At 42.8% G+C, this 115,343-nt stretch carries 99 protein-coding genes, 1 tRNA gene and 2 pseudogenes (1 of these 102 only partly in view); 56 read left to right on the forward strand and 46 right to left on the reverse strand.

The features are described from left to right. From QS795_RS01060 to QS795_RS01115, 12 genes are all read right to left on the reverse strand, one after another. On the reverse strand, window positions 1–585 hold the 5' portion of the coding sequence (locus tag QS795_RS01060) for a fimbrial biogenesis chaperone (RefSeq protein WP_154638588.1). 87 nt of this gene lie to the left of the window's left edge; only the first 585 of its 672 coding nucleotides appear in the window; the start codon lies at window positions 583–585; its stop codon lies beyond the left edge, outside the window. A gap of 70 nt (window positions 586–655) precedes the next feature. Further along, the gene (locus QS795_RS01065; protein WP_154638589.1) at window positions 656–1,186 is read right to left on the reverse strand and encodes a fimbrial protein; all 531 of its coding nucleotides are present in this window, start codon (window positions 1,184–1,186) and stop codon (window positions 656–658) included. A 470-nt stretch (window positions 1,187–1,656) separates the two neighbouring features. Continuing rightward, the gene (locus QS795_RS01070; protein WP_286271665.1) at window positions 1,657–1,920 is read right to left on the reverse strand and encodes a helix-turn-helix domain-containing protein; all 264 of its coding nucleotides are present in this window, start codon (window positions 1,918–1,920) and stop codon (window positions 1,657–1,659) included. Window positions 1,921–1,943: 23 nt separating this feature from the next. Beyond that, complete coding sequence (locus QS795_RS01075) at window positions 1,944–2,453, reverse strand: fimbrial protein (protein ID WP_286271667.1); 510 nt, start codon at window positions 2,451–2,453, stop codon at window positions 1,944–1,946. 9 nt (window positions 2,454–2,462) lie between these two features. Beyond that, on the reverse strand, window positions 2,463–3,440 hold the full coding sequence (locus QS795_RS01080; RefSeq protein ID WP_418055362.1) for a fimbrial protein: 978 nt from the start codon (window positions 3,438–3,440) through the stop codon (window positions 2,463–2,465). 9 nt (window positions 3,441–3,449) lie between these two features. Beyond that, window positions 3,450–5,972, reverse strand: a complete 2,523-nt coding sequence (locus QS795_RS01085) for a fimbria/pilus outer membrane usher protein (protein WP_418055363.1) — start codon at window positions 5,970–5,972, stop codon at window positions 3,450–3,452. Between the two features lie 23 nt (window positions 5,973–5,995). After that, window positions 5,996–6,664, reverse strand: a complete 669-nt coding sequence (locus tag QS795_RS01090; RefSeq protein ID WP_286271669.1) for a fimbrial biogenesis chaperone — start codon at window positions 6,662–6,664, stop codon at window positions 5,996–5,998. 55 nt (window positions 6,665–6,719) lie between these two features. Further along, window positions 6,720–7,226 carry a fimbrial protein gene (locus QS795_RS01095; RefSeq protein WP_470386675.1) on the reverse strand — a complete coding sequence of 169 codons (507 nt, stop codon included), beginning with the start codon at window positions 7,224–7,226 and terminating at the stop codon, window positions 6,720–6,722. Between the two features lie 288 nt (window positions 7,227–7,514). After that, entirely contained in the window at window positions 7,515–8,963 is a 1,449-nt protein-coding gene (gene glnG / locus QS795_RS01100) for a nitrogen regulation protein NR(I) (protein WP_286271673.1), read from the reverse strand. A gap of 9 nt (window positions 8,964–8,972) precedes the next feature. Continuing rightward, on the reverse strand, window positions 8,973–10,022 hold the full coding sequence (glnL, locus tag QS795_RS01105) for a nitrogen regulation protein NR(II) (RefSeq protein ID WP_286271674.1): 1,050 nt from the start codon (window positions 10,020–10,022) through the stop codon (window positions 8,973–8,975). A gap of 164 nt (window positions 10,023–10,186) precedes the next feature. Further along, window positions 10,187–11,596 (reverse strand): glutamate--ammonia ligase, encoded by a 1,410-nt coding sequence (glnA, locus tag QS795_RS01110; protein WP_154638593.1) that lies wholly within the window; start codon window positions 11,594–11,596, stop codon window positions 10,187–10,189. 347 nt (window positions 11,597–11,943) lie between these two features. Then, window positions 11,944–12,747: a PadR family transcriptional regulator gene (locus tag QS795_RS01115; protein WP_286271677.1), complete on the reverse strand. Its 804-nt coding sequence runs from the start codon at window positions 12,745–12,747 to the stop codon at window positions 11,944–11,946. Window positions 12,748–13,172: 425 nt separating this feature from the next. Between QS795_RS01115 and typA the strand changes: the two genes are divergently transcribed. The 4 genes from typA (at window position 13,173) to fabY (ending at window position 17,304) form a co-directional block, all read left to right on the forward strand. Continuing rightward, on the forward strand, window positions 13,173–14,996 hold the full coding sequence (gene typA, locus QS795_RS01120; protein WP_154638594.1) for a ribosome-dependent GTPase TypA: 1,824 nt from the start codon (window positions 13,173–13,175) through the stop codon (window positions 14,994–14,996). 250 nt (window positions 14,997–15,246) lie between these two features. Further along, on the forward strand, window positions 15,247–15,861 hold the full coding sequence (gene yihX, locus QS795_RS01125) for a glucose-1-phosphatase (RefSeq protein WP_036948558.1): 615 nt from the start codon (window positions 15,247–15,249) through the stop codon (window positions 15,859–15,861). A gap of 55 nt (window positions 15,862–15,916) precedes the next feature. Next, the gene (dtd, locus tag QS795_RS01130; protein ID WP_154602280.1) at window positions 15,917–16,354 is read left to right on the forward strand and encodes a D-aminoacyl-tRNA deacylase; all 438 of its coding nucleotides are present in this window, start codon (window positions 15,917–15,919) and stop codon (window positions 16,352–16,354) included. 26 nt (window positions 16,355–16,380) lie between these two features. Next, window positions 16,381–17,304 carry a fatty acid biosynthesis protein FabY gene (gene fabY, locus QS795_RS01135; protein WP_154602281.1) on the forward strand — a complete coding sequence of 308 codons (924 nt, stop codon included), beginning with the start codon at window positions 16,381–16,383 and terminating at the stop codon, window positions 17,302–17,304. 96 nt (window positions 17,305–17,400) lie between these two features. On the opposite strand, the gene QS795_RS01140 is transcribed toward fabY, so the two are convergent. Further along, window positions 17,401–19,194, reverse strand: coding sequence for an AsmA family protein (locus tag QS795_RS01140; protein WP_286271685.1), 1,794 nt, complete (start codon window positions 19,192–19,194; stop codon window positions 17,401–17,403). Between the two features lie 125 nt (window positions 19,195–19,319). After that, window positions 19,320–20,708: a uracil-xanthine permease family protein gene (locus QS795_RS01145; RefSeq protein ID WP_181477866.1), complete on the reverse strand. Its 1,389-nt coding sequence runs from the start codon at window positions 20,706–20,708 to the stop codon at window positions 19,320–19,322. A 235-nt stretch (window positions 20,709–20,943) separates the two neighbouring features. Here QS795_RS01145 and gltS point away from each other — a divergent pair, with 235 nt between their 5' ends. Beyond that, window positions 20,944–22,158, forward strand: coding sequence for a sodium/glutamate symporter (gene gltS / locus QS795_RS01150; RefSeq protein ID WP_036948572.1), 1,215 nt, complete (start codon window positions 20,944–20,946; stop codon window positions 22,156–22,158). Window positions 22,159–22,275: 117 nt separating this feature from the next. On the opposite strand, the gene recG is transcribed toward gltS, so the two are convergent. The 5 genes from recG to gmk are packed head-to-tail and all read right to left on the reverse strand — an operon-like array spanning window position 22,276 to window position 28,215. Beyond that, entirely contained in the window at window positions 22,276–24,357 is a 2,082-nt protein-coding gene (recG, locus tag QS795_RS01155; RefSeq protein ID WP_286271687.1) for an ATP-dependent DNA helicase RecG, read from the reverse strand. A 9-nt stretch (window positions 24,358–24,366) separates the two neighbouring features. Further along, window positions 24,367–25,080: a tRNA (guanosine(18)-2'-O)-methyltransferase TrmH gene (trmH, locus tag QS795_RS01160; protein ID WP_154638596.1), complete on the reverse strand. Its 714-nt coding sequence runs from the start codon at window positions 25,078–25,080 to the stop codon at window positions 24,367–24,369. 30 nt (window positions 25,081–25,110) lie between these two features. After that, window positions 25,111–27,240, reverse strand: coding sequence for a bifunctional GTP diphosphokinase/guanosine-3',5'-bis pyrophosphate 3'-pyrophosphohydrolase (spoT, locus tag QS795_RS01165; RefSeq protein ID WP_181477868.1), 2,130 nt, complete (start codon window positions 27,238–27,240; stop codon window positions 25,111–25,113). A gap of 19 nt (window positions 27,241–27,259) precedes the next feature. After that, window positions 27,260–27,535, reverse strand: a complete 276-nt coding sequence (gene rpoZ / locus QS795_RS01170; RefSeq protein WP_006659598.1) for a DNA-directed RNA polymerase subunit omega — start codon at window positions 27,533–27,535, stop codon at window positions 27,260–27,262. Between the two features lie 56 nt (window positions 27,536–27,591). Continuing rightward, window positions 27,592–28,215: a guanylate kinase gene (gene gmk, locus QS795_RS01175; RefSeq protein WP_036948585.1), complete on the reverse strand. Its 624-nt coding sequence runs from the start codon at window positions 28,213–28,215 to the stop codon at window positions 27,592–27,594. A 310-nt stretch (window positions 28,216–28,525) separates the two neighbouring features. Here gmk and ligB point away from each other — a divergent pair, with 310 nt between their 5' ends. Beyond that, the gene (gene ligB / locus QS795_RS01180; protein WP_286271692.1) at window positions 28,526–30,256 is read left to right on the forward strand and encodes an NAD-dependent DNA ligase LigB; all 1,731 of its coding nucleotides are present in this window, start codon (window positions 28,526–28,528) and stop codon (window positions 30,254–30,256) included. Between the two features lie 27 nt (window positions 30,257–30,283). Here ligB and QS795_RS01185 read toward each other — a convergent pair whose 3' ends face one another. Then, window positions 30,284–30,898: a trimeric intracellular cation channel family protein gene (locus QS795_RS01185; RefSeq protein WP_036948588.1), complete on the reverse strand. Its 615-nt coding sequence runs from the start codon at window positions 30,896–30,898 to the stop codon at window positions 30,284–30,286. 123 nt (window positions 30,899–31,021) lie between these two features. Between QS795_RS01185 and QS795_RS01190 the strand changes: the two genes are divergently transcribed. Beyond that, window positions 31,022–32,350 (forward strand): YidR family protein, encoded by a 1,329-nt coding sequence (locus tag QS795_RS01190; RefSeq protein ID WP_286271695.1) that lies wholly within the window; start codon window positions 31,022–31,024, stop codon window positions 32,348–32,350. A 288-nt stretch (window positions 32,351–32,638) separates the two neighbouring features. Here the strand turns inward: QS795_RS01190 and QS795_RS01195 are convergent, their stop codons facing one another. Next, window positions 32,639–32,929: a YceK/YidQ family lipoprotein gene (locus tag QS795_RS01195; protein WP_318626747.1), complete on the reverse strand. Its 291-nt coding sequence runs from the start codon at window positions 32,927–32,929 to the stop codon at window positions 32,639–32,641. A gap of 408 nt (window positions 32,930–33,337) precedes the next feature. Here QS795_RS01195 and QS795_RS01200 point away from each other — a divergent pair, with 408 nt between their 5' ends. Continuing rightward, window positions 33,338–34,996: a putative transporter gene (locus QS795_RS01200; RefSeq protein WP_318626748.1), complete on the forward strand. Its 1,659-nt coding sequence runs from the start codon at window positions 33,338–33,340 to the stop codon at window positions 34,994–34,996. 219 nt (window positions 34,997–35,215) lie between these two features. On the opposite strand, the gene QS795_RS01205 is transcribed toward QS795_RS01200, so the two are convergent. Then, the gene (locus QS795_RS01205; protein ID WP_318626749.1) at window positions 35,216–36,472 is read right to left on the reverse strand and encodes a valine--pyruvate transaminase; all 1,257 of its coding nucleotides are present in this window, start codon (window positions 36,470–36,472) and stop codon (window positions 35,216–35,218) included. 205 nt (window positions 36,473–36,677) lie between these two features. Next, the gene (locus QS795_RS01210; protein ID WP_286271699.1) at window positions 36,678–37,241 is read right to left on the reverse strand and encodes a DNA-3-methyladenine glycosylase I; all 564 of its coding nucleotides are present in this window, start codon (window positions 37,239–37,241) and stop codon (window positions 36,678–36,680) included. A gap of 199 nt (window positions 37,242–37,440) precedes the next feature. On the opposite strand from QS795_RS01210, the gene glyQ reads away from it, so the two are divergent. The 10 genes from glyQ to QS795_RS01260 all read left to right on the forward strand — a co-directional run bounded on the left by glyQ (window position 37,441) and on the right by QS795_RS01260 (window position 49,942). Further along, on the forward strand, window positions 37,441–38,349 hold the full coding sequence (glyQ, locus tag QS795_RS01215) for a glycine--tRNA ligase subunit alpha (RefSeq protein ID WP_006659589.1): 909 nt from the start codon (window positions 37,441–37,443) through the stop codon (window positions 38,347–38,349). A gap of 9 nt (window positions 38,350–38,358) precedes the next feature. Next, complete coding sequence (glyS, locus tag QS795_RS01220) at window positions 38,359–40,428, forward strand: glycine--tRNA ligase subunit beta (RefSeq protein WP_154602293.1); 2,070 nt, start codon at window positions 38,359–38,361, stop codon at window positions 40,426–40,428. Window positions 40,429–40,659: 231 nt separating this feature from the next. Beyond that, a tRNA-Pro gene (locus tag QS795_RS01225) sits at window positions 40,660–40,736 on the forward strand. A 704-nt stretch (window positions 40,737–41,440) separates the two neighbouring features. After that, window positions 41,441–43,051, forward strand: coding sequence for a dipeptide ABC transporter periplasmic-binding protein DppA (gene dppA, locus QS795_RS01230; RefSeq protein WP_154602294.1), 1,611 nt, complete (start codon window positions 41,441–41,443; stop codon window positions 43,049–43,051). Window positions 43,052–43,227: 176 nt separating this feature from the next. After that, the gene (dppB, locus tag QS795_RS01235; protein ID WP_036948611.1) at window positions 43,228–44,247 is read left to right on the forward strand and encodes a dipeptide ABC transporter permease DppB; all 1,020 of its coding nucleotides are present in this window, start codon (window positions 43,228–43,230) and stop codon (window positions 44,245–44,247) included. An 11-nt stretch (window positions 44,248–44,258) separates the two neighbouring features. Next, entirely contained in the window at window positions 44,259–45,161 is a 903-nt protein-coding gene (gene dppC, locus QS795_RS01240) for a dipeptide ABC transporter permease DppC (RefSeq protein ID WP_036948615.1), read from the forward strand. Between the two features lie 12 nt (window positions 45,162–45,173). Next, complete coding sequence (gene dppD / locus QS795_RS01245) at window positions 45,174–46,154, forward strand: dipeptide ABC transporter ATP-binding protein (protein WP_036948618.1); 981 nt, start codon at window positions 45,174–45,176, stop codon at window positions 46,152–46,154. Continuing rightward, complete coding sequence (gene dppF, locus QS795_RS01250) at window positions 46,151–47,161, forward strand: dipeptide ABC transporter ATP-binding subunit DppF (RefSeq protein WP_154602296.1); 1,011 nt, start codon at window positions 46,151–46,153, stop codon at window positions 47,159–47,161. Before dppD ends, dppF begins: the two co-directional genes overlap by 4 nt. 195 nt (window positions 47,162–47,356) lie before the next feature. Next, window positions 47,357–48,055: a HAMP domain-containing protein gene (locus QS795_RS01255; protein ID WP_286271703.1), complete on the forward strand. Its 699-nt coding sequence runs from the start codon at window positions 47,357–47,359 to the stop codon at window positions 48,053–48,055. Between the two features lie 354 nt (window positions 48,056–48,409). Then, the gene (locus tag QS795_RS01260; RefSeq protein ID WP_154602298.1) at window positions 48,410–49,942 is read left to right on the forward strand and encodes a M16 family metallopeptidase; all 1,533 of its coding nucleotides are present in this window, start codon (window positions 48,410–48,412) and stop codon (window positions 49,940–49,942) included. 61 nt (window positions 49,943–50,003) lie between these two features. Here the strand turns inward: QS795_RS01260 and QS795_RS01265 are convergent, their stop codons facing one another. Continuing rightward, window positions 50,004–50,996 carry a serine hydrolase domain-containing protein gene (locus tag QS795_RS01265; RefSeq protein ID WP_286271705.1) on the reverse strand — a complete coding sequence of 331 codons (993 nt, stop codon included), beginning with the start codon at window positions 50,994–50,996 and terminating at the stop codon, window positions 50,004–50,006. Window positions 50,997–51,240: 244 nt separating this feature from the next. On the opposite strand from QS795_RS01265, the gene QS795_RS01270 reads away from it, so the two are divergent. After that, window positions 51,241–52,299 (forward strand): NAD(P)H-dependent flavin oxidoreductase, encoded by a 1,059-nt coding sequence (locus tag QS795_RS01270; protein ID WP_286271707.1) that lies wholly within the window; start codon window positions 51,241–51,243, stop codon window positions 52,297–52,299. A gap of 62 nt (window positions 52,300–52,361) precedes the next feature. On the opposite strand, the gene yhjD is transcribed toward QS795_RS01270, so the two are convergent. Both yhjD and QS795_RS01280 read right to left on the reverse strand, forming a co-directional pair. Beyond that, entirely contained in the window at window positions 52,362–53,354 is a 993-nt protein-coding gene (yhjD, locus tag QS795_RS01275; protein ID WP_286271708.1) for an inner membrane protein YhjD, read from the reverse strand. 175 nt (window positions 53,355–53,529) lie between these two features. Beyond that, on the reverse strand, window positions 53,530–53,931 hold the full coding sequence (locus QS795_RS01280; protein ID WP_154626480.1) for a DUF1090 domain-containing protein: 402 nt from the start codon (window positions 53,929–53,931) through the stop codon (window positions 53,530–53,532). 229 nt (window positions 53,932–54,160) lie between these two features. Between QS795_RS01280 and QS795_RS01285 the strand changes: the two genes are divergently transcribed. After that, a complete protein-coding gene (locus tag QS795_RS01285) occupies window positions 54,161–55,003 on the forward strand; it encodes a 23S rRNA (adenine(2030)-N(6))-methyltransferase RlmJ (RefSeq protein WP_154602303.1) in 843 nt (280 codons plus the stop codon). Window positions 55,004–55,135: 132 nt separating this feature from the next. After that, a complete protein-coding gene (gene gorA, locus QS795_RS01290; RefSeq protein ID WP_108478741.1) occupies window positions 55,136–56,488 on the forward strand; it encodes a glutathione-disulfide reductase in 1,353 nt (450 codons plus the stop codon). 685 nt (window positions 56,489–57,173) lie between these two features. On the opposite strand, the gene QS795_RS01295 is transcribed toward gorA, so the two are convergent. The 4 genes and pseudogenes from QS795_RS01295 to QS795_RS17480 form a co-directional block, all read right to left on the reverse strand. Further along, on the reverse strand, window positions 57,174–57,737 hold the full coding sequence (locus QS795_RS01295; protein WP_286271710.1) for a hypothetical protein: 564 nt from the start codon (window positions 57,735–57,737) through the stop codon (window positions 57,174–57,176). Window positions 57,738–58,237: 500 nt separating this feature from the next. Continuing rightward, a complete protein-coding gene (locus QS795_RS01300; protein WP_286271711.1) occupies window positions 58,238–58,450 on the reverse strand; it encodes a hypothetical protein in 213 nt (70 codons plus the stop codon). A gap of 676 nt (window positions 58,451–59,126) precedes the next feature. Next, window positions 59,127–59,276: pseudogene (locus QS795_RS01305) on the reverse strand (IS3 family transposase); the annotation flags it as partial. Window positions 59,277–59,290: 14 nt separating this feature from the next. Next, a pseudogene (locus tag QS795_RS17480) lies at window positions 59,291–59,797 on the reverse strand (helix-turn-helix transcriptional regulator); the annotation flags it as partial. Window positions 59,798–60,217: 420 nt separating this feature from the next. Between QS795_RS17480 and QS795_RS01315 the strand changes: the two are divergent. After that, window positions 60,218–60,361 (forward strand): AAA family ATPase, encoded by a 144-nt coding sequence (locus QS795_RS01315; protein WP_318626751.1) that lies wholly within the window; start codon window positions 60,218–60,220, stop codon window positions 60,359–60,361. 9 nt (window positions 60,362–60,370) lie between these two features. Here the strand turns inward: QS795_RS01315 and QS795_RS01320 are convergent, their stop codons facing one another. Next, a complete protein-coding gene (locus QS795_RS01320; protein WP_001339197.1) occupies window positions 60,371–61,579 on the reverse strand; it encodes an IS4-like element ISVsa5 family transposase in 1,209 nt (402 codons plus the stop codon). Window positions 61,580–61,651: 72 nt separating this feature from the next. On the opposite strand from QS795_RS01320, the gene QS795_RS01325 reads away from it, so the two are divergent. Then, complete coding sequence (locus QS795_RS01325; RefSeq protein ID WP_318626752.1) at window positions 61,652–63,154, forward strand: AAA family ATPase; 1,503 nt, start codon at window positions 61,652–61,654, stop codon at window positions 63,152–63,154. 79 nt (window positions 63,155–63,233) lie between these two features. On the opposite strand, the gene mobB is transcribed toward QS795_RS01325, so the two are convergent. Together mobB and mobA are read right to left on the reverse strand one after the other, a co-directional pair. Further along, complete coding sequence (gene mobB / locus QS795_RS01330) at window positions 63,234–63,752, reverse strand: molybdopterin-guanine dinucleotide biosynthesis protein MobB (protein WP_286272707.1); 519 nt, start codon at window positions 63,750–63,752, stop codon at window positions 63,234–63,236. Next, entirely contained in the window at window positions 63,749–64,342 is a 594-nt protein-coding gene (mobA, locus tag QS795_RS01335; RefSeq protein ID WP_154626502.1) for a molybdenum cofactor guanylyltransferase MobA, read from the reverse strand. The genes mobB and mobA overlap by 4 nt, the downstream gene beginning before the upstream one ends. Window positions 64,343–64,556: 214 nt before the next feature. Between mobA and QS795_RS01340 the strand changes: the two genes are divergently transcribed. The 5 genes from QS795_RS01340 to spfP all read left to right on the forward strand — a co-directional run bounded on the left by QS795_RS01340 (window position 64,557) and on the right by spfP (window position 70,224). Beyond that, entirely contained in the window at window positions 64,557–64,826 is a 270-nt protein-coding gene (locus QS795_RS01340) for a YihD family protein (protein ID WP_006659561.1), read from the forward strand. Next, entirely contained in the window at window positions 64,827–65,828 is a 1,002-nt protein-coding gene (locus tag QS795_RS01345; RefSeq protein WP_418055364.1) for a serine/threonine protein kinase, read from the forward strand. It begins immediately after the preceding gene. 33 nt (window positions 65,829–65,861) lie between these two features. Then, on the forward strand, window positions 65,862–66,485 hold the full coding sequence (dsbA, locus tag QS795_RS01350) for a thiol:disulfide interchange protein DsbA (protein WP_036948659.1): 624 nt from the start codon (window positions 65,862–65,864) through the stop codon (window positions 66,483–66,485). Window positions 66,486–66,814: 329 nt separating this feature from the next. After that, window positions 66,815–69,619 (forward strand): DNA polymerase I, encoded by a 2,805-nt coding sequence (gene polA / locus QS795_RS01355; protein ID WP_286272704.1) that lies wholly within the window; start codon window positions 66,815–66,817, stop codon window positions 69,617–69,619. Between the two features lie 557 nt (window positions 69,620–70,176). Further along, window positions 70,177–70,224: a small protein SpfP gene (spfP, locus tag QS795_RS17515; RefSeq protein WP_438361642.1), complete on the forward strand. Its 48-nt coding sequence runs from the start codon at window positions 70,177–70,179 to the stop codon at window positions 70,222–70,224. Between the two features lie 113 nt (window positions 70,225–70,337). Here spfP and yihA read toward each other — a convergent pair whose 3' ends face one another. Then, window positions 70,338–70,958, reverse strand: coding sequence for a ribosome biogenesis GTP-binding protein YihA/YsxC (yihA, locus tag QS795_RS01360; RefSeq protein WP_132496945.1), 621 nt, complete (start codon window positions 70,956–70,958; stop codon window positions 70,338–70,340). A gap of 267 nt (window positions 70,959–71,225) precedes the next feature. Here yihA and ppiA point away from each other — a divergent pair, with 267 nt between their 5' ends. From ppiA to QS795_RS01375, 3 genes are all read left to right on the forward strand, one after another. Continuing rightward, on the forward strand, window positions 71,226–71,798 hold the full coding sequence (ppiA, locus tag QS795_RS01365; RefSeq protein ID WP_108478750.1) for a peptidylprolyl isomerase A: 573 nt from the start codon (window positions 71,226–71,228) through the stop codon (window positions 71,796–71,798). A gap of 447 nt (window positions 71,799–72,245) precedes the next feature. Further along, complete coding sequence (locus QS795_RS01370) at window positions 72,246–72,821, forward strand: aminodeoxychorismate synthase component II (RefSeq protein WP_154602318.1); 576 nt, start codon at window positions 72,246–72,248, stop codon at window positions 72,819–72,821. A gap of 131 nt (window positions 72,822–72,952) precedes the next feature. After that, a complete protein-coding gene (locus QS795_RS01375) occupies window positions 72,953–74,167 on the forward strand; it encodes an aspartate aminotransferase family protein (protein WP_286272702.1) in 1,215 nt (404 codons plus the stop codon). Between the two features lie 60 nt (window positions 74,168–74,227). Here QS795_RS01375 and QS795_RS01380 read toward each other — a convergent pair whose 3' ends face one another. Then, window positions 74,228–75,775, reverse strand: coding sequence for a hypothetical protein (locus QS795_RS01380; RefSeq protein WP_286272700.1), 1,548 nt, complete (start codon window positions 75,773–75,775; stop codon window positions 74,228–74,230). 211 nt (window positions 75,776–75,986) lie between these two features. Beyond that, window positions 75,987–76,619, reverse strand: coding sequence for a cAMP-activated global transcriptional regulator CRP (gene crp, locus QS795_RS01385; RefSeq protein ID WP_006813718.1), 633 nt, complete (start codon window positions 76,617–76,619; stop codon window positions 75,987–75,989). Window positions 76,620–76,942: 323 nt separating this feature from the next. Here crp and QS795_RS01390 point away from each other — a divergent pair, with 323 nt between their 5' ends. Further along, entirely contained in the window at window positions 76,943–77,347 is a 405-nt protein-coding gene (locus tag QS795_RS01390) for an OsmC family protein (RefSeq protein WP_154602321.1), read from the forward strand. A 79-nt stretch (window positions 77,348–77,426) separates the two neighbouring features. On the opposite strand, the gene QS795_RS01395 is transcribed toward QS795_RS01390, so the two are convergent. The 3 genes from QS795_RS01395 to QS795_RS01405 are packed head-to-tail and all read right to left on the reverse strand — an operon-like array spanning window position 77,427 to window position 79,540. Beyond that, window positions 77,427–78,293: a phosphoribulokinase gene (locus tag QS795_RS01395; RefSeq protein WP_154626512.1), complete on the reverse strand. Its 867-nt coding sequence runs from the start codon at window positions 78,291–78,293 to the stop codon at window positions 77,427–77,429. A 48-nt stretch (window positions 78,294–78,341) separates the two neighbouring features. Then, window positions 78,342–78,560 carry a YheU family protein gene (locus QS795_RS01400; protein ID WP_108478754.1) on the reverse strand — a complete coding sequence of 73 codons (219 nt, stop codon included), beginning with the start codon at window positions 78,558–78,560 and terminating at the stop codon, window positions 78,342–78,344. Beyond that, window positions 78,557–79,540 (reverse strand): hydrolase, encoded by a 984-nt coding sequence (locus QS795_RS01405; protein WP_318626754.1) that lies wholly within the window; start codon window positions 79,538–79,540, stop codon window positions 78,557–78,559. Before QS795_RS01405 ends, QS795_RS01400 begins: the two co-directional genes overlap by 4 nt. A 113-nt stretch (window positions 79,541–79,653) precedes the next feature. Between QS795_RS01405 and QS795_RS01410 the strand changes: the two genes are divergently transcribed. Then, window positions 79,654–80,259, forward strand: coding sequence for a LysE family translocator (locus QS795_RS01410; protein WP_318626755.1), 606 nt, complete (start codon window positions 79,654–79,656; stop codon window positions 80,257–80,259). 62 nt (window positions 80,260–80,321) lie between these two features. Here QS795_RS01410 and murP read toward each other — a convergent pair whose 3' ends face one another. Further along, on the reverse strand, window positions 80,322–81,791 hold the full coding sequence (gene murP / locus QS795_RS01415; protein WP_286272696.1) for a PTS N-acetylmuramic acid transporter subunit IIBC: 1,470 nt from the start codon (window positions 81,789–81,791) through the stop codon (window positions 80,322–80,324). A 27-nt stretch (window positions 81,792–81,818) separates the two neighbouring features. Continuing rightward, window positions 81,819–82,730: an N-acetylmuramic acid 6-phosphate etherase gene (murQ, locus tag QS795_RS01420; protein ID WP_286272694.1), complete on the reverse strand. Its 912-nt coding sequence runs from the start codon at window positions 82,728–82,730 to the stop codon at window positions 81,819–81,821. Between the two features lie 251 nt (window positions 82,731–82,981). Between murQ and QS795_RS01425 the strand changes: the two genes are divergently transcribed. Both QS795_RS01425 and adiA read left to right on the forward strand, forming a co-directional pair. Beyond that, entirely contained in the window at window positions 82,982–83,842 is an 861-nt protein-coding gene (locus tag QS795_RS01425; RefSeq protein ID WP_286272692.1) for a MurR/RpiR family transcriptional regulator, read from the forward strand. Window positions 83,843–83,938: 96 nt separating this feature from the next. Next, window positions 83,939–86,206 carry an arginine decarboxylase gene (adiA, locus tag QS795_RS01430; protein WP_318626758.1) on the forward strand — a complete coding sequence of 756 codons (2,268 nt, stop codon included), beginning with the start codon at window positions 83,939–83,941 and terminating at the stop codon, window positions 86,204–86,206. A 145-nt stretch (window positions 86,207–86,351) separates the two neighbouring features. Here the strand turns inward: adiA and QS795_RS01435 are convergent, their stop codons facing one another. The 3 genes from QS795_RS01435 to QS795_RS01445 all read right to left on the reverse strand — a co-directional run bounded on the left by QS795_RS01435 (window position 86,352) and on the right by QS795_RS01445 (window position 90,633). Further along, entirely contained in the window at window positions 86,352–87,071 is a 720-nt protein-coding gene (locus tag QS795_RS01435) for an Lnb N-terminal periplasmic domain-containing protein (protein ID WP_286272688.1), read from the reverse strand. Between the two features lie 7 nt (window positions 87,072–87,078). Continuing rightward, the gene (locus tag QS795_RS01440) at window positions 87,079–88,281 is read right to left on the reverse strand and encodes a peptidase (protein WP_286272686.1); all 1,203 of its coding nucleotides are present in this window, start codon (window positions 88,279–88,281) and stop codon (window positions 87,079–87,081) included. 417 nt (window positions 88,282–88,698) lie between these two features. Further along, the gene (locus QS795_RS01445) at window positions 88,699–90,633 is read right to left on the reverse strand and encodes an ABC transporter ATP-binding protein (RefSeq protein WP_286272683.1); all 1,935 of its coding nucleotides are present in this window, start codon (window positions 90,631–90,633) and stop codon (window positions 88,699–88,701) included. Window positions 90,634–90,784: 151 nt separating this feature from the next. Here QS795_RS01445 and kefG point away from each other — a divergent pair, with 151 nt between their 5' ends. The 4 genes from kefG to slyD all read left to right on the forward strand — a co-directional run bounded on the left by kefG (window position 90,785) and on the right by slyD (window position 94,051). Beyond that, entirely contained in the window at window positions 90,785–91,345 is a 561-nt protein-coding gene (gene kefG, locus QS795_RS01450; protein WP_318626761.1) for a glutathione-regulated potassium-efflux system ancillary protein KefG, read from the forward strand. Next, entirely contained in the window at window positions 91,338–93,146 is a 1,809-nt protein-coding gene (gene kefB / locus QS795_RS01455) for a glutathione-regulated potassium-efflux system protein KefB (protein WP_181477890.1), read from the forward strand. The genes kefG and kefB overlap by 8 nt, the downstream gene beginning before the upstream one ends. Before the next feature lie 9 nt (window positions 93,147–93,155). After that, a complete protein-coding gene (locus QS795_RS01460; RefSeq protein WP_036948717.1) occupies window positions 93,156–93,359 on the forward strand; it encodes a YheV family putative zinc ribbon protein in 204 nt (67 codons plus the stop codon). An 86-nt stretch (window positions 93,360–93,445) separates the two neighbouring features. After that, the gene (gene slyD, locus QS795_RS01465) at window positions 93,446–94,051 is read left to right on the forward strand and encodes a peptidylprolyl isomerase (RefSeq protein ID WP_286272677.1); all 606 of its coding nucleotides are present in this window, start codon (window positions 93,446–93,448) and stop codon (window positions 94,049–94,051) included. 61 nt (window positions 94,052–94,112) lie between these two features. On the opposite strand, the gene QS795_RS01470 is transcribed toward slyD, so the two are convergent. After that, window positions 94,113–94,334 (reverse strand): SlyX family protein, encoded by a 222-nt coding sequence (locus tag QS795_RS01470; RefSeq protein ID WP_036948724.1) that lies wholly within the window; start codon window positions 94,332–94,334, stop codon window positions 94,113–94,115. Between the two features lie 234 nt (window positions 94,335–94,568). On the opposite strand from QS795_RS01470, the gene fkpA reads away from it, so the two are divergent. The 17 genes from fkpA (at window position 94,569) to rpoC (ending at window position 114,700) form a co-directional block, all read left to right on the forward strand. Further along, window positions 94,569–95,312 (forward strand): FKBP-type peptidyl-prolyl cis-trans isomerase, encoded by a 744-nt coding sequence (fkpA, locus tag QS795_RS01475; protein WP_154602336.1) that lies wholly within the window; start codon window positions 94,569–94,571, stop codon window positions 95,310–95,312. Window positions 95,313–95,651: 339 nt separating this feature from the next. Continuing rightward, a complete protein-coding gene (locus QS795_RS01480) occupies window positions 95,652–96,356 on the forward strand; it encodes a helix-turn-helix transcriptional regulator (RefSeq protein WP_036948726.1) in 705 nt (234 codons plus the stop codon). Next, window positions 96,353–96,757 (forward strand): sulfurtransferase complex subunit TusD, encoded by a 405-nt coding sequence (gene tusD / locus QS795_RS01485; RefSeq protein ID WP_286272674.1) that lies wholly within the window; start codon window positions 96,353–96,355, stop codon window positions 96,755–96,757. Before QS795_RS01480 ends, tusD begins: the two co-directional genes overlap by 4 nt. Window positions 96,758–96,867: 110 nt before the next feature. After that, window positions 96,868–97,197, forward strand: a complete 330-nt coding sequence (gene tusC, locus QS795_RS01490; protein ID WP_154602349.1) for a sulfurtransferase complex subunit TusC — start codon at window positions 96,868–96,870, stop codon at window positions 97,195–97,197. A gap of 58 nt (window positions 97,198–97,255) precedes the next feature. After that, entirely contained in the window at window positions 97,256–97,543 is a 288-nt protein-coding gene (gene tusB / locus QS795_RS01495; RefSeq protein ID WP_154602338.1) for a sulfurtransferase complex subunit TusB, read from the forward strand. A 136-nt stretch (window positions 97,544–97,679) separates the two neighbouring features. After that, on the forward strand, window positions 97,680–98,054 hold the full coding sequence (gene rpsL, locus QS795_RS01500) for a 30S ribosomal protein S12 (RefSeq protein ID WP_004265905.1): 375 nt from the start codon (window positions 97,680–97,682) through the stop codon (window positions 98,052–98,054). Between the two features lie 98 nt (window positions 98,055–98,152). Continuing rightward, window positions 98,153–98,623 (forward strand): 30S ribosomal protein S7, encoded by a 471-nt coding sequence (gene rpsG, locus QS795_RS01505; RefSeq protein WP_006813694.1) that lies wholly within the window; start codon window positions 98,153–98,155, stop codon window positions 98,621–98,623. 86 nt (window positions 98,624–98,709) lie between these two features. Further along, on the forward strand, window positions 98,710–100,836 hold the full coding sequence (gene fusA, locus QS795_RS01510; protein WP_154602339.1) for an elongation factor G: 2,127 nt from the start codon (window positions 98,710–98,712) through the stop codon (window positions 100,834–100,836). A 78-nt stretch (window positions 100,837–100,914) separates the two neighbouring features. Next, window positions 100,915–102,099 (forward strand): elongation factor Tu, encoded by a 1,185-nt coding sequence (gene tuf, locus QS795_RS01515; RefSeq protein WP_096759607.1) that lies wholly within the window; start codon window positions 100,915–100,917, stop codon window positions 102,097–102,099. Between the two features lie 388 nt (window positions 102,100–102,487). Beyond that, window positions 102,488–102,874: a preprotein translocase subunit SecE gene (gene secE, locus QS795_RS01520; protein WP_286272746.1), complete on the forward strand. Its 387-nt coding sequence runs from the start codon at window positions 102,488–102,490 to the stop codon at window positions 102,872–102,874. Further along, a complete protein-coding gene (gene nusG / locus QS795_RS01525; protein ID WP_006657043.1) occupies window positions 102,875–103,420 on the forward strand; it encodes a transcription termination/antitermination protein NusG in 546 nt (181 codons plus the stop codon). 167 nt (window positions 103,421–103,587) lie between these two features. Continuing rightward, window positions 103,588–104,016 carry a 50S ribosomal protein L11 gene (rplK, locus tag QS795_RS01530; RefSeq protein ID WP_006657044.1) on the forward strand — a complete coding sequence of 143 codons (429 nt, stop codon included), beginning with the start codon at window positions 103,588–103,590 and terminating at the stop codon, window positions 104,014–104,016. A 4-nt stretch (window positions 104,017–104,020) separates the two neighbouring features. Continuing rightward, window positions 104,021–104,722 (forward strand): 50S ribosomal protein L1, encoded by a 702-nt coding sequence (gene rplA / locus QS795_RS01535; RefSeq protein ID WP_132497207.1) that lies wholly within the window; start codon window positions 104,021–104,023, stop codon window positions 104,720–104,722. A gap of 335 nt (window positions 104,723–105,057) precedes the next feature. Next, window positions 105,058–105,555: a 50S ribosomal protein L10 gene (rplJ, locus tag QS795_RS01540; RefSeq protein WP_006657046.1), complete on the forward strand. Its 498-nt coding sequence runs from the start codon at window positions 105,058–105,060 to the stop codon at window positions 105,553–105,555. A 60-nt stretch (window positions 105,556–105,615) separates the two neighbouring features. Next, a complete protein-coding gene (rplL, locus tag QS795_RS01545; protein WP_006657047.1) occupies window positions 105,616–105,981 on the forward strand; it encodes a 50S ribosomal protein L7/L12 in 366 nt (121 codons plus the stop codon). A gap of 357 nt (window positions 105,982–106,338) precedes the next feature. Continuing rightward, window positions 106,339–110,367: a DNA-directed RNA polymerase subunit beta gene (gene rpoB / locus QS795_RS01550; protein ID WP_036953635.1), complete on the forward strand. Its 4,029-nt coding sequence runs from the start codon at window positions 106,339–106,341 to the stop codon at window positions 110,365–110,367. 109 nt (window positions 110,368–110,476) lie between these two features. Continuing rightward, window positions 110,477–114,700, forward strand: a complete 4,224-nt coding sequence (gene rpoC / locus QS795_RS01555) for a DNA-directed RNA polymerase subunit beta' (protein ID WP_181477894.1) — start codon at window positions 110,477–110,479, stop codon at window positions 114,698–114,700. 74 nt (window positions 114,701–114,774) lie between these two features. On the opposite strand, the gene QS795_RS01560 is transcribed toward rpoC, so the two are convergent. Continuing rightward, the gene (locus QS795_RS01560) at window positions 114,775–115,284 is read right to left on the reverse strand and encodes a pyridoxamine 5'-phosphate oxidase family protein (RefSeq protein ID WP_286272752.1); all 510 of its coding nucleotides are present in this window, start codon (window positions 115,282–115,284) and stop codon (window positions 114,775–114,777) included. Window positions 115,285–115,343 lie beyond the last annotated feature (59 nt).

Raw genomic sequence — 115,343 nt, forward strand, 5'->3', positions numbered from 1 at the left:
AATATTGAAGCTTTTTTCTGAAAACGGAGCGACATACGAAATATTTTCTGCGCTCTTCCCATTAAATTTAATACTCTGGAAGTTCATATAATAAGGTGTTGGGTTATTAACAGTAATGACTTTACTATTTTTCGACCACTTAAGTTTCTTTTGCTCTTCATTAAAATCGATATTCGTTAATGAGTCAGGGCGATAAATTAATTTCATCTGAGTTTTGAATGCGATCTTTAGTGAGTTTTCTGATTTCTTCTCTGTTGCAGGAATTGTTTTTACATTTAACCAGAATAAAGATTCTCTATCTTTTGGTAGAGAGTCTTGGGTTAGAAATATCCGTAAAGCATTTGTCTTTTCTTGATTTAAACGAAAAAGTGGTGGCGTAATGGTAAAGTCCGTTTGCTTACCTTCATTGGCATTTTCAATCCATGATTGAATTAAATAAGGTATTTTATCTGGGTTTTCTACACTAATACTCACGTCTTTCTTCCCTTCAGGATAAATGACGCGGGTACCACCAATAATAACACCGGCATTGGCTGTACTAATAAATGTGAAAAAAAAGATAAAAATAGTAATTATTGATTTCATATAGCCACCACTGAGTTATAGCAAAAAATAAATCACTAAGGCTTATATCCCTATAAACCTTAAATTGAAATTAGTTATAATTAATTGTGAATGTTGCCGTTGAGTTTGCTAAACCTGCACTGACAGCATCAGACATCGCAATATAACGCGCGGTAAAATCTAAATTATTTACAACCGTTTCTTTCAGGGCATATTCACTGGATGCTGTATATAAAGGTACGGTGATCCCTTTAACGTCTTGGATCTGAATACCAACATCTTTAGCAATTCCAGATGTTCCCGCATTGGTTAACTGCAGAACGCTGTTATCACCTTCATAAGAAACGCCATCAAATTTTACCGTTGCAGTGGTCACTGCTGCAGGGCAATTTTCTAATTGAATGGAAAACTTAGTGGCAGCAGCAGTACTACCAGTACCTGCCAATGTTGCTTTAGAGACTTTACCTAAGTTTACTTGAATAGCATCAGAACCGGATGCTAATTGACATGCGTTATCGGTAATTTCGCCTGTGAAATTAATATCACCATCTTTGGCAAAGCCATTAGCAGAAATTAATAAAGTTCCTGTTGCAATTAACGATGCAATAATCTGTTTTTTCATTTTAACTCTCCGAACTGAGTTCGATATAAAATATAATTTCGTGAATGTTTTTCGCTTGTGAATTAAAGCTTAAGTATTTTGTGTTTGTTTTTAGAAATAAACAAGTTTGTGTTTTTTTAGATTTTAAATTTCATCTTTGTTTACGATTATTTATTTCTGTTTTAAATTCACTATAGGGGTGAGGTTTCTATTCTTATTAATTTGAAAAATTGAAATATTAACAATTTCAATTTTAATGTGAATTGAAAATAAAGATTAAATGTCAGGATTTATTTTAGAGTGTGAGATTGTGCAAAAACACGCGTTATGGGTTGGAGTGGTAAAATTTTATCGTAAATGTAAAATATTGATGGCAGGTTTTGACGTAAAACAATGTTCTTATTTATACATTGGTTTGCTTTCTATGTAACTAAATTATCCTATTTCAATCATGAAATAAGATTAGTCTCTTTGCGTATATCTTATAGTGACTATTTTTTATTAAGGTAATGCAAAATAAATTTTTTCTCCGCTTCACTAAATATAAAAAAGCTTAACAAACTAATCTCAAAATAATCGGCGTATTGTTTTAGTTTATCGACGGGAATGCGATCTTTTCCTTTTTCATATTTCAATTGTTGAAATTCGCAAATACCAATCTCATCAGCTAATTCTTTTAATGATAAATGATGATGTTCGCGAATCAGTTTTATTTTATGTCCAATAATTTCGGATATTGTATGATTTTCATGCATAAATAAATCTCTGTGGTTTGTCATTAGTTATAAGTCATAACAAATTCGACATGACTGCGAAAAGTTCCCGCTGTCATGGTGTTACTCAAGCTTGTGACTCGTGCAGAAAACGGAATTTCAGCTTGGTGAGTTTGTAAATTAATTGGTGTTACAATTTGAGTGCCATTTTTTACTCGCCCTTGATGAGCACCAGTGACTAAGTCTAAGGCTACGTTAGTGGCTGAGCCGCTATTGTGGAAATACTCTGGATTTGTCGAATCAGGTGTCCCTACTAGAGTAATGATGGACTCTCGTGTATTGATAGGGCAATTTTTTAAATTAATACTGAAATTCACCCATGGAGCGCGTTGATTGTTACGAATATTAGCGATGTTGGTGGTCTTGAGGTCAATGACATAATCTTTTTGCTCAATTTGGCAAGGTGCTGTTTTAATATTCCCATTAAAAATCAAGTTGATATTGTCATCAGAATAGGCATGAAAGCAGCCTAATGACATACTGAATAACAGTAAATTGAACATGCTTGATTTCATATTTAAGCCCTATTCATAACGAATATTAACAACTGCATTTGAGTTTGCGGTACCTGCAACGACAGGTGTGGCTGTTTTTATATACCGCGCTTTCCAGTTAAAAATGTAATCTCCCGCAGGAACATTATCCTGTAGGTTATTTTTCGTATTTAATTTGATGGGATTATTGTTTCTATCGAGCAACTGGATGGCAATACCACTCGCTTGGTCACTCCCCGCAAGTTTTAGTTTTCCTGTTTGTGTGTCTTCATAGCCTGCACTACTGGTGATCGTGGCTTTTATATTGGCGCCCGCTTTGCAACTTAAGGTAATAGGGATATTGACTGAGGTACTCGTATCGCCGATGTTTTGAAATTGGGAGTCATACCAATTTCCCATATCAATAATATAAGTTGGGTTTTTTAATGAGCAGCTAACTGTATTGATGGTAATGGCATTATTGGGAATATTGAGCGTAGTTAAATACCAAGTCGATTTCACTGGTTTAGTGTTGGTTTGGAATAACTGCGCCGTTCGCCCTGGCGTTAATGTCCCTGGTTGGGTAACTCGACCCGTTTTGCGGATAATGATACGCCAGTTGGTTTCTGTGATATTCCAGTTAGGTATACTTCTTCCAGGAACATAAGAGTTAAACCAAAGGGTTGATCCAGTTCGTATGGAAACACTGATACCTGGAATATTTGTTGGTGCAATAAAATTAGCATCGGGAACCCAGCCATTAATAAATCTTCCATGTAAGTCAGTGACACCACAATCTCGGCCATTGGGTGAGTTAGTATCCAGAGCTCCCGTTCCATAAGGAATGACGATAGTTTCCAAATCCCGCGTCGTTGTATCATCATAAGGAATGTTATAAACACGAGATGGCATATTAAACATTAAATTCATAAAGTTTGGATTTTGAATACAGGCAGCTTTAACCGGTGTGGAATATAGAAAAAAACTCCCCAGTACCAATATTATTTTTAATAAGTAGTTATTTATCATATTCACCTCTTACTGGCACTGCGCCGTTGTTTTATAAAGCCCTTGATAATTCTTTTTCCCAGCTAAGTTGTATTTAACATGGCATAAAGGTTGGTTATTAAATTGAATATCAAATTCTCCCTGCTCACTGAGTCCAGAGAGATAAACTTTTCCTTTATCATCGACGATGCTATCTACTAGGTTATTGCCAGAAAATACAGCTTGAGCGCCAAAAGGAACGGGCTGACCATCCGCCATTGTTAGCGTTATAAAGGCTCGATAACCTAGATTGGCTTTGAAACTGGCTTGAACTAAAGCGCCTCGGCTTGGGATAACTGTGCGGCTAGTAAGGTCAATTTCTGTGTTGTCAGGTAGCTCTGCGACATCGATGCTAAGGGTGTTTTTTCGATATGGAGACACATAAGGCACGATGGCATAGCCTTGTGGGTTAGTTGTGACGCCGGCATTGTTTAAAATGGAAATGTTAGGGGTATTAGGGATATCAATAATTGCAGCGGTTTCACCTAATTGTTGACCTAGTATGAGCCCTTGTGAGTGGGCCACGATACTACCGTTTGCGCCGTAATAGAGGTTGTAATCCTCTTTACTGTAGCTACTTCCTCCTGTTACTGAGCCTAATTGCCCTTTATACGTAGCGTTAACATTTCCAGAATTGTGATGGCCGTTATCATTGATATTCTGCTGTATGCTCCAATTTAAGCGGTTATTTAATTGTGATGCGGAAAGGCCAACATTACTGGAGTTAGTGCTCTGATTATTGCTGGTTGTGTTGAGGTTGATATAGGCAGTGCTATCGAAAAAATTGAAAGGGATGCTAATGGATAGTGAGAATAGATGGTTAGCGTTACCATTTGAATTGGTATTTATTGATGAAAAAGAGTAGCTATCTTTGTCGTAAGTATAGTTTGCACTGTAATTAATGGCATTCCAGCTATTGTTGTAGCTAAGATTCGATGACTGGGTTTTCCGTTGGCTATTCCAGTAATCTTCATTAATGTAATTCACCGAAAGTGCTCCGTAAGGATCGCCTAGGTTTTGACTCAGTGTTATTTCAGCTCGATGACGGCGTCGCTCAATTTGTGGAATATAGGTATTTTTATCGCGATAATCATTCAACGTTTCCGATAAGCTATAGTAGCCGTCTGTCGAATAACGATAGCCCGCCAGTGCAATATTTGTCCCTATGTGATTCAGGTTTTTATTATAACGAAAACGGTATGACTGGCCTTGATGGCTCGAATTGTCACTCAGAGTGGCATTTGCATAGGTAACATCTACTGAAATAGCGCCAATATCACCTAAGTTTTTACCTATCCCAAATGATTGGGCATTGTAGTTGTCACTGTATTGGAAGCCACCATAAGCGGTAACACCATGAGGAAGGCCATAAATCAGGGACAGCTGTGTAAAGTCTGTATTCTCAATATGGGTATCATAAGAACGATATTGACCGCCAGTGATACTATAAAATAGATAGCCCTCTCGCTGTAAAATAGGTAATGCAGCAAAGGGAACGATCTGATGTTGTTCTCTACCATCGGATTCTTTAATGGTGATATAGAGATCCCCACTGCTACCTGTTGGATAAAGGTCATTAATTTCAAAAGCACCAGCAGCGACCTCGGTTTGGTAGATAACATAACCATTTTGACGGATGGTAACTTGTGCATTACTACGAGCAATTCCTCTAACGGTAGGTGCGTAGCCTCGTAAGCTTTCCGGGTACATATCATCATCTGTCGTTAACTGAATGCCACGAAATGGAACAGTATCAAAAACCATCGCAGGGGAGACGCCATCCCCCAATATCAGTTGGCTTTTGATACTGTTGATATTGCGTGATGCGTAGGTGTAGACGGTATCCCATTGATTGGCATTGTTACCACTATTGGACCACGTAGAATAATTACGTAGTCGCCAAGCTCCCCAATTGATTCCTGGCCGTAAATTGGCGTAATTTGCCTCTGTATTACCTTGATGCTTTCTGCTGTAATTTTTTGAACCGCTATAGCTATAGTTGAGGAACATCGCATTAATGCCATTATCAATGTTGGCGAGATTGACTGATCCCCGAGGTATTTTTTCCATCGCAATTTGTGGAATACTTAGGTATAGACGTTGGGTTCTGAAGTTGAAATCACTTTTTGCATCAGGGATTGCGGTTATTTGAATGCAAGTGTTCGACTCCTGTTGTAATGCAGGAAATAGTTTGGTGCGAATTCCAAAGCTATTTAAATTTTTAATAGAGAAACAAGGCGTAAGATTACCTTGAGTATCTTTTTTGAAGATGATTTTTTGGGCAGTGACCAAATCATTATTGAGATAAATATAAACAAAATAGTCCCCCTCTAATTGCTGATTATTATCAAATTTAGAGAGATCAATTTTATTCTTATTTGGTCCTTCGAGGAAATCAGGTTCGAAATATGAATCATCATCATGAGGCTCGATGTTCTCTTTATTAAATTTATCTTCAGCATATGAAAAAGACATACTGCATAGATATAGCAGTATTAATATGTGTATTTTCATTAGCAATTTCTTCATTGTAGTATTTATATTTTTTTATCGAAGGTCTTGGTTGTTGCACCAAAATCATTGATGAGTTCCCATTTAATAGTGCCATGTTTTGATGAGCTTTCTGTATTAAATTCAACAGTCGAAAATGGAGCGATATAAGAAACATTCTTTAATGCTTTTTCATTAAAAGATATTCGCTGGAAGTTAATATAATAAGGCGTTGGATTTTTTACTATAATCTTATTTCCCGATTTTGACCAAATTATTTTTTTCTGCTCTTTATTAAAATCAACGTTCTTTAAAGAGATTGGTCTATAAATGAGTTTCATTTGTGTTCTAAAAGCAATCTGAAGTGAGTTTTCTTGAAATTTAACGGAGGGAATGTTTTTAATATTTAACCAAAAAAGAGATTCGCGATTATTTGGTAGGACATCTTCTGTTAAGAATATGCGTAAAGTGTTAGTGCTTTCTCGAGGTAATTTAAATAAAGGAGGAGTAACCGAAAAAATGGATTGTGGCTCACCGTTTTCATCATCAATCCAAGATTGAATCAAGTAGGCAATTTCATCAGGGTTTTCAATATCAATGCTCGAGTCTTTGCCCCCCTCATTGTAGATGACTCTTGTTCCACCAACAATTACACCAGAATAGGCATTGGTGATGAGTATAAAAAACAATATAAAAAAAACGGAAAAAGTTCTCATAGGGTCACCACTGACGTTATTACTTCAGTATGTTTACATGTATGTAAGTCTAGCCTTAGTTATAGCTGATTAAGAATGTCGCTGAGGCATTGGCTGGGCCGACGGTCACGGGTATAGCTTTAGCTACATAATTAGCTGTGAAATCTAGGTTATTTTCAACAGTCGGTAGAAGAGGGTATTCATTAGATGGCGATAATAATGTTACTGTTGCATTTTTATTATCAGTTAATTGTACGCCAACACCTGTTGCCGCATTAGATGCGGTCTTTAATGCAATAACCGTATTATCACCAGAGAATGGTGTGGCATCGAAAGAAACTGTTGCACTACTAATAGACACTGGGCAATTAACTAATACAATAGTAAATTTTACAGGAATAGACTTGCTTCCCACATTAGGTAAGTTTGCTTTGGGTATTCTTCCCAATTGAACTTGAATGTTTTTTGATTCAGTCTTTACTTCGCAAGCCTGATCAATTATTTCACCAATAAATTCTATAGTTCCATCAGCAGAATAAGATGAAGATATTGGGAGAAAGGATATACAGGCAACCAGTGCCATGAATATTTTATTTGTCATATTTGAATCCTCTAAAAATAATATGGTAATTAAATTGAATGCTGCTTGTATTAATTTTAGAAGAGTTTTAATAATTTACTGCTATTTTTGTTTTATTTTACTTTAATTGATTTGACGTATTTTAAATATAAACAATTGAGCGTGGTTTCTAAAATTAACAATGGGTTTTTTAGACTATCAAATAAATATGAATTATTATTTATAGGTAGAAAAATATTCGATTCTGATTATTGGAATATCAGCATTCAAAGTAGGAATAGCCCATAAGGGCTACTCTTCAATACCTAGTTCTTTTAATTTTCGTGTTAGGGTATTTCGTCCCCAGCCTAATAAACGAGCCGCTTCTTGTTTATGTCCGTGGGTGTATTTGAGAGCGCAATTGAGCATCGTTTTTTCTAATAACGGCATGGCATCATTAAATAAGTCTTGCTTGCCTTCGCTTAAGGCGGACTCAGTCCATTTTTCTAATAGATCAAACCAAGTAAGGTTAGGATCTTGAGGGGAGATAGAGGATGACGCGGGATCTTTCGCTGACTTGTTGGATTCTTGCTTAGTAAACAGATCGCTCGGTAAATCTTGCGGAAGTACCTCTTGGCTAGCAGCCATTACGGTTAGCCAACGGCAGACGTTCTCCAATTGGCGCACATTCCCCGACCAAGAATAGCGTTGAAGAATTTTAATGCTGTCAGGGTGCAGAGCCTTGCTCTCTACCCCTAACTCTTTGGCAGTATTTTGCAAAAAGTAATGAGCGAGGCGCGGAATATCTTCAACGCGCTCACGTAATGGCGGAAGTTGCACGCGGATAACATTCAGTCGATGGAATAAGTCTTCGCGGAATAACCCTTCTTCCACGCGTTTTTCTAAATTTTGGTGCGTTGCGGCGATAATCCGCACATCGACCTTAACAGGGGTATAGCCACCAATTCGGTAAAATTGCCCTTCAGCCAGTACTCGCAATAAGCGCGTTTGCACATCCAGCGGCATATCACCGATTTCATCGAGGAATAGAGAACCTCGATTGGCTTGTTCAAAACGTCCTTGGCGAACTTGGGATGCGCCTGTAAAAGCCCCTTTTTCATGCCCAAAGAGTTCGGATTCAATTAAATCTTTTGGAATAGCCGCCATATTTAAGGCGATAAAAGGTTCGTTGGCGCGTGGGCTGTGTTGATGCAAAGCGTGGGCTACCAGCTCTTTACCCGTTCCAGATTCCCCGTTGATAAGTACACTAATTGAGGAGCGGGAAAGACGCCCAATGATCCGATACACCTCCTGCATGGCAGGGGCTTCGCCGATCATGGTAGATGAAATTACGGGAGCTTGCGGTTTGTCGCTTACTGCGCTGTTTTGTTCTCGACTATGGTTTAACGCGCGTTCCACCAAGGCGACGGTTTCATCAATATCAAAGGGCTTAGGGAGATAGTCAAAAGCGCCAGATTGATAAGCGTTAACGGCGGCATCTAAATCGGAATGCGCGGTCATGATGATAATCGGCAGTAATGGATGTGACTGTTTTAACTGGCTGAGTAAGGCAAGTCCGTCCATGCCCGGCATGCGAATATCGGAGAGTAGTACGTCAGGGACGTCATTGTTGAGGGCGGTAAGCACCGCATCGGCGCTGTCAAAACAGGTGCAATTAAGTTCGGCACTGTTGAGTGCGCGCTCCAGTACCCAGCGAATTGAACTGTCGTCATCAACAACCCAGATTTTTCCCTTCTGCATGGCTATCTCCTATTTTTTGATGGGTAGATAAATAGAAAACTCGGTGTGACCCGGCCAACTGGTAAACTCAATTTTCCCCGCATGTTGATCCACTAAGCTGCGTGCAATAGATAAGCCTAAGCCGGTGCCATCAGGGCGACCACTAACCATCGGGTAAAATAGCGTATCTTGGATAGCAAGTGGAATACCGGGGCCGTTATCTTCAATATCAATCCGTGCAGCCAGCCTATAGCGCTCCCCTTGCAGCATCACTTGAAATGCAGTACGAGTACGTAAAGTGATGGTGCCACCCGTATCGCCAAGAGCTTGCAAGGCATTACGCGTGATGTTGAGCAGCACTTGCTCCACTTGGTCTGGATAATATTCAAGGTCGGGGAGGCTTGGATCGTAATCACGAACCAGCGTGACATTGTCCGGTTTTTCTAACCCGACTAAGCGCATCACATTTTCCACACTATGATGGATACTTTGCTCGGTTTTTGGTCCCGGATATTGAGGGCCTAGTAGCCTATCGACTAAGGCACGTAGGCGGTCGGCTTGCTCAATAATCACTTGGGTATATTCATTTAGCTGCGGGTCGGGCAGCGCCTTAGACAATAATTGCGCCGCGCCACGTAATCCCCCTAATGGGTTTTTGATTTCATGAGCAAGTCCACGGATCAATTCACGGGCAGCAAGCTGCTGGGCATTTTGCGCTAACTCTTGGCTAAGGCGTCGCTGGCTATCCAATTGGGACAGCTCGACAAGAATAAATTGGTCAGATAGGGGCTGAGCACTCAAAGACATCATGTGAGAGTGGTTATTAAGCACCAGTGTCACTTCGTTTTCGGTAAAACTGTGACCGGTTTTGAGGCTATTAAGCATCTGCTCATCATTTAATGAACAATAGTTGAATAGTAACGGGAGCGGGGTGCCATAGAGCTTACGGGGGCTTTGTGCCAAAATTTGTAAGGCAGCATGGTTGGCATAATGGATAATTAAATTGTAATTCAGCACTAATACGCTGTTAATTAAGGAATCGAGGAGATGTTCGGGGACAGGTAAATGCTCGGCTTTCATGTAATATTGCTCCTGCACTATTTTGGTGCATTATACGTTATTTACTGATTAACCGATACGTCGAAGCCAATATTTGCTGTTTATCACTCGGTGCAGAGAAAAGGCCCCATCCAAAGATGGGGCAAGTGCTTCACGGCAACAAAGACTATCAGTGGAACGGCGTGTTACGCACTGTAGTACATTTCAAATTCGAGTGGGTGTGGTGCCATACGAACGCGTTGGATATCGGCACGCAGTAATTCGATGTAAGCGTCGATAGCGTCGTCAGTAAATACACCACCACGAGTTAAGAACTCACGGTTTTTATCCAGTTCAGCCAGAGCTTCTTCTAAAGAGTTCGCAACAGTTGGGATCTCTTTTGCTTCTTCTGGCGGTAAGTCGTACAGGTTTTTGTCCATTGCATCGCCTGGGTGGATCTTGTTGATGATGCCATCAAGACCCGCCATTAACTGAGCAGCAAACGCTAAGTATGGGTTAGCTGCTGGGTCTGGGAAGCGAACTTCGATACGACGTGCTTTAGTGCTTGCAACCACTGGGATACGGATAGAGGCAGAGCGGTTACGTGCAGAGTAAGCCAGCATTACTGGTGCTTCAAAACCTGGGACTAAACGCTTGTAGGAGTTAGTCGTTGGGTTAGTGAATGCGTTCAGTGCGCGAGCGTGTTTGATGATACCGCCGATGTAGTACAGCGCCATCTCAGATAACCCGCCGTATTTGTCGCCTGCAAACAGGTTCACGCCACCTTTAGATAAAGACATGTGGCAGTGCATACCGGAACCGTTATCACCAACTAATGGTTTTGGCATAAAGGTTGCGGTCTTGCCGTATGCGTGTGCAACGTTATGGACAACGTATTTGTAAATTTGTGTCTCATCCGCCTTTTTGGTCATGGTGTTAAAGCGAGTTGCGATTTCGTTTTGGCCTGCAGTTGCCACTTCATGGTGGTGAGCTTCAACCACTAAGCCCATCTCTTCCATTGTGGTACACATAGCTGAACGTAAATCTTGTGATGAGTCTACTGGTGGTACTGGGAAGTAACCGCCTTTTACAGCTGGACGGTGACCTTTGTTACCGCCTTCGTATTTAGTGCCAGTGTTCCATGCGGCTTCGATATCATCGATGTGATAGTAGCTGCTGTGCATGCTGTTGCCGAAGCGGATGTCATCGAACACGAAAAATTCTGGTTCAGGCCCAAATAACACCATATCCGCAATGCCGCTAGAGCGCAGGAAATCTTCAGCGCGTTTAGAGATAGAGCGAGGGTCGCGATCGTAACCTTGCATAGTGCCCGGTTCTAAAATGTCGCAACGAATGATTAAGGTATTATCGGCGTAGAATGGGTCTAACATTGCGGTAGATGCATCTGGCATCAATACCATGTCAGACTCGTTGATGCCTTTCCAGCCACCGATGGATGAGCCATCAAACATTTGACCTTCTTCAAAGAAGTCTTCGTCAACTTGATGAGCAGGGATAGTGATGTGTTGCTCTTTACCTTTAGTATCAGTAAAACGCAGATCAATAAATCTTACATTGTGCTCTTCGATTAACGATAAAACATGTTTAGCGGACATTCTCGGCTCTCCTGGTCGGGTCTAATCAACTTACGCAGCAATTAAGGTGTGCATAAGTTGGTTTATCTGGCTTCGCAAGATTAATGATTATTTCATTAATCTTATTGCAAGCTCTCTAGGGTTATATAAGCGAAAAGCGTGCCAACTTTTAAAATCATCGTAAATGGGGATGATGACAAGAAGATGGCAAGGATTAGGCTAAAAAATAGTCTATCACTGCGCTGTATTGGTGCAAGGAAAAGATTTATTGCACCAACATGGTGCGACAAATGGAGGGCGGAAACAAAAACGGCGTAGTGCTATTGATTGGCACCACACCGTGAGTATTTTTAGAGATATAAAAAGGTTTATTCGTCATTACTGTCAGTTAATAACGCATTCACCTCTTCAATCTGTTTGACGGCATCATTGATGATCGCCGCAATTTGATGAGTTTGTTCTTCATTTAATTGCTTGAGCACCATTTTATGGCGGAGCAAGGCTTTAAAACGGCTCACTGCCATCTCGATATCTTCCGATAAGTTGCTGCCTTGCTGTAGCTCACGGGCTTTCGCTAATTTACGGCTGATAACGGCTTCAGTTTCTTTATTCTGCGCGAGGTGTTCAGTTCCTTCAGGAGTAATAGAGAAACTTTTGCGGTTACGCTCGACAATGTTCGATTCCAAAAAGCCTTGTTCTTCTAATAGCGTTAAGGTTGGGTAGATGACCCCTGGGCTTGGTACATATAAGCCATTAGATGCTTCTTGGATGTCTTTGATGATTTCATAGCCATAGCTTGGTTTTTTTGCCACTAAAGAGAGCACCATAATGTGCAGATCTCCATGGTCAAATAGGCGACGTAAGCCTTTACCGCGCCCACGACGGCCTTCGCCGTGACAGCCTTCACCGTGTCCGCGACCATGACGGCCTTCGCCGTGACAGCCTTCACCGCGTCCACGACCGTGACGGCCTTCGCCGTGGCAACCTTCACCATGTCCACGACCCTGACGGCCTTCTCCGTGTCCATGACGACCCTCGCCGTGACAACATTCCCCGTGGTCATGACCATGGCGATGTTCTTGGTGCTCGCCATTATGGCAGCAGCCACCGTGTCCTCGTTGATGTTCGTCATGATGTGAGGCATAAACATGACGGCATTGATGTATTCTCATAGGAACCTCTGTTATTATTTCGATATATCTAAATTGCGTTATAGGTTCACTTTATTCCGATATATCTAAACTGTCAAATTAGATATATCTAAATAATAAAAAATGCATTGAAATGAGTGATAGACGAAGAAAGTTTATTTTTTATTCTTTTTTTCGGCTGCTAATATTTCCTTTTTAGCGTATTATCCTGCCACTTTGTGATTTCCTAGTGCTGATAATTGCTATTTTTTTGAGCATCTTTGCACGACGACGCAACTGAATGTTTTTTAGCTAAAAACTTTTTTAATAGTGATGGCTTTCACATTTATTCCACTTGTGTGGAAAAACGTGTAAAATAACAGCAAATTAACGTAGAAAGTATGCTTTGGGCATTACAACAACTCATAAAGCATATTCCTTTCCTGTCAATTAAACGGTAAAAATCCTTGTCAATTCAAAACTTAAGAAACATCGCCATCATCGCTCACGTTGACCATGGCAAGACAACACTGGTTGGTAAATTACTGCAACAGTCCGGCACATTCGGTGAACGTGAAACTGTTGATGAGCGTGTTATGGACTCCAATGACTTGGAGAAAGAGCGTGGTATTACAATCCTTGCTAAAAACACCGCTATCCAATGGAATGGTTATCACATCAATATCGTAGACACCCCAGGTCACGCCGACTTTGGTGGTGAAGTTGAACGTGTTATGTCCATGGTTGACTGCGTTCTGCTGGTTGTTGATGCGATGGACGGCCCAATGCCACAAACTCGCTTCGTAACGCAAAAAGCGTTCGACCACGGTTTACGTCCAATTGTTGTTATCAACAAAGTTGACCGCCCAGGCGCACGTCCTGATTGGGTTGTTGACCAAGTATTCGACTTATTCGTGAACTTAGGTGCTACGGATGAGCAATTAGATTTCCCTATCGTTTATGCATCTGCATTAAACGGTATCGCTGGTCTTGACCATACTGATATGGCTGAAGACATGACTCCACTGTACGAAGCTATCGTGGAACACGTTGAGCCACCAGCAGTTGATCTGGACGGTCCATTCCAGATGCAAGTTTCTCAGTTAGATTACAACAGCTACTTAGGTGTTATCGGTATCGGCCGCATCAAGCGTGGTACTGTTAAACCTAACCAACAAGTGACTGTTATCGATAGCGAAGGTAAAACTCGCAACGGTAAAATCGGTAAAGTTCTGACTCACTTAGGTTTAGAGCGTATTGATTCACAACAAGCTGAAGCGGGCGACATTGTTGCACTGACTGGTTTAGGTGAACTGAACATTTCTGACACTATTTGCCAAGTGGGTAACGTTGAAGCACTGCCTGCACTGGCGGTTGATGAGCCTACAGTTAGCATGTTCTACTGTGTTAACACCTCGCCATTCTGTGGTAAAGAAGGTAAGTTCGTTACTTCACGTCAAATCCTTGACCGTCTGAATAAAGAACTGGTTCACAACGTTGCACTGCGTGTTGAAGAAACTCAAGATCCAGATGCATTCCGCGTTTCTGGTCGTGGTGAGCTGCACTTATCTGTTCTGATCGAAAACATGCGTCGTGAAGGTTTCGAATTAGCTGTTTCTCGTCCAAAAGTTATCGTTCGTGAAATCGATGGCCGTAAACAAGAGCCATTTGAACAAGTGACTTTGGATGTTGAAGAACAAAACCAAGGCGACGTGATGAAAGCGTTAGGTGAGCGTAAAGGTGACCTGCGTGACATGATGCCAGACGGTAAAGGTCGTGTACGTTTAGACTACATCATTCCTAGCCGTGGTCTGATTGGCTTCCGTACTGAGTTCATGACTATGACTTCAGGTACTGGCTTACTGTACTCTACATTCAGCCATTACGACGATGTTCGCCCAGGCGAAATCGGCGGCCGTCAAAACGGTGTTCTGATCTCTAACGGTCAAGGTAAAGCAGTTGCATACGCACTGTACAGCCTGCAAGATCGCGGTAAGTTATTCTTAGGTCACGGTGCTGAAGTGTATGAAGGCCAAATCATCGGTATTCACTCACGTTCTAACGACCTGACTGTTAACTGCTTAACCGGTAAAAAACTGACTAACATGCGTGCGTCAGGTACTGATGAAGCGACAACTCTGTCACCACCTATCAAAATGACTCTGGAACAAGCTCTTGAGTTTATCGATGATGATGAATTAGTTGAAGTAACTCCGCTGTCAATTCGTCTGCGTAAGCGTCACTTGACAGAGAACGATCGCCGTCGTGCTGGCCGTTCTAAAGAAGATTAATCGTTAGTCTTTGAATTAAAATAGAAGGTGCCAAATATGGCACCTTTTTTTATGCACAAAAATCGAGCGATAGACAAATTTAGTTATATCAGCAGATAAAATTTGTTTATCTAGACACAAACACAGTTCCTCTAGCCAATTTGCTTAATCGATAAATTGAAAAAATAACCTTAATAATCCTCAATTAGGGCTGTTCAGTTGCCTCAATAATGATTAAAGTAAATTTAATGAATAACTAAGAGGACAATTTATGCTGTATATCTTCGATATGGGTAATGTGATTATTGATATCGACTTCAATCGTGTGTTTGATAAGTGGTCTGAACTGAGTGGTACCCCAAGTTCAGAAATCAAAAAGCGATTCACTTTTGGCAATATCTTCCAACTCCACGAGTGTGGCAAAATTTCAGATATTGAATTTGCTGAACTGCTTTGTGAAGAATTGGGTATTACCCTAAGCTTTGAAGATTTTGCGGAAGGCTGGCACTCAATTTTCATCTCACTAAGACCAGAAGTCATTGATATTATGGAACGTCTGCGTGAGCAAGGTCATCGCGTTGTCGTGTTATCTAACACTAACCGCTTGCATCTTGATTATTGGCCAGAACACTACCCTGAAATTGCAGCGTCCTCTGACTTCCTGTATCTATCCCAAGATTTAGGAATGCGTAAGCCAGACCCAGAAATTTTCAAGTATGTTCTGGAATCTGAAGAATTTGAAGCAGCTGATGCGGTGTTCTTTGATGATGTAGAAGAAAACGTAAAAGCAGCTGAAGCACTTGGTATCAAAGGTGTTCATGTCTTGAATAAAGACACCGTTCCTGAATATTTTCGCACTTACGACTTTAGTGCCGAAGTCGAATAATCCAGTTCTTAATAAGGAGTAACGGCGACGTTACTCCTTTTTTTATCGAGTACCCATGATTGCATTAATCCAAAGAGTCACTCACGCGAGTGTGGTTGTTGATGAAAAAACAGTAGGGCAAATTGGCCCTGGCCTTTTAGTTCTGCTCGGTGTTGAAAAAGACGATGATGAGCAGAAAGCAAAACGCCTTTGTGAGAAAGTCCTTGGCTATCGTATTTTTAGCGACGAACAAGGCAAAATGAACCTTAACGTACAACAAGCTGGCGGAAGCTTGTTAGTGGTTTCGCAGTTTACGTTAGCCGCAGATACCAAGAAAGGGATGCGCCCAAGTTTCTCCGGTGGCGCGGAACCGACGAAAGCGGATCAGCTGTATCAATATTTTGTTGAGCAAAGCCGTGCACAAGGCATTGTGACAGAAACGGGTGAATTTGCGGCAGACATGCAAGTTAGCCTGACCAATGATGGACCCGTCACTTTTTGGCTGCAAGTGTAGAAAATCGTTTAAAGGAGGGGGGAGAGATGTACCATCTACGGACACCAAAAGATGAACTTGAATTCGCTGCATACTACCAATTTCGCTGGTCAATGCTGCGAGAACCGTTCAAACAACCCCTTGGCTCTGAAAAAGACGGTTATGATTTAACTGCTCACCACCAAATGGTGGTTGATGAAAAAAATCGTATTTTGGCCATTGGGCGCCTATATATTAATGCCGATAACGAAGGCGCTATTCGCTTTCTCGCCGTTAACCCTGTTATGCAAGGCAAGGGCTTAGGCAAACTGATTATTATGGCGCTTGAAACCATTGCAAGGCGTGAAGGCGTTAAACGCATCGTTTCCAGTGTGCGGGAAGAGGCAGTACCTTTCTTTGCCAAAATGGGCTTTGAACGTCGTGGTGAAGTCACTGGGGAGCTGAAAACCCCTGTTCGGCACTATTTGATGATCAAACCGATTGAAACCCTTGACCAAATTCTTCATCGCCCCGATTGGTGCGGTGAGCTTCAGCAAGCTTGGCACAAGCATATTCCATTGAGCGAAAAGATGGGTGTACGTATCGAACAGTACACTGGAAAGCGCTTTGTGACGACAATGCCAGAAGCTGGCAACCAAAATCCTCATAATACGATTTTCGCTGGAAGCCAGTTTTCTCTCGCCACGTTAACGGGTTGGGGAATGATTTGGTTGCTGCTGCAAGAGCATCAATTAGGCGGAGAAATTGTTCTGGTAGATGCCAATATTCGCTATGCAAAACCCGTTAGTGGACGTCCAACCGCAGTGGCCGATCTCTCACATCTTAGTGGGGATTTAGACCGTCTCGCCCGAGGAAGTAAAGCGCGGGTAAAATTGGAAGTGCATGTGAGCAATGCAGAAAACCAAGTGGGTGCGGTATTTAGCGGTGTATATATGGTGCTGCCAGAAACGAAGAAAGTGAAAAGCGAATAATGTCTTTAGGTGACTGACTATTTTTAGGTTATTCACTGAAAAAGCAGGCAATCCGAAGGGATGAGCCTGCTTTTTATTGCTTATTGATTCACTGCTTTATTGAGTAACCATATCAGGAACATGCCTATCAACAGGGTAGGTATTTTCTGCTGGTACAGTTTGTGATTCTGGCTCGGTTTGAGGTTTTGCTGATGGCTCTACGGTAGCAATGCCAGACGTCACATGACCATCAACTACAGTACGCAGTTGATCGCTTCCTTGAAGTGGCTTAGCGGTTAATTTTCCATTAAGGCTAGATGCCGGAGGCGATGCCAGTAAATTCCCTTGTAATGACGCCTCAAAATCCCCCCACATCTGCGGTGAAAAGCCTGACCAGCCCCACTGGTTTAAATTACCTAAATCAATGTTGGTGCCTGATGCGCGTAATTCAAAAGGTACTTTATTTGGCTCTTGCTGTGCCAGTAAACCGATTTTTGCGATACCACGGTCAACGCTGCCGCTGAGGCTGGCTGCGGTACGCCCATTATTTCCTGCTATTTCTAAAAGAGGACGGCGGATCATCACTTGATTGATGGTACCTGCATCAGCATTGAAGGTAGCTTGTCCCTTCCAAATTCCCCATTGTTTTTGCTTGATGAGGTCAACATAGTGAATGTTGCCGCTTAACGCGGTAAATTCGAAGGGAAACTCAGGTTGAATATTCATCAGCAAAGATTGCGTGACGGTGAAATTATCAATGGCAAATGTGGATAACCACGCAGGTGCGGGTTGAGCAAAGAACGACAGCCAATTATCTGGCAAGGTATACAGAACCCCAGCGAGCGTCCCTTCAGTGATAGTCAGTGATTTATCATTACGTTGCCAAATCGCACTCAGGTTAAAAATCCCTTTATTGTAGTAGCCGGAGAGCTTATCAATATTGAGGTTATCACCGTCAATGTTCAGCTCGCCGATGAGCGTATCAATTTGTTGGTCTTGGATAACCAATTGATCGACATTGAAATTAATATGGCTTTTCGGGCTGCTCCAACTCCCTCTCACCAAGGCAATTTGATCGACTTCGCTACTCAGACCTGACAACGCCCAATCACGTCCTTGAATATCTATATTGGTCAGCTGTAATTGGTTGATTTGCAAAGTTCGGTCACTATTTATCGCATCAAACAGCCCATCAAAGGTTAAGTCATTCTGCCAGCCCACTTTATTCATCGACAGGTTATCAATGGTGATAGAGCCGTCAGCAAACCACTTTCCTTTACCCGTGATCGCACCATTATTCAGGTAGCCGCTGATTTGGCTAAAGTCCGTCACTTTTTCTTGTAATTTTCCCGTGATCGCAACATTTCTAAAAGGGAGGGAATTCAAGATTAACTGGCTGGTGGTAAAGCGAAAATCACCGTAACCAAATGGATTTTCAGTTGTCGGTTTCCATGGGGTTATACCTCCAGTAAACCCTGCAACTTGAACGGTATTCTTGCCTTGAGTTAATTGAATCTGGCTATTTTCAAATTGCAGGACTTTCGCAGAAAGTGGTAGCGGCGATGTGTTATCGGTAAAGTTTGCCGATAAGTCACCTTGAGTGATGGTTAAACGTTGAATGGTTTCGCCGCTGAAAATATGCCGCCAATTAACATCAACCACAATTTGCCGAGCGTCTAATTCTAGCTGCTTGTTGCTTGATTCAATCTTAATGTCTTGGAAAATAAATTTACCCGGCTCTGAGAACTGATGTCCCATAATGCCGACGTTAATATCGTAAGGCGTAAATTTACTCAGAAGTTGGCTGGCGTAACCTGCTCCCCATCGGGTTTGTAAGGCAATATAACAAGCAAGAAATACAATCAAAAGAAGCAGAAAAATATAGCCGAAAAACCTCAGTAACCCTTTCACGTTTGTCTGCTCCCTTATTAATCAGATAAAAATATAAATTGCCGATATGTTTAATATATCGGCAACTCAAGGATAGCATACAGAAGAACCGCCGGCGTGTTCAACTCTTGCGGCGGTGAAGGGAACTATTTTTCGTGAGGGAAAATCAAGTTCAGCACAATCGCTGTTAAACCACCTGCCGCAATACCGGATGAAAACAGTGTTTTCAGCCAGTCAGGCGCAAATTGCAGGATCAGTGGTTGTTGAGAAACCCCCATTCCTACAGCTAGAGACAATGCAATGATCATAATTGCACGGCGGTTGAGTGGCTCACGAGAAACGATACGCACACCAGATGCCGCAATTGTGCCGAACATCACAATGGTTGCACCACCCAGAACAGGTTCAGGAATTTGTTGCACAAAACCCGCCACCGCAGGGAACAGACCCAGTAGCACTAACATCAACGCCACTAAGTAACCCACGTAGCGGCTAGCAACACCCGTTAATTGAATGACGCCATTGTTCTGACCAAAACAGGAGTTAGGAAAAGTATTAAATACCGCGGAAACCATAGAGTTTAAGCCATTTGCTAATACGCCACCTTTGATGCGTTTCATATACAGAGGGCCACGCACTGGCTGCTCAGAGACATCCGACGTTGCAGTGATGTCACCAATAGTCTCTAGCGAGGTCACCATAAAAATCAGGATCAGTGGAATGAGTAAATTCCAATCAAAAGAGAGACCATAATAAAAAGGTTCAGGAACTGTAATCAGAGATTGATTGGCATCACTGGCTTGCGCAGTTGGCAGCATATTCATCCACCAAGCAGCAAGGTAGCCTACCGCCATTGCAATCACTAATGATGCGACGCGCAAATACGGATTTTTCTGGCGCGTTAACAGGATAATGACGGCTAACACAATGCCGGCAAGAATGAGGTTATCAGGGGAACCAAATGTGTTATCGGCAAGCGCACTGTAACCCCCACCGATTGAGGTTAAACCGACTTGAATCAGTGATAAACCAATGATCATGACCACTACACCAGAAACCAGCGGAGTGATAACTCGACGAGCTAAATGCAAGAAGCGAGACAGGATAACTTCGGTCAGCGCAGCGACCATTAATGTGCCGAATAGCGCCGCCATCATGGATGGAATATCGGCTCCACCTTGTTTAAGTGCAACGCCCCCCATAATCAGCGGTGCAACAAAGTTGAAACTGGTGCCTTGAATGGAAAGTAATCCGGAACCAACAGGCCCCCATGCACGGATCTGAATTAAGGAAGCAATTCCCGAAGCAAACAATGACATGCTGATAATGCGCTGGGTATCGTGAGCCGGTAGCCCAAGTGCTTGGCAAATAAGCATTGCGGGTGTAATAACCGCGACAAACATTGCCAATAGATGCTGTCCAGCAGCAAACAACGCCTGAGGTAAAGGCGGTCTATCTTCAAGGCGATATATCAGTTCGCTTTGATTTTGTACTGTTTTTTCAACATTTTGTTCTTCAGATGCCGTTGCGTTCATTATTCCTGTTCCACTAGCAAAAAGCGCATTTTAAAGAGAATTATACAAAAAGCAATCGTTTGCGCAAAATAAAAGAAAGTATCAATTAAAATTATGAGTGTCACATTTTTATATGTTTTAACTTGTATTTATCGCGATTTTTTTTTCTAATCCCTGCACCTGCTTTTGGCGTTTTAAGGAAAAAAATAACGTCTAATTAGTTTTAAATAATATTAACAACAGACGAGGTACGTAAATGTATCATCTCGATGTCTACGGCACTCTGGTGGCAGCCACGCTCGTGCTATTACTCGGACGTAAACTGGTAAAGTCAGTTTCATTTCTTGAAAAATACACTATCCCCGAACCCGTTGCGGGGGGATTATTAGTTGCTTTTACCCTGTTAGTGGTTAAGCAAGTATTTGATTGGAGCCTCTCCTTCGACTTATCACTGCAAGAACCGATGATGCTCGCATTCTTTGCGACCATTGGTTTGAATGCTAACTTAGCGAGCTTAAAAGCTGGCGGTAAAGCATTGTTAATCTTCATTTTTGTCGTTGTCGGTTTATTGCTGGTTCAAAATACAGTCGGTATCGCACTTGCGAAATTATTAGGTTTAGACCCTCTGATGGGGCTATTGGCCGGTTCAATCACTTTATCTGGTGGACATGGTACAGGTGCCGCTTGGGGTAAAATCTTTACTGAAGACTATGGCTTCAAGAGTGCAACTGAAGTTGCAATGGCTTGTGCAACCTTTGGTTTAGTACTTGGGGGACTGATTGGTGGCCCTGTTGCACGTTTCTTAATTCGCAATATCCCAACACCTGGCACCGCGGATGAGGACAAAGATGTTCCAACCGCATTTGAGAAGCCACAATCCAACCGCATGATCAACTCGATGGTGTTGATTGAAACTATTGCGTTGATTGCTATCTGTTTGCTAGCAGGAAGCTGGATTGCTGGGCTACTATCAGGCACCGCATTTGCATTGCCTAAGTTTGTTTGCGTATTGTTCGTCGGTGTTATCTTGAGTAACAGCCTATCTTTACTTGGTTTTTACCGAGTATTCGACCGCGCGGTTTCTGTCATGGGTAACGTCAGCCTATCCTTATTCTTAGCCATGGCATTAATGAGCTTAAAACTGTGGGAATTGGCGTCTTTGGCAATCCCAATGTTAGTGATTCTCGGCGTTCAAGCTTGCGTTATGGCGGGGTATGCGATTTTTGTTACCTTCCGTGTGATGGGCAAAAACTATGATGCTGCCATTTTAGCGGCGGGTCACTGTGGTTTCGGTTTAGGGGCAACACCAACCGCTATCGCTAACATGCAAGCGGTAACTGATAAATTTGGTCCATCCCACCTCGCATTCTTAGTCGTGCCAATGGTAGGGGCATTCTTTATCGATATTGTGAATGCGTTAGTGATTAAGTTCTACTTATGGTTGCCGGTTTTCCCAACGATTGGCGGCTAGTGCAGAACAAGTATTGAAGTAAATACAAACATATATAACTAAATGTATAAATAAAGCAGGTATTGCCGTGGACATGGATGTGTTCACGGCAATTTTCATTTTAAGGTAGGAAAAAATTTAAGCGTGGCTATATTGTTCGCGCTCTGGGAGCCAGCGTTCAATAATCTTCTGGGCGTGTTCAGGGTAGTTTTGCTGGATATGGCGTGCTAACCGTTGCACTTCTGGCAACATATATTGATCTCGTAGCAAATCCGCCACTTTAAAATCCGCATTTCCTGTCTGCCTTGTACCTAGCAGCTCTCCGGGGCCTCGAATTTCTAAATCTTTTTGAGCAATGACAAAGCCATCGTTGCTATCTCGTAAAACTTGTAAGCGCTGTTTAGCGGTGTGAGTGAGCGGCGTTTTATAAAGTAGCACACAGTGAGACGCGACAGAGCCACGACCAACTCGCCCTCGTAGTTGGTGTAATTGTGCTAGTCCAAGCCGCTCGGGGTTATCAATTATCATCAGACTTGCGTTCGGAACATCCACCCCCACTTCGATAACGGTGGTAGCAACAAGTAACTGGATCTCGTTATTCTTAAATGCTGCCATGATGCTCTGTTTTTCGGCGGGTTTCATGCGACCGTGTATCAACCCCACTTTGAGTTCAGGTAGTGCCAGCGCCAGCTCTTCGCTGGTAACTTGGGCTGCTTGAGCTTCGAGCACCTCTGAGTCATCAATCAATGTACACACCCAATAAGCTTGTCGTCCTTCCTCTAAACAGGCTTGTCGAACGCGCTCGACAATATCACTACGTCGGGTATCTGGAATCGCTACTGTAGTGACTGGGGTTCTTCCTGGTGGAAGCTCATCAATCACGGAAGTATCGAGATCGGCATAGGCAGTCATCGCCAGCGTGCGTGGGATTGGCGTGGCGGTCATGATTAATTGATGTGGATGAAATCCTTGTTGTTCACCTTTCTCACGCAGAGCGAGCCGCTGGTGAACACCAAAGCGGTGTTGTTCATCAATGATGACTAACCCTAAAGAGTGAAAGCTCACTTGCTCTTGGAAGATTGCATGGGTACCGACGACCATCGAGACTTCACCACTCGCGATGGCATCTTGTTGTTGCTGGCGCGCTTTACCTTTTTGCTTACCCGCTAACCAGCCTACTTTGATACCTAGAGGTTCAAACCACTGCTTAAAGGTGTTCGCGTGCTGTTCTGCAAGAATTTCAGTCGGTGCCATTAAGGCAACTTGTTTACCATTTTCAATGGCGCACAGTGCGGCTAATGCAGCCACAAGAGTTTTACCGGAACCGACATCCCCTTGGATCAAACGCATCATGGGGGCATTTTTTTGTAAATCAGTTTCGATTTCAGCCACGACGCGTTTTTGCGCGTTAGTTGGTGAGAACGGTAAATTTGCAAGTAAAGGCGCTTTAAATTTCCCTGAAGATACCAGTGGCTCGGCATAGAGCCGCTCATTACCCGCCCGAATGGCGAGCATACTTAAATGGTGAGCCAATAACTCTTCAAGGATCAAACGCTTTTGAGCTGGGTGATGCCCCTTTTCCAACTCATCTAACGAAACATCCGGTGGCGGAGTGTGTAACAGTCGGATGGCATCAGGGAGGCTAATTAGACTACGGCTGAACTCTTCAGGCAGTAATTCTTGAATATTACCACTTTCTAGCATGGCTAGCGCTTGTTCCATCACTTTACGCAATGTGGCTTGGCGGACACCTTCGGTTGTCGGATAAACTGGCGTTAGGTTCTCTTGAAGGGCGATATTATCTGTTTCTTGAGAGACTTTGTATTCAGGGTGAATGATTTCAGGCCCGGTATTACCACGACGCACTTCCCCGTAGGCAGTCACTTGGCGGCCTTCGGCTAAACTGTTTTTCATCGCGGCAGAGAAATTGAAAAAACGAAGTGTGAGGTTGCCAGTGCCATCACTGATCAGGCAGGTCATCATTCTTTTGCGCCCAAAGACGACTTTGGTTTGTAGAACGTGACCGGTGATAGTGGCTGTTGTGCCGGGCATCAAATCTTTAATCTGATAAAGACGCGTATGATCTTCATAACGCAGTGGAAAATGCAGAAGCAAGTCCTGAACTGTGTTCAACCCGATTTTACTCATTTTTTCTGACTGGCTGGCACCAATGCCATGAAGTGAAGTCAGTGAAATGGTATTAAGCAGACCACGGTTCATGTCGATTCCTTAACTGAGTTGTTTTCTCTTCATTTTTTCAGAAAGCTGCATTTGTGCCCACCAAGCATCATCGGCTTCTATCTGACCTTGCTGATTGATAAATGGGCGAGGAAGCCCTTTGCGTTTAGCCACTTCAGCCAGTACAGGATAGCCACCTTCAAATAGCCATTCTTGTTGTTCTTGCTCAGATAATAGACTATTTTCTCGCTCATACATGCCTGCGAGTTGGCGCTGACGCTGGGCTTCATACAAAATAAGCGCAGAGGCGACAGAGACATTGAGTGACTGCACCATACCAACCATTGGGATGATAATATGTTGATCTGCAAGGGCTAATGCCTTGTCTGATATACCCGTTTTCTCTTGCCCCACCATAATACAGGTTGGGCGGGTATAATCAATTTCTCGAAAATCGACAGCCGCATCTGACAGATTCGTCACTAAAACCTGCATACCTTGGGATTTTATCTGAGTAATGGCACTTTCTGTGGACTGGTGCGAAATGACTTTTACCCAACTATTACTTCCCGCCGCAGAAGAGACAGAGAGTTTAACCTGTTGGTCTGGCCAAATGGCATGAATTTTATGGATCCCGACAGCATCAGCACTGCGCACAATTGCAGAAACATTATGAGGCTTATGAATTTCTTCAAGACAGAGTGTTAGGTCGGGCTGCCGCATCGCCATCATTTGGCAAATGCGGCGATAGCGGCGTTCATTCATAGTGAGAGTTCGTGTTTTTAATGGTATCGACTAATTACGGTTACGGCTGACGCGTAGAACGTCTGGCATGATACGAATTTTACGCATCACGTTAGCCAACTGAATACGGTTTTTAATCGACAAGCGAATAAAGGCACAGTAAACACGACCATCTTTCTCTTCAGTGTTCATGCTTTGAATACTTGAATTCGCATCATTGATAGCTGCGGTCAAGTTAGCAAGGGCACCTTGATGGTTTATCATATCGACTTTAATTTCAGCGATAAAATCCGTGTCTGTTTCGGTATCCCACTCGACAGCCATAAATTTATCCGGTTCTTTCTGATAACCACGGATATTGCGGCAAGATTCATGGTGAATAACCAATCCTTTACCTGGGCTAATATGCGCAATAATTGGGTCGCCCGGGATAGGTCGGCAGCATTTTGCAAAGGTGATTAAGACACCATCAGCCCCTTTGATGGACAGTTTATTACGGTTTTCCGTAATCACTGGTTCTTCAACGGCACTCGGCTGAGTACTTTGAGGGTTACCTTGCAAGTTGCGAGCCACCACAACACTCATAGCATTACCTAAACCAATTTCGGCAAGTAAATCATCAATCGAGTGGAGCTTCATGCGAGCTAACTCGGCATCGATGCTTTCACGAGGTATATCCGTGATTTTGGTGCCTGCACCTAGCGCATGATTGAGTAGGCGACGCCCTAAATTAACGGAGTCTTCGCGTTTTAAATTCTTCAGTAACTGGCGGATTTTTGCACGCGCTTTTGAGCTAACGACAAAGTTCAACCATGCTGCATTTGGTCGAGCGCCTGGAGCCGTAATAATTTCTACCGTTTGACCGCTAGAAAGTGACTGGGAGAGTGGGTAAGGTTGGCGATCAACTCGCGCACCCACACAGGCATGACCGATGTCAGTATGCACGGCATACGCAAAGTCCACTGGGGTCGCGCCTGTCGGCAATTCGACAATACGACCTTCGGGGGTGAAAACGTAAATTTCATCAGGAAAGAGGTCTGATTTTACGCTTTCAATAAATTCAAATGAGCTTCCCGCACTCTGTTGGAGTTCGAGCAAGCTTTGCATCCAACGCTGGGCTTTCACCTGAGCAGTGGTTCCCAATTCGCCTTGTTCTTTATATGCCCAGTGAGCAGCAACACCCATTTCAGCCATTTGGTCCATATCTTCAGTACGAATTTGTACTTCGACTGGTACCCCATGAGGCCCAATTAATGAGGTGTGGAGAGATTGGTAGCCGTTCGCCTTAGGAATAGCAATATAGTCTTTGATTCGCCCCGGACGAGGTTTATAAAGACTGTGCATTTGCCCTAAAACACGGTAGCAGGTATCAACGTCTTCGACGATGACCCTAAAAGCATAGATATCCATAATGGAATGGAATCGCTGCTCTTTTTGATGCATTTTTCGATAGATAGAATACAGATGTTTTTCGCGACCACTGACTGTACAAGGTACACCCGCTTCCGTTAATCGACCGTCAATTTCAGAAAGGATTTTTTGGATCATTTCTTTACGGTTACCACGAGCGGATTTCACCACTTCCTTGATAACACGATAACGGTTTGGATACAGCGCTTCGAAACCTAACTCTTCGAGTTCGGTTTTAATATGGTGGATACCTAAACGGTGCGCGAGGGGGCTGTAGATTTCCAGTGTTTCACGCGCTATGCGGCGACGCTTATCGGGTCTTAATGACCCAAGCGTGCGCATATTGTGAGTGCGGTCTGCCAGTTTGATCAAAATGACACGGATATCTTTCACCATTGCCATGATCATTTTACGGAAATTTTCTGCTTGAGCTTCTTTCTTGTCGCGGAAATTCAGCTTATCCAGTTTGGAAACCCCTTCGACTAAGCCGGCGACGGTGGTTCCAAACAGTTGCTCTATGTCTTGAAATGTCGCTGGAGTATCTTCAATCACATCATGAAGTAGCGCGGCCATCAGTGTTTCATGATCCAAACGCATTTCAGCCAGAATACAAGCAACAGCAACAGGGTGAGTAATATAAGGCTCACCACTGGAACGGGTCTGCCCTTCATGAGCATCCCGTGCGACAACATAGGCTTTTTTCAGTAATTCAACTTGCTCTTTTGGGAGATATTGTTGAATTATGAGATTTAGGCTTTCAAACAGATACAAGGCAGACCCACCTTAGTAATTAGCGACGACCTTCAGCGATCGCAGAAACTGCCTGCATTTCAGCGGCTTCTTGCTCTTGCTGTTCTTGGCGTTCACGCACATCCAAAATGTGACCGTTAATTAAACCTTCTTCTACTTCACGTAGCGCGATAACAGTGTGCTTATCGTTTTCTTCTGGAACTAAAGGATCTTTACCACCAGTTTGTAACTGACGAGCTCTACGTGCTGCGACCAGTACGAGGTCAAAACGGTTACCAATTTTTTCTACTGCGTCTTGAACAGTTACGCGTGCCATAAGTGTGCTACTCCAAAGAAATAAAAAAATGACCTGATATGATACTGAAACTATTCTCAGTCTGCTAGTAATTTGCTGATTAAAGCATCATGTCGCTGGACTTGGCGACCTAATCTCAAGCGCTCAGCACGCATGATAGATTGTAAATCGCTCAGTGCGGTGTTGAAATCGTCGTTTACAATGACGTAATCGTATTCATTGTAATGCTCAATTTCGCCAACGGCTTGTGACATGCGCTTTTCAATGACTTCATCACTATCTTGACCACGACCACGCAGACGGCGATATAGCTCATCTTTTGATGGTGGTAGGATAAAAATACTACGTGCTTCTGGCATTTTCGCGCGAATTTGCTGAGCACCTTGCCAGTCAATATCAAGAAACACATCCACGCCACTATTTAAGACTTCCTCAATAATGGGTTTTGAGGTGCCATAGTAGTTACCGAAAACACAGGCATGCTCTAAAAAGTCATTGTTCTCAACCATCTGAAGAAATTCAGCTTCAGAAACAAAGAAGTAATGCTCGCCATGAATTTCGCCTGGGCGTGCAGCTCGAGTTGTATGAGAAACAGAAACTTGAGTGTCATACAACGGTTGTGTCTTCAATAATGCTTGGATAAGACTGGACTTACCTGCGCCACTAGGAGCAGAGAGAATATATAACGTGCCTTGTATCATGATGATTTCTTGAATATTTGTGGGTTAGACATAAAAGATAGTGATAAACCCTACATAGTATACACGTACTTAAGGCAACATGCAGCGATATCAATTAACCATGAAATAAGAGTAAAAAATTTTGGTTATTAGAAAATTGCGAACGTCTTCCAGAAAATAAATGTAACGCGATGAAAATAGTATTTGTTTTACGAGTCGCTATGCAATTGGCAAAAGTACCTACTGTATCTCTTTATTGATTGGCCCAGAATGCAATGGCAACGCAGCGCTTTATCATTCAATTCATTAACGTCAATATAATAGGGACATTATGCATTACTTTTCAGTCAGGAAACTCTGGAAATTTGGTTGGTTCTGCCTATTACTTCAATCTGTTATTTCAATAGGCTACGGTGCGGAAATGGTAGATTCTCAAAAAGCATGCCGCTCACTAGACAATGAATTAATAAGAATGGAACAGCGGCGGCTGGGGGAGCAGCTACAAGAGTGGGATAGGCAATATCAAATCGACGGCGTGAGCGGCGTAAGTGATGAAGTTTATGATCAACTTTTGGCGAAGTGGCAGCAGGGACAGCGTTGTCAAAATTTGCCTGACACACTAACACAACCATTACAGCCTAAAACTGAACGATTAACAAAGCATCCCATACCCCATACGGGATTGAAAAAATTGAAATCAGAAGAAATAGCCGCATGGATAGCGCCTCGTCATGAAGTTTGGTTGCAACCTAAAGTCGATGGTGTTGCGGTGACGCTGCACTATGAAAATGGACGTTTAGTGTCAATGATCAGTCGGGGGAATGGGAGTGAGGGGCTTAATTGGCGAGATAAAGCCGATTTTATTCAAGCTATCCCCAAAACTATTTCAACGAAGCAATTTCTTGTTTTACAAGGGGAATTGTTTTGGAAACTCAATGGGCATGTACAAAATGCGGATGGTGGAAAAAATGCTCGGAGTAAAATTGCGGGTTGGTTGATGCGTAAGGATCAACCTAAGCAGGTCACGAATGATATCGGCATTTTTATCTGGGCATGGCCTGATAACTCAGTCGCTATGAATCGTCAATTGAGTGAATTAAATAGGCTAGGATTTGAGTTGGCACAACGATATAGCCATCCAATCGCAAACTATCAATCAGCAGCCAAGTGGCGTGACTACTATTATTCAGCACCGATGCCATTTGCAACTGACGGTATTGTATTGAAAAGCTTTCCATCGCCACCAGCATCAGCTTGGCAGGCAAACCAAAACAGTTGGAGCGTGGCATGGAAATACCCATTAAAAAGCGTGGTTTCAGAAGTTGTTGATTTCACTTTTCGGGTAGGGAAATCAGGGGCTGTAAATGTTATTGCTAACATTGAACCCATCACGATTGATGATAAACAAGTAAGCAAAATACGTATTGGCTCACTCAATTCATGGAAGCAAAAGGATGTGCTAGTTGGGGATAAAATCCAGCTAACATTATCTGGGCATGGTACTCCATTTATGGAGCAAGTCATTTGGCGGCGAGAGCTGCGTCAGTATCCAGATACATCATCTCTCGAAAACTTTCATTCATTGAGCTGTTTATCATATACACCGGATTGTGCACCCCAATTTGTTGCCCGACTTGCTTGGCTAGGCAAACAGTTAAAGATTCGCGGGGTGGGCGAAAAAACATGGAAGGCATGGGCGGAACAATATGGACTCTCAACGTTACTTGGCTGGCTTTCTCCTTATTGGCAAGATTCATTACCTAAGAATAAGAAAACGATAAATGCGCTTAGCCAGCTACAAAAAACATCGATGCAGCCGATAGTAAACTGGTTGAAAGGGCTTGGAATTCCTTTAGAAATCGGACAGCTAAACAAGATTTCCACGATAGAAAAATTGAATGAACGAGAGAGTGTGGAGGCGCTGGGTTTATCTGAAAAACGTAAACTGGCATTAAATCGCTGGCTGGCAGAGCCTGAAATTCAGAAGGCACTATATACTTTGCAGGAATTATACGCTTTACAGGAATTACACACGTTGCAGGAGCTAGATATCAGCCATTAGCGGTTAAACGAATGGCTGATAGTTTGGTTAATCTTGGCTTTCGTAATTAAAAATAGGTAATCCCAAGCGGTAGCGGATGGCGAGCAATCTCGCGCTTAAGCCTGCGACCAACGTGATAATGACCACGATATCTTTCGGAAGCGGTGTATATAGCAAACCGATATATAACCATGCGGCAGCAAAAGAGACGCCAGCGTATACTTCTTTTTGGAAAACCAGAGGGATGGTGTTACACAACATGTCACGAAGGACACCGCCAAATACACCTGTAACCACAGCAGCGATGGCAGCAATGATAGGGCTATAATTCATATCGAGGGCGATTTGAGCACCAAGAATAGAGAAGACGATTAAACCAATCGCATCAAGTATTAAGAAGAGCCGGCGAAGGTGTTTCATCATCGGGGCTATCCATATGGTGACAATGGCAGCACCTGCCACAGTCATGATGTATTCGGGGTGGGCAACCCAACCTAGTGGATAGTGGCCGAGTAGAATATCACGGACAGAGCCACCGCCGATGGCTGTTGCAGAGGCAATAATGATCACGCCAAAGACATCCATTTTACGGCGTCCAGCAGCTAAAGCGCCAGTCATTGCTTCGGCAGTAATACCAATAATATAGAGAACACTTAATAACATGATGGTTTTATTCAATACTATAGTGATTGTCTAAGGGTAATATTACTTGTGAAACTTCTCGACTGAGATTTTTTATTCTCTTAAAGAATTGATTAGTTAAAGTAATCCGATAGCCTGTGTTAAATGATGTCAAAGGATAACAGATTGAACAATAAAATGCCTTATAAAGAAATATGTATTACTGAGGATTCGCTGAGTCATCAGCTTACAAATATTAATGTTTGGACACCAGATAGTCAGTGGTTAGCTTATGATGTTCGACCAAGTGGCAGTTCATTTACCGGGAAAACCATAGAAAAAATTCATGTTACAACCCATCAAAAAGTGGAAATCTATCGAGGATTGCATGGTGCCCATGTTGGCGTAGTCACTGTAAGCGCTGAAAATCCGCCTCGTTATGCTTTTATTCAGGGACCAGAATATCCCGATGAGTCTTGGCAGTATGATTTCCATCATCGCCGGGGTATTTACGTTGATGACAACCAACTTGGTATTGCTCATCCGATTGATGCAATGTGTATTACGCCACCTTATATGGCGGGTGCGCTCAGAGGCGGAACGCATGTTCATGTTTTCAGCCCTGACGGGAAGTGGCTGAGCTTTACCTATAATGACCATGTTTTGCATGAACTCGATATCCAATTAGACCAACGCAATGTGGCTGTTGCCGTACCTGCAGGCGCTGTGACCGTTGAACCTATTGGTCATGAAAGAGAATATAGCGGCAATTTTTTCTGTAGTGTTGTGACGAAGACGACTTTGGCGCCAACTCCGAATAGTGACGAGATAAGCCGAGCTTATGAAGAGGGATGGATTGGTCAACATGGTTATATGGATCAACAAGGTGAGTGGCAAGCACGCGCATTAGCGTTTATCGGAGATACACATCATCAAAATGGTGACGTGATCCCTGAAGTTTATTTAGTTGATTTACCCGAAGATCCCAATGAATTCAAAATTCAAGGCGATAAACCTCTGCAAGGTACCGAAAAAACTATGCCAGCGCCGCCTAAGAATGTGAAACAAAGGCGCTTAACGTATACGCATCATCGGAAATTTCCAGGGTTAGCGAAACAGCCAAGACACTGGTTGCGTTCTTCTCCAAATGGCGAATCAATTGCTTGTTTGATGCATGATGATCATGGCATTGTGCAATTATGGTTGGTGGCAACAGCAACAGGGACGCTCACCCAAGTGACATTTGGCGAGTCTTCAATTCAGTCTGCATTTAGTTGGAATAAGACCGGTGAGTATCTCTGCTTTGTGTATGACAATAGCGTTGTGCGTTGCCATGTAGCGACCGGAAATTTAGAACGGTTAACCCGGAGAACAGAAATAGCCCCTGTTGCAGATGCCGTTGTCTTTTCTCCAAATGATAAATTTGTAGCATTTATGCGAGATATTGATGGGTTTAGACAGATTTATATTGTCGAAACAGGACTATCTAATTAAATTTTATCTGGAATAACACCTATGAAGAATAAAAAGATGAAAATTCATCTCTTTATTCTTCAGAAAAAGAGAGTTCAGGTCATCATTAAATTAAATGCTCAACATTCAATTAAAGTATATTGACTTGAAATTAATAAGTGTTGGGTTAATAGAATAGATTAAAAAAGATGGAAATTTGGTCAGTAAGATAAAGGTGTTATTAACCTAAATTAAGTTAATAATATTAATTGTATTTTAAGTATTATATTCCTGATTAGAGCATCAAGAAGCTACTTTAATATAGGGAAATCATTGAGGGTTCTTTGGCTGTTGTTTATCAGATTGCAGTTTATCAGGTGACTGTTTATCAAGTCTCTGTTTATCAAGTTGTTCTAAACGTTTTTTCGGTGAGTCGGCCTCTTGTGAGCCGTTTGAATGCATATAATCCATGGGGATTAATAATGTATCCATAAGTGCAGTAAATGGTAAATCGATAACCAGTAATGGCTTAACTACCCAGCCCGTATCTTCATGTTGCAGCATATCAACACTATTTTTTGTTCCAGGATAATAGCTATCAGTAGGACCAGCATGAGTCATAATACTGGAGCAGCCACTTAATGTAAGAGTCAATAATGTGGAAAATGCGAACGACCTAAAAAAAATCAAGCTTGGCATATATATGTTGACCTGCATTGAAATGGATTTTGTTTAATCAGAGATCATAATAACTAAAAACTAAAAATTCACAATCGAACGACCCTATTATTATTTAAGATACCCTCGGAATAATAGCTCTTTTTTGTATTATTTTATGTCGGTGATGTTAATAATTAGCAATTAAATTGTTTTTAACTAAAGTATAAAATTGCTCAATTGAATTGCTGTGAACTGTGCTCTATCACACAACTTCCTCTGTGTTTATTTGGCACAATCGATTCAGTTGCAAATGTAATAACTCCGTATGTCCCGTATTTTGGTTCATTGTTGTCAAAAGGATAGCGGTCTATGAGTGAATTAGCGCTTACAGTCAGTTTATTAGCATTAGCTGCCGCACTAGGCTTATGGATAGGTAATTGGAAAATCCGCAATGTGGGCTTAGGGATTGGCGGGGTTCTTTTTGGTGGAATTATTGTTGGGCATTTTGCGCGAAGTTATGGCTTGTCTCTCAATAATGACATGCTGCATTTTATTCAAGAATTTGGTTTGATCCTCTTCGTTTATACCATCGGGATACAAGTTGGACCCGGTTTTTTCTCTTCTTTACGTGTTTCTGGTTTAAAACTTAATGGCTTTGCCTTGATGGTGGTTATTTTAGGGGCAGTCGTTACTGCTATTATCTATAAAATCGCAGATATCCCTCTACCGATTATTTTGGGCATTTTCTCAGGCGCAGTCACGAATACGCCATCGTTAGGGGCTGGGCAGCAAATTCTATCTGATTTAGGGTCAGACCCGAGTTTGGTGGGACAAATGGGAATGGGGTATGCGATGGCTTACCCGATGGGAATCTGCGGTATTTTGCTGGTGATGTGGCTAGTTCGTATTATCTTCCGTATCTCAGTAGATAAAGAAGCCGCGGAGTTCAATAGTGCGAATGTTCAGCATCGTGACTCACTGCAAACGATGAACATCGCGGTACGCAATACCAATCTTGATGGCTTGATGATGCAAGATATACCCATGCTTGGCAGTGAAGACATTGTTTGCTCGCGGCTAAAACGCGGGGAAATGATGGTGGTACCTCAGCCGACGACAGAAATACATCTTGGGGATTTACTGCATGTTGTTGGGCAAAAAGAGGATTTAAATAAAGTTCGCCTCATTCTTGGTGAAGAGGTTGAAGCGTCATTATCAACTTCCAGTTCTGTATTGCATTCTGTTCGAGTGGTCGTGACTAATGACGCTGTATTAAGTAAACGCTTAAAAGAGCTGAATCTCAAGCAGAAATATGATGTGGTGGTAACGCGTTTGAACCGGACAGGGATTGACCTGATGGCAAACAACAATTCCATGCTGCAATTTGGTGATATTCTCAATATTGTTGGTCGTCCTGAATCAATTGAAGCGGTTACTGCAATACTTGGAAACGCGAAACAGAAATTACAGCAAGTCCAGATGCTGCCGGTATTTATTGGGATAGGTTTGGGAGTTGTTTTAGGCTCGTTACCGATATTTGTACCGGGCTTTCCTGCTGCATTGAAGTTGGGTTTAGCGGGCGGGCCGTTAGTTGTTGCTTTGATCCTTGGACGAATAGGTACCATTGGCCGGCTGTATTGGTTTATGCCACCAAGTGCAAACTTAGCGTTGAGAGAGCTTGGTATTGTGATGTTCTTAGCGGTTGTAGGACTGAATTCGGGAGGGAGTTTTATTGAAACTCTTATTCAAGGGGATGGGCTTACATGGATTGGCTATGGGCTATTAATTACCTTTATTCCTCTGTTTATCACCGGCTTAGTCGCTCGTATTTTCGGCAAAATGAATTATTTAAGCCTATGCGGTGTGTTGGCTGGGTCTATGACAGATCCGCCAGCATTAGCTTTTGCAAATAATATCCATCCAACCAGCGGAGCACCGGCACTTTCTTATGCCACGGTATACCCTTTAGCGATGTTTTTACGCATTATTTCGCCGCAGTTGTTAGCCATCTTATTTTGGGCATTATGATTGTGAGTCATGGAAGGAATAGGGTGTGGAGAAAAAGTATCCGTCTATATAAGGGCGTAATTGGTCTTTGTTCTCGCCATAACTGATATCAAAAAAGTGGTTTAATAACTACGAATAAGATTTGTCGTGAACAAATATATTCGATTTCAATTATGGAGTTCTCGCTAATTTTGGCCCTTTCCTCAATGGAAAGGGCTTTTTTTAACTCAATTTCTAGATTCAGCGTTCAGATTCTTGATAGGCTTTTTCTAATTCTTGAGCAAGGATTTGAATCCCTTGCTCAATCTTTTCTGGTTCAGGCACATAGTTCATTCGCATACATTCATGGGCATGTTGCCAATCTTCTTCAAGTCCTGGGAAAAAGTAATGTCCAGGGACCATCAATACACCACGTGCTTTTAAGCGGCGATAAAGTTCTAAACAACTAATTGGTAGATCTTTAAACCACAACCACAAGAAAATGGCGCCCTCAGGTTTATGAATAAGGCATTTATCTTCAGGGATATAGCGGCGAATAATCTTAATGACTTCTTCAACGCGCTGTTTATAGAATGGCCCTATAACATTTTGAGATAATTCAAATAAATCGTCACGCTGCAGCATTTCAAGTGCGATGCTTGGACCTATACCACCCGGAGCAAGACTAATAATGCCATTCATATTACTGATGGCATCAATTAACTCTTCGCTACCAATAATAATACCGCAGCGAGTTCCCGGTAAGCCGAGTTTTGACAAGCTCATGCAGAGAATGACATTTTCATTCCAAAATGGTGTGGCTTCGCTAAAGATAATGCCGGGGAAGGGAACGCCATAGGCATTATCAATCAATAATGGAATATTGTGTTGCTTAGCTAATTGGTCAAGATGCAGAACTTCCTCATCGGTGATCACGTTCCCTGTTGGATTGGTTGGGCGTGACACGCAAATCACACCAATATCTTCAGTGATTTCAAGGGTGTTGAAATCAACATGATATTTAAACTGACCTTCAGGTAAAAATTCAATTTGTGGCTTATTTGCCACAAAAAGGTCGTCATCAAGTCCAGAATCCGCATAACCCACATATTCAGGGGCAATTGGGAAAAGCACTTTACGAGAGATACCATCTTCAAAGCGACCAGCAAGTAGGTTAAATAGATAGAAAAACGCACTTTGGCTGCCGTTTGTTAGCGCAATATTTTTCGCGCTGATATCCCAGCCTAGTTTCGCTTTTAGAGTTGCTGCTAGCGCTTTCAACATGGCATCTTTGCCTTGAGGACCATCATAGTTACACAAGGTATCGGTCAATTGCCCATTGGCACACATTTCAGCGAGGAGGTCTTGGAAATATTTATCCATCTCAGGAATATGAGCAGGGTTCCCACCACCGAGCATAATAGCGCCGGGGGTTCTGAGGCCTTCATTCAAGTCTTTCATTAATTCTGAAATGCCTGAATTCTTAGCAAATTTATTACCAAATTTAGAGAAATTCATTGTATTTATTCACATTTGTTTATTAGGTTGTTAATGGAATTTCCAACATACCGCGCTCCTATCTAGAGTTCAATAGCTTAATTGCAGTTCTTTTTCATATAAAATATCAAGTATAGATAACAAATTAGTTTTTTAGATTAACTTATTGACTAAGCTTGGTTTATTTATGTTGTTATATATTCAGTTGCCATCGATAAATTTTGATTTATCGATACTGGCAACAATTTACAAGGTGGTCATTAACCATGCCAGTGGCTTGCATAAAGGCGTAGCAGGTAACCGAACCTACAAATTTGAAGCCATGTTTTTTCAGTGTTTTAGACAACGTCTTAGAAAGCTCTGTTTCTGCAGGAAGTTGTGCGGATTCAGTCCATTTATTGACGATGGGTTGGTGGTTTACAAAGCCCCAAATGAAAGTAGAAAAATCTATTCCTTCGTTTCTCATCGCTAAATAAGCTTTGGCGTTAGCAATAATCGCGTTGATTTTTAATCGGTTACGAATAATTCTAGCGTCTTGCATAAGGCGCTCTACATCTTTTTCATCCATCAAGGCAATCTTTTCAGGATCAAATTGATGGAATAGGTCTCGGTACCCTTGGCGCTTTTTCAAAATAGTGTACCAAGAGAGCCCTGCTTGCTGGCCTTCGAGGCAGATCATTTCGAATAATTCTTGATTATCCTTGGTGGGTTTTCCCCATTCATTATCGTGATAGGCAATATATTCGGGATCTTGGTTGACCCAATGACAGCGAGTGAGTGAGGTTTCCATTTTCATCCTTTTTCTAATAATGTTCAGATTGTGGGCAAGAATAGAATCTTTATACTGTATAAAAACACAGTTTTAAAGAGATGAAATTAATTTTTTTTCTTTTTAGAATGGTTACAGGCGTATTCATTGCTGTATATCTGGCGGTCAAAGGGTATACTGGTCACTTTCTTAAATTTCACGTATCGCGTGCGGATCTAACATGCAAAAGTTTGATACCAAAACCTTTCAAGGTCTTATCCTGACATTACAGGATTACTGGGCGCGCCAAGGCTGTACCATTGTTCAACCACTGGACATGGAAGTCGGCGCAGGTACTTCACACCCAATGACGTGTTTGCGCGCTTTAGGTCCAGAACCTATCGCGGCAGCTTATGTTCAGCCATCTCGCCGACCAACTGATGGTCGCTATGGTGAAAACCCGAACCGTCTACAGCACTATTACCAATTTCAGGTGATCATTAAGCCTTCGCCTGACAATATCCAAGAGTTGTACTTAGGTTCATTAAAAGAACTCGGTATTGACCCAACTGTCCATGATATCCGCTTCGTGGAAGATAACTGGGAAAACCCAACACTGGGTGCTTGGGGTCTGGGCTGGGAAGTTTGGTTAAATGGTATGGAAGTGACTCAGTTCACTTACTTCCAGCAAGTGGGTGGTTTGGAGTGTAAGCCTGTTACCGGTGAAATCACTTATGGTCTTGAGCGTCTTGCTATGTATATTCAAGGCGTTGATAGCGTGTACGATCTGGTTTGGTGTGATGGCCCGCTGGGTAAAACCACGTATGGCGATATTTATCACCAAAACGAAGTTGAGCAATCCACGTATAACTTTGAACATGCCAATGTTGAGTTCTTATTCAAATGCTTCGAAGAGTATGAGAAAGAAGCTCAATATCTGCTTGCTTTAGAAACGCCTCTGCCACTTCCGGCTTATGAGCGTATTTTAAAAGCGGCTCATACCTTTAACTTACTGGATGCCCGTAAGGCAATTTCAGTCACAGAACGCCAGCGCTATATTTTACGCATCCGTACCCTGACGAAAGGGGTGGCAGAAGCTTATTATGCTTCTCGTGAAGCGCTGGGTTTCCCTATGTGTCATAAGAACTAAGAGGCTGTCATGACTCAACAGACTTTCCTAGTGGAAATCGGTACAGAAGAGTTACCGCCGAAGGCTCTTCGTTCTCTTGCAGAATCATTCGCAGCTAACTTTACTGCGGAATTAGAGGGTGCAGATATCGCTCATGGTGCAGTGAACTGGTTTGCTGCACCTCGTCGTTTAGCGCTGAAAGTGGAAAACTTATCCGCGGCTCAGCCAGATCGCGAAGTTGAAAAACGTGGCCCTGCAATTTCCCAAGCATTTGATGCTGAAGGTAAACCAACAAAAGCAGCTGAAGGTTGGGCGCGTGGCTGTGGGATCACCGTTGACCAAGCAGAACGCTTAACTACCGATAAAGGCGAATGGTTACTGTATCGCGCACAAATGAAAGGGCAGCCAGTCAGTGAATTATTGATTGATATGGTTAGCCGTTCACTGGCGAAATTACCTATTCCTAAATTAATGCGCTGGGCAGATAAAGAAACTCAGTTTGTACGTCCTGTACATACTGTGACATTACTGCTGGGTAGCGATGTTGTTAAGGGCGAAATTCTTGGTATTAAGAGCGATCGTATTATTCGCGGTCACCGTTTTATGGGTGAGGCTGAATTTACTATCGATAACGCGGAACAATACCCAGAAATTTTACGCACTCGCGGTAAAGTAATCGCAGATTACGCTGAGCGTAAAGCGACAATTATTGCCGATGCAGAAAAAGCTGCTCAGGCGTTGGGCGGTAAAGCAGACCTAACCGACAGCTTAGTTGAAGAAGTGGCTTCTTTGGTTGAATGGCCAGTAGTATTAACAGCAAAATTCGAAGAGAAATTCTTAGAAGTTCCTGCTGAAGCACTGGTATACACCATGAAAGGAGACCAAAAATATTTCCCTGTTTATGATAATGCAGGCAAGTTAATGCCGAACTTTATCTTCGTGGCGAATATTGAATCTTCAGATCCTCAGCAAATTATCTCCGGTAACGAAAAAGTCGTTCGCCCGCGTTTAGCGGATGCGGAATTCTTCTTCAAAACTGACCGTAAACAACGCTTAGAAGACAACTTACCACGTTTAGAAACTGTTCTGTTCCAGCAACAGTTAGGTACTCTGCGTGATAAAACTGATCGTTTAGAAGCATTAGCGGGTTGGATTGCAAGCAAGATTGGTGCGGATGTGAATCATGCAACCCGTGCAGGCTTACTGGCTAAATGTGACTTAATGACCAACATGGTCTTTGAATTCACAGACACTCAAGGTGTCATGGGTATGCACTATGCTCGCCATGACGGTGAGTCAGAAGATGTTGCTCTTGCACTGAAAGAACAATACCAACCGCGTTTTGCGGGGGATGAACTGCCATCTACCGATGTTTCTGCGGCATTAGCATTAGCAGAGAAAATGGATACTCTCGCAGGTATTTTTGGTATCGGTCAGCATCCGAAAGGGGATAAAGACCCATTCGCTCTGCGCCGTGCGGCATTAGGTGTGCTACGTATTATCGTTGAAAAAGGCTATCAGCTTGACCTTGTGGAAATGACCCAAGAGGCTGTGCGTCTGTATGGCGATAAACTAACTAACAAAAATGTCGTGGAAGATGTGGTTGAGTTCATGCTGGGTCGCTTCCGTTCTTGGTACCAAGAGCTAGGCTACAGCATTGACACTATCCAAGCCGTATTAGCACGTCGCCCAACTCAGCCAGCTGACTTCGATGCGCGTGTTAAAGCAGTGACTCACTTCCGTTCTTTAGAAGAAGCACAAGCGCTGGCAGCTGCTAATAAACGTGTTTCTAACATTCTGAGTAAGTCAGAAGAGAAACTCGCTGATAGCGTGTTAGCGTCTGTACTGAAAACGCCAGAAGAAGTGAAGTTAGCGACTCACGTCGTGGTACTGCAAGACAAGCTTGAGCCAATGTTTGCTGAGCGTAACTATCAAGAAGCACTCGTTGAGTTAGCCTCTTTACGTGAGGTGGTTGATGAGTTCTTTGCGAACGTCATGGTGATGGATGAAGATCCTGCTGTGCGGAATAACCGTTTAACACTGTTAAGCCAGCTTCGCGAGCTATTCTTAAAAGTAGCAGATATTTCACTGCTTCAATAGGTTGATTTTTAGTCAGTTATTTTTGATTTAGAAAATAATTGTATAAATATGACCTTCCCAATGATTGGGATAAATAAGCGCTAAAATATTTTTAGCGCTTATTTTTTATCCAAAAATAGACGTAAAAATAAGAAACCATACCATTTTGATGGTTTTATCAGCATACGAACAGTTTTAGCGAAAAATAGGGTTGACGATCCCCATTCTTGGCAGTATTATTCACACCGTTTTCGGCGAGTAGCGCAGCTTGGTAGCGCAACTGGTTTGGGACCAGTGGGTCGGAGGTTCGAATCCTCTCTCGCCGACCAAATTCTAAAACCCACCTCATTGAGGTGGGTTTTTTCGTTTCTATCTCCCTCATTTTCCCAACTCCTTTTCGTGACGACGATTATGCTCATTTAATACATATTACGTATTAATAAGCTTTCCATTGCTTCTAAGCTAAGTTGCTCAGAACAAAACCAGTCTACCTATTAAAACCAGCCTACCTATCGAAACAAGTCCGCTAATCAAAACTAACCTTCATAATCTGATTGGTATTTTCCCCCGTGATTCCCTGAAAATGGTAAGAGGATATATAAATCCGCCAATAATTCTTTTTAGTATAAAAAACATGCAAAACAATCAGCTAACAAATAGTTTCATGTGAATTCTATTTAGCGTTTTATGTTGCAATTTTTTGTATTGCCCACTATTTCCGCTCAGTAATTCAGCACTTAATCACAAATATACAAATAATTAACGTCCTTATAAAAATCTATCCAGTAATGTTTCTGTGGTTATAATCGCTAGAAAATAAACATTTTCGTAACATATAAGGCTATATTTACACCGAAATTATTCGAAAAATGTTATTTAAGCGAAATTGTTACAGTGAATAATGCTATTGACGAAATGTATTCCAGTTGATTAATTGCACAGTGAATAACAAAAAATACAGATACGGCATCTGTCTTATCCAAGATGGATTTCAGTATTCGATAAAACAACATACACCACAGGAGCATTACCAATGACGCTCTCGATGAAAAAGACAGGTTTATTGGCGGTAGGCTTAACATTAGCTGCTTTAGCGGTATCTGCCTCAGTACAGGCTAAAACACTGGTCTATTGTTCTGAAGGTTCACCTGAAGGGTTTAACCCACAGTTATTCACCTCTGGAACAACTTATGATGCAAGTTCAATTCCTCTGTATAACCGTTTGGTTGAATTTAAGCTGGGTACAACTGAAATTGAGCCGGGCTTAGCAGAAAGCTGGGAAGTCAGTGACGATGGTAAAGTGTACACATTCCACCTGCGTAAAGGCGTGAAGTGGCACTCCAATAAAGATTTCAAACCAAGCCGCGATTTAAATGCGGATGACGTGATCTATACGTTCATGCGCCAAAAAGATCCAAACCACCCATACCACAAAGTTTCTGGCGGCAGCTATGAATACTTTATGGGAATGGACATGGATAAAATCATCGACAAAGTTGAAAAAGTCGATGACAACACCGTTCGTATCACATTAACACGCCCAGAAGCGCCATTCTTAGCGGATATGGCAATGGACTTCGCATCAATCTTATCAGCGGAATATGCTGATCAAATGATGAAGGCAAAAACCCCAGAGAAAGTTGACCTGAACCCAATCGGAACAGGGCCTTTTGAACTGCAACAGTATCAGAAAGATTCTCGTATTCTGTACAAAGCGAACAAAGATTACTGGGGCACAGTACCGAAGATTGACCGTTTAGTCTTCTCTATCACCCCTGACGCGTCAGTACGTTATGCAAAACTGCAAAAAAATGAGTGCCAAGTGATGCCGTATCCTAACCCGGCAGACTTAGAGCGCATGAAAGCAGATAAAGACATTACCTTGTTGGAGCAGCCTGGTCTGAACGTAGGCTACCTGTCTTACAACGTTGAGAAGAAACCATTGGATAACCAAAAAGTTCGTCAAGCGCTGTCGATGGCAGTGAACAAAGACGCCATTATCCAAGCGGTTTATCAAGGTGCGGGTCAAAAAGCGAAAAACTTAATTCCACCAACTATGTGGGGTTACAACGACGCGATTAAAGATACCGAATATAACCCAGAAAAAGCCAAGAAATTGCTGGCGGAAGCGGGCTTCCCAGAAGGTTTTGAAATTGACCTGTGGGCAATGCCAGTTCAACGTCCATATAACCCGAATGCTCGTCGAATGGCAGAAATGATCCAAGCTGACTGGGCGAAAATCGGCGTTAAATCGAAAGTGGTTAGCTACGAATGGGGTGAATACCTGAAACGAGCTAAGAGCGGCGAACCTCAAACTGTGATGATGGGTTGGACTGGGGACAATGGTGACCCTGATAACTTCTTCGCGACCTTATTCAGCTGTGCTGCGAAAAAACAGGGTTCTAACTACTCTAAATGGTGTAATCAAAGCTTTGAAGATGTGATCCAGCCTGCGCGTATGACTGCGGATCACAACAAACGTGTCGAACTGTACAAACAAGCTCAAGTGATAATGAACGAACAAGCGCCTGCGCTGATCGTCGCTCACTCCACCGTGTTTGAGCCAGTGCGTAAAGAAGTAAAAGGCTACGTGGTTGATCCGTTAGGTAAACACCACTTCGAAAACGTAGACATTGATAAGTAATTGTTTTTAATCTGTAAATGCCCTTCGTTGCCTCTTTGCAGCGGAGGGCGTTTTCTCCTCTGACGTTCAGAAGATGCAGATAAATTTAGTTATTTGTGAGCAGATGAAAACGTTGTTTTTCTGACCAGCCAAGCGGACTAAGAGCCGTCGACGGCATTATTAAAGAGACTCAGGATATGCTGCAATTTATCCTCCGACGATTCGGGCTCGTGATCCCCACCTTTATCGGTATCACGCTACTTACTTTTGCTTTCGTTCACATGATCCCAGGCGACCCTGTCATGATTATGGCGGGTGAACGCGGATTATCCCCAGAAAGACACGCTTATTTAATGGCTGAATTAGGACTCGACCAGCCACTTTGGAAACAATACCTCCATTATCTGAACGGCATAATGCATGGAGACTTAGGGATCTCCTTAAAAAGCCGAATCGGCGTTTGGGAAGAATTTTTACCTCGCTTTTTAGCCACCGTAGAACTAGCCACTTGCGCCATGATTTTTGCGGTTTCTGTTGGTATCCCTGTGGGGGTTTTAGCGGCAGTTAAACGTGGTTCAATTTTCGATCACACGGCGATCGGTGTTTCATTAACGGGCTACTCTATGCCGATCTTCTGGTGGGGGATCATGTTGATCATGCTGGTCTCTGTTCAGTGGGATCTCACTCCTGTTGCGGGAAGGGTAAGCGACACCGTTTTCCTTGATGACTCGAATCCGCTCACGGGCTTTATGCTGATTGATACCCTAATTTGGGGGGAAGCGGGAGACTTCAAAGATGCAGTGGAGCATTTAATTTTGCCATCCATTGTGCTCGGAACCATTCCACTGGCAGTGATTGTGCGTATGACCCGCTCGGCGATGCTGGAAGTATTAGGGGAAGACTATATTCGTACGGCGAGAGCTAAAGGTGTTAGCCGTGCTCGCGTGATTTTAATTCACGCCCTGCGTAACGCATTACTGCCGGTTGTCACGGTAATTGGTCTGCAGGTCGGTGTGATGCTCGCCGGTGCCATTTTGACGGAAACCATTTTCTCATGGCCGGGGTTAGGTCGTTGGTTAATTGAAGGATTACAACGTCGAGATTATCCAGTGGTTCAAGGTGGCGTTTTACTTGTCGCAACGTTGATTATCTTCGTTAACTTAGTGGTTGATGTGCTGTATGGCATTGTTAACCCACGTATTCGTCATAAAAAATAAGGAGCGCAAACATGTCTCAAACAACTGAGTCGAAAGCTGTCAGCGCCCCGAAGCCGATGACACCATTACAAGAATTTTGGCATTATTTTAAGCGCAACAAAGGCGCGGTCGTGGGGATGTTCTACATCATTTTGATGGTGTTAATTGCGATCCTTGCGGGGGTATTAGCGCCTCATGCGCCTGATGAGCAATTCCGTCAGGCATTGTTGACTCCTCCAGTTTGGGAAGAGGGGGGGTCATGGGAGTTTATTCTTGGCACGGATGATGTCGGTCGCGATTTATTATCTCGCCTAATGTACGGAGCAAGGCTTTCGTTATTAGTGGGCTGTCTCGTGGTGGTGTTATCCCTAATTATGGGGGTGACTATTGGGGTGATTGCGGGCTATTTTGGCGGCGTAGTGGATGCACTGATTATGCGTGTCGTCGACATTATGTTGGCTCTGCCAAGCTTGTTACTCGCATTGGTCTTGGTGGCCATTTTCGGTCCCTCGATTGTCAATGCCTCGATAGCGTTAACCTTTGTGGCATTACCGCACTATATTCGTTTGACGCGAGCCGCGGTGCTGGTGGAAGTGAATCGTGACTATGTGACTGCCTCGAGAGTGGCAGGTGCAGGGGCATTGCGTCAAATGTTCGTTAATATTTTACCTAACTGTCTGGCTCCGCTGATTGTTCAGGCATCTTTAGGCTTCTCGAATGCCATCTTAGATATGGCTGCACTGGGTTTTCTGGGAATGGGGGCGCAGCCACCAACTCCAGAATGGGGAACTATGTTGTCTGATGTGTTGCAGTTCGCACAAAGCGCATGGTGGGTTGTCACGTTCCCTGGATTAGCAATTTTATTAACGGTATTAGCGTTTAACCTTATGGGTGATGGTTTACGTGACGCCTTTGATCCAAAACTCAAGCAGTGATGAGGTAATCTAATGGCATTGTTAAATGTAGAAGAACTTTCCGTTCACTTTGGTGACGAAGGAACCCCGTTTCGCGCCGTTGACCGCATCAGCTACCAAGTTGAGAAAGGGCAAGTGGTGGGGATCGTCGGCGAATCAGGTTCAGGTAAATCAGTTAGCTCACTGGCGATCATGGGGTTAATTGATTACCCCGGCAAAGTGATGGCGAAATCGTTGCAATTTGATGGACGTGATTTATTGTCCATCCCTGAAAAAGAGCGTCGTCAAATTGTCGGCGCAGATGTTGCCATGATTTTCCAAGACCCGATGACCAGTTTGAACCCGTGCTTTACCGTCGGTTATCAGATTATGGAAGCGCTAAAAGTACACCAAGGGGGCAATAGAAGCACCCGTAAACAGCGGGCAATTGATCTGCTAAATATGGTGGGAATTCCTGATCCGCAGTCGCGCCTTGACGTCTATCCACACCAGTTATCTGGCGGGATGAGTCAGCGAATTATGATTGCGATGGCGATTGCGTGTCGTCCAAAACTGTTGATTGCCGATGAGCCAACAACCGCGCTCGATGTGACTATTCAGGCGCAAATCATCGAATTATTGCTTGAGTTACAACAACAAGAAAATATGGCGCTAGTACTGATTACCCATGACTTAGCGTTAGTGTCGGAAGCCGCGCACCATATTATCGTGATGTACGCAGGGCAAGTGGTTGAGTCTGCGAAAGCGAAGGATATTTTTAAACATCCAAGACACCCATATACCCAAGCATTGCTGCGCGCACTGCCTGAGTTTGCTAGCAACAAATCGCGTTTAGCTTCTTTGCCGGGTGTTGTACCCGGTAAGTATGACCGCCCTGAAGGGTGCTTGCTCAACCCGCGTTGCCCGTATGCAACGGATCGTTGTCGCCAAGAGGAGCCTGCGTTACAAACCATTGGTGACCGTCAGGTGAAATGTCACATGCCACTGGATGATATGGGGAGACCAACGCTATGAGTGAGCAACAAGCCAAAGGAATGCCGCTCTTAAAAGCGGTGGATTTAAAAAAATATTATTCTGTGAAAGGCGGCGTTTTCTCGAAGGAGAAAACACTCAAAGCGCTTGATGGTGTCTCTTTTGAATTAGAAAAAGGGAAAACACTGGCAGTAGTTGGGGAGTCAGGTTGTGGGAAATCCACGCTTGGGCGCCTGTTAACGATGATTGAGCAACCATCTGCCGGTGAGCTGTATTATCGTGACCAAAACTTGCTAATTGCTGATAAAGCAGCAGAGAAACTTCGTCGTCAAAAAATCCAAATTGTCTTTCAAAATCCGTATGGTTCGTTGAACCCACGTAAAAAAGTCGGGCAAATTTTGGAAGAGCCTTTATTGATTAACACCTCGCTGTCGAAAGAGCAGCGCAAAGAAAAAGTGTTATCAATGATGGCAAAAGTGGGTTTGAAAACCGAGCACTATAGTCGTTATCCACACATGTTTTCCGGTGGGCAACGGCAACGTATCGCTATCGCTCGTGGGTTGATGTTAGACCCTGATGTGGTGGTGGCGGATGAGCCAGTATCGGCGTTGGATGTGTCCGTGCGTGCTCAAGTATTGAACCTGATGATGGATTTACAGCAAGAGTTGGGGCTTTCCTATGTGTTCATTTCCCACGATTTATCGGTAGTAGAGCATATCGCGGATGAAGTGATGGTGATGTATTTGGGGCGTTGTGTGGAAAAGGGGACTAAAGAGCAGATTTTTAACAATCCTCAGCACCCATACACTCAAGCGCTACTTTCTGCGACGCCACGCTTGAACCCTGACCAACGCCGTGAACGCATTAAATTAACGGGAGAATTACCGAGCCCAATGAATCCACCTCCAGGGTGTGCGTTTGCAGCACGTTGTCGACGCGCTTTTGGTCCATGTACGCAATCTCAGCCTGCATTGAAAAACTACCGTGAGCAGTTAGTCGCTTGTTTTGCCGTTGATGAAGACGAAAAGCAGGCAATAGTCGCAAATTAATCACGTTAGACGGCAGAAAAGCAGACTTTCTGCCGTTTCTTCATGCTGTATTTACTCACTTTAGCGGTTAATTTGGAGCTTATCCTAAATAAGTGATCTTTCTTTTTTAAAGCTGCACCTTTATACGGAAAATCAAGTATACTGTTTGTCCGATTTTTTCTTTAAAAAGCAGCTTGATTAGGAAGGTTGTGGGAAATGAACACTCGTGTCCAACGTTCACTCACGTTTAAGAGCATGGTCGTATTCTTTGTGATTACGTTGCTTTTTCTTGCACTTTTTTTGTCCATTCAATTTACTTACCTCTTAGAACAGCGCAAACAAGATTATTTAAATCAACTGAGCAATGCCGTAGTTCAAGTCCAAAAACCATTGACGGATTCGCTACTTAGCTCCGATTTAAACGAAGCCAAAAGGCTACTTGTAAGCCTGAAAACCTCGGGGATTATGGGAAAAGCCATTGTGACGGTGGATAATGCGACGGTAATGAATTTAAGCTTTGCCACGCCGAAACCGATCCCTGAATGGTCTTTACCGCTGATTGGTATTCCGGTGGAGATGACTGTCCCATTGTATGCCTATGGCACGATGGCGCCACAAGCGAAACCTCAAGGTTATTTGACGTTACAAGTGGATTCTAACCGGGTTTATCGTTTTGCACTCAACACATTTGCGTTGTTAACGACAACGTATTTGCTGCTAGCGCTGATTATCTCTATTGCAATGACGTGGTGTGTGAGCCGCATGATTGTACGCCCACTGCGTAAAATGGCGGGGGAGTTGCAAGCAAATCAACACATCGACCATTTGGAAGTTTCTCAATATCATCAAGATGATGAGATAGGGTTATTGGCGAAAGGTTATAATCGTCAAATAAAACAACAAAATTCAGATTAAGCCATGAACATGTTATAAGGTTTGTGGTCTAATATCATTACACATACCTATCATATTGTTAGCAGCAAGATTCGGGCGACTTACTCACTATCTGTCGTATCCAAAATGCGAAATATCAGCAGATAAATGGTGATGTTTGACATGCATTTTAGTGATCAACTTAGCGACTTAGCGTATTGAGCGCCGCCCAATTATCTCAATAACATGCAACGATGTTTTTTTCGGGTATAGTGATAATCAAATTTTTGATGAAGCCAAACTATATCGCTTAACCGAGTCAATTAGCGTTTTTCGTTAATTTTTCTGTTGCTGTTTACGGTTAAATACAAGGATATAAAGAACATAGGGGTCTACATGCAGGGTTTGAAAGTGCGATATATCATCGGCGTGGTACTTTTATCAGTCACTGGTTTTGCTAGTGCTGAACCTTTACAACCCGATCCAGCATGGCAGCAAGGAAAGCTCGAGAATGGCTTTAATTGGCAGTTATTACAAACACCACAGCGTCCAAATGATCGAATCCAACTTCGGTTAGCCATTAAAACAGGTTCGTTATCTGAAAAAGCCAGTGAAAAAGGGTACAGTTATCTGATCCCTAGAATGGCGCTATTCCATCAATCTGAAGCTTTCCCTGCAGCTACATTACAAAATTTTTGGCGTCAGGCAACCGACCCTGATATGCCGCTACCTCCAGCCGTGGTTTCTTACGACTACACAATTTATAGTTTAAGCCTGCCTAACAACCGCCCTGATTTGGTGAAACAAGCATTAAGTTGGTTGGCAACGTCTGTCGCTGGGGCGCAGTATACTGAGAATTCATTGCAGAGTGGCTTAACAGTTCCTAATATTCCAGTGGCTACCTTGCCTGTAAATGCCAATGACCCTGTTTGGCGTGCCCGTCTCAATGGGTCGGCGATGCTAGGTTATGATCCAGGACAGAAGCCAAACGGTAAAGTCGATTTAGCCAGTGTGAATTCGTTCTATCAAAAATGGTACACACCCGATGTTATGACGTTATACGTCGCGGGACATGTGGATTCTCGCATGCTATCTGACAGTATCACTCAAGCGTTTTCATCATTAGAAGGCAAGCGCTCTGAGCCTGTTTCGGTTGCCGTTTTATCGTCAGTTAAGCCTCAGGCAATTGATATTCTTCAAGATAAATCAACGCAAGATACGCTTTCTCTAATTTGGGATATCGATTGGTTACCCATTAAGGATTCCAACGTATTGCTGCGTTATTGGGGAAGCGACCTCGCTCGTGAAGCCATTTACCGCTCATTGCAGAAAACCTTTAAACAAAAGTTTGCTGAAGATGGTGTGACCCCAGGCTTAGATTGTCGTGTTCAGTATCAAAAAGCGAGTTGCACGTTAGCCATTTCTGCACCACCAGAAAAAATGGCCGCAGTAGCAGATGTGGCGCTGAACGAACTGGCGACAATCAAACAAAATGGTATTGACCCAGAGCTGTTCAACGACATGATGAAAGAGAAGCAAGTTCAATTATCACAACTGTTTGCGGCATATGCACGTACCAGTACCGATGTGTTAATTAGCCAGCGTTTGATTTCACAACAAAATGGCGTTGTGGATATCGCTCCTGAGCAGTATCAATTACTCAGACAAGCGTTCTTAGGGACTCAAAATCTTGAACAAGTGAATATGGAAGCGCGTCGTTTACTGTCTCAAGAAGCAGCGATTGTCTTAGCGCAACCGAAAGAAAAACAGACCATGGATGCGGAGCAAATTCGTCAGAAATTCACGCAAGTGTTATGGCCTAAATTACCTGTGGTTGTGGAGCCGGCACCTGAATCTCCAGCAGTCGCAGAGCCTCAAGAGGGCGAGCCTGCACCAGCGTTACCGATTCCAGCACCATTGACTCGTTAGTGGTTAACTGAATAAAAATAGCCCTCAATAATGAGGGCTATTTTTTTGTGTTGATGGCGCTTTATTTAGACGTCAACAATGCTTCAATCGCGTTAATCAGTACGTTCCGTGAATCTCGATTATCCACAAAACCCGCAGCACTGGTTTGAGTTGCCGGTGAGTAGTACGCAACGGAACCCCAAAAGCCTAAATGGGAATAGAGTGTCATGCCGTTGACCTCGCTGACCATGATCCCTTGCCGATAGCCTTGCGCCCCTTCATGGGAACCTGCACTTAACATGGTGTCTAAGGTTTCTGATTTGGTAAAAATCTTACCGCTAAATAGCGCTTCAAAGAACTGTGCCATTTGTTTCGAGGACATCACTAAGCCACCACCGCCATACACATCCATTGAAGGATCCATGTCGGAGCAATCGAGTTTTCCGAGGTACTGTTTTGCACGAGGTTCCGTTGTGGCAGGGAATTCAAACGTTTCCCAGTAAGCGCTCTGCAAGCCAATTTCATTAAATTTCAAAAGTTCTCGGACAGCTTCTCCCAATGCTTGCCCCGTCATTCGCTCAATAATATTCCCAAGCAGAATATAGCCCGTATCAGAATAGATAAAAGCTTCAGAAGGACGGAAAAAGGGGTGATCTTGCTGAACATATAGTTCAATTTGCTCTGAACGTGTCCATTGATAATCAGGACGTTTTAAGACGTCTTTGAGGTATTCCTCGTTGGCATGATCCAATAGCCCGCTACTGTGGTTGAGTAGGTGGCGGATCGTAATCGCCTCGGTGTCATATTTTGGTGAGAGTAATTGATTGTATTTGTGTGAAATATAATGAGAAATGCTGTCATCCACAAACAGCTTTCCCATTTCAGCCAAGCGTAAAATCGCTGCGGCGGTAAAGGGTTTGGTGTTACTCGCAATGCGCAAAGGCGTATCGACAGTTAATGGTTTCCCCGCAAGATCGCTACCTCGCGCGCAGAATGTTCCAATGCAGTTTTGTGGCTGATTATGGTAATAAACGACGACACCACAAGATAGATTTTCCAATTGAGAGATTAGCATTGTCGGCTTCCTTAGGTGCAGGCTTACTGTATCTTCGGCTGTTTGTCGCTATAACATACACGCTTAAAATGCGTTTAGTTTACTAATTTTATGATAGTAATGAGAAATGCGGCTGTTATCACATTCCGAAAAACAGTTAGGTTCATTGGATTAATATTGGGATAGAATGTTAAAGATACATATTATATGCAATTTATTAACATGCTATTCATCTATCGCGTAAGCATAAAAAGGTAAGGAAAGTATGAGCCACTCCAATGTATTACTGCACCGCCTCAACCTACGTTATCCTATTATTCAAGCACCTATGGCGGTGGTTTCAACACCTGCGTTGGTAGCCGCCGTTTGTGAAGCGGGCGGATTGGGCTCCTTAGCACTGGGTGCGAGCTCGGTAGATCAAGCAAGGTCAATGATTGCCGCCACTCAAGCACTGACGGACAAACCGTTTAATGTGAATGTGTTTTGCCATACGACACCACAACGCAATAACCAGAATGAACAGGCTTGGTTGGCACATTTACAGCCTAAATTTCAGCAATTTAACCGTCAAGTCCCAGAGCAATTGGATGAAATTTATCTCTCATTTTTAGATAACCCAGCCATGTTGGAGCTTTTTTTAGAAATGAAACCCGCAGTCGTGAGTTTCCACTTCAATGTGCCGTCTCGTGAAGTTGTCAATGCCTTGAAAGAAAAAGGTATTTTTACGATGGCGACGGCGACAAACTTACATGAAGTCCAATTAATTGAACAAGCGGGTATTGATGCAATTGTGGCGCAAGGAATAGAAGCGGGTGGTCACCGTGGCATGTTTGATGTGCAATTAAAAGATGAAGAACTGACGACAAATCAGCTGGTTGCGCTACTTGCTAAACACACCCAATTACCGATTATTGCGACAGGGGGGATCATGGACGGTGCGGATATCAAGCAAGCCCTTGCTCATGGTGCCTCTGCCGCACAATTAGGAACCGCCTTTCTGTTATGCCCAGAATCTGCGGCAAATGAAGGATATCGTCGTAAGCTGAAAAGCCAAACGATGGACAATACTTATTTAACTGCCGCTATCTCAGGGCGGCCTGCTCGAGGTATTTTCAATCAATTTATGCAGGCAGGGCAGGAATATGATGTGAATAAATTGCCAGATTACCCGATTGCTTACGATGTGGGTAAGCAGCTGAATGCCGCGGCTACTCACTCAGGCAGTGATGAATTTGCAGCTCATTGGGCGGGACAAAATGTGGCAAAAGTCCGTGAAATGAGTGCAAAAGATTTGATGGCGACGTTAGTGAAAGAGATGGAATAAGCAAATAAATGGAATAAATGAGAGAGGGGAATGATAAATCCGTCATTCCCCTATGATTGAGATTAAGAAGTGAGAACGTCTTGTGCGCCACCTTTCGGCTCATCCGTGGCAATCCACGCGGCGCAAAAGAGTGTGAGTCGGGCAAAGAAATAGAAAAATGCCATTAACCCCAATACTGAACCGAAAGCTGCACCCGATGGTGAAGAGGCTAAGGTTGGTAAAATCCATGTCATGACAGATTTGATGATTTCAAACCCAATAGCAGCGAGTAAGGTGCCTTTCAGTAGTGAGCGGCGACGGTGCTGCATACGTGGTAAAATCCAGAAAATCCACAAAAATAATAAGAAGTTAGCGGTAATGGAAATTGCTAAACCAATCAATGTCCAAACTGGTCTTAGCCACTCGATGCTGTCTAAGCCAAGTGTACTGACAATGGTCGCTTGCGCAGAGCCTGCTACGGAGGTCAGTGTAATGGTGACAATCAACGCAATTAGTAAGCCAATTAGTGCGAAAAAGTCCCGAATATAGCGGAAAATGATATTTTCTTGCTCTGATTCATTCCGTTCCCAAATGGTGCGAGATTGCGCCAAAATCGCTAAGCGCAAGTTATTCACCCAGTTAACGCCAGAATAGACCGCTAACGCTAAACCCGTTAACCCCACAGTAGTACGTTGGCGGATGGCGGTATCAATGGTCTGTTCAAGGGTATTGGCAAGTGTGGGATCAGTAATGTTGGCAGAAATGCCACGAATGAGCTTTTCAAGTAATTCAGGATTGCTGGCTAACACGAAACCTGCCGCAGCGAAGCTAAACATCAGTACGGGGATTAGAGATAAAAACGAGAAATAGGTAATTGCGGCACCAAACTGGTTACCCATTCTATCGGTAAAACGTTGAGCCGTGCGGATTAAATGCGCAATAAATGGAATTGCACAAACAAAATCAACCACCCTCATTGAGAACGTTAGGGCTTTTTTACTGCCATCTAGGCTTTTGTTTAGAGTGGATTTTAATTTGTTGGTCTCTTTTTGTTGCTCATCTTGCATGTTTGACATGCGTTCCCCTTTTCACTGCTTAATCAAAATATGCTTATAATTCACCATTCTATATTCTTTTATACTATAGCCTAAGTTTGTTGATAATTTCACCCTATGCCTTTATTTATCCAAAATTAGGCATAGGGTGAGATAAAGAATAAAAATTAACTATTTGATTAAACTTGAATTTTTATTAAAGGGTGTCTTTGTAGATGTCTGAAAGGTCTTGGGCTTCTTGAAGCTCTGCCTTTGCTTCGGCAACTTTACGCTTATGTTTAGCGATTTTTTCAGGGTCACCTTTTTGAATAGATTCCTGCAATTCAGCTTCGCGCTCAGCAACTTTTTTCTGCTTTTCGGCAATTTTCTCCTGACTATCGCGATACAGCGAATCAGAGGTACAGTAGCGGTTAACGTTCTCGAGTGCGCGCTCTAAGCCATTTACGCGGTAGGTATTACCGTGTGCTTTGGCATATTTGAGCTGAGTTTCAATTTTCTGCTTTTTGATTTCACACCCTTGGGATGAATTACCTGCTATTGCAGGATTATTCACTAAAAATACAGCCAATATGGAAGATATTATAAATACTCGTTTCATTGGTTTTCCCTATTATGGTTTTTAATTTTGCTTAGGATAACTTTTTGGTAAGGAAAGGTCATGTGCAATTTTGTCATGTTTTGTCACTATGACAATCCCATCAAATTTTAGCTATAATGGCGCGAAAGAAATTATTCGGTCTATTTTTCATTCAACAGACCTTCTGTACAGATTCTATTAACAGCATTCACAAAAGTGACTGCTGAATTCCTCAGGAAATAAACGCGACATGTTAAGTTATCGTCATAGCTTTCACGCAGGCAACCATGCGGATGTTCTCAAACATACGGTGCAAAGTCTGATCATTGAATCTCTTAAAGAAAAAGAGAAACCATTTCTGTATCTGGATACCCATTCCGGCGCGGGTCGTTATCAATTAACCAGCGAACATTCAGAAAAAACAGGGGAGTATCTCGAAGGGATTGCACGAGTTTGGGAGCAACCGGACTTACCTGAGGAACTACTGCCCTATATGCAAGTTGTACGCCGTTTAAATGAAAACGGTCGCTTACGTTATTACCCTGGCTCGCCACTATTAGCGAAACATTTACTGCGTGAGCACGATAAACTGATTTTAACCGAGTTACACCCAAGTGATTATCCATTATTGCGTACTGAATTTTCTCGCGATGAGCGTGCAACAGTTGCCCGCGAAGATGGTTATCAGCAGTTAAAATCGAAATTACCTCCGCAAAGCCGCCGTGGTTTTATGCTGATGGATCCACCTTATGAGATGAAATCAGACTACGAAGCGGTCGTAAAAGGCGTTGTCGAAGGCTATAAGCGTTTCGCAACAGGCACTTATGCGATTTGGTATCCGGTAGTTCTGCGCCAGCAAATCAAACGCATGGTGAACCAGCTCGAAGCAACGGGTATCCGTAAAATTCTGCAAATTGAATTAGCGGTGCGCCCTGATAGCGACCAACGCGGCATGACTGCATCCGGTATGATTGTCATTAACCCGCCTTGGAAACTTGAGCAGCAGATGAAAAATGTCCTGCCATGGTTACATAAAACACTGGTGCCAGAAGGCACTGGGCATACATTAGTTGAGTGGATTGTACCTGAGTAAATTGTACCTGAGTAACAATAGACTCTGGCTATTGCAGTAACAGGCAATAGCTATCTTAAATGTTTATGTTTACATAGCATAATAAGAGAATATTAACGTATTCGTAATTCAACAAATGGGAACAACCAAGTTATGAGCAAACATTACGACTATATTGCAATTGGCGGCGGTAGCGGCGGTATTGCGTCAATGAACCGTGCGGCAATGTACGGACAAAAGTGTGCCCTGATTGAAGCTAAAGAGTTAGGCGGCACTTGTGTTAACGTCGGTTGTGTACCGAAAAAAGTGATGTGGCATGCGGCGCAAATTTCTGAAGCAATTCGCGCTTATGGCCCAGACTATGGTTTCGATACCACTATCAATGATTTCAACTGGAAGAAATTAATTGAGAGCCGTACTGCTTATATCGACCGAATCCACCAATCTTACGATCGCGTACTTGGCAATAATAAAGTCGATGTGATCAAAGGTTTTGCTCGTTTTGTTGATGCACATACTGTTGAAGTGAATGGCGAGATTTACACCGCGGATCATATTCTGATCGCAACGGGTGGTCGTCCGGTGATCCCTGCGATCCCTGGCGCAGAATATGGCATGACCTCTGACGGTTTCTTTGAGCTGGAAGCTCTGCCTAAACGTGTTGCTGTCGTCGGTGCAGGCTATATAGCTGTTGAACTGGCGGGTGTTTTAAATGGTTTAGGTAGCGAAGCGCACCTGTTTGTGCGTAAACATGCTCCACTGCGTGCGTTTGATCCGCTTATCGTTGAAACCTTAGTGGAAGTGATGAACGCAGAAGGCCCAACGCTGCACACAGAATCTATTCCGAAAGAAGTGGTTAAAAATGCAGACGGTTCACTGACACTGAAATTAGAAAATGGTCACGAGCAAACTGTCGATGCGCTGATTTGGGCAATCGGTCGTGAGCCAATGACGGATAACCTGAATATTGAAGCGGCAGGCGTTGAGCTAAACGCGAAAGGCTATATTAAAGTCGATAAATATCAGAATACTAATGTTGCTGGCGTGTACGCGGTAGGCGATAACACCGGTGCGGTAGAGTTAACGCCAGTAGCGGTTGCTGCGGGTCGCCGTCTGTCTGAGCGTTTATTTAATAACAAGCCTGACGAGCATTTAGATTACACCAACGTACCAACGGTGGTATTCAGCCATCCACCAATTGGCACAGTAGGTTTAACCGAGCCAGAAGCCATTGAAAAATATGGTGCTGATGCAGTGAAATGCTACAAATCTTCATTTACTGCGATGTATACCGCGGTGACTTCTCATCGCCAACCATGCCGTATGAAGCTGGTGTGTGTGGGTAAAGAAGAGAAAATTGTCGGCATCCATGGTATCGGTTTTGGTATGGATGAAATGTTGCAAGGCTTTGCGGTCGCTCTCAAAATGGGTGCAACCAAGAAAGATTTCGACAACACTGTTGCAATCCACCCGACTGCAGCAGAAGAGTTTGTGACAATGCGTTAAGCATTTGCGTGCAGTCAGTCATAAATAATAAGAAAGGTCAGATAATAGGGAATACTTCAAATATCTGGCCTTTTTATTCTCTCATCTATTTACTTAATGTTTGATTTTACCGCAAAACAACTAACATGTATGGTTATACAGTCATATTTAAATTTAGATAACTAGGGATAATTTCAGCGTATATTAACTTAACGGGTAATAAGTGAAATTTTTTAAGAATAATTATTTGGTTCTACCTTAGTTGGTAGGTTTGAAAAATGTGCATATGTGTTTTTCCTAGTGGTGAATTTAATAAAAACCTAGTAAATTCTTTTTAATACAAATGGTTAAATGTGTATTTTTTCTCTGTGCTAACGAAATCAACGCGTATGTGAACTAATAAAATGTTAGCCTCACAAATCAGAGAACTATTATGGAAGAAACTTGGGTGTCTGGCTCAATTGCTTTCATTAGTATTGAAACTTCCATTAGAACCTTCACTTCTCTCCTAGAAAAAATATCGGGCGTGAAATTTCAAAAAAAGGAAGTTGACGAGGCAGGGAGTAGTTTTCCTAGGGCAAAACGAGTCAGTGACTTTGCTCATTTAGAAAACTGAGGATTAACTTAGGTATGGAAACGTAATGCCTCATCAACTGACGCAGCTTTGCTACGCCGATGTCAGAAAGGCACGTAGTTGATTGACTTGTTAGGAGTATAAGCCTGACCCATTTCTATATTTTACAGTAATCATTGAAGGTGGAATAGTGCCTCGGTAAAAGTACCAGTGAGGGGCAATTGGCTGGTTACTTTCCATTATCCTGGATGTTTCTGCGTCTTGAGCATCATTTGATCCCCCAATTGGAAATCTTGCGCTAGCTAAGCCAGCTGCTTTGTGTAGTACTTTTTGTGTTTGATCCCGCTGAAATTTTATCAGAACAAAATCGATAAAAGAATCGTAGTCTATCAAATTAGGGTCATGCTCATCGATCTCTATCTCCAAAACTACTTCAGTTTGATCGAATAGCTGCAACTCTCTATTAGGGGCTAATCCTGAAATTAAATTTGGATAATGGCCTGCCATAAAATTAAACTGAGGTGAGACATTTTCAACAAGCTTTTGCCCGGTTATTAGTCCGTTACCGTTTGGATCTAACAATGAAGTTAATGAAACAAAAATATCCTTTAACCCAAACGGGGCAATCCCTGCCAAAATACCTTGCTTGAGAATGCTATCTACCGCATCTTTTCGTGTAAAATGATAAAATATCATGAAACTCCTAACATTTTATTAGTTGGCTGGCTCGTTTTTCTGGAGGTGCCCAATCGACCAAAATCAATTTAACTTACTAAATAATCGCAGAAAAACGGTTGAAATCCACCCGCTATTATACAAAAACCGAAAAAACTAGCCAGCTTGAATACGTCTGTTTTGCTCTGCTTTATAGCTTTTCAGCGCCCTCGGTACAATAAGCTGTATATAGCGTCAGTACTTTGCTGACTAGACACAGACAGCAATGGTTTCATGGCAATTGAGGTACGAGAAAAGGAGTGGAAAACCGAATCACTGTGGCTTGCGAGGCTGAACATCGCTAGCACGGAATGGGGAAAAACCTTCTCAGAGCGAAAGACAAACGACGACAAAAAGCATCGAAAAGTTTCGAGCTTTATTGTCGAGGTACCAAACTTTAATGTTCGACCACAGTTTATAGCTAACAGTTGATGCAATTAAACCTGACAGCTTACTCTTTCACACATCTCACTAATGTTTGATTAGAAGAATAAGTGATATGCTTTTGGGCTATGCTCTGACCATGTTCTAGGGCGGTAGCTATAAATCGGTTTTCCCCAAATTTTGATAGTTTCCCAAGGGGCTCGCCGGAGCGCTTTATACACTGGAGTTGGCAATTGAGAATGATGAGATTCCATACGTTCATCGATGAATGCGGAGATGCTATTAGGGATAGGTACAACCTCAATAATCATGAAAATAGCTGTTCAAACCGTTTATATCGATCTTCTTGCATTAAGTGAAAATGAAAAAACGAGTTGCAGCTAACTAAGATCATCTGTAACCAGGCACAGCCGACGTGGATCTGGTTTATAAATTGCGAGGCTCTTTTGGACACTTTGCGAGCTGGTTGGCTCCGTTCTCTACTCACTACTTTTTGCGTGGATCACGTCAGAGTGACTTTTCTGTTAGATAGCCGCGAGCACTACAATAATATATTTCTAAGTTATTCAGCCCCTCTTTATAAAACGACTACAGCTCTTGAGAATCCAACAGTTTAAACTAGCTTATCTCAAAGTAACTTTATTCTGTGGAGGGGGAACAAGCCTTAGATGATTAATATCGTGTTATTTTATTCTAACAATTTGTTTTCTCTGCTGTTCAATTAGCTCATTCACAAGTTGGGTAATTTTGAGGTGAGCTTTTCGCAAGGCATGAGATAGCTGATGGTGCTCAGCAGCCATTTTCGCGACCATTACTTTAAGTTCATCAACCTGCTCACGGTACTGAATTTTAATCCGCTTTTCTTCGTTGCGTTTGAATCTTAATTTTTCAAGATCGGATTCGATTGGTGTAATGGATGATGAAGCTTTAATCTTTGCAGCTTCCGATTGTGCTTTAAGCTTAAACTCTTTGTAGTAATTGAAGTGGTCAACAAAAATTGATCACAGTTTTAGAGTTTTCCCAATATAATCGTTCTGATTCATTGGGCGTTAAGCCACCGTTATATTGATGGGGTCTAAGCTGACTATAATACCCGATGATATATCGTGTTATTTCTTGCTGTGCTTCTACAAAATTAGGGTAGCTTAAAATGGGTACCTAATCCGTTCACTGGATTGCCCTTTAATATCCACATACCCTATTTTGGCTTTGCGCTCTTCCCGTAAACTCAGGCGTAAATTTTTAGCCACATGCTCGTCAACTTCATTAAGTTGGGTCGTCGGGGCAAATAGCGTATTACTGTTTAGGATGATCTGCGCCTCTTTACCCACCACGGCATTGATTTTATTGAGCGTGCGTAACGCTGAATTTTTGAGTTCTTCATCGGTATTACTTTGTACCCAGCGTAAACCCAATATCAGCGCTTCCAGTTCATTCTTATCGAACATCAATGGCGGCAGTAATAATCCGCTTTTTAACTGATAACCAATGCCCGCTTCCCCGGTAATTTCAGCCCCCTGAGCTCGCAGTGATTCAATATCGCGATAAATAGAGCGAACGCTAACACTTAATTGGGTGGCGAGAGAATCCGCTGTCACCGGATAGCGTTTTTCTTTTAAGATTTGTAATAGTGTCAATAAACGCTGGGAACGGGTCATGGAATTCTCAGTTAGGACGTTATGCAGTGAATAGCTCACCATACTAAAGAAACCTGCATTTTAATGCCAATCCTCTTATTTATACTCTAAAGATTTTTATTGGATATTCATTTGCTCATAATTTTTTAATTATAGTAGACCATAGTAAGTTGAGTATTTTTACAGGTTATCATTCGACAAAAATTTGTATAACAAGAGAAAAAAGATGGTTAGTGCTTATCCTTGGAGTAATAAAAATTACTGATAGGTATTTAGGTTACTGCACTATAATTAATGAAATAGTTACTATTGATGAATAAAACTTTCAGTTGGATTATAATTTTCAATTAATTGTAGAACTATAAATTACAAAAAAATTGACAAAAGAAATCGCATTTTTTTAAATCAATTCGATACATTTTTAATAAAAAGGGAGTTGTTATGAAAATAAATGAAATTCTTCTTAAGAATTTTAAAAGATTTACAGACTTAAAGGTTAAGAATATTCCTAATTCTGCAAAGTTAGTTGTTTTAGTTGGTCCAAATGGAAGTGGTAAAACATCATTGTTTGAAGCTATACACTGAGAGATCCCCTCATAATTTCCCCAAAGCGTAACCATGTGTGAATAAATTTTGAGCTAGTAGGGTTGCAGCCACGAGTAAGTCTTCCCTTGTTATTGTGTAGCCAGAATGCCGCAAAACTTCCATGCCTAAGCGAACTGTTGAGAGTACGTTTCGATTTCTGACTGTGTTAGCCTGGAAGTGCTTGTCCCAACCTTGTTTCTGAGCATGAACGCCCGCAAGCCAACATGTTAGTTGAAGCATCAGGGCGATTAGCAGCATGATATCAAAACGCTCTGAGCTGCTCGTTCGGCTATGGCGTAGGCCTAGTCCGTAGGCAGGACTTTTCAAGTCTCGGAAGGTTTCTTCAATCTGCATTCGCTTCGAATAGATATTAACAAGTTGTTTGGGTGTTCGAATTTCAACAGGTAAGTTAGTTGCTAGAACCCATGGCTCCTTTGCCGACGCTGAGTAGATTTTAGGTGACGGGTGGTGACAATGAGTCCGTGTCGAGCGCTGATTTTTTCGGCCTTTAGAGCGAGATTTATACAATAGAATTTGGCATGAGATTGGATTGCTTTTAGTCAGCCTCTTATAGCCTAAAGTCTTTGAGTGACTAGATGACATATCATGTAAGTTGCTGATAGGTTTCCAGTTTTCCGCTCCTAGGTCTGCATATTGTACTTTTCCTCTTACTCGACTTAACCAGTACCAACCCAGCTTCTCAACGGATTTATACCATGGCACTTTAAAGCCAGCATCACTGACAATGAGCGGTGTGGTGTTACTCGGTAGAATGCTCGCAAGGTCGGCTAGAAATTGGTCATGAGCTTTCTTTGAACATTGCTCTGAAAGCGGGAACGCTTTCTCATAAAGAGTAACAGAACGACCGTGTAGTGCGACTGAAGCTCGCAATACCATAAGTCGTTTTTGCTCACGAATATCAGACCAGTCAACAAGTACAATGGGCATCGTATTGCCCGAACAGATAAAGCTAGCATGCCAACGGTATACAGCGAGTCGCTCTTTGTGGAGGTGACGATTACCTAACAATCGGTCGATTCGTTTGATGTTATGTTTTGTTCTCGCTTTGGTTGGCAGGTTACGGCCAAGTTCGGTAAGAGTGAGAGTTTTACAGTCAAGTAATGCGTGGCAAGCCAACGTTAAGCTGTTGAGTCGTTTTAAGTGTAATTCGGGGCAGAATTGGTAAAGAGAGTCGTGTAAAATATCGAGTTCGCACATCTTGTTGTCTGATTATTGATTTTTCGCGAAACCATTTGATCATATGACAAGATGTGTATCCACCTTAACTTAATGATTTTTACCAAAATCATTAGGGGATTCATCAGAGCTATACATCATTGGTATAAGTATAATGGATTTTATCAACACTCTACTCAAGATTATTTGATGAAATCAAAAGATATAAATCCCTCAAATTGGTACCAAGATAATGTAAGAATTAATTTTTCTGAAGAAAAAAAATATGAGCCTGAAGAAATAAAATCAAAATTTTACTTTAGGACCGCATACCGTAATGAACCTGATTTTAACGTATATCAATTAAATCAGCAGCCTGATCCAACTACGAACTATAAGTTCGAAACATTGATGCAAAATGATCAGGTTGTTTCTGAAAATTATCAAAGGCTTGTGGCAAATACGTTAACAGGGATATATGACGAATCTAACGATAACAAAACTGTAGAAGAGCTCAGAAGTGAATTAATAGGTAAAATTAAAAAATCATTATCAAATATATTTGATGAGTTAAACTTAAGTTCTATAGGTAACCCTCTAATAAACGGTAGTTTTTATTTTACAAAAGGAATAGCTAAAGATTTTCATTATAAAAATTTATCGGCAGGAGAAAAGTCCGTATTTGACTTAATATTAGATATGATAATTAAATCTGAATTTTATTCAGATGCTGTTTATTGTATCGATGAGCCAGAGGCCCATATGCATACTCGTTTACAATCTAAAGTACTACGAGAGATATATAATATTACTCCACCTAACTCTCAATTATGGATATCAACACATTCTGTAGGAATGCTTAAAGAAGCAGAAGATATTGAAAATGAGTATCCTGGAACAGTAGTGTTTCTTGATTTTCATAATAAAAATTTTGATTTTTCTGAAGTAATTGAGCCAACGAAGATAAGTAAAGCTATTTGGGATAAATTTTTTGATTTAGCATTTGCCGATTTTTCTAAGCTAATTTCTCCTAAGCAGATAGTTTTTTGTGAAGGAACATCAAAGGGTAGAGAGTATAAAGATTTTGATGCGCAAATTTATAATAAAATATTAGGTCAAAAGTATCACGAAACAACTTTTATTTCTATTGGATCTTGCTCTGAATTAGTGGATATTGAAAACGAACCAATGAAAATTGTTTCTAGTATTTTAAAATCATCAAATATCATAAAATTTATTGATAGGGATGACAAAAGTAATCAGGAAGTTAAAGAACTTCTTGATAAAGGCATAAAAACATCATCTAAAAGACATATTGAATGCTATGTTTTTGATGATGAAATAATTCGTAAATTATGTATTTCTCAATCTAAGCCAGACTGTATTGACAGATGTTTGGAAGCAAAAAAAGAAGCAATGGAAGCTAGCAAAAATAGGGGGAATGCACCTGATGATATAAAATCAGCGAGTGGGGATATTTTTGTTAAAATTAAAAAAATATTATCACTAACTCAGTGTGGAAATTCAAAGTGTGCTTTTATTAGAGATACTATTGTTCCATTAATTACAGAGGATACAGATATTTATAAACAAATAGAAAAAGATATTTTTGGATAAAAATTGGAAGTAATGATATTAGCACCCTCTATTAGACTGAAAATCTGAATAGAGGGGTAATTTATGATTTTTATAGGCGTTACTGGCTTTTTTGCCACCAGGAAACAATATAGTCCGCCACCTGTTCAGGATTATTGATATCCAATTGCGGGACGTCAGTATCGATAATTTCGTCGCTGGCAACCGCCACGACATACTCGTCGATTAAGCCGTTTAGTGGTTTACCTACATCGGATCGAAATAGCGCGATTTTATCGATAGGCTCACTCTTGAATCCTTCCACTAAGATCAGATCTAGCGAAGCAGGATCAAAGCGGCTAGCCAGATAGCCCAGATCCATTTCATTGCATTCAGGGGTTTCGGTCATTAATGCCCAGCGCTGATTGCTGGCGACTAACGTTTGGTCTGCACCTGCTTTGCGTAATTCATAACTGTCTTTGCCCGGCGTATCAATTTCCATATCGTGATGCGTGTGCTTGATTAAGCCCACACGAACATGACGCTGTCTCAGTAAAGGGATAACTTTCTTGAGTAAAGTTGTTTTCCCGGTGCCACTGTAGGCGGTGATCCCGAGTAGAGGTAACGTGTTCTGGTTCATGATTTTTTTTGTTGTAACTCCCAGTTACGGCTATCTTCCGGCGTATTTAAGTTAGCAAATGTGCCGGTTTCAGAGGTAAATATGACGCCTTTTGCATCGATCTCACGCATAAATAGCATCAATTTGCGATCTCCTCTTGCGAGGTAATCATCCAACGGTTTCTGCAGAGACCGATGGAGTAGGGTAAATGTCGGGTGTTCTCGTTCGTTATCACAGGCATAGCAGGCAAGGTGCTTGCCTTTTTCGCGAAACATTTTTTCGGCTAAATCAGTTGGGAATTCGGGAACATCACAAGGGACAAATAGCAGCCAATCAGTGGTGACTTGATGAAGTGCAGCTTGCATCCCTGCTAAGGGGCCCGAAAAATCTGCGGTTAAATCCGTGAAAACGGGCAGCTGGCTTTGTGCATATTCTGCATGGTGGCGATTAGCATTGATCATCAATTGACCGACTTGCGGCTGCAAACGCTCAATAATATAGCGGTATAACGGCTTACCCAATAAAGGAATTAACCCCTTATCTTGGCCACCCATGCGGGTGCCTTTGCCCCCTGCAAGGATCACGCCTGTAATCGACTGACGAAATGACATGTTCAATATCTCTGAAAATCTTAGCGAAAATGTTTTAACGAACTTAAGTAGTTTTTTGAGTATAGTAACAGCTAAAATCTATTCTATTTTCCTATAAAATCAATGAATATTAATACAAGAAACGGTTAAACTTTACTTAGATTGACAACTGTTCCCTTTTTCTCTTGTAGGATTATTGGTAACTTGTATCGAATATTCGTGATAAGGAATAAACATGAAATGCCATCGTTTAAATGAAGTCATCGAACTTCTGCATCCAGTATGGAAGGACAATTCAGATTTAAATTTAGTGCAATTACTGCAAAAACTGGCAGATGAAGCAGGTTTTAAAGGCAGTTTATCTGAACTGACAGACGACGTATTAATTTATCATCTAAAAATGCGTGGCACTGACAGCAATGCGGTGATCCCCGGTATTCAAAAAGATTACGAAGATGATTTTAAAACGGCCATTCTACGTGCTCGTGGCATCATAAAAGATTAAATGAACATGGATTTAACAGAACAATCGAGCTTCCACTTTAGTGGGATCTCCCCTGATTTGATCCTTGATGCTCTGATGGAAGCGGGGATTTACCCAGAATCAGGGCTGACAGAGCTTAACAGCTACGAAAATCGCGTTTTCCAATTTCAGGATGAAAATCGCCAGCGCTATGTGGTGAAATTTTATCGTCCTGAACGCTGGAACCGTTCTCAAATTCAAGAAGAGCATGATTTTACCCTTGAGCTACAAGATGAAGGCTTATCGGTGGCTGCGCCGTTAGAATTTGCTGGGCAAACGGTATTAGAATTTGGCGGGTTTATGTTTGCACTCTTTCCGAGTATCGGAGGGCGCCAATATGAAACGGACAATTTATTCCAGCTTGAGGGTGTCGGCCATTTATTAGGGCGAGTGCATCAAATCGGTAAACAGCGAAACTTTGCATTTCGTCCGACTCTTGGTGTGGAAGAGTATCTCGACCAACCGCGAAATATTATCGCCGCCAGTTCATTAATTACTGAGCGTGATAAAGCACCATTGATAGATTCACTGGATAAGTTGATTGCCCAAGTTAAGGCTCTGTGGCCTGCTCAGCAATCTTTTATTCGCCTACAAGGGGATTGCCATCCCGGCAATATTCTGTGGCGTGATGAAGCGTGGCTGGTGGATTTTGACGATGCACGCAATGGCCCTGCGGTGCAAGATTTATGGATGTTGCTTAATGGTTCGCGCCAAGAGCAAATTATCCAACTGGATACGTTATTAGAAGCGTATAACGAATTTTGTGATTTTGATGTACGTGAGTTAAAGCTGATTGAACCGCTACGTGCGATGCGAATGGTGCATTATTTAGGATGGATCCTTCGTCGCTGGCAAGATCCCGCTTTCCCGAAAGCATTTTCTTGGATCCAATCTGCTGATTTTTGGCAAAAGCAATCTATCGAGTTTGCACAGCAAACTGAGCGGTTGTTAGATGCTCCTTTGCAATTGAACCCGCAATTTTAATATTTAAGACTGTGTTTTTGGAGAAAGTTTTCTATGAAAAAAATCATGTTGGCTTTGATTGGTATTGCCATGTCTTTTGGTGCTGCTGCAGCAAATTATTCAGAAGGTAAAGAGTACACGGATGTTAAGCCTCCGGTGCAAGACTTACCGCAAGTTTTGGAGTTTTTCTCATTCTACTGCCCACACTGTTATCAGTTTGAAAGCATCTACAAAGTGCCACAAACGGTAGAGAAAAACCTGCCAGAAGGTGTCACTAAAGCGCGTTATCACGTTGATTTCTTAGGCCCTCTAGGCGCTCAAATGACTCAAGCGTGGGCTGTGGCGATGGTGCTGAAAGTTGAAGATAAAGTGACGCCAATTCTGTTTGAAGGAATTCAGAAAACCCAAACTATCAATACCCCTGCGGATATCCGTAATGCGTTTATTAAAGCGGGCGTAACAGGTGAAGAATACGATGCAGCGCTGAATAGCTTTGTCGTGAAATCGTTAGTTGCTAAGCAACAAAATGCTGCACAAGATTTAAAACTGCGTGGCGTGCCAGCGTTATTCGTCGATGGTAAATATCAAATCCGTAATAACGGAATTTCTGTCGATAACGCAGAGGATTATGCTAAAGAATACTCAAAAGTTGTGAACTTCTTAGTCAGTAAAAAATAATCAGTGAAGATAGCGGCAATTTGTCGCTATCTTTTTATTTGCTGATTGTCCGTTATCAATATCCACAATTCGACCATCCCCCCTGATTTGTGATAAATCAAAGCCTCATTAGCTAACTTATTGATTTTATTTTATTGTTTTCTTCTTGCAATTCTCTTACTCATTGAATCCTTTAGATAACTAAATTTTACTCACAAAGTTATCCACAGGAAGTTATCGTGTGAAAAATGGGATAACTCGGCGGGAAATTGAATCTCAAGGTGTATCTGAAGCCACAATGTGGCATCCTATCCCCCATTCATTCCCGATAAAAAAGATGATGACAGATTATGGCTCAGATTGCTGAAAATCCCCTTATTTTGGTAGATGGCTCTTCCTACCTGTACCGTGCTTATCATGCATTCCCTCCATTGACCAACAGCGCTGGTGAACCGACCGGAGCGATGTATGGCGTGTTGAATATGCTGCGTAGCCTAATCATGCAATATACACCGAGTCATGTGGCGGTTGTCTTTGATGCTAAGGGAAAAACGTTCCGTGATGAACTGTTTGAAAGCTACAAATCCCATCGCCCGCCAATGCCGGACGATCTGCGCGCTCAAATCGCACCGTTGCATGAAATGGTGGAAGCCATGGGGCTGCCGTTGCTAGTGGTACCAGGTGTGGAGGCAGATGACGTCATCGGTACGTTGGCGCGTGAAGCCAGCAGTAAAGGGATGCCGGTGCTGATCAGTACGGGCGATAAAGATATGGCGCAGTTGGTGGAGCCGAATATCACCCTGATCAACACGATGACCAACACCATCTTAGGTCCTGAAGAAGTGGAAGCTAAGTACGGGGTTCCACCAAGCTTAATTATCGACTTTTTAGCCTTAATGGGTGACTCATCCGATAACATTCCGGGTGTGCCGGGTGTCGGTGAAAAAACCGCATTAGCGTTATTGCAAGGTATTGGTAGCTTAGACGACATCTATAACAATTTAGATGCGATTGCTCCACTCGGTTTCCGTGGCTCTAAGACCCTCGCACCAAAAATGGAAGAGAACCGCGAACTCGCACTGTTATCTTACCAATTAGCGACGATTAAAACGGATGTTGAGCTAGAAAAACCGTGTGAAGAACTCAAAGTGACGGAACTGGATGCGGATAAACTTCATTCGCTGTTTAGCCGTTATGAATTTAAACGCTGGTTGGCCGATGTTGAAAATGGTAGCTGGATGGACGGCAAAGGGGCAAAACCTGCCAAAGCCGCAGAAAGTTATCGTACACCAGTAAGTCAGCCAGCGGCAAAATCTAAGCCAGCAGTTCCAACGCTGTGTGCTGAAAATTACCAAACAATTCTCGATAAAGAACAGTTAGACAGCTGGGTGAAAAAACTCAGCGAAGCGACGCTGTTTGCCTTTGATACAGAAACCGACAGCCTGGATACCCAAGAAGCTCGATTAGTCGGGATGTCTTTTGCCATCGAAGCAGGTCATGCTGCGTATTTACCTGTTGGACATGATTATCTTGATGCGCCAGACCAGTTGCCTTTAAAAGACGTTTTGGCAGCCATGAAGCCTATCTTAGAAAATGAGAAAATCGGCAAAATCGGTCAGAACCTAAAATACGATGCGGAAGTGTTATTAAATTACGATATTTCGCTAAAAGGCATCGCGTTCGACACTATGCTGGAATCTTATGTGTTGAACAGTGTGGCTGGCATGGGGCGTCATGATATGGACAGCCTGGCAGATCGCCATCTCAACCATAAGACCGTGAGTTTTGAAGAGATAGCGGGTAAAGGCAAAAAGCAGTTAACCTTTAACCAAATTCCATTGGAACAAGCGGCAAATTATGCGGCGGAAGATGCGGATGTGACATTGCTACTGCATCAAGCGCTGTATCCGCAACTGGAAGCCGAGCCAAAATTAGCTCACGTTTTCCAAAATATCGAAATGCCGTTGGTGCCAGTGTTGGTGCGTATGGAGCGTAAAGGTGTTCTGATTGACGCAGCGGCATTAGGGGCGCAGTCTCAGGTGATCACCGCGCGTTTAGCAGAGCTGGAAAAACAGGCGTTCGAGTTAGCGGGTGAAGAGTTTAACTTAGCATCTCCGAAGCAGTTGCAGACGATTTTATTCGAAAAGCTACAATTGCCAGTTATCAAGAAAACGCCAAGTGGCGCGGCTTCAACCAACGAAGAAGTGCTTGAAGAGCTGGCATTAAACCATGCATTACCAAAGTTGCTGTTAGAGCATCGTAGCTTAGCGAAACTAAAATCTACTTATACGGATAAGCTGCCGCTGATGATTAATCCAAAAACTCATCGTGTGCATACCTCTTATCACCAAGCAGTAACTGCGACGGGGCGTTTGTCTTCCCGTGACCCGAACTTGCAAAATATTCCGGTGCGTACCGAAGAAGGTCGCCGTATTCGCCAAGCGTTTGTGGCGCGTGATGGCTACAAAGTGATGGCGGCGGACTATTCGCAAATTGAATTGCGTATTATGGCGCATCTTTCCCAAGATAAAGGCTTATTGACGGCGTTTGCGGAAGGAAAAGATATCCATAGAGCCACCGCAGCCGAAGTGTTTGGGGTTCCATTAGAGGAAGTCACCAGCGACCAACGCCGTAGTGCAAAAGCGATTAACTTCGGTTTGATCTATGGCATGAGTGCATTTGGTTTGGCTCGCCAGTTAGGGATCCCACGCGGGGAAGCGCAGCGTTATATGGATCTCTACTTTGAGCGTTATCCCGGTGTGTTGCGTTATATGGAAAATACTCGTCTGCAAGCGTCTGAACAAGGTTATGTTGAGACATTAGAAGGCCGCAGATTGTATCTTGCGGATATTAAATCTAGCAATGGTATGCGCCGTAAAGCGGCAGAACGCGAAGCGATCAACGCCCCAATGCAAGGTACCGCAGCCGACATCATCAAAAAAGCGATGATAGCGGTAGATAGCTGGCTCGAAACTGAAAAACCAGATGCGGATATGCTGATGCAGGTGCACGATGAACTGGTGTTTGAAGTCAAAGAGTCCGAGTTAGAGAAGGTGAAAGCGAAGGTTCAGGCGCTGATGGAGCAGAGTATGACGCTAGATGTTCCTCTGAAGGTGGAGGTGGGTGTCGGCATTAACTGGGACGAAGCCCATTAATACTCGTCTACTCGTCATATTTCGGGCTGTAGGGGTGTTGGCTGCTCTCAGCTACCCTAGTCACATACTTGTGTATGCTCCTAGGGATATCCTCATTTGCCGCCTACCTACAGCCGCGAACTATTTAGAGTATTGGTTGGGTAAGAGATAAAAGAGAAAAAACTCTTAGTAAAACCTAAAAGAAAAAGATAAGAGCAAAAGCTAAGTAAAAGATAATGTAAGGCACCCCAGAGATTGGCGACAATGTTTGGGGTGTTTTTTTATGTTTAGAATATTTTTTATAGTGGTATTTACGCAGTAAATTGGAGGCGTTTTATTCCCTTTAAATTGCACATAATTCATGGGTAAAACACTGAATTTTAAATATATCGTTGGGCTGGATAAGGTTGTTATTATGCGACTTAGATCTCATAAATATGTAGTAAAAATACGTTTTTAGCGAATTATTAGGCAATTTAAAGGGCTGAATCGTAGTAAGCTTTGAAAAAAAACTACAAAAAGCCTTTTTTTCGAGCGGAAAATAAAGTACATTATCAGACGTAGGGTACAGAGGTAAGATGTTCTATCTTTCAGACCTTTTACTTCACGTAATCGGATTTAGCTGAATATTAGCTGCTCCAGTCAAGTTTTTGACTGGAGCATTTTTTTTGCATAAATTCTGATGCGCTAACGGCATAGACCGTTGTACGCCGCGATTGGCGTACAAGGAATGAAAAGATTATTCTGCGGCGTTACTGTACCAACTGTCGAGTTTGATACGTAATTTATCGATACCCATTTTTTTCAGTGCAGAGAAATATTCCACTTCAATATCGCCTTCCGCTGATAACGGCGCTAATGCTTGGCGAACTTCCATTAACTGTTTCTTTCTTGCGCCTGAAGCGAGCTTATCCGCTTTGGTCAGTAGAACAAGAACAGGAATGCTCATGGCGACTGACCATTCGATCATCTGCATATCGAGGTCTTTTAATGGATGACGGATATCCATCAAAATCACTAACCCTTTGATACATTCTCTTTTCTGTAAATATTCACCGAGAGCTTGCTGCCATTTGCGCTTCATCTCTTCAGGTACTTCGGCATAACCGTAGCCCGGAAGGTCAACTAGGCGAATGCCCTCTTCAACTTCAAATAGGTTGATAAGCTGAGTTCTTCCCGGTGTTTTACTGGTTCGCGCTAAGCTTTTTTGCTGTGTTAATGCATTTAATGCACTGGATTTGCCCGCGTTAGATCGGCCAGCAAACGCCACCTCAATGCCCGTATCTTTTGGTAGATGACGGATATCGGGGGCACTGATGACAAATTTTGTCATGTGGTAGTTGTGGTTTTTAATTGCCATTGGTGGTTCTCCCTGAGTAGCCTCAAAAGGCTGGGGGATTATAGCGACTGAATAGCATACAAACAACAAAAGGGGGATATTTGGTGTGATATCTATTTGAGAATGACATTATGCGAAGGCTTTTTCATTAAGTTGCTCTACAATTAATTTAATTCAGCGAAATTTAACTATTTGGCGTAAATATAGGTAAATCTTTAGCAATTACCCCCGCTTCGCTCTAGAATTGGGCATTAATATGTTTTTGGGTATTAACAAAAGGGATCTTGAATGTTGAAACGAATTTTTGTGCCATTATTGGCAATCTGTGCAATGAGCACAACTTCTCTTGCATTAGCCGCGGGTGAAACTTACGTCAAATTAGTCACCTCTGCAGGTAATATTGAATTAGAACTCAATAGTAAAAAAGCCCCTGTTAGTACTGAAAACTTCCTGCAATATGTTAATGAAGGCTATTACAACGGAACAACCTTCCATCGTGTTATTCCTGGATTCATGATCCAAGGCGGCGGCTTTAATAAAGAATTGCAGCAAAAACAAACTCGTGCACCAATCGCTAACGAAGCTGATAATGGTTTACGTAATTTACGTGGCACTATTTCAATGGCTCGTAGCGCAAATAAAGACAGTGCAACCAGCCAATTCTTTATTAATGTTGCTGATAATGCGTTTTTAGATCACGGCCAACGTGATTTCGGCTATGCCGTATTTGGTAAAGTCGTTAAAGGAATGGATGTTGCAGACAAAATTTCTAAAGTGAAAACAGAGAACGTCGGTCCATATCAAAATGTTCCTGTTGAACCTATTACGATTATTTCTGCGGAAGTGATTAAAAAGCCTTAATACTGTTTGCTGTAATATCGTCTAATAGAGAGGGTGATTCTTGTTAATCATCCTCTTATCATAAAGCCTTTCTTTGCATTTTTTCTTAAATTATTTCCATTATAGGTCATCCCAACTCACTTCTATTTCATCATCACTCATGCGTTTGATTGTTTTTTTATTAGTATGATTGTTTCTATTTTACTCCATTGTATTTAAAGTATTTATTATCAAATTTTGAATGTTGTTATATTCTTGTGAATATAATCCCATGATTTTTATATGGAAATTTTGTACTGAAAGTGGGTTACTTGACGTAAATAGGCTATTTTCCTGTCTTGGCTGTGCTATGATAGCCGCCCTTTGTGATAATTTATGGTTTTTGGGACGCGTTCTAATTGCTAACCACCACGAATTATGCATAAACAAAAAAACTTATAATGATAAAAATCAGTCGGATAGGCTACTATGCTTTTACTTATTGATAATTACGATTCATTTACATACAACTTATACCAATATTTCTGCGAACTAGGGGCGGAAGTGCTGGTGAAACGTAATGACGAAATTACCATTGAAGAAATTGAACAACTGGCTCCAACCCATTTGGTCATTTCACCGGGTCCTTGCACGCCTGATGAGGCGGGAATTTCGTTGGAAGCGATAAAATATTTCGCCGGAAAATTACCTATTTTGGGTATCTGCCTAGGGCATCAAGCTATCGGGCAAGCATTTGGCGCGTCTGTTGTAAAAGCGCGTGAAGTGATGCACGGAAAAACATCATCTATCCATCATAACCATCAAGGGGTATTTAAAGGGCTTAATCGACCTTTAACCGTGACTCGCTATCACTCTTTAGTGATTGCAGCAGAAACGCTACCCGCCTCTTTTGATGTCTCCGCGTGGTCACTGAATAATGGGGATATCGATGAAATTATGGGGATCCGCCATAAAACCCTGCCCATTGAAGGGGTCCAATTCCACCCTGAAAGTATTCTCAGCGAACAAGGTCATGAGCTGTTGAGTAATTTTCTCAAGTATTAGTGGTTGATTTTCGCGAATAGCAAAATTAATTATGCATATTTTACCCTTCCCTATTGCTCTTTATTGATTTTTTATTCATATTTGATGCTTATATTTTCACTTAAGCATTCGATAAAGAGCAGGTGAGGGGTATGTCAGAACAACACGCAGTCAATCGGCAGACTTTTGATCAGGTCATGTTACCTATTTTTTCGCCAGCTGAATTTATTCCAGTTAAAGGCGAAGGCAGCCGCGTTTGGGATCAGCAAGGTAAAGAATATATTGATTTCGCAGGCGGGATCGCGGTTTTAGCGCTAGGTCATTGCCATCCAAGCCTCGTTGCGGCTGTACGTGAACAAAGCGAAAAACTTTGGCATGTGAGCAATGTTTTTACCAATGAACAGGCGTTAACACTGGCCCAAAAATTAACGAAAGCAACGTTTGCGGATCGTGCATTCTTTGTGAACTCAGGGTCTGAAGCGAATGAAGCCGCATTCAAGCTAGCGCGTCGTTATGCCATCACCAAGTATAGCCCGTATAAAACGAAGATCATTGCATTCAAGCAAGCATTCCACGGCAGAACATTATTTACTGTCTCAGTTGGCGGACAAGCGAAATATGCCGATGGATTCGGCCCAAAACCTGCGGATATTATTCATGTGCCTTTTAATGACCTTGATGCCGTTAAAGCCGTGATCGATGAAAATACCTGTGCAGTGGTTTTGGAGCCAGTTCAAGGGGAAGGCGGGGTAACCCCAGCAACATCAGAATTTCTGCAAGGAGTTCGTAAACTTTGCGATGAAAATAATGCATTACTTATTTTTGATGAAGTGCAAAGTGGAATGGGGCGTACGGGGAAATTGTTCTCTTATATGCACTACGATGTCACTCCCGATATTTTAACCACTGCAAAAGCGCTCGGAGGCGGTTTCCCTATCAGTGCGATGATCACAACTGCTGAAATTGCGAAAACAATGGAGGTAGGATCTCACGGAACCACCTACGGGGGCAATCCATTGGCATGTGCGGTAGGCAATGCTGCTTTCGATATTATCAATACCGATGAAGTCCTTGATGGTGTTGCTAAACGTCGTGAGTTATTTGTCGCTCATTTAAACAAGCTCAATGACCAATATGGAATTTTCGCTGAAATTCGCGGAATGGGCTTATTAATCGGTGCAGAGCTGAATGGCAAATTGCTGAATCGCTCAAAAGATATTCTACAAGCTTGTGCTGCAGAAGGGCTGATGATGCTTAATGCGGGCACGAATGTATTACGCTTTACTCCATCGCTGATTATTTCTGAAAATGAAATTAATAGCGGGATGGCGAAATTGGAAACTGCAATTAGCAAACTGCTGGTTTAATTGTCTTTTTATAGTGACAGAGGCAAATTTGCCTCTGTCACTGAACTATTATTCAAGTTGTTACTTGTTATTAAGCTTAGCTAATTTTGTTTTAATCTGCGCAGAATGTACTTCTTCTTTGGATATTTGCTCGCTTAGACTATTTAGACTATTTAGACTATGAAGGGTTTCTTGCGTTTTTTTCAACAGCGCATCTAATTTTCTAGTATCGGGTTTTCCTTGATTTGATGCTATTTCTGGTGAGTTTCCATTTAGTGGAAACTGATATTTTTTACTATTATGTTTAGCTCTTAGCATTGATGTTTTAGTTTGGTATATTTCCCCATTAAATTGATATGTTCTCACGGTTGGTTTTACTTTTATATTTCTTCTAGGTAATACTTTATCATTTTTATTATGCGTGGCATGGTTCGAGTTATTATCTTTCAGTTTAGTGGAGCCTGTTTCTATTTTTTTCTGTGCTTTTGTGTTTTCTGATAAATATCCAGAGTCACTAGAATTATTTGAATAATGGCTTGATGAGTTAGAATTTAAGCTTTCATTGCTAGAATATAGCTGATTTTCTATCTTGTTCAGTGAATCCATATTTTCTAAGTGCCGATTTATTGACTTCATGTCAGTCTCATCGACAAGTAATTTATCGAGCTGACGAGTTGATGGAATTGCTAAGCTAACAAGACGGTCGGTGATTCTTTTTTGTAAACTATCTTGAATATGATTGGTATCATCATTCCACTCTAATTCCTCATTGAACTCAAATTCGGTATCACTGCTCTTTGCTTTATTCTCATCTTTTATTTTCGAAATAGAAGCTTTCTGTATCATACTTGATTCAGCTTCTTTTCTTATTCTCTCTTCACCTGCTTTTATTTCATTCTCTTTGTCTGTCTCTATTTTTTTTAGCTGTTCAGCTAATTTAGCTTGTGATGATTTTAGAGTGCTAAGGTTGTTCTCAATCTTCTGAGTCGATGCAGTGTTCTGATAAGTGATTACTTCACTTGATCTTGTTTTTTCATGTTTTATTGGGATCTCAATTCCCTTTTTAAAAGTAACACAAAATTTTTCATTCTTATTTTTATTAAATATACTTTTTAAATAACGAATACCTTTTTCATGAGTCGATTTTATTTCTAAAATCAAATTTGAGAATCGGTTTGATGAACGTTTTAAATTAAATTCTTTAAAAACGTTAGTTTCTGTAGCACTTGTTTTATCAATTAGCATTAGTTCAGTATCCTGTTTTTCATTAATAATTGGCTCATTTTTTATTGAGACGGAATGGTTGAAAATACGTGGGGATTTAAGAATTAAAAAATGGCCATTAGCTTCAATAGCCTCATGGTATTTATAGGGAAGTGTTATTTTCTCTACTGGAGGCGAGTATTTAATTAGATTAATTTCTTTTTGTTCACTTGGCTCAAAATGACAAGTCAATACGGCGAAATGCTTTTTTTGATAATGTAAATTAGATAGGTGATTATTATCGGGTATGCATGAACCAATATTAATGGCTTTTTTTATTTGATTAGATAATGATGAAGTGGTTATGGTTTTATTATCATTGATATTAATGATACTTTCGCTTCTTGGATTGATATTTTTAATCATCGTGTTGTCAACTCTTAATAATGGTTTAGTTACCACTATATTAGTTTGACAATTAACTATAATTATATAAAGAAACGATACTCATCAATGAGAGTATATAGATGAGAGGGGGAAATAAAGGATCCTAAGTAAGAAAAATAGCTTTGTACGTAAAGTATAAAGCTATTTCAATATCGAAGCCTCACCAAGAAGGGTGAGGCTGAAAGGTGAATCAGCGAGTGCCGTAAACAACAATCGTTTTGCCGTGTGCGGAGATTAAGTTTTGATCTTCCAGCATCTTTAAAATACGACCGACAGTTTCGCGAGAACAACCTACGATTTGACCGATTTCCTGACGAGTAATTTTGATTTGCATACCGTCTGGGTGAGTCATTGCATCAGGTTGTTTAGCTAAATTCAATAATGTTTGAGCAATACGACCAGTAACATCTAAGAATGCAAGGTTACCCACTTTTTCGGACGTGGTTTGCAAACGACTTGCCATTTGCGCGGAAAGGCGCATCAGGATATCTGGATTGACTTGAATCAGCTGACGGAATTTTTTGTAAGAAATTTCCGCGACTTCGCAAGCAACTTTCGCGCGAACCCACGCAGTACGTTCTTGCCCTTCTTCAAATAACCCAAGTTCGCCAATGAAATCTCCCTGATTTAAATAAGAGAGAATCATTTCCTTGCCTTCTTCATCTTTGATTAAAACAGCCACTGAGCCTTTAACAATGTAGTAAAGGGTTTCTGCTTTTTCACCCTGATGGATCAGAGTGCTCTTGGATGGATACTTATGAATATGGCAGTGTGACAAAAACCATTCAAGAGTAGGGTCTGTTTGTGGCTTGCCGAGAACCATTAGCGTTATCCTCTGTATGTTATTGCAACCTTTCGAAAAGTAGGGAAAGGCTGACTTTAAAGTGTCAAGCTTAGCATATTAAGTCACATTGATGCCTATTATTAATATCGCCCTAGGCCAATGCAAATTAATATCAATTGTATAATATAATCAATTAAATCGTTGAGTATTGATCTTAATCCTATCAACTAACCATTGTTTGTATCATATCCAATGTAGAAAGTCTCCCCTGTATCGCTTCAGCCTAATAATGCTGATATAACATTGTCTAGATATATGGAACAATGTGACGATAAATATCACTATTTTCGAGAGGAATAAAAATGGAAGCACGCGTAAAGTGGGTTGAAGGGCTCTCTTTTTTAGGTGAGTCGGCATCGGGTCATCAAGTTATGATGGATGGCAATGCTGGAGATAAAGCACCGAGTCCGATGGAAATGGTTCTAATGGCAGCAGGCGGATGCAGTGCGATTGATGTGGTTTCTATTCTGCAAAAAGGTCGTCAGGATATTGTTGATTGTGAAGTAAAATTAACTTCGCAGCGTCGTGAAGAAGCTCCGCGCTATTTTACGGACATCAACCTGCACTTTATTGTGACGGGACGTGAATTAACGGACAAAGTGGTGGAGCGTGCGGTTCAACTTTCTGCAGAAAAATATTGTTCCGTTGCTATCATGTTAGAGAAAACGGTTAACGTGACTCATAGCTTCGAAATTAAAACGCTGTAATTGTTTTCTTGCTATTAAGATGCTTATCGATAATTAAGATAAGCATCTTGTTATTTATCTCTTTAATGAGAATCTCAAACTACCCATTTCGCTGTTTCATTAATTTTTCCACTAATGGCATCATAATAAGTTCCATCGCGAGTCCTAATTTCCCACCGGGTACCACAATGGTATTCATCGCTGAAATAAACGAGCCATTTAACATGGATAATAAATAAGGGAAATCGATCTGCTCTAATCCTCTAAAGCGAATAACGATAAAACTTTCGTCCTGTGAAGGTATTGCTTTGGCAGAGAAAGGGTTAGAGGTGTCAACGGTAGGAACTCGTTGGAAGTTAATATGGGTACGAGAAAACTGCGGCGTAATATAGTTAATATAATCCCCCATCGAACGTACAACGGAATCCATCACCGCTTCACGGGAATGTCCTCGCTCGGTGGTATCGCGGATGAGTTTTTGGATCCATTCAAGGTTAACAATTGGCACTACACCCACAAGCAAATCAACATGTTGTGCAACATCGTGCTCTGGGGTAACTACTCCGCCATGTAATCCTTCATAAAACAGCACATCGGTATTGGCTGGTAGCGATTCCCACGGGGTAAACGTGCCAGGTTGCAGGCCATAGGGCACCGCTTCATCGTAAGTATGTAAATATTTTCGAGATTGACCGCTGCCAGTTTTAGCATAGTCAATTAGCGTCTGTTCAAGTAGAGAAAAATCGTTGGCCTCAGGGCCGAAATAGCTGATATGGCGCCCTTGCTCGCGGGCTTTACGAATAGCCATATCCATTTCAGGGCGGGTATAACGATGAAAACTATCCCCCTCAAGGGTGGCTGGGCGGATATTTAATTGATGGAAAATTTTACGAAAAGCTTGGCTCGTTGAGGTTGTTCCTGCGCCACTCGAACCCGTCACTGCAATAATCGGATGCTTCTTCGACATAGTGGACTCCCTGTTTTACGCCATGACCACTATTTTTGAGAAACAGCGCTACGGGCGAAACTGGTTATTAGGCATGAAATTTACCGATTCATGTAACTCAGACCAGACTAGCACAATTTCGCCAGAAACTAACTGCCGTTTCACATCATTCACTTTGTCCTGCAAGCTTTTTTCGTGAACGCCGTAATCGGTTCCTTCGCGTAAAACATAACTCTCGATAAGGTTTTCGAGCGTTTCAGGAGCGAGGTCTTTCCACGGAATAATCATGATTTTTGCTCATTCAAATACGCTGTTAGCCACAGAGGAATACGAGTTTCTAACCACATTTGTGGCTTTCTAAAACTACCGCCGACAAAGCCGACGTGTCCACCATGTTCCGTCATTTGGTATTCAATATTTTCGGGTAAATGACTTAAATCAGGCACGACTTCGGGCGCCATAAACGGGTCGTCTTTTGCGTGAATAATCAGGGTTGGCTTAGTAATCTGAGATAACTTAGGTAGCGCGCTGCATTTTTGATAATAATCCGCAGCATCATCAAAACCATGAATACGTGCGGTGATCACATCATCAAATTCACGAATGCGTTTTAACTGTTTAAGCTGCAACAAATTAAGAGGAAGTGAACCGGGATAGCGCACCAGTTTGCGGGTAGCGTTACGTTTCAATCCATTTAATAGGTAACGTTGATAGAGCTGAGAAATTCCTTTCTCCATTTTCATGGAGCAGGCTTCAAGCATTAATGGGGCCGAGACAACGACGCCGGCATCTAATTCAGCATTCTCACCATTTTCAGCTAAATAACAGGCGAGCATATTACCGCCAAGGGAATAGCCTACCGCGGCGGTGGGGGCATCACCCCATGTCTGTTTTAGCCAATGTAAAAAATAGCGCGCATCGCTGGTTTCACCAGAATGGTAAATACGTTTTTGACGGTTAGGTTCACCGCTGCATCCTCTAAAATGCATGATCACGCCGAGCCACCCTTGCTTTTGGGCACTTTCTAACATCCCGTGGGCATAGGGGCTTTTAAAATTTCCTTCCAACCCATGAAAAATCACTAAACGAGGCTTTTTTCTCGCTTGTTCTGGGTTTTCACTCCAAGCAAGATCGATAAAATCACCATCAGGCAATTCTAATCGCTGCCATGTTGGGATAATTTTCGGGGTACGACGAAAGATCCTTGGCAATAAGGTTTGGAGGTGTGGGTTCTTTGCCCAACTCATTGGGTGGAAATTTTCTGACATGGCCTTATTTTTTATTTAGTGGGACGCTTGTGAGTCACATAACATACTGTTATTTTTCTGTGATGCAAGTAAACAAATCTAGAAACAAATTTAGGTTGAGGAACATAGTATAAATGACTCTGGGGCTAATTTTTTCGCTTTTTACGTTTTTATTCATTGCAGCAGTCACGCCCGGCCCTAATAACATGTTGTTGACCTCTTGTGCCGCTAACTACGGCTTTCGTCGCAGTATCGGATTATTATTAGGAATAATGCTGGGCATGCAGTCAATTTTATATTTGTCTGCATTCGGTGTTGCCGCGCTATTACTATTATATCCTGCAATTTATATTGTGCTGAAAATCATTGGTAGCGTTTATTTATTATGGCTAGCATGGAAAACCGCTACCGCCAGCTACGAGCCACTCAAAACAGACAGCAAAGCCTCTAAAAGCGTCACTTGGTTTCAAGGTGGATTATTGCAGTTCTTAAACCCAAAAGCATGGATGATGGGGCTCGGCGCAGTAGGGAGTTTTAGTCTTCCAGGCGAGTTATTTACTCAGTCCATCATTGTGATGAGCATCGCTTTTGTGATTGTGAATTTTGTCGCGGGCTTGATTTGGATGGGTTTTGGTTCTTTGATTGGGGTTTTCTTACGTAGTCGTCGTGCATGGTTTATTTTCAACCTTGTGATGGGGATACTGACCGCCGCGTGTGTGCCGCTAATTTGGTTGGAGTGAGTTTTTCACGCAGAAAAAAGGCACCTAAGGTGCCTTTTTTGCTTTTCAATCCACGTTATTCTCTAGTCTAAATCGACATTTTTACTACCGAACAGATAGGTGAAAATAAACCCGCACAGATAAGAGACTAAGACACCGCCGGCATACACCGCCATTGCAGGAAGCACGCCTTGGTCTGACGTCATCAACGGAATCGCGATTAACCCTGAAGGACCGAATACGGTATTTAACCCAACAGGTAGACCCATCCACGCGACCGCTCCGATAAAGAAACCACCGGCCGCGCCACCTAAACAGGCGGTTACAAACGGCTTCACTCGTGGTAACGTCACCCCGTAAATCAATGGTTCACCAATACCTAAGAAGCCGGGGAAGAGTGCACCGCCAATTTGACTGCGGGTAACAGAGCCTTTCTTCGCCTTCACATACAGTGCCAGTGCCGCACCCACTTGACCCGCACCTGCCATCGCTAAGATTGGGAATAACGAGTTAAACCCTTGCGCTTCAACTAACGCGACATACACTGGAATAAAGCCTTGGTGGACACCGAACATTACCGCAATCAGGAACAGACCCGCTAAGACGGCTGTGCCGATAGGGTTTCCGTTTAAGTGCATGAATAGCCAAGACATTCCTTCGAATAACCAGACGCCAATAGGCATGATGAAGACAAAGGTCGCAGCGCCGACGATTAACAGCGTAATCGTTGAGGTTAAAATAATATCCAAACTGGCCGGAATGATTTTGCGCACTTGTTTTTCAACCCAAGCACCAAAAATACAGGCAATTAGGATCCCGATAATGTTGCCTCTCGGGTCGATATACCAACCAAAGAAGTCTGTCATACCAGAATAGAAGCCTTTAGTGGCCGCCGGGTCGTAACCTAAAATAAACAGCGCAGCGATAATGGCACCGTTAACGCCACTTCCCCCAAACGCTTTTTGGGCGTTATAACCAATCAACAATCCCATAAAGGTGAATAACCCTTTACCGAATACACTCATATACGCAATTAAGCTTTTGAGGTGGGCAAGCTGGGTTGAATCCGCAGGGAATAAATTTTGGTTCGCTGATAATAATGTGAGTAATGACGCCAAGCCCATTAAGAGACCCGCGCCGATAAAGCCCGGAATTAATGGGGTAAAAATAGTCGCAAATTTAGATAAAAAGCGATGAACGGCGCTGGTTTGTTTTTTCTTCAGCTGCTGTTTATTGGCTGAAGCAATCTCTTTCAGATCTTGGGTCGCGGTAGAGTCATGAGTTTCATCCACTTCGCCATTTTCTAGCATTTGCTTCATTAAATCCGCGGCGGCTTGGGCTTTTCCAGGGCCCAAAACAATTTGCAGTTGGTCGTCACTTTCTAGTACGCCCAGTACCCCGGGGATTTTTTTGATTTCGGTTTTATCGATAAACTGGTCATCATGTAAGGTGAGTCGTAAACGCGTCATGCAGTTACCGCACTGCTTGATATTGCGACCACCACCCACGTGTTGCAGGATCTGCTGTATCATTTCATTTGTTATTTTAGCCATACTGTTTCTCTCATTGAGATCCGCCAATTAGGCGGATTTTGCGATGTTGAGGGCAGTGCGAATAAAGCCATGATTTTTAGCGAGTAATTGACGAGCTTCATCCGCATTTAAGCCAGATAAAATCATCAAAATCGCGGTCTTACAGTGTCTATCACATTGTTGTAATGCAGATTCTGCACTTTGGCGGTCGCATTCGGTTGCTTCCATCACAATCTTAGTCTGGCGCTCAATGAGCTTAGCGTTAGTCGCTTCCACATCGACCATTAAATTGCCAAAGACTTTACCGATGCGGATCATCGCCCCTGTGGTGATCATATTTAAAATCAGTTTTTGTGCGGTTCCCGCTTTCATGCGCGAAGAGCCAGTGACAACTTCAGCACCCACAATCGGAGTGATGGCAATGTCAGCGGCTTGGGAGACAGGGCTATCAGGGTTACAGCTAATTGAGGCAACGGTTGCACCTAAGGAGCGTGCATATTTCATGGCACCCAGAACATAAGGCGTGCGGCCACTGGCGGCGATCCCAACTAAAATATCTTTTTGATTAAAATCGATGTTCTTTAAGTCTTGCTCCCCTAACTCGGGTTTATCTTCCGCATTTTCAACCGCACGGAAGATGGCTTGGTGACCACCAGCAATCAGCCCAATAACTTGTTCATGAGGGGTTCCATAGGTAGGTGGGCACTCACTGGCATCGAGGATCCCTAAACGTCCCGAAGTACCCGCACCGGAATAAATCAGACGTCCACCTTGTTGGAAAGCTGCCGCAACTTTATCGACCAATTCTGCAATTTGCGGTAAGGTTTTTTCGACAGCCAAAGGGACTTTTTTATCTTCATTGTTGATTACTTGAAGCATTTCAATGGTAGATAATTGGTCAATGTGGGTACTGGCTTCGTTACGGCTTTCCGTGACCATCTTGCTTAAATCAATCGACATAGTAATAACTCCTTAAACGTATCATGAGGGGTATGCTATGGAATTATTTATTCCTTTGATGTGATAATCATCACGGTACTATCTATTCTCCCTTGTCAATATAAGCGAATAAATTTGGTTATTTATTGCCCTGTAAGTTAATAGTAATTTGAATTTAAATAATTAATTACCAAGCATTGAGTTTTTATTAAAGGAATAATTTATTTGTAAATTTATTCTGTCGATGAAGGTTTATCTTCTTGAGGGCTACTATGACGTTACTCGATACCATCACGTACCTATTACCGAGATTAGCGGAAAATCAACGTAAAATTGCACAATTTATCTTGGAAAGTCCGGAAAACGTGCTGAAACTATCATCTTCACAGTTAGCGGAGCAGTTGGGGATCAGCCAATCCGCTATAGTGAAGTTTAGTCAAAAGCTAGGTGTAAAGGGGTACCCCGCGCTGAAATTGGCGCTAAGTGAAATCATTGGTCGCCAACAGCAAGAGTTGGGGGAGCCTCACCGTGCGTTGCATAACCGTATTACGCAAACGGATAGCTTGATGGTGGTCGCGCAGAAGCTGGCATTAGAGAAAAATTATTCCATCACAGAAACCACAAAACGTCTTGATTTCAAACAGTTTGAAAAAATTATTGAGCGTATAGACCATGCGCAGCGTGTGCAAATTGTCGGCATTGGCGGTTCAGGACTCACCGCGAAAGATTTAAGCTATAAGCTTCAGAAAATCGGTATTACTACGCTCGTGGAACCTGATCATCACGTTCAAATTGCGGCAGCATTAACCTTGACGCCGAAAGATGTGCAAATCGTCATTTCCTTCTCTGGCAAGCGTAAAGATATGCTCACCGCCGCCAATATAGGGCATCAAAATGGTGCTTGCGTTATCGCTATCACGCGCTCGAAAGAGTCTCCACTCGCTCAAATGTCTGATTATATGATGGAAAGTGTGGCGGAAGAAAACGAATGGCGCAGCTCATCAATTTCTTCAAGAACGGCACAAAATACCCTGACCGATTTACTGTTCATGGCGTTGTTACAAAAACGGGAAGATAAAGCGAAAGCATTGGTGATGAATGCCAAAGTGATGATTAATAAACTTGATGAATAACTGTTAATACCCCGATAACTTTGCAAAATAATCTTATCTGCGTTAAGACTAAAGGAGGAATTATTTCGCTTAAAACAATTCATTGAGGGAGAGTCCATGAGGGCATTGATCGTTTATACCGAGCTAACAGATGAAGATTCTGTGATTAGCCATGCGGTTGCACGGCTGGCAAGCGAACTGAATGACGAACACGTCGAAACGGTCATTATCCGTGATTTTGAAGACGGTCTTGCCTATATTCGCTCAAACACCAGCATTGACTGCTTGCTTTACGGACGAGATATGTCCGATAAAGAAGAGCAAGCCCAAGCTCATCGGCTAATTACCCAGCTTCATCGCCGTCAAGAAGATGTTCCCGTTTTTCTCTTGAGTGATCGTGAAGAAGCCTTAGTGGCATTTGACCGAAAAATGATGGAGCAAGTGGATGAATTTGCATGGATTTTAGAGGACTCCGCGGACTTTATTGCCGGACGCGTTCTCGCTGCTATCATCCGTTACCGTGCGCAGTTACTCCCGCCATTAATGAAAAGTTTGATTAAATACAGTGATGTACACGAACATTCATGGGCAGCCCCAGGGCATCAAGGGGGTGTCGGCTTTACCAAAACGCCAGCTGGGCGTATTTATCACGACTTTTTTGGTGAAAATTTATTCCGTACCGATATCGGCATTGAGCGAGTTGCCGTAGGTTCGTTGCTCGACCACACTGGGGCATTTGGGGAGTGTGAGAAAAATGCTGCACGGATTTTTGGTGCTGACCAATCCTATTCCGTTGTGGTCGGGACTTCGGGTTCGAACCGTACCATTATGCAAGCTTGCATGACGGATGACGACGTGGTGGTTATTGACCGAAATTGCCATAAATCCATCGAACAAGGTTTGATTTTAACGGGAGCAAAACCTGTTTATATGGTCCCAAGTCGTAACCGTTATGGGATTATTGGACCGATTTATCCCACAGAAATGTCCCCTGAAGCCATTCAGAAAAAGATCGCCGACAATCCATTTACTGCCGATAAAATCGGTAAAAAGCCGGCCTATAGCGTGGTCACAAACTGCACTTATGATGGTGTTTGCTACAATGCGCGTAAAGTGCAAAACCTATTGGATAAATCCCTCGATAGAATTCATTTTGATGAGGCATGGTACGGTTACGCGCGATTTAACCCGATTTATCGTGACCATTTTGCGATGCGTGATGAAGAGCGCAAAGAGGATGACCCTACCATTTTTGCTACTCACTCAACCCATAAATTATTGAATGCGCTGTCTCAAGCCTCGTTCATTCATGTTCGAAATGGCCGGAATGCCATTGATTTTAATCGCTTTAATCAAGCCTATCATATGCATGCAACCACCTCGCCGTTGTATGCCATTTGCGCTTCGAACGATATTGCGGCAGATATGATGGATGGAAATAGTGGGCGCTCATTAACGGATGAAGTGATCCGCGAAGCCATCGACTTTCGTCAATCACTCGGTTATCTGTACAAAGAGTTCCAAAATGATGGCGAATGGTTTTTCAAACCGTGGAATCAGGAAACGGTGAAGGATCCTGCAACCAGTGAGCGCTACGATTTTGAGTTTGCCCCTGTTGAATTGCTGATGAAAGAGCAAAGCTGTTGGGTAATGAACCCTGAAGATACGTGGCATGGTTTCAAAAATATTCCCGCAGATTGGGCGATGTTAGATCCTATCAAAGTGAGTATTTTGGCGCCGGGAATGGGGGACGATGGCAAGCTGCTCGATTCCGGTGTTCCTGCGGCGCTCGTGACCGCATGGCTAAATCACTATGGTATTGTGCCGACCCGTACTACCGATTTCCAAATTATGTTCCTGTTTTCTATGGGGATCACCAAAGGGAAATGGGGCACATTAGTCAATGCATTGCTCTCCTTTAAACGCCACTACGATGCCAACACGCAACTGAAAAAAGTGTTACCTGAAGTGGTGGAAGTAGCGCCTGATATTTATGGTGAGATGGGGCTGAGAGACTTGGGAGATAAGATGTTTGCTTACTTGCAGCGCAATAATCCGGGTAGTCAGCTGAATCAAGCCTATTCAGAGTTACCCAATGTCATGATGAGCCCACGTGATGCCTATCAACAGATTGTTGCGAACCGCGTTGAAGCTGTGCCGTTAGATAAGCTGGCTGGGCGTATTGCAGCGAACTCGATTATTCCTTATCCACCGGGGATCCCAATGTTGTTATCCGGCGAAAGCTTTGGTGAAACCAACAGCCCGCATATTGGTTATTTACGCAGTTTACAAGCGTGGGATAGCGAGTTTCCGGGTTTTGAACATGAAACAGAAGGTACGGAAAAAATTGATGGCGAATACCATGTGATGTGTGTGAAAGTATGAAGCGGTACCCTATAACAAGTATATAAAATGAGCCTAATATTTTTTATTCTTGTACTGTCTAGTCAAGTTTAATTAGTCTTTTTTTTCCATACATTTAAAAGCTGCCTGCGCTATTTTTTATAGTGTTTGGCAGCTTTTTTCATTATTAACGACGTATTTCTTGAGAAAACTGGTTATTGATCAATTGGATCAATGGGATTTGTTGCTTGTTAAAATAATCCTTATCTTCAATAAAGCCTAATTGATGACAATATTGAGAAGCGTAGCCACTGACTAACAGTTTCCAGTTAAATTTAAAATCAGGATAGGTTTTCTTGGCAATTTTATAAATACTGGTTGTGCAGTTATTCCACATAGAATGATATTTTTCATTGGTCTCTTTGAGCTGATTAAGTTTACTCATATAATTGAGAAACAGTTCGGTAATAAGTGGCTTATCTAAATTTAAGGGATAAATATAGACCTGCTCATTGCGTAAATTAACGCGAGTACCAATTAAATCCTGCTCATCAGCGACTACATAGATAATATCGTAGTTATAGAAAAAACCCTTCCAAACCGAAAATTGTTGATGTGTTTTTCGCCTTGTCTCGATAGAGAAAGAGACATAGTCCCCATTGGTAAAACCGAAGCTCAGAAAGACATGGGCGATCATTTTACCAGACCAGTGGGATTGAACTAAGTCTACGCTTTGCAAGTTAGACAGGTTGTAATGCTTTGTATCCCAAGTGTATTCATTCTTATCGGCAAACTGAAAAGAGCGAAAATTATGTATGGCGACGTCCGAAGTTTCGTGATTAAAATCCATATGGGATTTATAGCGATACTCGGTTCTCCACTCATTTTGAGGCAATAGATTGCTCATCTGCACGCTACATTTTTAATAAAACAGACATGGCGCGGGAATAATCTAAAACAATGCCCGGTGTCCACGTCATTATACTTGCATGTTTTCTGAGTTGGGACATGACCCAAAGCTCAGGGCTAAAGAGCAATTTAAGCAGCAGCATGAAGCCGCCTTTTTTCTCAGTAAAATATCCCTCGGTACTTTTTATTAGCGCCAAAGAAACGACGGTTGAACAATTGCGATTCGTTAAATTGTAGGTCGTGTCTTTACTGTATTCTTGCCAGAATGCGTCTAACTTTTCTTTACTGATCCCTTCAATGGTTAATTTGAAGTTTGATGGCGGCGCAATTTTCATTTCATCAAGATAGCTGATTTGAAAAACGCCCGTGTCATTGTTTTCCTCGGTGGATTTTAATATCTGCAAAAATTGCGCTGTATCGCGATCGATATCTTTCTCTGGGTAGTGGCTGATATAAATTTCATCCAGTTCGAAAGCAACATGCCCTGTACTAATCACGCCCAATGAATTACGGGAAACAATATAACGCTGGATAATTTTAAAAAATAACGGCAGTTGCCCGGTCGTTGTCCATACGTGTAAGGTGCCGCGTTCTCTGTTTGAAGCGTCACCATTGCGTGTAAATACCATCTGGTTAACATTCGAAATTTGGCTGCTCACAACAAAGTAGTAAACAAAGAATGAGTCGAGGGAGAAGATCATAATCAGCGTGCCGACATCCCAATAAACTTGGCGAGAGGAATAGTCAAAAGACCAAGGAATGAAATTCCATAAACCTAATGAAAATTCAATAATGGAGACAGTGAACATCAACTTCCAGCGTTCAAATTTTAAAACCACGCTATTGGACATTTTCCAGATAGCACTGACCATGAGATATAAGCCAGTAATAAACCCAGAGAGAACCGTTTCCCATGCATGTATTTTAGAAAATAAGACAATGTAGACCATAAAAAGTAGCACTAACCCGCGGCTGATCCGGAGCCCTCGGGTGGCACCTTGGCAATACATCGCACAGACAAACGAGCGAATGGCTTCCAATAAAATTGGAATACAGAGGAAAATCATAAACTCATGGGGATCAGCAAAAAAAGGTAATAGAAAAAAGCAGGCACCAATCAGAACACCAAATAGTGTGAGCGCCAGAATAAACCAGAAATATTTCTTCGCTGTGTCTCTGCCATAGAGCATCGTAATGATATAAATCATGCTGCACCAACCATAGAATCTTGATAAGTGCTAATGCCTTATCTTTATAGGTTTTTATTATTAATTTGTAGGATTGGCTTCATTATAATGGGGATATTTAAGCGACAAAATAGATGGCAATTCGTGCGTTTTGTTGTGATTTTAATTCATTGAAGAATAAGTGTTATTTCTAGTGTTACACTTTGATTGTGTGGCTGTAACTGCTTTAGGTTAACGGTATGTTAATATTTAATTCTATTAATGACACGTCAACTCTTCGGATTATGTTTTAAAGAAACCATAAATAAGATTTTTATGTGTAATTAAATTCTTAAACTTAAAATCTCTAATTATGATTATCTCTTTTGGTCATTTATTGAAATAACCCTTTATTAGTCTGATCTTAATAAAGGGTTATTATTGAAGAACGATTACGAATTAACCTGCTTCAAACTCATTGGTCATGGTTTCTAACTGCTCTTGCAGATCCATCCATTCCATTTCAACGTCTTCAAGGGCTGATTTATGCTCAGTCTGCTTTTTCAAACAGTCAGTCAGCTCCGCTTTTTTATTTTGCTCATAAATAGCGGCATCGGATAATTTCGCCTCTAACTCGGCTAAGGATGCAGAGTGTTTTTCCATTTTCTTTTCCAACTCCGTGATTTTTTTACGGATAGGTTGGGTTAGTTGACGGAACTCGGCTTCGCGGCGTTTTTGGTCTTTTCTATCTTGCGCCGTCACGGTTGACGTGCTGGCTGGCTTTTCTTTATCAAGCAGATCGCGGGCTTGCTGTAGCTCCATTTTGTTCTGCTCAGCTAACCATTGTTGGTAATCTTCGAGGTCACCATCAAATTGCTCCACTTTTCCGCCATGAACCAGATACAGCTCATCCGTGGTGGTGCGCAGTAAGTGTCTATCATGGGAAACCACAACCAATGCGCCTTCGAAAGCCATTAACGCTTCGGTTAGTGCTTGGCGCATATCCAAATCTAAGTGGTTGGTTGGCTCATCGAGTAACAGTAAGTTAGGGCGCTGCCAGACAATCAGAGCTAATACTAAGCGGGCTTTTTCCCCACCAGAGAAACGTCCACTAGGATCCGTCACTTGGTCGCCTTTAAAACCAAAGCCGCCAAGGTAATCACGTAATTGCTGTTCAGTTTGTTCAGGTGCAAGGCGAGCAAGATGCTGTAGCGGGGATTCATCCGCATGCAAATATTCTAATTGATGCTGGGCGAAATACCCCAGTTTGATCCCTTTGGCGAGTGAGATTTCACCGTGTAATGGAGGTAAGTCACCTGCTAGCATTTTGATTAGTGTGGATTTACCGGCACCATTTCGTCCCAGTAACCCAATGCGAGAACCCGGAACTAAATTCAATTTGATGGATTCCAGCACCACTTTTTCACCGTAACCTGCACTGACTTTTTCCATTTTTAATAATGGATTCGGCAGGCTTTCAGGTTGACGGAATGAGAAATGGAATGGGTTATCCACATGGGCAGGGGCGACCATCTCCATGCGTTCGAGCATTTTAATTCGGCTTTGTGCCTGTTTTGCCTTGGTGGCTTGTACTCTAAAGCGGTCAATATAGCTTTGTAAGTGAGCGGCTTTAGCTTGTTGGCTCTCATACAAGGCTTGTTGCTGAGCGAGTTTAGTAGCACGTTGGCGTTCGAATGAAGAGTAGTTGCCCGTGTATTCGAACATGGTTTCTTGTTCGATATGCAGCACTTTGTCGATGATTGGATCGAGGAAATCCCTATCATGGGAAATCAAAATTAGGGTGCCAGAATAGCTTTTAAGCCATTTTTCCAACCAAATCACTGCATCTAAATCTAAATGGTTCGTCGGTTCATCGAGAAGTAGTAAATCAGAACGACACAGAAGGGCTTGCGCAAGGTTTAGACGCATACGCCATCCTCCGGAGAATGATTTTACCGGAGACTGTAGCTGTGCTTGGCTAAAACCAAGACCATGTAGCAAACTCGCTGCACGAGACTGAATTGTCCACGCATCAATGGCATCTAACTGCCCATGAATGACGGCAATAGCGTGACCGTCATTTTTTTCGTTCGCCTGTTGGAGTTTATGTTCTAAGGCGCGAAACTCACGATCGCCATCAATCACATACTCAATACAAGGTACATCAAGGGCTGGAGTTTCTTGGTTCACCCACGCCATAGACCAATTGCTTGGAAAGGTTGCTGATCCTGCTTCCGCTTGCAATTCACCCTTTAACAGTGCCAGCAATGTGGATTTTCCGCAGCCGTTTTTACCCACTAATCCGACTTTTTGCCCCGGATTGATAGTCGCAGTTGCATTGTCCAGCAGAACACGTACACCTCGGCGAATTTGTAATGAAGAGAAAACAATCATAGAAACCGTCTATTGAAAATATGTTAAATTATTGAGTTAGATATATTCGAATAATAAAGTTATTACTGAAATATATTAAGCTTAAAGTACATTTAGCAGGCTGCATGGTAACGGAAAATTATCCGCCTGACACGCCTTTGAGGAGGGAAAGATGTCAAATACGCCAAAAGTGCTCGTGGTCTACGCTCACCCAGACCCCCATGAATCTGTTGCTAATCGTCTGTTGTTAAATGCAGTGCGCGATTTTGACAATGTCACTATCCACGATTTATACGCAACATATCCCGATTATTTTATTGATGTCACCGCAGAACAAAAGCTGCTTTGCCAGCATGATGTCATTGTATTTCAGCACCCGCTGTATACTTATAGTTGCCCCGCGCTATTAAAAGAGTGGTTTGACCAAGTTCTGACTCGCCGATTTGCCACAGACCAAGGATACCAAAAACTGAAAGGCAAATATTGGCGCTCGATTATCACCACGGGGGAGCCAGAAGAAACTTACCAGTATGGCGGCTATAATCGTTATCCATTATCTGAAATCCTTCGTCCATTTGAGTTGACCTCATTGATGTGTGATATGCACTGGATGGAGCCGAACATTATCTATTCTGCCCGTCGGCAGAGCCCACAACAGTTACAGCAAATGGTTGAAGAGTATAAGCAATGGATGAGACAACCCCTCAATACGAGAGATATTTCAAATGGATGAGTTAAATCTATTTGAGTCGGTGATCATATTTTTATGCGCCGGTGTGGTGATGGTGCCGATTGCCCAAAAAATCCGACTGGGTGCGGTATTAGGCTATTTATTGGCGGGGATTGTGATTGGTCCATTTGTATTGGGCTTTATTCGCAATGTGGATGACATTCTGCATTTCTCGGAGCTGGGTGTTGTCTTCTTAATGTTTTTGATTGGGTTGGAACTGAAACCCTCGAAATTGTGGGAGCTGCGCCGATCGATTTTTGGTGTCGGTACCATTCAAGTGGTTGTAACCGCGGCTTTGATGGCTGGGATCTTGATTCTAGCTCAGTTTTCTTGGCAGGCAGCTGTGGTTGGCGGGCTGGGAATGGCGATGTCCTCAACGGCTATGGCGCTGCAATTAATGAATGAAAAAGGGATGTCCAACCAAGAAAGTGGGCAGCTCGGTTTTTCTGTTTTACTGTTCCAAGATATGGCGGTAATCCCGATTATGGCGCTGATTCCGCTGTTGGCAGGGGATACGGGAAGCAGCGATTGGTACAAAATTGGATTGAAAGTGGTGGCGTTTGCGGGATTATGGATTGTCGGGCGTTATTTATTACGTCCACTCTTTAGGCTCGCAGCGAAATCGGGCGTTCATGAAATTTTTACCGCAGCGGCGTTGTTAGTCGTACTGGGTTCTGCGTTGATTATGGAAAGCCTTGGCTTCTCAATGGCGTTGGGTACGTTTATGGCGGGGGTGATGCTCGCTGAGACGGAATTTCGTCATGAACTTGAGATTAATATTGAACCGTTTAAAGGCTTGCTGCTAGGGCTGTTTTTCATCTCCGTCGGTATGTCATTAAATTTACAAGTATTGTGGGCTTATCTCCCTCAAGTTTTACTGGCAGTTTTGGTGCTGGTCGCCGTGAAAGCGCTTGTCTTATATGTATTGGGATTTGTGGCGCGTTTACGCACCGGTGCTCGAGCGCAATTCTCTGGGGTGCTTAGCCAAGGTGGTGAGTTCGCCTTTGTAATTTATGCCACGGCATTCGGTGCTAGCGTGATTGATGAGCGACAAATGGATTTATTGTTGGTAGTGGTGACGCTATCGATGATGACAACGCCACTTGTGATGCAGTTGATAGATGCGTATCTCAACCGCCGTTATAATCAGCAAGCAACCTCTACCGAAAAACCGTTTGTGGAAGATACCAATCCTCATGTGATTTTAGTGGGATTTGGGCGAATGGGGCAGGTGGTTGGTCGTCTATTGATGGCGAACAAAGTGAATATTACGGTGCTTGAACAAGATGTTACCGCGATTAGTACCATGCGCCGCTACGGTTACACCGTCTATTATGGGGATGCGCGAGAGCTACAACTTCTACGCTCAGCGGGAGCGGATAAAGCCAAAGCGATTGTGATCACCAGCAACGTTCCTGAAGAAGTGATGGAAATTGTGCGTATTTGCCAAGAAAACTTCCCGAATTTGCATATTATTGCGCGTGCAAAAGGGCGCTTAGAAGCTCACGAATTACTACACAGCGGCGTGACGGATTTTAGCCGTGAAACCTTCTCAAGCGCGTTAGAAATGGGAAGCAAAGCATTGATTAGCACCGGAATGCATCCACACAAAGCTTATCGAGCGAAACAGCATTTCCGTCGGCTTGATATGCGTATGCTACGGGATATTATTCCTGAAAACGAGAACAGCGACAGCGGGCAAATTTCACGTATTAAAGAGGCACGGCGTGAACTCAACGAACTTTTCGAAAAAGAGATGCAAAGAGAAAATCGCCAACCGCACAGCTGGAATAACGAACAGTAAGGTAGAAAAATGGCAGCAACACGTAAGCGTTTTATTGCTGGGGCAACCTGTCCTAAATGTAAGTCTCAAGACACCTTAATGATGTGGCGAGAAGATAAAATTGATGTGGTTGAATGTGTGAATTGTGGGGATCAACAACGTCAAGCTGAAGGCGATGCAACTGAGCATGTGAGAAAGCAAGAACAAGTTATTGGAATTTTTACCCCAGAATAAGAGAATTTTGTCAATTCTCAATACAGCACAATTGTTTTCCGGTACAATTGGCAAAAATTTTTCCCTTACGGGTCGTAGGAGATGTCATGAAAGTAGCAAAAGACTTGGTTGTAAGCCTAGCTTACCAAGTAAGAACAGAAGACGGTGTTTTAGTTGATGAGTCCCCGGCAAATGCGCCAATGGACTATCTGCATGGCCGTGGTTCTTTAATTTCTGGTCTGGAAAAAGCATTAGAAGGTCGTGCAGTTGGCGAACATTTCGATGTTGAAGTCGCTTCAGACGATGCATATGGTGAATATGATGACAACTTAGTTCAACGTGTACCGAAAGATGTATTCATGGGCGTTGACGAGCTGGAAGTGGGTATGCGTTTCTTAGCGGACACTGACATGGGCCCAGTTCCAGTTGAAATCACTGGCATCGAAGGCGATGAAGTTATCGTTGACGGTAACCATATGCTAGCAGGTCAAAACCTGAAATTTAATGTTGAAGTCATGGCTATCCGTGAAGCAACTGAAGAAGAAATCGCTCATGGCCACGTCCATGGTGCTGATGGTCACGACCACGACCATGACCACGAAGGTGGTTGCTGTGGCGGTGGCGGTCATAGCCACGGTTCAGAAGGCGGTTGCTGTGGTGGTGGCGAAGGTCAAGGCCACGGTCACAAGCATGGCGGTTGTGGTTGCCACTAATCCCTAGCGCCAATGAGTAAAAAAAAGGAAAGCAGATGCTTTCCTTTTTTCGTTGATAGTTTCAGTAATGTGGCGGTGGAGTCTCTTCTTCTGGACGAGCTAGGTGAGATGATTGCGATGCTTTTAATCTCTCCGCCACAATACGTAAATGTTCCTGCATTTTTGACAGCTGCATTTGTTGTTCTGTAATTACTTGGTTAAGCTGTTCAATGGTCAATTCTTGGAAAGCAACTTTGCTTTCTAAAAGTTCTAAACGCTGTTCAAAATTGTCTGATGAATCCATTTTAGACTCTCCTTATGGGTTCTCATCATGAAAAAAACATCATAATAACCGAACATTACAAATCAACAGATAAGTTTTATTTAAAGGTGTAGGCGTTGAAACCTCTTTTTGTTAATGTGGTCTAAGATATTCTTATATTTATTGTGTTAACTGACAGCTTGTTTTTTTAAGGTAAGGAACAGCTATCAATAAAAATGAGCCGTATGGCTCGAATAATAGCTATCGGAGATTAGGATGAAATCACTGTTTAAGGCAAGTCTATTAGCAACAACATTAGCATTCGCTTTTACTGCCCCACAAGTTATGGCGGAAGAAGCAAAAACACAAGCGAGCGCTTTCAAAAATGCAGAAGAGCGTAACGCATACGCATTAGGTGCCTCTTTAGGTCGCTATATGCAGAATTCTTTAGAAGAACAAAAATCGATCGGTATTAATCTGGACAAAGCCCAATTACTGGCTGGTGTTCAAGATGCATTCAACGGCAAAAGCAAAATGACTGATGCACAAGTTGAAGAAACATTACGTCAATTCGAAGGACAAGTGAAAAAAGCAGCTGAAGATAAAATCAAAGCTGAATCAGTAGCTAACGTGAAGAAAGGTGACGAATATCGCGAGAAATTTGCAAAAGAAAAGGGCGTAGTGAAAACTAAGTCTGGCCTACTGTACAAAATTGAAAAAGACGGTACTGGTGCCAAACCTAAAGAAGACGAAACCGTTGTTGTTCACTATAAAGGCTCTTTAGTTGATGGCACTGAATTCGATAGTTCTTATTCTCGTAACGAGCCACTGACTATCCCATTAAACTCAGTGATCAAAGGCTGGACTGAAGGTTTATCTAACCTGAAGAAAGGTGGCAAGATGACATTAGTTATCCCACCAGAATTAGCTTACGGTGAAAACGGCGTTCCAGGTATCCCAGCAAATTCAACGCTGATCTTTGATGTTGAATTATTAGACATCAAACCTGCTGCAAAATAAGATTTCACAGTGTTAAAAACAAAAAGGCTCAGATTCGTTCTGGGCTTTTTTCATTGGGTTACGCAATTCAATGCTAAAAAAGCAGAGTTGTGTCATTCTCGATTAAAAATTTACATTTAAAAATCTTATATTCTTTAAAACTTGTGATAAAACATACTCTCTTGCATTCATTCGCTTGACGGCAACGCCTTGGAGTTTTAACTTCAGTAGATTCGTTTTTATTTTTAATCATCACATCCGTTGACTATGTACGATAAAGTGAAGGCAAATGAGTCGAATAATGAATGCCTCATTGGTTGACGTGATGAATTTTATACACTTTAGAAGGATGCCGTTGAAATGTCTGATGCATTACAATCCCAAGACCTCAGTGATATTAATATTCTTGATAACCAGCCGTTTACTGAGACTGACCACGAAATTTTAAAATCATATGAAGCTGCGGTTGACGGGCTCGCTATGCTAATCGGTGAGCATTGTGAAATTGTTCTTCACTCTTTAGAAGACCTCAAATGTTCAGCAGTGAGAATAGCGAATGGTCAGCATACAGGGCGTAAAATTGGCTCCCCTATCACTGACTTAGCATTAAGAATGCTTCATGACATGGCGGATGCGGAATCCAATGTCTCTAAAGCGTATTTTACGAAAGCGAAAAGTGGCGACTTAATGAAGTCTGTGACGATTGCGATTCGTAACCGTAAGCAACGAGTTATTGGCTTACTGTGTATCAACATGAACTTGGATGTGCCATTCTCTGAAATCATTAAGTCTTTTGTGCCGGAAGAAAAGCAAGAAGTGACTTCCGATGTGAACTTTGCGTCTTCAGTTGATGACTTAGTCGCACAAACATTGGAATACACCATCGAAGAAGTTAGCAATGACCGTAATGTTTCTAACAACGCGAAAAATAAACAAGTGGTTCTGAACCTGTACGAAAAAGGGATCTTTGATATCAAAGATGCTATCAACCAAGTTGCTGACCGCCTGAATATTTCCAAGCACACTGTCTATTTATATATCCGCCAATTTAAGAGTGGTGAATGAGTAAAACAACCCCGCTAACCTATTGTTTGTTAGTGACAGGCCCCGCATACGGCACTTCACAATCAGCAAATGCCTATCAATTTGCCAAGGCCCTTCTTCAAGAGGGGCATCTATTGAAGACGGTGTTTTTCTATCAAGATGGCGTTCTGAATGGCAATGCTTTAACTTCCCCTGCGAATGATGAATTTGATCTGGTCAAAGCATGGCGCCAGCTGGCACAAGAGTCGGGCTGTGAAATGAATATCTGCGTTGCAGCAGGGTTACGTCGTGGTATTACAGATGAAGAGCAAGCTAACGCGCTATCGCTATCTGCTTATAATTTATCTGAAAGTTTTACCATGAGCGGTTTAGGAAGTCTGGCTGAATCCATGTTAACCACTGACCGCACAATCCAGTTTTAAACCTGAACATCATGAACCACGTCACTCTATAAGATATAAGATATAAGATATAAGATATAAGATATAAGATAAGGTCTCTTGTGAAGAAAATAGCCTTTGTTTTTACGACTATGCCACATGGTAGTGCCAGTGGGCGCGAAGGACTGGATGCGTTATTAGCGACCTCAGCACTGACTGAGGAAATCAGTGTATTCTTTCTTTCTGATGGCGTATGCCAATTACTCGCTCATCAGCAGCCTAAAGAAATTTTAGCTCGGGACTATATTGCGACGTTCAAGATTTTACCTCTCTATGACATTGAAAACATTTACCTATGTTCAGAGTCATTAAAGGAAAGAGGTCTTAGCCAGCAAAATGAGTGGATTGTGACACCTGAATTTTTAACACCCCAGCAGATCCAAGAGCAGTTATCTGTCTGTGATGTTGTGCTGAAATTTTGAGCGCGTGTTCAAAATTTGATCTTGTGTTCGGATTTTGATCTATAGTAGGATCCTGCCTATGCTATACACCCTAGCCACTTCTCCATTTAAATGTGATTTTTCCGCGCTATTGCGTTTAATCACCAATGAAGACGCTATATTGCTTTTCCAAGATGGTGTGATTGCCGCCGTTTCACAATCCAAATATCTTGCGGAACTACAAAATAGCGGTGCCCAAATCTATGCCTTGGATGCAGATATTGACGCCCGAGGGCTACAAGATCAGGTAGCTGATGGCGTTTCTATCATCTCATATCAAGGTTTTGTAAAGCTAACTGAAGCTCATAAGCAACATTTTGCCTTATAAAGTCACTAAAAGTTGTATATTTCTTGACACCTGAGCCAGTCGGCAATAAAATTTCGCGTCCTCGTGTATCGTCATGTTGGCGAACGAGGTCAAAATCCGTGTTTACGAAGCAAAAAAACCAGGAGCTTTTTTAATAATGGCAACTATTAATCAGCTGGTACGCAAATCTCGTAGCTCGAAAGTTGTGAAAAGCAACGTTCCAGCACTGGAAGCTTGCCCGCAAAAACGTGGCGTATGTACTCGTGTATATACTACCACTCCTAAAAAACCAAACTCAGCATTACGTAAAGTATGCCGTGTTCGTTTAACTAACGGTTTCGAAGTATCTTCCTACATCGGTGGTGAAGGCCACAACTTGCAGGAACACTCCGTAATCCTGATCCGTGGCGGTCGTGTTAAAGACTTGCCAGGTGTGCGTTATCACACCGTTCGCGGCGCACTGGACTGTTCTGGTGTTAAAGACCGTAAGCAAGCTCGTTCTAAATACGGCGCGAAGAAACCTAAGGCTTAATGGATTTCCGTTAAGTAAGGCCAAACATTTTTAATCTTAATGTCAAAATACTCTCGTAGAGTTTTGGACAAACCTGAATTAACAACGGAGTCATATCCATGCCACGTCGTCGCGTAATTGGTCAACGTAAAATTCTTCCAGATCCTAAGTTCGGATCAGAATTACTGGCCAAATTTGTAAATATCCTGATGGTAGACGGGAAAAAATCTACTGCTGAAGCAATCGTATATAACGCACTTGAGCTCCTTGCTCAGCGTTCTGGTAAAACTGAACTTGACGCATTCGAATTAGCACTTGATAACGTGCGTCCGACTGTGGAAGTTAAATCCCGCCGTGTTGGTGGTTCAACTTACCAAGTTCCAGTTGAAGTTCGCCCGGTTCGTCGTAATGCCCTGGCAATGCGTTGGATCGTTGATGCTGCTCGTAAACGCGGTGATAAATCTATGGCGCTTCGCCTGGCAAACGAATTATCAGACGCTGCTGAGAACAAAGGTTCATCTGTTAAGAAACGTGAAGACGTTCACCGTATGGCAGAAGCTAACAAGGCGTTCGCACACTACCGTTGGTAATCTCTTACCAATCTTAGTGATGTATCTCAGGGTAGCTTTCAGCTGCCCTTTATATGAAGAATTGAACGCCCACGAGAGAGGAAAAAATGGCTCGTCAAACGCCCATAGCACGCTATCGTAACATCGGTATCAGTGCACACATCGACGCCGGTAAAACCACAACTTCTGAACGTATTCTGTTCTATACTGGTGTAAACCATAAGATCGGTGAAACCCACGAAGGTTCTGCAACAATGGACTGGATGGAGCAGGAGCAAGAGCGTGGTATTACTATCACTTCAGCTGCGACTACTGCATTCTGGTCTGGTATGGCTAAGCAGTATGAACCACACCGTATCAACATCATCGACACCCCGGGACACGTTGACTTCACAATCGAAGTAGAACGTTCTATGCGTGTTCTTGATGGCGCGGTAATGGTTTACTGTGCGGTTGGTGGTGTTCAGCCACAGTCTGAAACTGTATGGCGTCAGGCTAACAAATATAAAGTTCCACGTATCGCGTTCGTTAACAAAATGGACCGTATGGGTGCGAACTTCTTACGCGTTGTTGAGCAGTTAAAAACTCGTTTAGCAGCTACTGCAGTTCCACTGCAATTACCAGTTGGCGCAGAAGAGTCGTTCACTGGTGTTGTTGACTTGCTGAAAATGAAAGCAATCAAATGGAACGATGAAGACCAAGGCGTTACCTTCGAATACGAAGATATCCCTGCGGACATGCAAGAGCTGGCTGAAGAGTGGCACAACAACCTGATCGAATCCGCTGCAGAAGCATCAGAAGAACTGATGGAAAAATATCTGGGCGGTGAAGAACTGACTGAAGCCGAAATCAAAGGTGCTTTACGTCAACGTGTTCTTGCTAGCGAAATTATCCTGGTTACCTGTGGTTCTGCATTTAAGAACAAAGGTGTTCAGGCGATGCTGGATGCGGTCGTGGATTACTTACCAGCTCCTACAGATGTACCGGCAATTAACGGTATTCTGGACGATGGTAAAGATACTCCAGCTGAACGTCATGCAAGTGACGAAGAGCCGTTCTCATCTTTAGCATTTAAAATTGCAACTGACCCATTCGTTGGTAACCTGACATTCTTCCGTGTTTACTCCGGTGTTGTTAACTCAGGTGATACCGTTCTGAACGCTGTTAAAGCGAAGAAAGAGCGTTTTGGTCGTATCGTTCAGATGCACGCTAACAAGCGTGAAGAGATTAAAGAAGTTCGCGCTGGTGACATCGCGGCTGCTATCGGTCTGAAAGACGTAACTACAGGTGATACTTTATGTGCAGTTGATGCACCAATCATCCTGGAGCGTATGGAATTCCCAGAGCCAGTAATCTCTGTTGCAATCGAACCAAAAACTAAAGCTGACCAAGAAAAAATGGGTATCGCATTAGGCCGTCTGGCTCAAGAAGACCCATCATTCCGCGTATCAAGTGATGAAGAGACTAATCAGACTATCATCGCTGGTATGGGTGAATTGCACTTGGACGTTCTGGTTGACCGTATGCGTCGTGAATTTAAAGTTGAAGCGAACGTTGGTAAACCACAAGTAGCTTACCGCGAAGCAATCACTGCTAAAGTGACTGATATCGAAGGTAAACACGCGAAACAGTCTGGTGGTCGTGGTCAGTACGGTCATGTCGTTATCGATATGTACCCACTGGACAAGAAAGACAAAGATGGTCTGCCAATGGACTACGAATTTGTCAACGAAATCAAAGGTGGTGTAATCCCTACGGAATACATTCCTGCGGTTGACAAAGGTCTGCAAGAGCAGCTTAAGTCTGGTCCATTAGCTGGTTATCCAGTAGTTAACATGGGTGTTCGTCTGCATTTCGGTTCTTACCATGATGTTGACTCATCTGAATTGGCGTTTAAATTGGCAGCATCGCTGGCATTTAAAGACGGCTTCAAAAAAGCGAAACCAGTTCTGCTTGAGCCAATCATGAAAGTTGAAGTGGAAACTCCAGAAGACTACATGGGCGATGTAATTGGTGACCTGAACCGTCGTCGTGGTATGATTGAAGGTATGGATGACTTACCTACTGGTAAAGTTGTTCGTGCACAAGTACCATTGTCCGAAATGTTCGGTTATGCTACTGACCTGCGTTCTCAGACACAAGGTCGTGCTTCATACTCTATGGAGTTCCTGAAGTACAATGAAGCGCCAAACAACGTTGCACAAGCTGTAATCGAAGCTCGTAACGCTAGATAATCGATTTTTATCGATTTAACTACTTTAATTTAAGTTCCTTCTTTATCGTGAAGAGGGAACTCCATAAGGAATAGAGTCGTGTCTAAAGAAAAATTTGAACGTTCAAAACCGCACGTTAACGTTGGTACAATCGGCCACGTTGACCATGGTAAAACTACCCTGACAGCAGCAATCACTACTGTTCTGGCTAAAACTTACGGCGGTAACGCTCGTGCATTCGACCAAATCGATAACGCACCAGAAGAAAAAGCGCGTGGTATCACCATTTCTACTTCTCACGTAGAATATGACACTCCAACTCGCCACTACGCACACGTAGACTGCCCAGGTCACGCCGACTATGTTAAAAACATGATCACTGGTGCTGCGCAGATGGACGGTGCAATTCTGGTTGTTGCTGCGACTGATGGCCCAATGCCACAAACTCGTGAGCACATCCTGTTAGGTCGCCAAGTAGGTGTTCCTTACATCATCGTTTTCCTGAACAAATGTGACATGGTAGACGACGAAGAACTGTTAGAATTAGTTGAAATGGAAGTTCGTGAACTTCTGTCTCAATACGATTTCCCAGGCGACGACACTCCAGTTGTTCGCGGTTCAGCACTGAAAGCGCTGGAAGGCAACCCAGAGTGGGAAGCGAAAATTGTTGAATTAGCAGGCTACCTGGATTCTTACATCCCAGAACCAGAGCGTGCAATTGACAAGCCATTCCTGCTGCCAATCGAAGACGTATTCTCAATCTCTGGTCGTGGTACAGTAGTAACAGGCCGTGTTGAGCGTGGTATCATCAAAGTTGGTGAAGAAGTTGAAATCGTTGGTATCCAAGCAACGGCTAAAACAACTTGTACTGGCGTTGAAATGTTCCGTAAACTGCTGGACGAAGGTCGTGCGGGTGAGAACGTTGGTGTTCTGCTGCGTGGTACTAAGCGTGAAGAAATTCAACGTGGTCAAGTACTGGCTAAACCAGGTTCAATCAAGCCACACACTCAATTTGAATCAGAAGTTTATATTCTGAGCAAAGATGAAGGTGGTCGTCATACTCCATTCTTCAAAGGCTACCGTCCACAGTTCTACTTCCGTACAACTGACGTAACCGGTACTATCGAACTGCCAGAAGGCGTAGAGATGGTAATGCCAGGCGACAACATCAACATGATCGTGACTCTGATTCACCCAATCGCGATGGATGATGGTTTACGTTTCGCAATCCGTGAAGGTGGTCGTACTGTAGGTGCGGGTGTTGTTGCAAGAATCATTGCATAATACCGCTCTTTCTGAATAAGAAAGAACCACTTTAGTAAAAAGGGCATCGACTGATGCCCTTTTTATACTCAAGTTTTTAAAATGTTAGCGTTTAAACCTAAGAACCTATCTCATCAATCGTTTTCATAATTATTGGTGAGATAGGCTCTGAAACAACGATTTACTGACTGTATTGAGAGCCTGATGCAGTTATATGAGATTTATTAAGGTTTTGCTCAGAAGTTATGGTATATTTTACCGCTGCCACGAAAAGAAATTTATTTTCGAAATAGGGTGGTCATTAAATTTACTGGGTATGCTGGCATATTCTATTGGTGTGCTCTGATTGCCATACTGCATAGGTAAGGCAAGCGAGCTTTATACATACTTCATGGTAACAGGTTGAATTATGAGTGCGAATAGCGAAGCTCAAGGAAGTGGACGCAGTGTAGACATCTTCAAATGGGTAGTTGTCTGTGCCTTATTAATTGTTGCTATCGTGGGCAACTATTACTTCCGTCAATATAATCTCGCACTGCGTGCTTTTGCAGTTGTGGCTGTAGTAGCTATTGCTGGTGCTGTTGCTTTGTGGACCACAAAAGGTAAAGCAACTCTGGCGTTTGCGCGCGAAGCTCGCATCGAGGTGAAGAAAGTCATTTGGCCTACTCGCCAGGAAGCATTACAAACGACTTTGATTGTTGCTGCTGTAACGGCTGTAATGTCACTGATCCTGTGGGGATTAGATGGTATCCTAGTGCGTTTAGTTTCATTTATTACAAGCCTGAGGTTATTCTAAATGTCAGATTTACCTAAAAAACGCTGGTATGTCATTCAGGCATTCTCTGGTTTTGAAGGTCGCGTAGCACAGTCTCTGCGTGAACATATCAAATTACATAATATGGAAGAGTTATTTGGCGATGTTATGGTTCCAACTGAAGAAGTTGTTGAGATCCGTAGCGGCCAGCGCCGTAAGAGCGAGCGTAAATTCTTCCCTGGTTACGTATTAGTTCAAATGGTCATGAATGATGACTCTTGGCACTTAGTACGCAGTGTTCCGCGTGTAATGGGCTTTATCGGTGGGACTTCAGATCGTCCAGCACCAATTAGTGATAAAGAAGTTGATGCGATCATGAATCGCTTACAACAAGTTGGTGATAAGCCACGTCCTAAAACGCTATTTGAACCAGGTGAAATGGTTCGTGTTAGCGAAGGTCCATTCGCTGACTTCAACGGTGTTGTTGAAGAAATCGACTATGAAAAGAGCCGCTTAAAAGTCTCTGTTTCTATTTTTGGTCGTGCAACTCCAGTTGAGTTAGACTTCGGACAGGTAGAAAAAGCCTAACTAATCCGAATAGCAGACTTGCAAAAGGCGCGAAATTTTCATACAATTTCGCGCCTTTTGTTTTTTATGCTTGGCATCATACTGCGCAAACGGTGTGTTGCGGGGCGTTAATGTAACGGGGAGCCTTAATCCATTAAGGCGTTATTACCCAATTTGAGGAAATATTCATGGCTAAGAAAGTACAAGCCTACGTTAAGCTGCAAGTAGCAGCTGGTATGGCAAACCCAAGTCCACCGGTTGGTCCAGCACTGGGTCAGCAAGGTGTGAACATCATGGAATTCTGTAAAGCGTTCAACGCAAAAACAGACAGCCTGGAAAAAGGTTTACCAATTCCTGTTGTTATTACTGTTTATGCAGACCGTTCATTCACTTTTGTAACTAAAACTCCACCGGCAGCAGTTCTGCTGAAAAAAGCGGCTGGCGTTAAGTCTGGTTCTGGTAAGCCGAACAAAGACAAAGTTGGTAAAGTGACTTCTGCACAGGTTCGCGAAATCGCAGAAACTAAAGCTGCGGATATGACTGGTGCTGACGTTGACGCGATGATGCGTTCAATCGCTGGTACTGCTCGTTCCATGGGCCTGGTAGTGGAGGACTAATAGAATGGCTAAACTGACTAAGCGCATGCGCAATATCCGTGAGAAAGTTGATGTAACTAAACAGTATGACATCAATGAAGCCGTTGCTCTGCTGAAAGAATTAGCGACTGCTAAATTCGTGGAAAGCGTTGACGTAGCTATCAATCTTGGTATCGATGCTCGTAAATCTGACCAGAACGTTCGCGGTGCAACTGTACTGCCAAACGGTACTGGCCGTTCAGTTCGCGTTGCTGTGTTCGCACAAGGCGCAAACGCTGAAGCTGCTAAAGCTGCTGGCGCTGAACTGGTTGGTATGGAAGATCTGGCTGATAAAATCAAAGCTGGTGAAATGAACTTTGACGTTGTTATTGCTTCTCCAGATGCAATGCGCGTTGTTGGCCAATTGGGTCAAGTTCTGGGCCCACGTGGTCTGATGCCAAACCCGAAAGTTGGTACTGTAACTCCTAACGTTGCTGAAGCGGTTAATAACGCTAAAGCTGGTCAGGTTCGTTACCGTAACGACAAAAACGGAATCATCCACACCACTATCGGTAAAGCTGATTTCGACGCTGACAAACTGAAAGAAAACTTAGAAGCACTGCTGATCGCGCTGAAAAAAGCAAAACCAGCTTCTGCTAAAGGCGTTTTCATCAAGAAAATCAGCCTGTCCACTACCATGGGCGCAGGTGTTGCTATCGACCAATCTGGTCTGTCAGCAGCAGTTTAATTCCGTTAGCATCTGCTAATTGGCAATTAGGCTTTACCTTTGCGGCAAATTTGTATAAAATTTGACGCTTCGAGTTTGTTGGGTATAGAAATGTGCCCAACAAACCACAAATTTCGGTATGGAGTCTGGCCTTTCCAGACCCCGTCCAAGACCGCAGGTGTAGTTTATTAGTTACTAGTAGCTACTTAATTTACCTGCGTAGACGGTGACAGAGATACCTAGAATTTAATTCTGGATTTCTATTCTGCTCACCGTGTTTTAGCGCTCTTACATAATGTTGTGTTTGAGTGATGTGAGTCCCGGGTTTTCCCGGTTAATCCAGGAGCAAGAAGCTAATGGCACTAAATCTTCAAGACAAACAAGCGATTGTTGCTGAAGTCAGCGAAGTAGCCAAAGGCGCGCTTTCTGCAGTTGTTGCTGATTCACGCGGCGTAACTGTAGCAAAAATGACTGAACTGCGTAAAGCAGGTCGCGAAGCTGGCGTTTATATCCGTGTTGTTCGTAACACGCTGATTCGCCGTGCTGTTGAAGGTACTGCTTATGATGTACTGAAAGACGCGTTTGTTGGTCCAACCTTAATTGCTTTCTCTAACGAACATCCGGGCGCTGGCGCTCGTCTGTTCAAAGAGTTCGCGAAAGCGAATCCAGCATTTGAGATTAAAGCTGCGGCCTTTGAAGGTGAGTTAATCCAAGCGAAAGATATCGATCGTCTGGCAACTCTCCCAACTTACGATGAAGCAATCGCACGCCTGATGGCAACCATGAAAGAAGCCGCTGCCGGCAAATTGGTTCGTACTCTGGCTGCTCTGCGCGATCAGAAAGAAGCTGCATAAGCCCTTTCCTTCGTTGCTTTTTAACGTATAAACTATTTCTGAATTTTAGGAACACTTGTTATGTCTATCACTAAAGACCAAATCCTTGATGCAGTTGCAGAAATGTCTGTAATGGACGTTGTTGAACTGATTACTATGATGGAAGAAAAATTCGGCGTTTCTGCTGCTGCAGCTGTTGCTGTTGCTGCGGGCCCAGCTGAAGCTGCTGAAGAAAAAACTGAATTCGACGTTGTTCTGGCATCTGTTGGTGCGAACAAAGTTGCAGTTATCAAAGCAGTTCGTGGTGCAACCGGTCTTGGCCTGAAAGAAGCTAAAGACATGGTAGAATCAGCTCCAGCAGTTATCAAAGAAGCTGCAAGCAAAGACGAAGCTGAAACTCTGAAAAAATCTCTTGAAGAAGCAGGCGCTTCTGTTGAACTTAAATAAGTTCAATTTCAAGAACGCAGCTTAAGTAATTAGGCTGATGGCTGGTGATTTTTTAATCACCAGCCTTTTTGCGCTGTAAAGCGTGATGGGTGTTAACAGCTTTTCACGCAGTTTTAATGTTAACAAACAACCCTCCAATACTTCTTTCTATTTGACGACTTAATATACTGTGTTCTGCGCTACGACCCGCTCGGGTAGCTCGGTAGCAACTGCAACGCAATGAAATGATTTAAGAGTAATAGAAATGGGTATTCAGGAAAGTATTCATTTTCCATTTCTTCAAAAAACGCGTTCCTGTTCTGCCCTTAATCTAAAGGCGAACGATTTGGGTCACTGATCAACGAGCTGAGGAAACCTATGGTTTACTCCTATACCGAGAAAAAACGTATTCGTAAGGATTTTGGTAAACGTCCACAAGTTTTGGATATACCTTATCTCCTTTCCATCCAACTTGACTCGTTCCAGAAGTTTATCGAGCAAGATCCTGATGGCCAGAATGGTCTGGAAGCTGCTTTCCGTTCCGTATTCCCAATTCAGAGTTACAGTGGTAATGCTGAACTGCAATATGTCAGCTATCGTTTAGGCGAGCCTGTTTTTGACGTTAAAGAATGTCAAATTCGCGGCGTGACCTATTCTGCACCACTGCGTGTAAAACTTCGCCTGATCGTGTATGAGCGAGAAGCTCCAGAAGGCACCGTTAAAGACATCAAAGAACAAGAAGTTTACATGGGTGAAATTCCACTCATGACTGAAAACGGAACTTTTGTTATCAACGGTACTGAGCGTGTTATCGTTTCCCAGTTACACCGTAGTCCTGGTGTATTCTTCGATAGCGATAAAGGTAAAACTCACTCTTCAGGTAAAGTGCTGTATAACGCACGTATTATCCCTTACCGTGGTTCATGGCTTGATTTCGAATTCGATCCGAAAGATAACCTATTTGTACGTATTGACCGTCGCCGTAAATTACCTGCGACCATTATTCTGCGTGCAATGGATTACAACACCGAAGAAATCTTAAATCTGTTCTTCGACAAAACTGTATTCCAAATCCGCGATAACAAACTGATGATGACGCTGGTTCCTGAGCGTCTGCGTGGTGAAACTGCTTCTTTCGATATCGAAGCAAACGGCAAAGTTTATGTTGAAAAAGGCCGTCGTATCACTGCTCGTCATATTCGTCAGTTAGAAAAAGAAGAAGTTAGCAATATCGAAGTTCCTGTTGAATACATCGCAGGTAAAGTTGTTGCAAGAGATTACATCGATGAGAGCACCGGTGAGCTGATTTGTGCAGCGAATATGGAACTGTCATTAGATATGTTGGCACGTCTGAGCCAGTCTGGTCACAAAACAATCGAAACATTGTTCACCAACGACTTAGACCACGGTGCTTATATCTCTGAAACCGTTCGCGTCGACCCAACTAACGATCGTTTAAGTGCACTGGTAGAAATCTACCGTATGATGCGCCCTGGTGAGCCGCCAACACGCGAAGCTGCAGAAAACCTGTTCGATAACCTGTTCTTCTCTGAAGACCGTTACGACTTGTCTGCTGTAGGTCGTATGAAGTTCAACCGTTCACTGAACCGTGATGAAATCGAAGGTTCTGGTATCCTGAGTGAAGAAGACATCATTGATGTTATGCGTAAACTCATCGATATCCGTAACGGTAAAGGCGAAGTCGATGATATCGACCACTTAGGTAACCGTCGTATTCGTTCCGTTGGCGAAATGGCTGAGAACCAATTCCGTGTAGGTCTGGTTCGTGTTGAGCGTGCAGTGAAAGAGCGTCTTTCTCTGGGCGACCTCGATGCATTAATGCCACAGGATATGATCAACGCTAAGCCAATTTCAGCAGCAGTTAAAGAGTTCTTTGGTTCCAGCCAGCTGTCTCAATTTATGGACCAGAACAACCCACTGTCTGAAATTACGCATAAACGTCGTATCTCTGCATTAGGCCCAGGTGGTCTGACTCGTGAACGTGCAGGCTTCGAAGTACGTGACGTACACCCAACTCACTATGGTCGTGTTTGTCCAATCGAAACCCCTGAAGGTCCGAACATCGGTCTGATCAACTCATTATCTGTTTATGCACAGACCAATGAGTACGGTTTCTTAGAAACTCCATACCGTTTAGTCCGTGATGGCATCGTAACTGATGAAATCCATTACCTGTCTGCAATCGAAGAAGGTAACTTCATCATTGCTCAGGCAAACACCGTATTAAGCGACGATGGCCGTTTCATCGAAGAATTAGTTACTTGCCGTAACAAAGGCGAGTCAAGCTTATTCAGCCGTGAACAAGTTGAATATATGGATGTTTCGACTCAACAGGTTGTTTCTGTTGGTGCGTCACTGATCCCATTCCTTGAACACGATGACGCCAACCGTGCATTGATGGGTGCGAACATGCAACGTCAAGCGGTTCCTACTTTACGTGCTGACAAACCATTAGTTGGTACAGGTATGGAACGTGCAGTAGCGGTTGACTCCGGTGTTACTGCTGTTGCAAGACGTGGTGGTTCAGTTCAATACGTTGATGCTTCTCGTATCGTTATCAAAGTTAACGAAGATGAGATGTATCCGGGCGAAGCTGGAATCGATATCTATAACCTGACTAAATACACTCGTTCTAACCAGAACACCTGTATTAACCAGATGCCTTGCGTATCTTTAGGTGAACCAGTTGAGCGTGGTGATGTGTTAGCGGATGGTCCTTCAACAGACCTCGGCGAATTAGCACTGGGTCAAAACATGCGCGTGGCATTCATGCCATGGAATGGTTATAACTTCGAAGACTCCATCTTAGTTTCTGAGCGTGTTGTTCAAGAAGACCGTTTCACAACTATTCACATTCAGGAACTCTCTTGTGTGTCTCGTGACACCAAATTAGGGCCTGAAGAGATCACTGCGGATATTCCAAACGTTGGTGAAGCAGCACTGTCTAAACTTGATGAATCCGGTATCGTTTATATCGGTGCAGAAGTGAAAGGCGGAGACATTCTGGTTGGTAAAGTCACCCCTAAAGGTGAAACCCAATTAACACCAGAAGAAAAACTGCTGCGTGCTATCTTCGGTGAAAAAGCTTCAGACGTTAAAGACTCTTCTTTACGTATTCCTAACGGCGTATCTGGTACGGTTATCGACGTACAAGTATTTACCCGTGATGGCGTAGAGAAAGACAAACGTGCTCTGGAAATCGAAGAAACTCAGTTACGTGATGCGAAGAAAGACTTAACAGAAGAGCTGCGTATTTTTGAATCTGCGCTGTTCTCTCGTATCCGTTCTGTACTGATCAGCGGTGGTATTGAAGCTGATAAACTGGACAAATTGCCTCGTGACCGTTGGTTAGAATTAGCATTAGCTGATGAAGAGAAACAGAACCAGTTAGAGCAATTAGCTGAACAGTACGATGAACTGAAATCTGAGTTCGCTAAGAAACTGGAAGCAAAACGTCGCAAGATCACTCAAGGTGATGACCTTGCACCGGGCGTACTGAAAATTGTTAAGGTTTATCTGGCTGTTAAACGTCAGATTCAACCGGGTGATAAAATGGCGGGTCGCCATGGTAACAAAGGTGTTATCTCAAAAATCAACCCAGTTGAAGACATGCCTTACGATGAAAACGGTAACCCAGTTGACATCGTTCTGAACCCACTGGGCGTACCATCACGTATGAACATCGGTCAGATTCTGGAAACTCACTTAGGTATGGCTGCTAAAGGTATTGGTGAAAAAATCAATGCTATGCTTAAACAGCAGCAAGAAGTTGCCAAACTGCGTGAATTCATCCAGAAAGCTTACGATTTAGGTGATGATCCGCGTCAGAAAGTTGACTTAAATACTTTCTCTGATGAAGAAGTTATGCGTTTGGCAGAGAACCTGAGAAAAGGTATGCCAATTGCAACACCAGTGTTTGATGGTGCAAAAGAGAAAGAAATTAAAGAACTGCTGAAACTGGGCGGTCTGCCAACTTCAGGTCAGATTACATTGTTCGACGGTCGTACTGGCGAGAAATTTGAGCGTCAAGTCACCGTAGGTTACATGTACATGCTGAAACTGAACCACTTGGTTGACGATAAGATGCACGCCCGTTCAACTGGTTCTTACAGCTTGGTTACTCAGCAACCGCTGGGTGGTAAAGCGCAGTTCGGTGGTCAGCGTTTCGGGGAGATGGAAGTGTGGGCACTGGAAGCATACGGTGCAGCCTATACCCTTCAAGAAATGCTTACAGTTAAATCGGATGACGTTAACGGCCGTACGAAGATGTATAAAAACATCGTCGATGGCAGCCATCAGATGGAACCTGGTATGCCGGAATCTTTCAACGTATTGCTGAAAGAAATCCGCTCACTGGGTATCAACATCGAGCTGGAAGACGAGTAATTCGTTCTGTGCCGGAAGGTTTGCCTTCCGGCCCATGTAAGCACTGGGATTTGGGGAGAGTCGCTTCGAGCACTCACCTGACAGGTCTAACTCCGACAGGAGCCATTTTGTGAAAGACTTAATTAAGTTTCTGAAAGCGCAAACCAAGACCGAAGAGTTTGATGCGATCAAGATTGCTCTGGCATCACCTGACATGATCCGTTCATGGTCATTTGGTGAAGTTAAAAAGCCAGAAACCATTAACTACCGTACGTTCAAACCTGAGCGTGACGGTCTTTTCTGTGCGCGTATTTTCGGGCCAGTAAAAGACTACGAATGCCTGTGCGGTAAGTACAAGCGTTTAAAACATCGCGGTGTGATTTGTGAGAAGTGTGGCGTTGAAGTTACACAAACTAAAGTGCGTCGTGAGCGTATGGGTCATATTGAACTCGCGTCTCCAACTGCGCATATTTGGTTCTTAAAATCACTGCCATCCCGTATCGGTTTGCTGCTCGATATGCCACTGCGCGATATCGAACGCGTTCTGTATTTTGAATCTTATGTTGTTGTTGAAGGCGGGATGACCAGTCTTGAGCGCGCACAGATTCTGACAGAAGAGCAATACTTAGATGCGCTAGAAGAGTTCGGTGACGAATTCGACGCGAAAATGGGTGCGGAAGCAATCCAAGGTCTGCTGAAAAACCTCGATCTTGAGAACGAGTGTGAAACGCTGCGTGAAGAGTTAAACGAAACTAACTCAGAAACCAAGCGTAAAAAGTTGACTAAGCGTATCAAACTGTTAGAAGCGTTTATTCAATCTGGTAACAAACCAGAGTGGATGATCCTGAACGTTCTGCCAGTTCTGCCACCTGATCTGCGTCCATTAGTACCACTGGATGGTGGTCGTTTCGCAACGTCGGATCTGAACGATCTGTATCGTCGCGTAATCAACCGTAACAACCGTCTGAAACGTCTTCTGGATCTGGCTGCGCCAGATATCATCGTACGTAACGAAAAACGTATGCTGCAAGAAGCGGTTGACGCACTGTTAGATAACGGTCGTCGTGGTCGCGCAATCACTGGTTCTAACAAACGTCCTCTGAAATCTTTGGCAGATATGATCAAAGGTAAACAAGGTCGTTTCCGTCAGAACTTACTTGGTAAGCGTGTTGACTACTCAGGTCGTTCTGTAATCACCGTAGGTCCATACCTGCGTCTGCATCAGTGCGGTCTGCCTAAGAAAATGGCACTTGAGTTATTCAAACCATTTATCTACGGCAAATTAGAATTACGTGGTCTGGCAACAACCATTAAAGCTGCGAAGAAAATGGTTGAGCGCGAAGAAGCGGTTGTTTGGGATATCTTGGATGAAGTTATCCGCGAACACCCAGTTATGCTGAACCGTGCACCAACACTTCACCGTCTGGGTATCCAAGCTTTCGAACCAATTCTGATCGAAGGTAAAGCTATCCAATTGCACCCACTCGTTTGTGCGGCATATAACGCCGACTTCGATGGTGACCAAATGGCGGTACACGTTCCTCTGACTCTGGAAGCTCAGTTAGAAGCACGTGCGTTGATGATGTCAACCAACAACATCCTGTCTCCGGCAAGTGGTGAGCCAATCATCGTTCCTTCTCAGGACGTTGTATTAGGTATCTACTACATGACGCGCGACTGCGTAAACGCGAAAGGCGAGGGCATGGTTTTAGCCGGTCCTAAAGAAGCTGAGCGTGTTTACCGTTCAGGTCATGCTTCACTGCATGCCCGCGTTAAAGTTCGTATCACTGAAGAAGTGAAAGACAGCGAAGGTAACATTACGATTAACACTGGTTTAGTTGATACCACTGTTGGCCGTGCAATTTTATGGATGATCGTACCGAAAGGTCTGCCTTACTCTCTGGTTAACCAGGCGTTAGGTAAGAAAGCAATCTCCAAAATGCTGAACACCTGTTACCGCGTACTGGGTCTGAAACCAACTGTTATTTTTGCTGACCAAATCATGTATACCGGTTTTGCCTACGCGGCACGTTCTGGTGCATCGGTTGGTATCGACGATATGGTTATTCCAGAGAAAAAAGCTGGGATTATCGCCGAAGCAGAAGCAGAAGTTGCAGAAATTCAGGAACAGTTCCAGTCTGGTCTGGTTACAGCAGGCGAACGTTACAACAAAGTTATCGATATCTGGGCAGCAGCAAACGAACGTGTTGCTAAAGCGATGATGGAAAACTTGTCTACTGAAGCAGTCATTAACCGTGACGGCCAAGAAGAACAACAAGTTTCCTTCAACAGTATCTTTATGATGGCCGACTCCGGTGCTCGTGGTTCTGCAGCGCAGATTCGTCAGCTGGCCGGTATGCGTGGTCTGATGGCTAAGCCAGATGGCTCCATCATCGAAACGCCAATCACGGCGAACTTCCGTGAAGGTCTGAACGTTCTCCAGTACTTTATTTCTACCCACGGTGCTCGTAAAGGTCTTGCGGATACCGCATTGAAAACTGCGAACTCCGGTTATCTGACTCGTCGTTTAGTTGACGTTGCTCAGGACTTGGTTGTCACTGAAGATGACTGTGGTACTCACGAAGGTATCCTGATGACTCCGGTTATCGAGGGTGGCGACGTTAAAGAACCACTGCGTGAACGTGTACTTGGACGTGTAACTGCAGAAGATATCCTGATCCCAGGTACTGCAGATATTCTGGTTCCACGTAATACACTGTTACACGAAAAACTGTGTGACCTGTTAGAAGCTAACTCTGTTGACAGTGTGAAAGTACGTTCCGTAGTAAGTTGTGAAACTGACTTCGGTGTGTGTGCTCACTGTTATGGTCGTGACCTTGCTCGTGGTCATATCATCAACAAAGGTGAAGCTATCGGTGTTATCGCGGCACAATCAATCGGTGAGCCGGGTACACAGCTGACGATGCGTACGTTCCACATCGGTGGTGCGGCATCTCGTGCGGCAGCAGAATCTAGCATCCAAGTTCGTAACACAGGTACGTTGAAACTGTTCAACGCGAAATATGTTACTAACTCAGAAGGCAAGCTGGTAATTACTTCTCGTAATACAGAACTGCGTCTGATTGACGAATTCGGTCGTACTAAAGAGAGCTATAAAGTTCCTTACGGTGCGCACTTAACGAAAGGTGATGGTGCAGCAGTTATCGGCGGTGAAACCGTTGCAAACTGGGATCCACATACCATGCCAGTTGTCAGTGAAGTATCGGGTATCATCAGCTTCTCCGACATGCTTGAAGGTCTGTCAATGACTCGTCAAACTGATGAGTTAACCGGTCTATCTTCAATCGTTGTTATGGATACCGCTGAGCGTACCAGTGCTGGTAAAGACTTACGTCCTGCACTGCGTGTAATCGATGCGAATGGTAAAGATGTTCTGATCCCTAACACGGACATGCCTGCTCAGTATTTCTTACCGGGTAACGCAATTGTTCAGTTAGATGATGGCATCGCTATCAACGTCGGTGATACTTTAGCGCGTATTCCACAAGAATCCGTAGGTACTAAAGATATCACGGGTGGTCTGCCACGCGTTGCTGACCTGTTCGAAGCTCGTCGTCCGAAAGAGCCTGCGATTCTGGCTGAAATCAGCGGTATTATCTCGTTTGGTAAAGAAACCAAAGGGAAACGCCGTCTGGTTATCACTCCATTAGATGGAAGTGAGCCATACGAAGAGATGATCCCTAAATGGCGTCAGCTTAACGTATTCGAAGGTGAAATCGTTGAACGCGGTGACGTCGTTTCTGATGGTCCAGAGTCTCCACATGACATCCTGCGTCTGCGTGGTGTTCATGCTGTGACTCGTTACATCACCAACGAAGTTCAGGAAGTTTACCGCTTACAAGGCGTTAAGATTAACGATAAACACATCGAAGTTATCGTTCGTCAGATGCTGCGTAAAGTTACCATCGCGGATGCAGGAAGCTCTGAATTCCTCGAAGGTGAGCAAGTTGAATACTCACGAGTTAAAGTTTCTAACCGTAAACTGGAAACTGAAGGCAAGATTCCAGCTAACTTTGAGCGTGATCTGTTGGGTATTACTAAGGCATCTCTGGCAACAGAATCCTTTATCTCAGCGGCATCGTTCCAAGAAACAACTCGCGTACTGACAGAAGCAGCGGTAGCAGGTAAGCGTGATGAATTACGCGGCCTGAAAGAAAACGTTATTGTTGGACGTCTGATCCCAGCTGGTACCGGTTTCGCGTACCACCAAGATCGTATCCGTCGTCGCCATCTGAGCGAAGCTGTGGAAGCTCCACAAGTTAGCGCAGATGAAGCAACAGCGAACTTAGCTGAACTGTTAAATGCAGGCTTCACCAGCGACAATCAGAACTAATTTCTGATTTGCAAATCGCTTAGTAGAAACCGGTATCGAAAGATACCGGTTTTTTTTTGCCTGCCAATTGCCAGCTATTCATTATTAAGGTAACTCAGTGGCACGGGAATGCGACGACTTTCTTGACTCGTCAACCAGTGAGCTGTATCAAATAACCACCACTGTTCAACAATAAGCTCATAAAAACGTGAATGACCATTTCCTTGAAGTTGCTCAAGGGCAATAGAAGGCAACGCATTTTGAGTCTCATCGAAAAGCGAATTTTGATGAAATTCACGATAAGCATCCGCAGACTCATCAACTGATAATTCACGTGCAACCCCCGTAAACTGAGCCCCATCAAAACCAGCCGAACCAAATTCAGGTAAATGATAATTAAACAGTGTTCCGCTCACTTGAGAGTGATAACGAATATTTTGAGAATGTTGGCTTTGATGTGCGGAATACCAAAGAAACCGCAAAGGATTGAACAAAATTTTGGGCTCGACAGTGGTTGCCCACGGAACATTTTCAGGATTGAGTGTCGCAAAAGTGACGAAACGGGTGGTGTGCAAGAGAACTAAACTGCGCTGCTTTAAACTCATGGGGTCTCCATTGTATGTATATAAGAAGAAAGCCCGCTATTGGGACTTTCGAGATTGGT

Origin of the sequence: Providencia zhijiangensis, assembly GCF_030315915.2 — a bacterium.
Taxonomy (GTDB): domain Bacteria; phylum Pseudomonadota; class Gammaproteobacteria; order Enterobacterales; family Enterobacteriaceae; genus Providencia; species Providencia zhijiangensis.

What these genes read in the sequence shown, in the direction of transcription:
- QS795_RS01065 (WP_154638589.1), bottom strand. Translation starts at nt 1,186, where the DNA reads ATGAAAAAACAGATTATTGCATCGTTAATTGCAACAGGAACTTTATTA.
- QS795_RS01070 (WP_286271665.1), bottom strand. Translation starts at nt 1,920, where the DNA reads ATGCATGAAAATCATACAATATCCGAAATTATTGGACATAAAATAAAA.
- QS795_RS01075 (WP_286271667.1), bottom strand. Translation starts at nt 2,453, where the DNA reads ATGAAATCAAGCATGTTCAATTTACTGTTATTCAGTATGTCATTAGGC.
- QS795_RS01080 (WP_418055362.1), bottom strand. Translation starts at nt 3,440, where the DNA reads ATGATAAATAACTACTTATTAAAAATAATATTGGTACTGGGGAGTTTT.
- QS795_RS01085 (WP_418055363.1), bottom strand. Translation starts at nt 5,972, where the DNA reads ATGAAAATACACATATTAATACTGCTATATCTATGCAGTATGTCTTTT.
- QS795_RS01090 (WP_286271669.1), bottom strand. Translation starts at nt 6,664, where the DNA reads ATGAGAACTTTTTCCGTTTTTTTTATATTGTTTTTTATACTCATCACC.
- QS795_RS01095 (WP_470386675.1), bottom strand. Translation starts at nt 7,226, where the DNA reads ATGGCACTGGTTGCCTGTATATCCTTTCTCCCAATATCTTCATCTTAT.
- glnG (WP_286271673.1), bottom strand. Translation starts at nt 8,963, where the DNA reads ATGCAGAAGGGAAAAATCTGGGTTGTTGATGACGACAGTTCAATTCGC.
- glnL (WP_286271674.1), bottom strand. Translation starts at nt 10,022, where the DNA reads ATGAAAGCCGAGCATTTACCTGTCCCCGAACATCTCCTCGATTCCTTA.
- glnA (WP_154638593.1), bottom strand. Translation starts at nt 11,596, where the DNA reads ATGTCCGCTAAACATGTTTTATCGTTAATCGAAGAGCACAATGTAAGA.
- QS795_RS01115 (WP_286271677.1), bottom strand. Translation starts at nt 12,747, where the DNA reads ATGAGAATACATCAATGCCGTCATGTTTATGCCTCACATCATGACGAA.
- yihX (WP_036948558.1), top strand. Translation starts at nt 15,247, where the DNA reads ATGCTGTATATCTTCGATATGGGTAATGTGATTATTGATATCGACTTC.
- dtd (WP_154602280.1), top strand. Translation starts at nt 15,917, where the DNA reads ATGATTGCATTAATCCAAAGAGTCACTCACGCGAGTGTGGTTGTTGAT.
- fabY (WP_154602281.1), top strand. Translation starts at nt 16,381, where the DNA reads ATGTACCATCTACGGACACCAAAAGATGAACTTGAATTCGCTGCATAC.
- QS795_RS01145 (WP_181477866.1), bottom strand. Translation starts at nt 20,708, where the DNA reads ATGAACGCAACGGCATCTGAAGAACAAAATGTTGAAAAAACAGTACAA.
- gltS (WP_036948572.1), top strand. Translation starts at nt 20,944, where the DNA reads ATGTATCATCTCGATGTCTACGGCACTCTGGTGGCAGCCACGCTCGTG.
- recG (WP_286271687.1), bottom strand. Translation starts at nt 24,357, where the DNA reads ATGAACCGTGGTCTGCTTAATACCATTTCACTGACTTCACTTCATGGC.
- trmH (WP_154638596.1), bottom strand. Translation starts at nt 25,080, where the DNA reads ATGAATGAACGCCGCTATCGCCGCATTTGCCAAATGATGGCGATGCGG.
- rpoZ (WP_006659598.1), bottom strand. Translation starts at nt 27,535, where the DNA reads ATGGCACGCGTAACTGTTCAAGACGCAGTAGAAAAAATTGGTAACCGT.
- gmk (WP_036948585.1), bottom strand. Translation starts at nt 28,215, where the DNA reads ATGATACAAGGCACGTTATATATTCTCTCTGCTCCTAGTGGCGCAGGT.
- ligB (WP_286271692.1), top strand. Translation starts at nt 28,526, where the DNA reads ATGCATTACTTTTCAGTCAGGAAACTCTGGAAATTTGGTTGGTTCTGC.
- QS795_RS01185 (WP_036948588.1), bottom strand. Translation starts at nt 30,898, where the DNA reads ATGTTATTAAGTGTTCTCTATATTATTGGTATTACTGCCGAAGCAATG.
- QS795_RS01190 (WP_286271695.1), top strand. Translation starts at nt 31,022, where the DNA reads ATGATGTCAAAGGATAACAGATTGAACAATAAAATGCCTTATAAAGAA.
- QS795_RS01195 (WP_318626747.1), bottom strand. Translation starts at nt 32,929, where the DNA reads ATGACTCATGCTGGTCCTACTGATAGCTATTATCCTGGAACAAAAAAT.
- QS795_RS01200 (WP_318626748.1), top strand. Translation starts at nt 33,338, where the DNA reads ATGAGTGAATTAGCGCTTACAGTCAGTTTATTAGCATTAGCTGCCGCA.
- QS795_RS01205 (WP_318626749.1), bottom strand. Translation starts at nt 36,472, where the DNA reads ATGAATTTCTCTAAATTTGGTAATAAATTTGCTAAGAATTCAGGCATT.
- QS795_RS01210 (WP_286271699.1), bottom strand. Translation starts at nt 37,241, where the DNA reads ATGGAAACCTCACTCACTCGCTGTCATTGGGTCAACCAAGATCCCGAA.
- glyQ (WP_006659589.1), top strand. Translation starts at nt 37,441, where the DNA reads ATGCAAAAGTTTGATACCAAAACCTTTCAAGGTCTTATCCTGACATTA.
- glyS (WP_154602293.1), top strand. Translation starts at nt 38,359, where the DNA reads ATGACTCAACAGACTTTCCTAGTGGAAATCGGTACAGAAGAGTTACCG.
- dppA (WP_154602294.1), top strand. Translation starts at nt 41,441, where the DNA reads ATGACGCTCTCGATGAAAAAGACAGGTTTATTGGCGGTAGGCTTAACA.
- dppB (WP_036948611.1), top strand. Translation starts at nt 43,228, where the DNA reads ATGCTGCAATTTATCCTCCGACGATTCGGGCTCGTGATCCCCACCTTT.
- dppC (WP_036948615.1), top strand. Translation starts at nt 44,259, where the DNA reads ATGTCTCAAACAACTGAGTCGAAAGCTGTCAGCGCCCCGAAGCCGATG.
- dppD (WP_036948618.1), top strand. Translation starts at nt 45,174, where the DNA reads ATGGCATTGTTAAATGTAGAAGAACTTTCCGTTCACTTTGGTGACGAA.
- dppF (WP_154602296.1), top strand. Translation starts at nt 46,151, where the DNA reads ATGAGTGAGCAACAAGCCAAAGGAATGCCGCTCTTAAAAGCGGTGGAT.
- QS795_RS01255 (WP_286271703.1), top strand. Translation starts at nt 47,357, where the DNA reads ATGAACACTCGTGTCCAACGTTCACTCACGTTTAAGAGCATGGTCGTA.
- QS795_RS01260 (WP_154602298.1), top strand. Translation starts at nt 48,410, where the DNA reads ATGCAGGGTTTGAAAGTGCGATATATCATCGGCGTGGTACTTTTATCA.
- QS795_RS01265 (WP_286271705.1), bottom strand. Translation starts at nt 50,996, where the DNA reads ATGCTAATCTCTCAATTGGAAAATCTATCTTGTGGTGTCGTCGTTTAT.
- QS795_RS01270 (WP_286271707.1), top strand. Translation starts at nt 51,241, where the DNA reads ATGAGCCACTCCAATGTATTACTGCACCGCCTCAACCTACGTTATCCT.
- yhjD (WP_286271708.1), bottom strand. Translation starts at nt 53,354, where the DNA reads ATGTCAAACATGCAAGATGAGCAACAAAAAGAGACCAACAAATTAAAA.
- QS795_RS01280 (WP_154626480.1), bottom strand. Translation starts at nt 53,931, where the DNA reads ATGAAACGAGTATTTATAATATCTTCCATATTGGCTGTATTTTTAGTG.
- QS795_RS01285 (WP_154602303.1), top strand. Translation starts at nt 54,161, where the DNA reads ATGTTAAGTTATCGTCATAGCTTTCACGCAGGCAACCATGCGGATGTT.
- gorA (WP_108478741.1), top strand. Translation starts at nt 55,136, where the DNA reads ATGAGCAAACATTACGACTATATTGCAATTGGCGGCGGTAGCGGCGGT.
- QS795_RS01295 (WP_286271710.1), bottom strand. Translation starts at nt 57,737, where the DNA reads ATGATATTTTATCATTTTACACGAAAAGATGCGGTAGATAGCATTCTC.
- QS795_RS01300 (WP_286271711.1), bottom strand. Translation starts at nt 58,450, where the DNA reads ATGATTATTGAGGTTGTACCTATCCCTAATAGCATCTCCGCATTCATC.
- QS795_RS01315 (WP_318626751.1), top strand. Translation starts at nt 60,218, where the DNA reads ATGAAAATAAATGAAATTCTTCTTAAGAATTTTAAAAGATTTACAGAC.
- QS795_RS01320 (WP_001339197.1), bottom strand. Translation starts at nt 61,579, where the DNA reads ATGTGCGAACTCGATATTTTACACGACTCTCTTTACCAATTCTGCCCC.
- QS795_RS01325 (WP_318626752.1), top strand. Translation starts at nt 61,652, where the DNA reads ATGATTTTTACCAAAATCATTAGGGGATTCATCAGAGCTATACATCAT.
- mobB (WP_286272707.1), bottom strand. Translation starts at nt 63,752, where the DNA reads ATGAACCAGAACACGTTACCTCTACTCGGGATCACCGCCTACAGTGGC.
- mobA (WP_154626502.1), bottom strand. Translation starts at nt 64,342, where the DNA reads ATGTCATTTCGTCAGTCGATTACAGGCGTGATCCTTGCAGGGGGCAAA.
- QS795_RS01340 (WP_006659561.1), top strand. Translation starts at nt 64,557, where the DNA reads ATGAAATGCCATCGTTTAAATGAAGTCATCGAACTTCTGCATCCAGTA.
- QS795_RS01345 (WP_418055364.1), top strand. Translation starts at nt 64,827, where the DNA reads ATGAACATGGATTTAACAGAACAATCGAGCTTCCACTTTAGTGGGATC.
- dsbA (WP_036948659.1), top strand. Translation starts at nt 65,862, where the DNA reads ATGAAAAAAATCATGTTGGCTTTGATTGGTATTGCCATGTCTTTTGGT.
- polA (WP_286272704.1), top strand. Translation starts at nt 66,815, where the DNA reads ATGGCTCAGATTGCTGAAAATCCCCTTATTTTGGTAGATGGCTCTTCC.
- yihA (WP_132496945.1), bottom strand. Translation starts at nt 70,958, where the DNA reads ATGGCAATTAAAAACCACAACTACCACATGACAAAATTTGTCATCAGT.
- ppiA (WP_108478750.1), top strand. Translation starts at nt 71,226, where the DNA reads ATGTTGAAACGAATTTTTGTGCCATTATTGGCAATCTGTGCAATGAGC.
- QS795_RS01370 (WP_154602318.1), top strand. Translation starts at nt 72,246, where the DNA reads ATGCTTTTACTTATTGATAATTACGATTCATTTACATACAACTTATAC.
- QS795_RS01375 (WP_286272702.1), top strand. Translation starts at nt 72,953, where the DNA reads ATGTCAGAACAACACGCAGTCAATCGGCAGACTTTTGATCAGGTCATG.
- QS795_RS01380 (WP_286272700.1), bottom strand. Translation starts at nt 75,775, where the DNA reads ATGATTAAAAATATCAATCCAAGAAGCGAAAGTATCATTAATATCAAT.
- crp (WP_006813718.1), bottom strand. Translation starts at nt 76,619, where the DNA reads ATGGTTCTCGGCAAGCCACAAACAGACCCTACTCTTGAATGGTTTTTG.
- QS795_RS01390 (WP_154602321.1), top strand. Translation starts at nt 76,943, where the DNA reads ATGGAAGCACGCGTAAAGTGGGTTGAAGGGCTCTCTTTTTTAGGTGAG.
- QS795_RS01395 (WP_154626512.1), bottom strand. Translation starts at nt 78,293, where the DNA reads ATGTCGAAGAAGCATCCGATTATTGCAGTGACGGGTTCGAGTGGCGCA.
- QS795_RS01400 (WP_108478754.1), bottom strand. Translation starts at nt 78,560, where the DNA reads ATGATTATTCCGTGGAAAGACCTCGCTCCTGAAACGCTCGAAAACCTT.
- QS795_RS01405 (WP_318626754.1), bottom strand. Translation starts at nt 79,540, where the DNA reads ATGTCAGAAAATTTCCACCCAATGAGTTGGGCAAAGAACCCACACCTC.
- QS795_RS01410 (WP_318626755.1), top strand. Translation starts at nt 79,654, where the DNA reads ATGACTCTGGGGCTAATTTTTTCGCTTTTTACGTTTTTATTCATTGCA.
- murP (WP_286272696.1), bottom strand. Translation starts at nt 81,791, where the DNA reads ATGGCTAAAATAACAAATGAAATGATACAGCAGATCCTGCAACACGTG.
- murQ (WP_286272694.1), bottom strand. Translation starts at nt 82,730, where the DNA reads ATGTCGATTGATTTAAGCAAGATGGTCACGGAAAGCCGTAACGAAGCC.
- QS795_RS01425 (WP_286272692.1), top strand. Translation starts at nt 82,982, where the DNA reads ATGACGTTACTCGATACCATCACGTACCTATTACCGAGATTAGCGGAA.
- adiA (WP_318626758.1), top strand. Translation starts at nt 83,939, where the DNA reads ATGAGGGCATTGATCGTTTATACCGAGCTAACAGATGAAGATTCTGTG.
- QS795_RS01435 (WP_286272688.1), bottom strand. Translation starts at nt 87,071, where the DNA reads ATGAGCAATCTATTGCCTCAAAATGAGTGGAGAACCGAGTATCGCTAT.
- QS795_RS01440 (WP_286272686.1), bottom strand. Translation starts at nt 88,281, where the DNA reads ATGATTTATATCATTACGATGCTCTATGGCAGAGACACAGCGAAGAAA.
- QS795_RS01445 (WP_286272683.1), bottom strand. Translation starts at nt 90,633, where the DNA reads ATGATTGTTTTCTCTTCATTACAAATTCGCCGAGGTGTACGTGTTCTG.
- kefG (WP_318626761.1), top strand. Translation starts at nt 90,785, where the DNA reads ATGTCAAATACGCCAAAAGTGCTCGTGGTCTACGCTCACCCAGACCCC.
- kefB (WP_181477890.1), top strand. Translation starts at nt 91,338, where the DNA reads ATGGATGAGTTAAATCTATTTGAGTCGGTGATCATATTTTTATGCGCC.
- QS795_RS01460 (WP_036948717.1), top strand. Translation starts at nt 93,156, where the DNA reads ATGGCAGCAACACGTAAGCGTTTTATTGCTGGGGCAACCTGTCCTAAA.
- slyD (WP_286272677.1), top strand. Translation starts at nt 93,446, where the DNA reads ATGAAAGTAGCAAAAGACTTGGTTGTAAGCCTAGCTTACCAAGTAAGA.
- QS795_RS01470 (WP_036948724.1), bottom strand. Translation starts at nt 94,334, where the DNA reads ATGGATTCATCAGACAATTTTGAACAGCGTTTAGAACTTTTAGAAAGC.
- fkpA (WP_154602336.1), top strand. Translation starts at nt 94,569, where the DNA reads ATGAAATCACTGTTTAAGGCAAGTCTATTAGCAACAACATTAGCATTC.
- QS795_RS01480 (WP_036948726.1), top strand. Translation starts at nt 95,652, where the DNA reads ATGTCTGATGCATTACAATCCCAAGACCTCAGTGATATTAATATTCTT.
- tusD (WP_286272674.1), top strand. Translation starts at nt 96,353, where the DNA reads ATGAGTAAAACAACCCCGCTAACCTATTGTTTGTTAGTGACAGGCCCC.
- tusC (WP_154602349.1), top strand. Translation starts at nt 96,868, where the DNA reads ATGCCACATGGTAGTGCCAGTGGGCGCGAAGGACTGGATGCGTTATTA.
- tusB (WP_154602338.1), top strand. Translation starts at nt 97,256, where the DNA reads ATGCTATACACCCTAGCCACTTCTCCATTTAAATGTGATTTTTCCGCG.
- rpsL (WP_004265905.1), top strand. Translation starts at nt 97,680, where the DNA reads ATGGCAACTATTAATCAGCTGGTACGCAAATCTCGTAGCTCGAAAGTT.
- rpsG (WP_006813694.1), top strand. Translation starts at nt 98,153, where the DNA reads ATGCCACGTCGTCGCGTAATTGGTCAACGTAAAATTCTTCCAGATCCT.
- fusA (WP_154602339.1), top strand. Translation starts at nt 98,710, where the DNA reads ATGGCTCGTCAAACGCCCATAGCACGCTATCGTAACATCGGTATCAGT.
- secE (WP_286272746.1), top strand. Translation starts at nt 102,488, where the DNA reads ATGAGTGCGAATAGCGAAGCTCAAGGAAGTGGACGCAGTGTAGACATC.
- nusG (WP_006657043.1), top strand. Translation starts at nt 102,875, where the DNA reads ATGTCAGATTTACCTAAAAAACGCTGGTATGTCATTCAGGCATTCTCT.
- rplK (WP_006657044.1), top strand. Translation starts at nt 103,588, where the DNA reads ATGGCTAAGAAAGTACAAGCCTACGTTAAGCTGCAAGTAGCAGCTGGT.
- rplA (WP_132497207.1), top strand. Translation starts at nt 104,021, where the DNA reads ATGGCTAAACTGACTAAGCGCATGCGCAATATCCGTGAGAAAGTTGAT.
- rplJ (WP_006657046.1), top strand. Translation starts at nt 105,058, where the DNA reads ATGGCACTAAATCTTCAAGACAAACAAGCGATTGTTGCTGAAGTCAGC.
- rplL (WP_006657047.1), top strand. Translation starts at nt 105,616, where the DNA reads ATGTCTATCACTAAAGACCAAATCCTTGATGCAGTTGCAGAAATGTCT.
- rpoB (WP_036953635.1), top strand. Translation starts at nt 106,339, where the DNA reads ATGGTTTACTCCTATACCGAGAAAAAACGTATTCGTAAGGATTTTGGT.
- QS795_RS01560 (WP_286272752.1), bottom strand. Translation starts at nt 115,284, where the DNA reads ATGAGTTTAAAGCAGCGCAGTTTAGTTCTCTTGCACACCACCCGTTTC.